The organism is Anaerosporobacter mobilis DSM 15930, from assembly GCF_900142955.1.
GTDB lineage: Bacteria > Bacillota > Clostridia > Lachnospirales > Lachnospiraceae > Anaerosporobacter > Anaerosporobacter mobilis.
Genome location: NZ_FRCP01000009.1, coordinates 57,672 through 173,014, shown reverse-complemented (window position 1 = coordinate 173,014; position 115,343 = coordinate 57,672). Strand labels below are relative to the sequence as shown.

The following is a 115,343-nucleotide window of genomic DNA, read 5'->3' as shown; positions in this document are numbered from 1 at the left end:
TGCAAATGAATGTGTTCACAAAGATCTTCGTGACACCTATATGAATATATTAAATGAAGAGCATGATCTTCAATATCAAGTATTTAATATCATGCACGAACGTGGCCTTTATCCTACTCCTGCTGCTGAGCAAGAGAAGATAAATCAAGCTATACAAAAATACTCACCACAAGCTACTATGAAATAAGTAAAAATCACCCTCTTAATTTCAAATGAAAATTAAGAGGGTGATTTTGCTTTTACATAGACATCTTTGATTTTGAAACCCTATTTCTTTCTCTTAACTAACATACAGGTAATTAGCGATACACATGGTACTGTTAATATAACGCCCATACTCGATGCAATTCCTTGTATGATTTCTACCGCTATGGAGTGAAGGTTAATAATCTGATTATATTGATAATTATATGCATATATAAACACTAGCGTATTAATAGATCCACCCGTAAACGCTAAGATCAGGGTATTCGACATGGTTCCCATCATATCTTTACCAACATTCATTCCTGACTGAAAAAGTTCTTTCCTTGTTAAAGTCTGATTCTTCTCATTGATTTCTAAAATGGTTGATGCAATTGACATCGCTACATCCATTACTGCCCCTAGTGCTGCGATTAATATCCCTGAGAACATAAGCTCTCCAATCTGTATTGATGTCTTTTCCCCTACATATATCAGATTCTCTATCTCGCTTACATTATAACCCGTTATTTGAGCCATCTTACTGAATAGCCAAGCAAATACTCCTGCGATTATTACCCCAATAACCGTCCCCGATGAGGAAGCGAGTGTTTTGATTGACCAACCACCGATCAGATACATCGTAACACAAGTCGTAATTAAAGTAACTATCACAGCTGCAAATACTGGTGATACCCCACGATAGATAAGTGGTAAGAATAAGAAGAGGATACAGATAATTGTAAATCCCAAACTTATAACAGATGCTAATCCCTTTTTTCCACCAATTACTATGATAGTTAGCACGAAGATACCTATAATTAGATAAATCATAGCCGCACGGTCCACACTATAAACGGAAGCCACAAAAGTTCCATTGGATTCACTTACAATGGCAATAACCTTTTTCCCAACCTCACAATGGGTGCCATACAGATAGCTGCTTGAACTTGTTGCTTCAAGTAGTTTACCCTTAAATTCACCAGATAATATAGAAATCATTACTGTCTGATTCCCTACGTAAATACCACTTTCTGTTTCATTATCCTCTATAATCTCAACTACCTTAGCCTTCACAAAGTTTCTTCCTTCATTATCAAAGAAGGATTCTTTATCTATTTGATTAATGTTATAGAGGAACAGAAGAAATAGGATGCTAGCTACTGCTAGACATCCCTTTCTAACGAAATTTTTCTTAATGATTTCTATTTTCATTATTCTACACTTGCCTTAACTACCTTTGAATATTTTCCATATACATTCTTTCCTGACACAGTAGTATATGGTCTAACTTTTATATACAAGGTTCCTTTCGAAAGCGATTTTATTGTATAACTTGTTTTCGTTGTTACTACATTCTTAGAAGATTTAAAATTCTTGTTTGTAGAATACGTAATTTGATATCCACTTACTTTATCAGTACTCTTAGTAAACGATACGGTAGCTGTAGCTTTCTTACTTGATTTTACTGATTTAATCGTAACTGCTTTAGGAGCCGTAATTGATGTTTTATCATCTTTTACAATTGTAAAATTTTCATCGATTGCCTTATTATTATCTGAACGATACGTATTAATTGTAAATGATGTTGGTGTGATATCTATAACAGAGTATGTTGGAACATCTTCTTGCCAACGATTCGCTATATATGTTTGTTGTCTAGGAACTAAGTCATAATACTTACTACCTGATGAAGAACTTGCTGTCATGTATAATATACCATCTGGATTCAATACGGTATTCTTATTCATCTTGTTAACCTTTTGAACTGCAGCTGCATCCATTATTTGATTTAAGTATTCAAGATATCGAAGTCCATCTTCTGTGGCTTTATCGGTTGTTATGTTACCTGGAGCCATTGTTAGAGTGACTGGTTTTTCTCCTGCATCCATATCTATTTCTAATTGTTCTTCAAAAGCATCATCATCATAAGAAGCATCGAAAGTCTTGACTCCGCCTTTTAAGATTTGCGTTCTAGAATAGGCATGATCATGACCTGTTAATACAACATCCACATCATTATCTTCTAGAATAGGTACAATCTGATAACGTAAGTTCGTGATTTCTGGTTCGTTTGAATGTTCTGCTGAACCATAGATATCTTGATGTAGAGTAACAATTCTCCAAGTACAATCTTTGTTTGCCTTCACGGTTTCTTCAATAAAGTTTTTATGCTCTGCAACGTTTGTGTTTTGTGTATTCAACATCATGAACAATACAGAACCATACGTAAAGTAATAATCTCCGCCTACTTTCGTTGTATCTTCGGTTGCTTTATTAACACCATAATCGCTCTTGTTTGGTACATTAAAGTGATAGGTATAATTTGCATTATCTGCATCATGGTTACCAACGGTTGGTGCAACTGGTAGTGATTTCAATACTTTTGGGCTCAAATAACCAGCATATTCAATTTCACTCTCAAAGTTTTTACCTTGTGGGGATTTTCCCTTCGTTAATTGAACTTGGTCGCCCGCAGATACTATAAAGCTTGCTTGATTATTCGTTTTTTCTACAGCCTTGTTCAAAGTATCACTCCAGTTGAATGCATCATTACGAACAGCATCATCTTGTGCTTGTAAGAATTCTGCTAATTTATTTGCTGTGTTAACATCCTTGCTTGACGACTTCTTCTCATTAGAAGAGCCAATCTGTGGATCACCAACATAGATAAAACTAAATTTATCCGTTGATTTTGTTGTATATGCAGCTGGTTCCGTATAAACACCATCCACTTCATATCTATAATAATATGTAGTATTCTCTTTCAAATTAAGTGCCGTCACCTTATTGGAATAATATTGCTTCCCATCTTTTGAAACAGATGCTTTCTCTCTCTTTGCAACATATTCTTTTGCATTCTTCATATCAGCAGAAGTACTAATCTGTAGATTTGCAGAACGATCTGACATCGTATACCATGCAAAGTTTAACTGGCTTTCATCTTTACCTGGGGTAAGAGAGATCTGTGTCCAATCATTTTTAATTATGTTCCACTCCTCTTCCCATTTATCCCATGCACCATCTTTCTTACCAGCTTCGGTATCTGAAGCAACTGTCTTCCCATCTGGTGCTGCTTTCGCAAAACTTATCATAGAATTGGTTGGTATCATTGCAAGTGCTAATGATCCTGCTAATATACGTTTCTTCCACGAGTTTTTCATTATCATTCTCCTCTTACTTTCTTCTTTACTACTTTGTTACTTGTCTTCATGAAAGAATATAACAAATACAGGAGTTTTTTTCTATCAAGCACGTGTAAAGTTTTGTTAATTTTACGTTAATTACAAAGTCTGTAATTCAGCCTTTGATAACTTACCAGTCTCTACCACTAAAATCTTAATATTTCATTAAAATCCTACTATCAAACACGAAAGTATATAGACATAGATTACTCTATTCGATATACTTTGAGAAGTCTAGTTTGTTACTGATTACTCGCAAATACAACCATGCATAAGAAAAGTTGGAGGATTTTAATGAAAAAGAAACTACTGGCATTGGCAATGGGCATAACTCTGTGCATTGGAACAATTGTACCAACGATTGCATCTGCTGATAGTGTAACAGTCGTATCAGTTGGTGCCGATTTAACCGATGAACAAAAAGGTAAAATGTTTGAATATTTTGGTGCACAAGAAAACGAAGTCGCTGTGATTGAAGTAAACAACGATGAAGAAAGAGCGTACTTAGAAGGTGTAGCAACAGAGCAACAAATTGGAAGACGTACTTATAGTTGTGCATTCATCGAAGAGACAGAAGAAGGAAAAGGTATTAATGTTAAGACCGCTAATCTAACTTGGGTTACCTCGAACATGATTAAGTCTACGTTAACAACAGCAGGAATCTATGATTGTAACGTAGTTGCGGCCTCTCCGTTTGCTGTATCTGGAACGGGTGCATTAACTGGTATCATGAAGGCATTCGAGATTGTAACTGGTTCCCCCCTTGAAGAAACTAAGAAAGAAATTGCAACAGAAGAAATCGTTATCTCTGGTACCCTTGCAGAGGACATTGGTTCTGATGAAGCAGTTGGTATTATTACGGAGGTAAAAGACACCATCATTGGCGAAAACATCGTAGCTGCTGATAAGATTGAACAAGTAATCATCAACTCAGGTGACAAATTCGAGGTAACACTTACTGATGACCAAGTGCAGATGATTCTTAACACGATGGTCAAAGTCGCGTCACAAGATTATGATTATGAACGTCTTGCTTCTACTTACAGTAGTGTAATAGATAGCGCAGCTGACAATATAGGAATTGAACTAGAACAAGCGAAGAAAGGGTTCTTAGAAAAACTCGGAGATTTCTTCCGTTCTATCATTGATTGGTTTAAAAACATATTCACTAGTGCCAAAGAAGAAATCGAAGACAATGGTATTCTTGATCAGACAGATGAATCAATTCTTGGTGATAATGTTATTGTAGATTCTACCGTAGGAGATACAAACAAAGATGAACCAGCCCGTGATGAAACAACATCTGAAAATAATACTACAGGAAACAGTAATACTGGAATAGAGGCTACTTCTGATACAAATCAATTAGGACCTGAATCTCTATGCGATGAATACAATATTCCTGACGGCGATATAGAAGAAAACAATAGTAATTAGTATGCGTTATGAAAGCGTTTTATTGTATCATTATATGTTAGGTCATTTCTCTAAGAATTAAAAAGCTCCCTCTTGGCAGACAAGTGTTAATCTTGTTTGCCAAGAGGGAGCAACTGTTATAGGATCTCTAGACTAATTAGCTAAGGTGGTACCTATAGCCGAACTATATGTCCAATTACCACCATTAAAGCTCGAATTGGATGTCCATACATTCTTTTCACTCAATAACGATATAGTAAGTGTATTATAGATATTACCATTTGGTATCATTCTTCCAATCGTTACACTTGTAGCACCTTCTGGCACCACTGCTTTATAATATACGGAGTTATTGTAAGTTAACTTCTCACATTTTGTGTATCCACTCTCATTGTTAAACTTAACTACCGCTACGGCACTATCATTACCAAACCAACTGCAAGCACTTACATTCAAATACACACTGTTTTGAGCCTCTTTAAGCTTTGTGTAAGTATAGGTAAATGTATAAGTCTTGCCTCCCTTTGTAACAACAATCGTGTAAGTCGTAGTATCGGTAGCTGTAACACGGAGGGAATTTTCGAATGACGTTGTCGTTGTTCCATTAGAAATTGTAGCAGTTAAAGCATTGGTAACTGTAAACGTAACATCCAACGAATCCGTAAAAGTAGTTCCACTGGAAACAGATGCTGTAACTACTGGTTCTTTATATTCCATCGTATATTGGTAGGTACTTGACTTCGTTTTTGTTCCATTTTGAGCATTGATTACAACCGTATCCATTGCTCCTTCAGCAAGATTATCTCCTACCCTTACTGTCACAGAATCCTGAAAGCTTACCGGATTTCCACCATTTATTGAATATGTCGAAGACTGTGCATCCGTTACAGAGAATGTTACATCCATTGCAGCTGTAATAACAGATGACTCTTTGGTGGCTGCAATAGTAGGTGTTTTATCTCCTACTTCCTTATAAGGTTCCCATGTTCCAGTACTCATGTTATACATATATCCAATACTACCCATTGTCTGATCTTTCGTCTGCGATGCCCCATTATTACTAAATATTATTTTCGTATATCCTGCGTCTGGATTTATTTTAAGCGCATATATATTATTCAGTGAATCACATTTAAACATCTCTTCACCAGGCCATGCAGCATTATTCTTTACTGGAGATACCTTATCATTCCATACATATGCCGTAACCGTAGACCAACCAGACGTATTCTTAAAGAAGATACAATTCTCCAAATCATATTCCATCTTCGTATAGGTATATACTTGTGTTACTGTTCCTCTAGCATTTGTTCCTGTTACCGTTAATGTAACAGTATCTCCACTTGACAAACCTTTCCCTATATCAATTGTTTTAGAACCCGTGAATGAACCATATTCACCAGTACTTGCTGAATATGTTGCACTATCTGCATATAACGCCTCGATGGTAACGCTTAATGAGTCTCCATAGAAACTGGTACCGTTTCCGATGCTGGCATGAATTTGTACAGGATAGGAGCTACTAGGATTTGGCATTACATTCTTATAAACTACTGCTATACCATACTCACTGTTAATTCTTCCTGAAAGCACTCCATTTGCAACCGTAAACGTATTGCCTGATACTTCATCGGTATACGTACCATTTGCCATACCATGTGCTGACATTGAAATCTGTCCTGAGCCACTGAAATTAGCTAGTGCTACACCATCTCCGCGGAAGCAATATGCAATGTTACCTTCAGTCCCCATATTCTCTTGTTTATCTACCATTCTGTTATTAAAATGATTTATTGCCGCTACTTCTTTAGATGCCCATGTATACGTTTCACAAGCCCCCATGGTAGCCGGTGTCAGAGAAGTCTTTAAATTCCCTTTCATTGCGCCGTCTACATCACCTTCAAGAATATTCACTGAATAATATGGTCTTACAAAGAATAGTTTTGCCGCATTATCCTTGTTTGCTACCATCGCCCATGTTCTTACAATGGATTTATCAGAAGCATATCTGGAAGATTCATTCATATAAGTATCATGTGATTCTGCCCATAATACAGATACATTTGGAGCATAGTTCATATTCAACGTGTTAACATTATTGTTGCGAAATGCCTCTAATAGATGATTTCCTGCAGAATTGTCTGTTACTGACATATACTTAGTATAGGAATTAATACTAAAATTATCACCTACTGTGTTAAGAATTTCGCCATACACATAAAGCTCTCCACCCGTTTTAGCCTTATAATGTGATCTTGCTTCACCTAGTACAGTTGGCCAGAAATCACTTGCAAACGATGGGTCATCATCCGGCGTTTCGATATGTTTTGCTGCATCAAATCGGAAGCCATCAGCGCCGCAGTCAATTAGTTCTTTAAGATAATTGGATATATAAGCTTGTACCCTCTTATCAGCTGTATTTAAATCAGGCATTCCTAAACTTCCCATTGTAAAATGTAGTCTACTATCACTCATCCATACTTGATAGGAATTAATATGCCAGTATGATGCATCTGTTAGCATTTCACTATTCCAGTACTCACCAATTTGGGGTGAAACATCAGAAAGTGAGTTTTTCCAACCTGTAATGTTACCCATGTGGTTAGCAACAATATCTACGATTACTTTAATACCATACTTTTCTGCTGTTTGACACATTGATTCAAGTTCTTCCTTTGTTCCTAGCCATGTCTGCCCGTTATCGCAAACACTTTGTGTAACAGGTTGATATAATTTCCACCAGTTACCTGTTCCTCCATAACCCGGTATTCCTACCTCGGTTCCTACAACACCTTTGTATGTATAGTCTTTAGGTTGTGTTGCTGGAGATGTCTGTATTGCAGAATAACCACTTTCAGCGATCAACTGCATATTTTCTTCAATGGTCTTATATGACCAATTCCAGCAATGCAATATAGATGCATCCTGGATCTTATCCACTAGCTCATAGCCATTGGAGCGTTCTGTTACCGTACTTGCGAAAACATACTTATTCACAGTACCTACATCTAGAAGCACCATAACTACGCTTAGGATAATTGCGCATATGCTATAATACATACGCTTGTTTCTTTGATTTTTCATTGTTGAAAAACCTCCTCATACATTATTTTGTAATGTAAAATACTAATTTAAAATACCTTCTCCTTGTATTAATCCAGTATTTTCATTACATTTCCAAGTATAGCATATTTCGAATAATTTCGAAATATGCTTTTTAAAACTTGTTAGGTTTTTCAATATTATTACTTTTTGATCTTCTAGTGCTATTCTCTTTCTTGTATTGTAACCTTCACCATATCACCCGGTTGTTTATGAATTGACTCACGTATATCCTTTCTAAGTCCAATAATGTGACACGGTGTTTTCATACGTACTAAACTACCCTCATATTCTACGCCATCAAATGTGGCTTTCACCTTCACTCTTCCCTTACCGTATTCCTGCTTTACATCATAAGGAAATTCAATATATGCCCCATCTATATCAGGAACCTTTTTTATCAAAGCTTCAAATTCATAAATTTTATCATTCATATATTTCTCTCCATTCATTCAATACATCTTATGGTACATACTCTTACGTTATTCTTTGATACAATCTTCGGGGTTAATTTGTATTAATGTCCAGCTATCATTAGCCTCCCTTCTAAATTGTGCTATTAGTATATCATTATCATTCGTCAATTGGAAGAAAACCATACAATAGTGGTATCCGTCTGTTCCTTCAAAACTAATATATTTGACATAATCCTTCTGCACGGTTGGTAATAACTCTTTGACTAAAGAACACCAACCACCGTATTCAATCTGAACAACAGCTTCCGCGTCATATGACCAGCCATGATAGGGTGCACATAGATAATTTTCGCCATAGAATTGCAAATCAGATATCTTGTATGATCCATTCTCTTCTATTAAATCAACGAATCCATAATAATATGCAAATACTCCTATATTTTTATCACTACCTTCAATTGCTTCTATCTCAACAAAATATCGAACTATTTGATCCTTATTAGCATAGACTGGTACTTCCTTATATTTAATTAGATTAATATGCAATATATTCTGAAACATATCAAGATACTGTTCATAACTCAGTCTCTTCTTATACTCCGACGATATAAAACTATAAGCAAAGGGATATGGTATCGTTGCATATCCAATCGTTCCACAACCAATATATTTTCCTTCTTGTGGATTTGCAGCCTGACGTAATATTCCAAAATAATTGAGGATGGTATTCTCCGGATCTACAACATATTCATTGGGTATGGCTTTCGTTTCCTTAGATTGAAAATAATTAGAGAATAAGGTCCTATAATCACCAGTATTCAGTACAGATCTATTAGATGGACGATAGTACTTCTCTTTGTCTATTTCAGTACCATTCGAATCCCCATCATTTGTAAGGTTCTTTTTGTTTATTGAATTATTAATTATAATACCCCCAAGTTTCGTGTTTATTAATTTATAGTATGTGGGTAATATTGATCACGTACTTCACATTCATTATATTCTCTAATAATTTAGTGATTAATGTATTCTAAGTCTATCCTATTTTCCTAACCCTAACTGTCATATATTCTTTACCTGGTAGAGTTAAACGGAATTTACCTTCATAAACCCCCATATCATGAATCTCCATATTCCAAGTATCTATTATCTCAACATGATACCTACATTCCTCTTCCAGATATTCAAATATTCTATAACTCGGACGGCAGAATCCATAATAGAAGATTTTATAATTATCATCCTCTTCTGCACAAGCAACTACTTCATCCCAACTGTATTTTACATTCTTCAAGCCATTTCCCGGTACCTGTTCTAATATACCCATTCTAAATCAATGTGCTAATTTAGCTTTCCAAACGCATTAATACAATATAGGGTATGTACATAAACACAAAAGAAATTCTTTGCCATAATCCTTCATATGACATTAGCTTTAATACGCCAGTTGAATCCTGTGGTATGTTTTCTCCTGCAATAAAAATAATAAATACAATAAATGATAGAATAAAGTTTACAAGTAGCAATCTTCCAACCGCTACATTTCTTCTCCAAACAAGTATTACCGCTAGCAGACCGGCAAAAACAAATAATGTGCACCCTATTGCAGAGCCATACCCGTGAATTTTCTCTGCAATCGTTACCATTTCTTTGGAATCTCCAACAGAAAACAAACTCGATATAATACAATCAAACACGGCATAGCTAATTGTAATAATTAATAAAATGGTACTTGCAATAGGATTCATCCCTTTATATGTAACAAACAAATGTATACCAATGAATATAAATGATACACCAAGACATGCCATCCATATATTAAATACTGTTCTTACTTGTGACCGTTCACTACCTAACGAACTTAATACCATATTCATATGGCTATATCCTGGGTAAAAACACGCTAAAATAAACGGTAAAATACAATCCGTTAGACAAACAATCAATGTGAATACAAACCACTTATTCATTATAATTCTCCTCTCTTTAATTAATACCACCGTACTATAACAGTAAATAAAAGTCAACTGATATGTCTTTTCATTGCGATAAAATCGTATTCCTAGTATAATAGTACATATTCAGTTAAACATTATATTTGGATAAAGAACATGAAAGGAACCTACTATGGAACATTTATTTGAAACGTATCTACCTATTTTGATTCATATCTTCGAACTTATGGGTATTACCATACTAAGTATTGGTGGCTTTAAAGCATTTTGGGGATATCTAAAAGAATTACGTACCAAAGAGCCTTATAAAATAAAATATCAATTCGCAGCGTCACTTGCTACTGCATTAGAATTCAAATTAGCTGCCGAAATCTTAAAAACGGTATTGATTAAATCTTTTGATGAATTAATTATCTTAGCTTCAATCTTTGTATTACGTGTCCTAATGACCTTTGTACTTGAATGGGAAATAAAACAAGAGAAACAGCATGAGGATAAGTAAGAATTATAAATTACTAACTTTCAGGAGGAATTTCTATGGTGAAAAGATATGCCCTAAATTGTAATATTTCTCTAACTCCCAGTGAAAAAGAGACTATATTACGTCTTTTATCAAAAGAGCGAAAAAACAGAGTTGCCAGTTACCGCTTTGAAAAGGATGCTATCCAAAGTATGTTATCAGGATTGTTACTTAAGTACATTCTAAAACAGGAGGGTTTTGGAGCTGAATGTAACGTAAGCTACAATGAATATAAAAAACCATATGTAGATTGTACTGGACTAGACCACGCTGATTTCTTTTTTAATATTTCACACTCAAAGGATTGGATTGTATGCGGTACTAGCACAAAAGAAATTGGCATTGATATTGAGAAAATAAGCACATGCCACTACGACATAGCACAACGATTCTTTCACCAAGATGAGTATCATGAGCTCTTGTCAAGACCACAAGAAATGCAAGCAGAAGTGTTTTATACTTACTGGACACTGAAAGAAAGTTTTGTGAAATATATAGGGAAAGGAATCTACATACCATTAAATGAATTTCTCATACAGTTTCCTTCTTTACAAATAGATGCATCTGCTTATACCTCCAAACCCTTACATCTTTTTACACAAACATGGGAAAAACAGTATCAGCTGTCTTTATGTACAGAAGAAACCGAAGTTCTCCCTGTTGAAGTACTTGACTTAGATCAAATGCTATCTTTTTTTAATTTCTAATTTTATCTGAAACTAAATTAACATGAAGTAAAGGCAATCCTACTCCAATTTACATTATCATAGAGACATCATATAGCATAATTTTCATTCCCATGGTTATACTAATCTTGAAAAATAAAATTGAGGAGGTTTCCCATGCCAAATTTATCATGTTCGGTATATAATTGTACACATAATGATTCCAAATTATGTAACCGACATACTATCGACGTATCTGGTGGAGCAACTAAAGAAAACACTTGTTGTAGCAGTTTTATAGAATCTTCAGGAACTTCAAATTGTAGTGGCTCTGGTAGTCCAGAAACTAATATAGCATGCAAAGCTCACGACTGTACCTATAATGAAGATTGCTCCTGTCACGCAGACCATGTTGATGTCTGTTCCTGTGGTTCAGCTTGTAACTGCTATGAAACAGAATGTCATACTTATAGTAAACGGTAGGACGCTAGGTTTAATTGAAACAGACATGATTAGAAGATTCCTATATTAAATATCTTAGTCATGTCTGTTTGTTTATACTTTTCCTATTATACATTTCTTATTATTCCGATCTTATTATTCATTTCTTTTCTTCTTCTCTTTTTGTTGTTATTCTTTGCTTTTTCGTTTCACCTCTAGATAAATATAATCCCCCATACAGGCTTGTAGATTTTTGTAATCATGGTATAATTCGACTAAATTATTTAATATTATACATATAAATACTCTCAGGGGAGGAATTATGAAAAAACATAAGAAATATCTATCTCGTATAACACTACTTGTTCTGCTATTACTCCTTGTAACTGGTTGTTCTAAGAGTAGCAATTCACCTACGAAAGGAAATGAGATAGACAATAATAGCGTTGTCATTGCAATTTCCACAGAACCTACTACACTCGATCCTTGTATCAGTTGGGGACACGGTACAACACCATTAATCCAAAGTACTCTTGTGGAATATAATCAAGATATGATATTTTCTAACGATCTAGCAACTGACTATTCCATCAGTGATGATGGTTTAACTTGGACTTTTACCATTCGAAACGATGTGACATTTACTGACGGTGAACCTTTAACAGCGTCTGATGTTGCTTTTACCTTCAATACTGCAAAGAAGGGTCAGTCCTCTCTTGATTTAACATTCATGGACAAAGCAGAGGCAACTTCTGATGATACGATTGTTTTTACGTTAAACAGACCAACCTCTACCTTCTTAAATACCATAGCAACTACTGGTATTGTTCCTGAACATACATATAATGAAAATTATGGTACTGCTCCCATTGGCTCCGGACCTTATACCTTTGTTCAATGGAATAAAGGCGAACAACTTATGTTAAAGGCCAACAAAGATTACTATGGAACAGTTCCCTCAATTGAGAATGTTACCATTGTGTTTATGACGGAAGATGCTGCTTTTGCTGCTACCAAAGCAGGGCAAGTAGATGTTGCCCTTACCTCAGCAACACTAGCCACGGCGGATATTGCTGGTTATTATTTAAAAACCGTAACCTCTCTTGATAATCGTGGTTTTACATTACCAGTTACTCCAGATGAAGGTAAAATTACAGAAAGTGGATTTCCTTACGGTAATAACGTAACTTGTAATCTAGAAATCCGTCAAGCTTTGGCGTATGGAATTGATCGAGAACAGATTGCCAAAGTAGCACTAAATGGTTTTGCAGATCCCGCTTATTCAGAAAATGATGGTATGCCTTGGAATAATCCCGAAGTTATTATTGCAACAGATAAAATCTATGCGAAAAAACTTCTAACTGATAATGGTTGGATTGATACGGATAATGATGGCATTGTTGATAAAGACGGATTAAAGGCCGAATTTACTTGTATCTATCCTGCAGGGGATTCCTTTAGACAAGCTGTTGCTCTTGCGGCTTCCGCGGAGGCAAAAGAACTGGGAATTAACATTATCGTGGAAGGTACAAGTTGGGATGATATCTCTAAGAGAATGTTTTCTGACGCAGTACTTATGGGTTGGGGTTCTTCTAATCCTTACACCAGCTATAGTTTATATCACACCGATACGATGTTAAAAGACGATTACTATAATCCAGAAGGATATTCAAACCAGACTGTCGATTCTTACCTAGATGTGGCAATGAAATCACTTACTCCAGAAGAAGCTTATGAAAACTGGAAGAAAGCACAATGGGATGGAACGACTGGAACATCTATGAAAGGGGATTGTCCATGGGTATGGCTCGTTAATATGCACCATCTATATTATGTTCGTGAAGGCCTTGATATTGGTAATCAACAACTTCATGCTCACGGTGCATCTATGCCTCTATTACAAAACTTAAAGGACTGGTCATGGGAAAACTAGGAGGAGTTACATTTTGAGGGTTACAAAATCTATCCAAACAACACTTAAATATATAATAAGAATGCTTACTCTTTTATTTGCAGTCAGTGTGATTGCATTTACCTTAGTAAAACTATCTCCTGTTGATCCTATTCAACAATATATCCTTAGTACCGGAGCTGTTTCACCTGAACAGCGAGAAGAATTAGAAGAATACTGGGGGATAGATGAACCTCCAGTAAAACAGTTTATCAATTGGTTTAGTGCCTTACTTCACGGTGATATGGGTACTTCATTACTATATCGACGACCAGTGCTTGATCTAATCAGGGAGAAATTTCTTAACACCTTGGCTTTGATGATTTGTGCATGGGTTTTCTCTGGTATTATAGGGTTTTCATTAGGTTGTGCAATGGGAGTTTCAAAAGATAAATTATGTGATCGGATTTTAAAGAGAATATGCCTATTCTTATGTTCAGTACCTACCTTCTGGCTTGGTTTAGTGCTACTACTTATCTTTTCCGTTTGGTTAGGCCTGTTTCCAATTGGATTTAGCTCTCCTATAGGGATGATGAATAGCGACGTTAGTATCTGGCAACAGATTCACCATCTTATACTGCCAGCCTTATCACTTAGTCTTATGTCCTTTGCCAATGTTGCCTTACATACAAGGCAAAAACTCATTGATGTTCTTGAAAGCGATTATGTTCTCTTTGCCAAAGCAAGAGGAGAAGGAAGGTTTACAATAGTAAAACGTCATGGAATACGGAATATTTTATTACCAGCCCTTACCCTCCAGTTTGCTTCTTTCGCCGAATTATTCGGTGGCTCCGTATTAGCTGAGAATGTGTTCTCTTATCCGGGATTGGGTTCTGCCGTCTCTGCTGCTGGATTAAATTCTGACGTACCGTTACTACTAGGAATAACATTATTCAGTGCAGTTTTTGTCTTTACAGGTAATCTCATTGCCAACATACTATATGGCGTAATCGATCCTAAAATCAAAGAGGATTACGAAATACAAAATACCTCGCATAATAGCGACGGTCACACGGTATCGGAGAATGATAATAATGAATAGACGACAAAAACTACTTATATTAACGATTCTAATAACACTTATTATTGTATGTACATACTTAGCAGGTATCTGCATTAGCGAAGAAGCTATAGCTGTTGATTTTACTAATGCCAAATTAAAACCATCTCTTCATCATCTCTTTGGAACAGACTGGTTAGGACGAGATCTTTTCGCCCGTACTATGAAAGGACTTAGTATTAGTATCACTGTGGGGGTGGTCGCTTCTGCAATTAGTGCTATCATCGCTGTATTAATAGGTATTGCTTCTGCTGCTAGCTCTAAGGTTATTGATTCGATCATCAATTGGGTTATTGACCTTGTTATGGGCGTTCCTCATCTGATACTAATTATCTTAATATCTTTTGCCTGCGGAAGAGGGTTAAAGGGATTATTAATAGGAATTGCAGTTACCCACTGGACAAGCCTTGCAAGATTGATACGTGCTGAGGTATTAGGGTTACGTACGGAACATTATATCGCGGTTTCAAGGAAACTAGGAAAAAGCAACGGTTTCATATTAATCCATCACATACTACCTCATATGATACCACAATTTATCGTTGGCCTTGTACTAATGTTTCCTCATGCTATTTTACATGAAGCTTCTGTATCCTTCCTAGGATATGGTCTCTCACCAGAACAGCCTGCAATCGGCATTATCCTATCAGAGAGTATGAAATATCTATCCTCTGGTATGTGGTGGTTAGCATTCTTTCCAGGACTAACTTTAGTAAGTATCGTGTTCTTATTCGACCGCTTGGGCGATAATCTAAAATCACTTATTGACCCTTATAGTGCGCAGGAATGAGGTGAATGAACTTGAATCATATTAAATCATCAACTTTATTAGAGATTGACAATCTGTCACTCTCCTTTCAAATGTATAAAGGATTCGTAGAGCAACAGCAACTTGAAGTAATCTCGAATCTTTCTGTGACTGTTCATTCCGGTGAAATCTTAGCCATCGTTGGATCAAGTGGCTCTGGAAAAAGCCTTCTAGCACATGCTATATTGGGTATTCTTCCAGAAAACGCAACAATTAAAGGTACTCTAAGATATAAAGATCGAATCTTAACTTCTTCTTACCAAGAAGAGCTTCGCGGTGAAAAACTTGCTCTTGTCCCTCAATCAGTTTCCTACTTAGACCCCCTTATGAAGATTTCAGGCCAAGTAATCGGTCATAAGGATAAAAGCAAGCGAAAGTTAGCATTAAAAAATATCTTCAAACGGTTAGAACTCGAAGAAAAGACAGAAAACATGTTCCCTTTTCAACTATCTGGCGGTATGGCTAGGCGTGTACTTGTAGCCACTGCAGTTATTGGAGACGCTGAATTAATTATTGCTGACGAACCCACTCCAGGTATGCAGACAGACCAAGCCTTAGAAGCACTTGCGATATTCCGTAAGCTTGCAGATGAAGGAAAAGGGATTATCTTAATCACACATGATATAGATCTTGCTCTTAATTTTGCGGATAACGTAGCTATCTTCTACGCAGGTACTACTCTTGAGATTACTCCTCCAAAAGATTTCTTAGATGGAGAGCACGCACTAAGACACCCTTATAGCAAGGCACTCTATAGAGCTATGCCACAGAATGGTTTTACTCCTCTTGCCGGACTTCAACCTTATGCTGGTACAATCACAAAAGGTTGCCCTTTCGCTCCTCGGTGCGCTGAATGTATGGAACAATGTAAAAAAGAAATCCCCCCAATGAGAAAACTTAGAGATGGATATGTGAGGTGCTACTATGCAACTTGAAGCAAATAAAATATGCTTTGGCTATAATAGAAAAGAGAGCTACCTACTAAACAACATTAGTCTCACCTTCAAAGAGGGAGAGAAAGTTGCAATCGTTGGCCCAAGTGGTTATGGAAAAAGCACCCTTGCTAAGCTACTCTCTGGATACCTAGCACCAGTTAAAGGTAGGGTGTTACTGGATGGAAAACCACTTAATCCAAAAGGGGTCTGTCCGGTTCAACTAATCTATCAACATCCTGAAAAAGCAATCAATCCTCGTTTTCGAATGCGCCAAGTATTGGAAGAAGCCAAAGGACTTGACCTGACAATACTTAAAAAGATAGGTATTGAAGAAGAATGGTTAACACGCTTTCCAAGAGAATTATCGGGTGGTGAGTTACAACGTTTTTGTGTAGCACGTGCGTTATTACCTGAGGCCCGCTTTCTTATTGCCGATGAGATGAGCACTATGCTAGATGTTATCACCCAAGCTGGACTTTGGAATGTGGTCCTAGAAGAAGTGAAACGAAGAAATATGGGGTTAATCGTAATTACCCACAATATGCATCTAGCTACGCAAGTTTGCGATAGGATTATTGATATTAGTGCGATTAATGGATTTTAATGCTACATTATACGCAATAATAAGTAAGCCACAAGCAGAGGTAAATTCTCTAGCCTGTGGCTTTATTAACATAACTCTATCCTTTATCATAGAATCACTATTCGTTCATTTCATTACAAAAATCACAGTGTTCCATCAACTTTTGTAACTTATTACTCAATTCTCTTTCTTCATTTGCTGCTCTATCGATTATCATAATTAGAGATGTCATTGCTGCATTAATTTCCCTTGTATTATTAGAAGAATTTATTATGTTTATAAATTTTTCACTTTCTTCATTAATACAATGTGCGATCATAGCTTCTTTTTTAGCAATCTCTTCTAATTTATCACAACAACATCTTTTATGTTCATATATACAAAGATCTTCCACTATACATTCCATAACACATTGCTCACCACCTTGTTTTGTTAATAGAATAAAAAGGTGACTTTCGCCGTAATTCTTATCATTTGGAACTGAAACCATCGATTCAATTCTAAAACAAGAAGGAATACATATACTTTTACTTTGTCCACCACATAAAGAAGATATTCGAATTTCTTGTCTTGGTCTTGTTACTCCAAAGCAAATAAAGCATGTAAAAAGATCTGTTACACCTCGTATTCTCTTTTTGCAACTTCTAAATAAAATTCTACAGTCACTTAAAGAATATTTTTCCATACTCACTATCGCATTTGAATAAGAGATAAATAACCTATCAGATTTAGCATGATGAGAAATACCATTTATTTCTTTCTCTCGAAGCTCAGGTATTAAAATGACACGTTTACCTATTTCTACAAAACTATTATTTAACTTATATATACATGAGGAATCCTCATAATCGGTCGCCCAAAAACAATCTTCATTTGAATCATAGCAAATATACGCATAGTTTCTACATGTCTCAAAACATTTTATCGGATTAAAACAGACATCGCATTTTATTATCTTATTCTCATCTTTAACCGTAAAATAAAAACATCCTCCGTCATTTGCAATTCCTCTAAAACCATGGATAGCGTTTATCTCCAATGCTTTTTTTGTTTCTATTTTCAACATATTATCTACCCCCATTTAAATTACTTATTAACATATTGTTACTCTTCCAAAGGTTCCAATCGATTTAGCTATATACAGACGGAAGTTTACTTTTATCTTCCCGTATTCTACGAATACGGGAAGATACTACACTAACAAGAGTTCTTCACATCATAATACTTTGATGTCCAGCCATAGTGTTCTTATTCTATATTTTTTTATTATTAATCGTGTCTTCTATGCTCAGAGCAGCCACCATTTGGACAAGTACAGTTGATAAAGAGTGAAAGTTTAAATGCTAAAACAAAATCTAAACGTGTAACTGCATTAATTAATTCAAGCTTTTTATCATCTTTACTTTTATCTGAGCTACTACTATCATAATCTGTATAACATTCGGAATCATTTCCATAACTTGGTCTGTGATTTGCTTTATCTAATATATCAGCTAATGCTTCTTGCTCTTTAGCAACGGAATCAATAAGATTTGTAATAGCTTGACAACGTGTAACTGGATAATTTCTTTGTTGTGTCATGTTAATCTAACCTTTCTAATTATATAATTATTATTGATCTCTTATTTCATCAATATAATGTATTATATGCGTTGTTTCGACATGTTGATACATATTTCACTATTTTTTTATTCTTTATTACAAATACTAACAATCCAGTAAAACAAGCAAGTTTACAATAGAATTAGATTGTTAATTTCACAGTTTTTGTAATCTAGCATAAAATGATATTGTACTGCAATATTCTACAATTTTTGCAAAAGGAGTCCTCATATGAATAAAAAAATTATACTCACCATATTTTTTAATACCTTTAAATGGTCACCAGACCGTTTAACAGAGCCTTGGATACAAAATCGCTTAAATTTATTCTTTAAATATACGCTCCCCTCATTAAAAGCACAAACTTTCCAAGATTTTATTACCTACGTATATTGTGATGTTGAATCCATGGATATCATTGAAAAACAATTGGCAATGCGTGAACCCCTGCCTGATAACATACATTTCCTTGATACCAACACAATTAAAGAAAGAATCAAATCCGATATTCAAGGTTATGACCTCTTATATCTAGTTCGTATCGATTCTGATAATATGTATCAGAAGGATTATCTTGAAACTATTTATGAATATACTCCAAAACCTGAAACAGAAGCACTTATTACACAATATGGGTACATGTTTGATGATATAACGAAAAAGCTCGTTCCTTACTATATGGAATCGCCTTCTTTCTACACTTTCATATATAATGTGGATGATTTTTCAAAAAACATAAGATATAAAGTTCCTGGTGGGCATGCATATGTGATTTCTACATTAAAATGTGAGTTGATTCCTGGTCAAAACTATCTAATAAGTGTACATGATGATAATGTGAAATTTAAGAGTTGGAGACTTAATAACTTGAAAGAAGTTACTAATCCCACAGAAGTTTTCCATGAATTTGGTGTTGAAGAACTATAAAGAGCAATCGAGGCTGTCAATCCCCATGCTACGATCACATCAATTGTAGCGCTGAATATTCAGCATGGGGTTTTGACACCCTAACCAGTTAATTAAAATAATATATTGGATATAAACTTCTGTGATAATAAATCCAATCTTTCATTTCTTGTATCATCTGCTCGTAACTTGGAACAGCGAAAGTAAAATCACTCCGCGTATTTATTAAGGTTTTATCTAACTTTTTTTCTGGAAACGGTTTAATCAGTAACCTGTTATCTCGAAAATAATAGTTAAATAATTGACACAGCTCATACTTACTAATTGCCATGTTGTTAACTAGATGATATAGTCCTGTAATCTTCTCTTTCATTGCCTGTTCCATTGCCCTTGCTAACGTTAGCGTTGTTACACCAGTCCATATGGCATTGGTATATCCAGATAATTCTGTTTGTTGTTTCATAAACCAGTGAAATAATCCGATACCATTTTCTTTCACATCTGGTCCAATAATTGACATCCGAAATGTTATGTTTTTGTTATCTTCAATCTCCCCTAATGCCTTTGTCTTATCGTAAACAGTAGTCCCATCACATAAAGATTTTTCTGTGTAGGGTCCTGTATTGCCAGCAAACACACAATCTGTACTCATATGAATAAGTCTTGTTTTTTTATCTTTAATAATATCAGTAATTATGTGTGGCAAATACGAATTAAGATAAATTGCATTTGATATTCTCTCTTGGGCAAATTGATTTAATACACCAATACAATTAATTACATAGTCATAATCATTCTCTAGTAAGATTTCTGTCAATTGGTCTATATTGCTCGCATCCCCAATAATCGTATTCCACAGTAAGCTATCTTGCCTTGAAAATCCTGTAACCTCATATCCTTTTTCTAAAAAGTAAAGTGTAATCATATGACCTGCCATACCGGTAGCACCTAACACGAGTAATTTCATATTAATAAACACAATCCTTTCAAAGACTTAAGTTTGATTCGGGTGTTAAAAGCCAATTTTAATTTTAGTCTCGTCAATTTGCACAATTTATATATGAGAATGTTATGTCAATTTTTATGTGTGCAAATTGACGAAGGCAAGTTTTACGAGATGCTTTTAACAACTGAATCAATTTTTAAATTTTCCCGAATCATGGGATTCAAATAAATCTCTTGTATCTTGACTCTAGATTGACTTTTTATTGCAAAGCACAAAGTAAATTGTTTTGAACCTTGTGGTATCGTAATCTTTTGATAGGAGTTGGGTAATACAACGATTCGTTTTATTACTTCTTCTCTTTCATCTATAAATACTACTAATAGTTTTACTACTCCACTAAATAGACAACGAAAGCATATTGAGATTTTATTCGCTCTTTCATACTCACTTACATCATAGATAGCATTACTATATAAGTACACCTGCCCCTTAACGATATCATGTGGTATTACATTTAATCCGCCCGTATCATCAACTGCTAGACTAACATATTTAGCATTGTTTTTAACCTCGTCAAATATCATATTGCCCGTTAGTTTTTTTTGATAACTTGCCATACTTGGTTGTAAGCTTTCTGATACCCTGTATAATTCTTCCATCTTATAGCCAGTATTCATAGATAAATCATCCACGGTATCACAGGTTTCCTTCGTATAATTCTCACAGAAATTATATTGATCAATATAAAGACAATTCAAGGTTACCTTATTGCTACCAATTACATCTGGATCAATTGCTATATCCTTTGCTACGTCATACTGCATAATACAACGATCCAGTATCATTTCATTTCCCCAAGTATAGATCTGATAATCTCCACAACTTAAAAACTGATTATCACAATTCGTATAATAACTACCTTTTCCAATTATTTTGGCATCACTATATTCTTGCGCTAAGATACAATCCATTAGATAATTGATGCCATAATAATTCGAAGGAGTAAAACATGCATAATAATCACTAACGCCAAGATCAGCGACTTTCATATCAGGATAGAAGGAAATCTTCTCGGTATCTGTATTAATATTACTGTTTTCTTCCACAATAAAGATTAATTTTTTGCTCTGATAAGATTGCCTTTGAAAAGCCTTCAAAACAAGATTTACTTCTTCCTGACTACACACAATTGAATATACTACTACCTGTTTATCTATTTTACTTATCCTTTTCTTTAATACTTTTTGTGCAATATATAGCAATCGTTTTTCATATGTATGTTCTAAGAGAACCGTTCGTAACGCTAATAGACGAAGTTTATTATAATATTCTTCATCATTTAACAGTTTTGCAATTTCAAGTGATGATTCTTCCCCCAGGTAAACTACACAGAGATCACCTAACATATTCGTAATGGCTCTACACTCATTACTTATAGTTATTGTATTGGAGGACATTAATTCAAACACCCTTCTTGCTTCCATGGTAGAAGAATCTTGGACTGTATTCATGGTTAAGCCAAACCTGTATTTTTTATATGCTATATCTATTTGATCCACCGGTAAGGAACCCAAAATCGAATCTTTATATTTATCTGGATAGGTATAATTAATATCTTCTGGGTGGGCGTTTCTATCATAAATATAAAAGTTCATATATTTTTTACAAATATCATAGATTGCCTCAAATGTCTCTGACCGATTGATTCGATTTCTATAATAACTTCCTGCAAAACAGATAGCATCTTCCCTATCATAAACCTCTATCGGATGAAAGACTTTGGGAGATGTGGCAAATGGAAACAGACCTACATTATTATGATGTAATAATAACTTGTATAAGGGAATACTATCCATATCCGTAGTAAATACTAGGTCAAACTGTAGGGCAGTTGTAAAAAACGTATCAAAATGCACAGGATCTTCTTTATTCCAGAATACCGTAGGTATAGTATTCTGTTTACAATAATATATCACCTTAGCTAGCTCCATACTAAAGACAGATATCTTTTTATTCCATTGATTTTGATATCCTCTCCAAGCTGATTCAACAAATAAAAAATCAGGCTTTAATTCTTCTAGTTGTTGTTCCCAAGTATGAATATCCAGATTAATTAGCTGACATTCCTTTGCCAAACAATATTCTGTAAAATCATCGACAATACAAGCAATTTTCAAGGTATTAACACGATTCAAGGTCATTAGCTCCTTTCAGAATTAGGGCATTAAACTACACTGCTCTTCTTTATTATATTAGTTTTTTCGACATATAGTTCCACTAAAACATTCTATTTTTACTTTTGCACATAGTTTCGACAAAATGCATACTATAAAATGTAGAATAAAATAGGTTAAGTATAGTTTAGTCATGAAAGGATATGTGCTATGTTTAAAGATAATGTTATACTAATAACAGGTGGCACTGGTTCCTGGGGATACGAATTAACAAAACAATTGCTCCAAACGGAAGTAAAAGAAATCCGGATATTTTCACGAGGTGAATTAGCTCAAGTTACTATGGAACGCTATTTTCATAATAATCGTATTCATTTTATTATTGGTGACATCCGCGATTACACTTCTCTTGATAAAGCATTATATGGGGTCGATTATGTCTTCCATCTTGCAGCATTAAAGCATGTACCAATCTGTGAAAATCAACCTCAGGAATCCATAAAAACTAACATTCTAGGCACTGAAAATCTGATAAGAGCATCTATCAGCAATCATGTGAAAAAAGTAATTGATGTATCTTCTGATAAAGCAGTAGCTCCACTTAATGTCTATGGAATGTGCAAAGCACTTGGAGAAAAAATGATTATCAATGCCAATGAAACCTCGAATGATACAAGGTTTGTCTGTATTCGAGCCGGTAATGTTTTAGGATCTAATGGTAGTGTTGTTCCATTATTTATTGATCAAATTAAGAAAAGAAATGAGATTACTATTACACATACCGAGATGACTCGTTTCTTCCTAACCATACCACAAGCGATTTCTTTGTTATTTACCGCAACAGCAACAAGTATTGGTGGAGAAACACTTGTTATGAAGATGCCATCTTGCAAAATCACAGACCTGGCAAACGTGCTTGTCCAATTTTACGGAGACAAAAACACCAAGATAATCGTTACCGGATTGAGACCAGGAGAAAAATTACATGAAGAACTTATATCAGAATATGAAATTGGTTATGTTTATGAATATGATCTTAACTATTATTTAATTAAGCCATATATACCCACTCTTGAATTCCAAAAATACTATTCATACATTGATCAAAACATTAAATTACAAAATAAAGTTACTTCTTTACAAGAACATCTCATGAATGAACATGAAATTATAGAGTTGTTGCAAAAAGGAAACTTTTTACCATAACTCTTAATTCTATACTAAAAACAAGATTTTTTACAAAATTAAATATTGAATATTGGATATCCATATTCAATATTCATCAAAGACCCCCTAACAATATAAAGTTGTTAAGGGAGTCTTTTTTTTGTTTTTTCTATACCTACTTAATGCTACCTTTTATATTCCAGTGAGGGTGCCCCCAAACCATGAATAAACACCCATAATCATACGTTAAATAATCGTTTGTAATTTAAATGACACGAGAACATAGTATTCGCATATACTATTATTGTAATATTTTATCGAATTATGTAGTTTTTGTTTGAAATTTAAAGAAAGGGCTATGCATAGCATAGGGAAGCTAATGTTTAAAAATAAAACAATATTAATTACTGGAGGCACTGGTTCTTGGGGAAAAGAACTAACTCGTCAATTAATACATTCCGATGTCAAAGAAATCCGTATTTTTTCACGCGGTGAACTTGCACAGGTAACTATGCAAAGAGAATTTAATAATAAAAACATTTCCTATATTATAGGCGATATTAGAGACAAGACTGCGCTTAATGACGCTTTAGTGGGTGTTGATTATGTCTTCCATTTGGCAGCACTGAAACACGTTCCGATATGTGAATTTCAACCACAAGAAGCAATTAAAACAAACGTACTTGGAACGATGAATATAATTGATGCCAGTATTACTAGGCATGTGAAAAAAGTTATCTATGTATCTACAGACAAGGCAGTTTCTGCTGTCAATCTGTATGGTATGAGTAAAGGTATGGGCGAACGACTTATAATCGAAGCTAACTTACATTCGGATACTAGTTTTACATGCATAAGAACTGGTAATGTTCTTGGTTCTAACGGCAGCGTTATCCCTCTATTTAAGGAACAATTACAACTCACAAATCAAGTAACCTTAACTCATAAGGATATGACCAGATACTTTGTAACAATACCAAATGCTGTTTCTTTCCTTATAAAAGCCGCAACAGAAAGTAACGGTGGAGATATTTATGTAATGAGTATGCCTGCATGCAAAATTATTGATTTAGCAAAAGCAGTTATTAAACTATATGGTAATAATAATTCCAAGATCGTTGAGATTGGTATACGCCCCGGCGAAAAGATGCATGAAGAACTTATTTCCGCCTCCGAAAACGGTATTGTTTATCAATACGATAATGACTACTATATTGTCCATCCAACCTATTTACCTAAGGAGCAGAAGAAACAGTTAGAAACTATTCCTGGCAACAAATTAGTTAATTATTCTGTCTCTTCTAATATCGAATCCTGTATGACAATACCTGAACTTATTAATCTCATTAAAACGAGTAATTTATGAAAGTTGTAGGCGATAATATGAACATTCCTTTTTCACCTCCTGATATTCAGCAAGAAGATATCAATGAGGTTATATCTGTACTAAAAAGTGGTTGGATTACAACCGGACCTAAAACAAAGGAATTCGAAATTAATCTGGCAAATTATATTGGTACTTCGAAAGTGGTTTGCTTAAATTCTGCTACCGCAGGTCTGGAATTAGCTTTACGAATCTTAGGAATTGGTCCAGGAGATGAGGTAATAACCTCAGCCTATACTTATACAGCTTCTGCTAGTATCATATGTCACGTTGGTGCAATTCCTATCCTCGTTGATATACCGCCAAACTCCTGCCACATTGATGCCAAACAAATAGAGAAAGCCATAACGACGAAAACAAAGGCAATTATTACTGTAGATCTTGCGGGTATTATGTGTGATTATGATTCAATTATTCAAATGTTAGAAAGTAAGAAACACATGTATCAACCAAATAAGGAAATACAACAGATCTTTCATCGTATACCAATTATAGCAGATGCATCTCATGCACTTGGTGCTACCTATAAGGGTTTCCATTCAGGTAATGTTGCTGACTTTACAGTATTCTCTTTTCACGCAGTAAAGAATCTCACAACAGCAGAAGGTGGCGCGGTCACATGGAAGAAACATGATTTAATAGATGATGATGAGCTCCATAAGTTATTTATGCTTCATGCAATTCATGGTCAAACCAAAGATGCATTAAGTAAAAGTAAATTAGGTGGTTGGGAATATGATATCCTATTTCCAGCTTATAAGTACAATATGACAGATATATCTGCTGCCTTAGGTGTTTCTCAACTCCGCAGATACGATGCCATGCTTAATCGTAGAGAAGAAATTGTTAGACAATACAACACCTTACTTGAAGATACTTCTGTAACCCCTTTGCCTCATAATTCTACTCAAGAGTGTAAATCCAGCTGTCACCTATATATGTTGCAGCTAGAAGGCTTTAGCGAACTTAATCGTAATCATCTTATCGAGCACTTAAGTACTAAAAATATTGGTACAAATGTTCATTATAAACCTTTGCCTTTACTTACTGCATACAAAAATCTAGGATTTCAAATGCAGGATTATCCTAATTCCTATGCTTTTTATGTAAAGGAAATAACCTTACCACTTTACTCGCAATTAACGGATGAACAATGTCACTATATTTGCAGTGCTCTTAAAACTTACAGGAAGCTCATGTAGTATCTATTAACTTAGTCAATTAGATTTTAGAAAGGGGGGATACTGTGGAGTTATATGTAAAATCTACACCTTGGGATAACCATATATTCCAATTAAATACTGGTCGATTACTCATCGAACAACAACTGAATCTGCATGATATTAAAACAATTCAGGATCAAAGTAAAATGTACGACTTTATAGTTATTAAAAATGATAATTCATTTATGACAAATCATTATTATCTCTCACTACTAGGCCATGCATATATTACTGATCTTCAGATGCAATTTACTTTCACACAAAAAGCAATACCATCATTAGATAACACACCAAACATTATTATCCAAAACGGCTTATCCTTTCAGCAGGATATCATGGAGCTATCCAGAGAAGTATATCGTTATTCCCGTTTTTATAATGACCCTTATATACCAAAAGAACAGGCGGATATCGTTTATCAAACCTGGTGTAAGGACTCTTTTCATGATTCACAAAAATACTATATCTATTATCAAAAAGGAACGCATATCCTGGCTTATCTTCTATTTTATATTCGTGAAGATACCATCATCACTGATTTACAAGCCACTCATAAAGAACTCCAAGGGCAAGGTATAGGGCAGATTTTATTAACCAAACTCCTAGCCTTTGGCTATCAAAATAACATTACCAAGTTCCAAATGGGGACGCAAGCATCTAACAAACCTATGATATCGCTATATGAAAAGTTCGGCTATCAATTAAAAGAAACTAGTACGATTTATCATTACTGGCCGGAAAAAATATAACTTATTACCCCATAAACCTTCTACTTATTCATAATGATGCTGATAATCAATACGATCGTTTATCACATTAGTATTATAAGGAGTATAACTATGACTAAATTAATTATCAGAATAAAGTTTCATTCCATGCTTTCCAATCTAGCGGACCAGCTTTATATGCTCCATGAATATACTCTCAAAAGTATCATAACGCAATCCTTACACGATTATATCTGCTTTATTGAATATAGCGAAAAATTATCTAAGGAAATTCTTGCATGGAAAGACCAATACTATTCGGGAGAAACCAATTTTATCTTTACTACAAATATGGCGAATGCAACACAGGAGTATATAAAAACACTTGATATAAATCAGTATCATGATATTCGCTTTATCCATCTAAATCAAAATGAAATATACCCTAAAAATCTATTAACGCAAATAATGAATCACCAAAATATTCAACCGGTATTACTTATTTTTCAAAAATACTTATACAATATAGGCAACAAAGGTCTGTTTTATGCAAAAAGTCCTTCTGCACATTCCTTTGTCTACGTCTGCCCAGTCTTAGAATATCAAAGATATTTTTTCTTCTATGACAACTGCTGTTCCAATTATCTATTCGATAATTTTAATAAAATGCCAAACGAAACGCTTGATACCGATGTTATTACGGTACACAAATCTATCTCTAATGCACTTGTTACATCTAGACTGACCAGTACCGAGAAGACTTCCTTGATGGAATCTTTTACTTTACAACTACTTTAGGGGGAATACAGTATGGAGCGAAGAAAAGTTATATATAGCCGATTTAATGATAATGACGCGGCATTAAACAGCCGATTTCAAATTGACTCCCTTTCTAAAGAATGGATTGAAAAAAGAATTGATATTTTTTATCATTATACTAGAAAATCCTTTGAACTACAGACAAACCAAGAATTTTTAGCAGTACTTCGCACTCATCCTTCTTCTATTGACTTAGTTAAGTCCGCATTAAAGAACTATCCCAAGATAAACGATAACATACTCTTTACTTCTACCCCAAAAGAGGATATCAAGAAATACATCTTAGGAGCTGATGAATTCTATCTAGCACAAATCGATAGTGATGATATGTATCACCCGGGCTATATGCAGTTATTAACCGAGTTCGATCCGAAACTGGAGACTTCCGTAATTATTTGTCAGAATGGTTTTATCTATGACATCCATACCAAGCAGTTATGCCAATTTAATAATATATCATCTGCCGTATACGCACAGAGATTTCTTGTCATAGATTACCTGAATACGTATCAATATTTTCCGGAGCTATCTCATGTAACTATGTATCGTTTTCCTTATGAAGCCTTTCCAAAAGATAATTTTATGATCATTACACACAATACCAATACTCATACGAATGTGATTCCCTATACCCGGTTTGAAGTAACAGATTCTGACGTCAAGGAAGCCATATTAAAAGAATTTCATATAATAGAACCATAATTTAAAACGAGAAATAAGCTGTCATCATAAATAACTTAGTATTTATGACGACAGCCTATTTATTCTACCCGATACCTAGGATTATCTCTGCAGCTTGCTGCGCACCATTAACCAAATGATAATCTTCTAGTTTATTCTTCATCTCTAACTCTTTTTCCATAAGATGCGAAATAGCACGTTCGATCTGGCTATAATCCGTTAATGTTATAGCGCCACCAATATCTTCTATTCTTAAACCTCTAGCCCTTTGATCATCTTTTACGACAAACAGGTCTGGCACTAGTATAGCAGGAATATTGTAGTATGCAAGTTCATGTGTTATATTATAGCCTGCTGTAGTTATGGCAAAATCGACTTCAGAAAACATATGGGAATTCGGATAATTCTTATGATTCCATATCCTCGGATGTTCCATTTCTATACATGGCCCATCAATAGATTCCCCTAACACGATATAAGAATCTTCTATATTCAAAATAGTATGAATTATTCGATTTAGTAAACCACTTTTTATGTCTCTGTTGGCTCTTCCTAGTTGTACATACCACACCTTTTCCTTTGATGTAATGGAGAATCTATGACGAATCCCATCTCTTACATCCTTATTATCAATCAAAAGTATTGGTGGTACAAGTTTTTCCTTTGTAAGATACTCTCTGTATTCTTTTTGACCAAGTTCTTCAGGTATAATTATGCAATCAAAATATTTCTTATATGCAATAATTGCAGCATCATCAAAACCTTGCCGATCCCCTTCTCTTTTTATCCATATGTTATACATAGTCCTATGACGCATACTTCCAACAATACAAGGGTATGGAAAAGCACCATCAAAAACGAAATAATCGGTCTGATGCTTCTCCATAATTCCTATTAAAATATTCTTCATATATGCATTGTATTCTGGAGCTTTCATAGTTTGGGATAGTAAACTCCTATTCGGTAAATAGTAATATTGATAATGAAATTTCTCTATAATGTTGGCATTCGCATTGGTTGTAAAGAATATAATATTGCAATTCTTATTAAGCTTCGTAATCTGTGTAGCAATTGCTAATCCACGTGTTAAATGCCCTAATCCCGCGCCAATAATTACAAATAGTACTGTTGTTCTCATCTTAGGAAATAACAGGATTTACTGTTATAAATACTGAAAAAGGTAAAATACATACCATATCTGATGAACCATCAAATTCTGAATAGAAAGCTTCTCGATTTAGAGGGTTATAGATGATACTTTCATCTTGCTTTATTAAAGTTGCTCTATAATCCACCACATCAAATACAATATTATCTATCAAATCGGAACGTATATCTCTGATATTTGATACATATCCAATTACCATATTAACAGCAATTCCTCCATTAGCTGCAAAGATTGCTCTCCCATCAGAGTATGCTGCTGCATTAGCAACAAAATTCCCTAGTACGACATTATAATACAGCATTCCCATTAAACGTACTTGATACATATTTACCATGGTATTAACAGCTTCAGAACCTTCCTCTACTATTATGGAGGCAGGGACTGATACTGCATAAGGAATTGCTTTTAACGTATGGCGATCAATTGATATTTCCCAAGTAATAGGCTTACTTCCATCTCGCGAAAATCCACTTGGTATACTAATCGCTACATTTGTTTCATATACAATAGGCATAGGTACCTGATATGCGCCAGTTCTGCCTGCTTTTGCTTTTTCTAACTCTATTAAATTAGCTATTTCAAATAAGCCCTCTGAATTATTCATTATATCATCCATATAATTATTCCTTTCCTATAAAATTCTTTAACCATTTATTACAACAAATAAACTATATGGTATGTGAACAACTTTTTCGATCTTTGGATCTTCAAGCAACGTAATAAAATCCCTTTTATTTTTCATACGAAAGATATTCTGACCATCAATACCTGCGATAAATTCCTCTCCCTGAACAGGAATTAGCGAATATTCTGGCATTGGCAAAATTGTTTCTCTTCCTCTTCTACAAAGCAAAATCTTATCCATGAATAAATCACCATTATCATGAAAGGATGTTTCTTTCTTTAAATTATCACTCTCTAAAAGACAAGTAGCTTTAAAGAACTCCATAGTAACGTTATAAGTTAACTTCCCATTCAGTAGTACACAATTACTTGCTGTTGTACAATCATCAGATGGACCACATCTGCAATTTTTTGTCATTCTTACTTCTGATAAATTCTGCTTATCTATAGTCAAATAGGTTTCGTAATATTCATCACTCAGAATGAATCCTTTTGGTATAGTCACTGTTGCTAAAAATTCAATAACAGGCTCCGTATTAGATTGATTCCTTCGATAACAATTATCTGTATATTCTCTACATACTTCCATATAATTGCTCCATTCCTACTATTTAATTTCACTATTATTCTTTATTTGATTAAAATCATTCTCACACTTTGTTTGATTGCAGCCAGTCAATTAATGTATCTGCAATTTTTATCGATGCATGGCCATCTCCATATGGATTTTTTGCACAACTCATTTTGTCGTATATTTCTTTACTATATAGTAGCTCTCGCAAACTGTTATAAATAGTTTCTTCTTCTACACCGCCAATGATAATTGTTCCAGCTTCAACGGCTTCTGGGCGTTCCGTTTCTTTCCTTACTACAATAACGGGAATATCTAAAGAAGGGGCTTCTTCCTGAATCCCACCAGAATCCGTTAGAATCAGATATGACCTTGCCATTAAGTTATGCATATCCTCTACATCTAGTGGATCTAGAAGATGGATTCTATCATGGTCTTTTAAAATGGAGTAAACCGTTTTTCTTACCTCTGGATTTAGGTGAACTGGATAAATTACTTCTATTTCTTGATTTTCATCAACGGTTCTTTTTATAGCATGGCAAATATGTTCCATATAAATTCCAAGATTTTCTCTCCTGTGAGCTGTTACTAGAAGTATTTTGGAGATACCATAAGGAAACGATTTAAGATCCTTATTATGAAAAACATAATCCTCTTTAATCGTAGTCTTTAAAGCATCTATTACGGTATTCCCTGTTAGATATACTTTATCTTTAATTCCTTCTTGATATAGATTTTGTATATTATGAATAGTTGGAGCAAAATGAAGCTCTGCAATTCTAGATACTAATACTCGATTCATCTCTTCTGGAAATGGTGAATATCTATTATTAGTGCGTAAACCTGCTTCTACATGCCCCACTGGTATCTTCTGATAAAAGGCTGCTAAAGATGCTGCTAAAGCAGTTGTGGTATCTCCATGAACCAAAACAATATGTGGCTTTAGTTCACATAATAAGTTTTCAAGTTTGGCTACTACTTCCGTTGTTATATTGGTTAATGTTTGATTGTCTTTCATGATATTTAAATCAAAATCTGGTTTAACCCGAAAGATTTCTAAGACTTGGTCTAACATTTGCCTGTGTTGGGCAGTCACACAAACAATGCATTCTATTTCTTCTCTATGTTTTAACTCTTTTACGAGTGGACACATTTTAATTGCTTCTGGACGTGTTCCAAAAATAGTTAAAACCCTTAATCTCTTCTCCATATTAACAACCATACTCCTTTCCAAAACCTAGAGCCTTTATTGAGTATTTTTATGTTGATACAAATTGCCATAATTGATAATTTCCAACCCATACTCTTCTTGTGTGCTTATCATGTTTTTTGTGTCAAATAGTATTGGCTGCTTCATAACCTTGGCAATCTGCTTATAATCTAGATTCTTAAATTCGTTATGATCAGCTAATAGTAGTATCATGTCTGCATCTGTAACAGCTTCAAGCAATGATACATAATTCGGATTCTTAACATGCGGGTCATAGACGGCTACTTTATACGATTCTTCTAACATCGTAACAATTTCTATTGCAGGGCTCTCTCTTATATCATCAATATTCCCCTTATATGTCACACCAAAAACTGCAATCTTTGCCTCATCTTGATCTTTAAGAATCATCTTTACTTTATCTACTACAAAATCGGGCATTGATTTATTAATCGATCTAGCAAGAGAAATCAGTTTTGCTGTTTGTGGTGCTTTAGCACAGATAAAATAAGGATCAATTGCTAGGCAATGACCGCCTACTCCTGGTCCCGGCTGATGTATATTTACCCTAGGGTGCTTATTTGCCAAAGCAATCACATCCAAACAATTGATATCTAACTCATAACAAATCTTTGCTAGTTCATTTGCTAGGGATATATTCACATCACGAAATGTATTTTCCATACACTTTGACAATTCTGCTACTTTAGCCTCAGTCAATAGTAGTTCTCCCTTTACAAATACTTTATATACTTCCTCAGCATGTTTGGAACATTCATTCGTTATTCCACCAATAATTCTATTATTGTTTTCTAACTCATACAAAATCTTCCCTGGTAACACTCTTTCGGGGCAATGTGCCAAATAGAGATCCTTTCCAATGGTAAATCCTGCTTCTTCAAAAACAGGCTTCACTTCATCATTCGTTGTTCTCGGCGCAATTGTTGATTCTATGATTATGGTATTTCCTTTTCTCACATAAGGAAGAATAGACCTGACTGCTTGTAATACATACTTCAAATCACAACTTTTGTATTCATCGTCTTTGTTTGGCGTAGGTACAGCAATTATAAATGCATCAGCAACTTCCGGTAATAAAGACGCTTTTAGCGTTCCATCTTCTACGCATCTCTTAGCTAACTCTTCAAGCCCTGGTTCTTCAATTACTATCTTTCCTATATTAAGACTTTGTACAACATGTTCAGAGACATCAACCCCAATCACATTACAACCATGACTAGCAAACATTACAGCTGTTGGCATGCCTATATATCCTAAGCCAATAACACATATCTTCATGATTAACCCCATTTCCATATAATATGGTATCCTAGTCTTACATATTATATCATTTCAACATTTTTCAACATTTTTCTACATATAATATTGATATGCACGATTTGATATCTTGTGATATATTGACGACATTTTATTAAAATAATTAATCAAATTCGGGCACACACGAAAAAAGCTCCTTATTAATTTTATCATTTGATGTTTCAGGCAATTTATGATATTATTTCATAGTTAGTATATACTAACTACATATCTATTTATAAGATAGTAATAAATACGAGGAGGAATACTTGTGGATAATTCATTCACCCTATTAAAAGAGTTGGCCAGAGAATATGCGTGTAACTCCATATATATAACAAATGTAAGCAAGTTTTGTAGAATACCAAACGATAATCATATGCAATATTTGACTACAAAAGGAGCTTTCATCTTCCCTCTCAGTGGGAAAGGAGTTATACACTTTGGTGATCGTTCCTTTGTTGCCAATCGCGGGAAAATGATCCATGGCTGTCCCGGAGAACAGTTAGAATTTGAGGTTCTAGGAGATGAACCGTTTCACCATATAAACTTATATTATGATAGTAATAACAAATTCCTGTTTGATACCAAACTAGATGATACGGAGAAGATCCTAGATATTCTAGAAGCTGTATTAGAGCTAAAGAAAATGAAGACACTGAAAGCAACTTATGAAGCCGAACAGTTGCTTGATCAAGCTTTTGAAGCTATCTTTGCTGAACATTTAAATAGTAGTGTAAAAACCAACCAACAACTAATAAAAGAAGTGGTTGCGTACATACACAACTCTTACCATAAGAATATTACACTGAAAACACTAGCTGAATATTCTGGTAAAAAACCAGATCAACTTAGTTACTTATTCTATCAACACATGGGAATCAGGCCAATCAATTACCTTATACAATACCGATTAGAACAAGCGATTGAACTCCTAAAAGATGGAGATTATACTGTACAAGAAGTTTCTTCATTAGTGGGTTATTCTGACCCTTTATATTTCAGTCGAATTTTCAAAAAGCATGTTGGTTACTCACCAAGTCAGGTAAAAAACTATAACTGATAACTCTGAATTAATATCAGACGCGAAAAAAGGACCCAGATGATTGCATTATAATATCTAGGTCCTGTAATCTTGACTATTGTGCATACTATTAAATCCGGTATAAAAAAGCAACACAGGTTATCGACTCAAACTTTTAATAATTGACGAAATACTATCCCAAATACTAATTACAACAAAAACAGCAACAAATACCCATTTACCAGTGTTCATCCATGTTGATATCGTTTGAGCTGATCCATCCGTATACTGCATGATTTTAGATAAGAATTCTGTATTTAATAAAGCTTGGTCGCTTAACATTACAATTATAAGAATACTGATCGCCACATTATAGATTGTATTCACTATAGCTAATGGCAAGTTCCAACTTCCAGTTATATACTTCCAGATAAATATCCCGAACTGAATAACTAAAAACACAAATAGGATTACCATATAGGATTGCAACCTTTCGACATCAAAAAATGGTGTTGCATTCAATCCTCCAGTATCATCTTTCGTATATATGGCAATTAGCTGTGGCTTAACGCATATAAGTGCGGTAAAGAGAACCGTACAAAACATTGAAAATACAGTCTCTACTCGTGATATCTTCTTTTTATTATCTATTGGGAATTCTGGCAAATCATCAGGCGTCCATTTTTTATTACTAAATGGCACCTGATCCACTTCTCCCGTGGTCCTCTCTAAAATTGCAAATACCAGAGTCACCCATAAAGCACCCTGTATCGCTCCTCCAAAAACTGCTGATATTAATTCTATAAATAGATTAAGAAGATTCCCATACGTATATCCATCAACCGGTGGTTCAAAAGCCCAATCAAGAATAGCAATACCAACAAATACGATAGTACAGATACCGATTACCAATTTGAGCACAGATAAATAATTATCATAATAACCAGGTCCTATTAAATACCTGCTCCTTGGATTGTATTCGTTAGCAAGTTTACGCGGACTACCGAGTTTTTCCAATACCTGATATACGTCTTTATCTGAATAATTTTCTGGAAGCATATCTTCTATATTGGCACGAAGTTCCTTACCAACATCCTCCTTGCTTTCCTTCTGAAAATGTTCCGTAACAGCATATACATATCGATCAATCAGTTTCATTATTCTCCTCCTCCTTCAATAACTCCTCCATTAAGGTTGACATTGCTCTCCACTCTGTTTTAAGTTGTTCGTAAACTACTTTTCCTTCCTCACTTAACGTATAGAATTTACGTGGTCTACTTTCACTCGTATCCCATTTACTAATCAATAACTTTTGTTTTTCTAATCTTCGGAGTAATGGATAAAGCGTTCCTGCTTCGATTGGAGCGTTCTTCTTTTCTAACTTTTGCACAAGTGAGTACCCATATTCATATGTACTAAGCTGACTTAATACCAAAAGAACCAAGGTACCTCTTTTTAATTCTATTGTAAGTGAACTGACTAGTTCGTTCTTTGAATCCATATATTATCACCTCAAAACCATCATACTGTATGTCATACATTATTGTCAATATTTTATTATTCTGTATTTATTAATATTATGTTCTGTTACCTCATATTGTTCTTTATATTCCTTATGTTCTTTATGTTTTTTATGTTTTTTATGTTTTTTATGTTCTTTACTACAATTTAAACAAAGCAAAGAAAGCCTATGAAAATGTCTTAACGATTCATTTTCATAGGCCTTATGTTATCCTAGTTGTTTAACTATCAATAAAATCAGTAATTGCTTAATTGTTTTTAAGATTACAATTAAACCAGAGCAATGCATCTTTGTATCGCATATGCGTATTGGCATGATGTCCACCTTCATCCCAGTTAATTGTTACTCTAGAGGAAGTTACATCGGAAACTAAGAATTCATAGACTTTCTTTGTATACGTAACTGCATCCTTTTTCCTATCCTTATGCCCTACTCCTTCGCTATCACCACTTGACAGATAAAATCTAGCTTCACGATTACGAACCAATTGCTTAGTCGTGTATGAATCAAATTCTGGATACCAGAATGAGCCAGACATACTTGCAAAGCAGCCAAAACTTGCGGTGTGAAAGGCTGCATAGATGGAGATAAGACCACCAAGGGAATATCCAACGATTCCTGTACTTTCAGGAGTAGTTAACGTTCGATACATCTGATCTACAGTCGGTTTTAACTTCGTTTCAATAAATTGTATATACTCATCCCCTCTCCCTCCAAAGTCCGGAAACTTTGGATGAAGAGAAGTACTTGGCCAAGGTGTTAATTCATCTAAGCGTTTTTCTGACATAATTCCTATAATAATATAGGATAGATCAGAAAGGAAATCAGCTTCTTTTAATAATGCATACGTAGATTTATCTCCATGTAGATATACTACAGGATATGATGTTTCTTCATTCTCATAGTTGTTCGGCAGAAATACGAAGCATTCTCTTCCTGCAATCGTCGTAAACTCCATATTAATACAGCCTCCTTACACTTAGTAAATAAAATCATATAATGTTTCTAATGTATCAAAAATTCTTGCGCCATAATCCATTATTTCATCATAGCCAATCTCGATTATTTTCTCATTAGCAATGGCTGGTACAGACTGAATCGTTTCGTCAGCTAAAAGGCTTTCAACAGCTGTTTTATCAGTTTCAGCATTACGGTCAGATTTAATATAAACAATTACATCTGGGTTAAGTGACACAAGGTTCTCACTTGTTAAAGAACTTGTACCAGTTTCTAATACATTTTCTGCATTAATAGTTTTTAACATTTCACTTTGAAGGGCTGAATTCGCACCAAACGTATTAAATGTACCATCTACATAGGTTACCATAAATAATACTTTAACAGGTTCTGATTGAGATATATCAGATACTTTACCTTTGATCGTATCTAAACGTGTCTGCAAAGAATCTGCATAGGTATCTGCCTTTTCAGATACATTAAATATCTTGCCTATATTACGAACGTCTAAAATAACATTATCTAGAGATTGATCAATTACAAAGTTACTTGCTAGTTCCGTATATACATTAATATTCATATCATTTAAGTCTTCAATTTTTCCCATAGATTCATCGTTAAATGGCATCGTACGGCCAAATATAAAGTCTGGTTCTGCACCAATGATAACTTCTTTAGACATCGTCATTTTATCACCTAGGACAGTAAGATTTTCATATGCAGATGCCCATTTTTCATCAGGTGCATTATCAGGCTTAAGGATACCAATAATTTTATCTCCAAGACCAAGTTCCAATAACAGGTCTGTTGAAGAAGGATTATTCGTTATTACTTTTGATGGGGCCTCTGTGAATGTTTGAGTATACTTCTCTCCGTCTGGTCCATACGTATCAATTGATAACGGATATACTGTTTCACTAGAATCCTTTGTTTCTTCTGTATCACTAACCTCTCCATTGTCCACAGTATCATCTGTTGTCTGCTCTGTAACTGTAGTGTTAGATGTATCCCCTTTTGATGAGTCTGTATTCGATGTTTTCGCGCATCCTGTTGTTAATACTGCAAGTAGTAAAGCTGAGGCAGTAAGCTTATAAATATTTTTTCTCATAATAATCTCCTTTATTTGTTTACTTAGTCAATTGCGAACTATCTTCATAACACTATTCAGTGAATCGTAACGGTTAAAACACATTGATATGTTTGTCGCCATAACAAAGAGTTTCGCAAACGTATAGTTTGTTTAATTATCTACATTGAAACCTTAGGTGGGTAATAACTAATTAATACTCCGTCGGTATTTGGTGCTTTCATAATTTCACAGTCAATCTCATAAATCCTTTTTATCGTTTCTTTCGTTAGTACGTCATCTGGTTTTCCTTGCGAATCAATCTCACCATCTTTTAATAGATATAAGTAATCACAAAATTGAGAAGCAAGCGTTAAATCATGCAACGCTGCTAGTACATTAATCCCTAATTCCTTAACAATCGATAGGATTTGCAATTGATATCTGACATCGAGATGATTGGTAGGTTCATCTAAAATCAACAACTTAGGTTCTTGTGCAATGGCTCTTGCCAACATAATACGCTGTTTTTCACCACCAGAAAGTGAAGCATAACTTCGATTTCCATACTGTCTCATGCCTACCTTCTCCAGTGCTGAATCTACAATTTTATAGTCTTTAGAGCTTTCAGCCTGTAACATATTCAGGTGAGGGGTTCTCCCCATCATTACAATCTCTCGTACGGTAAAATCAAAATTCAAGTTATTAAACTGTGCAACAACCGCCATTTCTTTTGCCAATTTCTTGTTCGTTATCTGCGTGGAATCTTTCCCATCAATTAATATAATTCCTCCACTTGGTTTTAAAACTCTATATATTGAGCGCAGTAATGTGGATTTTCCACTTCCATTTGGACCAAGTAGAGCAACAAAAGAATTGCCACTTGTGTTTAAAGAAACCTTTTTTACTATTTCCTTTTCACCAAGATTGACACTTAGATCTTTTACTGTTAAGTCCATACTAATAACCATGCCTTTCCATAGCCTGCAAACTTTGGGTCGCAGGCACAAAGTTGCGTGTGAAAAATCTTGATTTTTCACATCGATTTCCTCTAATTGTTTGATCCAAAGCCATAACCTCTTCTTACTAGAATAAATACAAAGAATGGTGCTCCCACCAAAGCAGTTATAATTCCAATTGGTAACTCTGCATTCGGTATAAGAATTCTCGCAATGGCATCTGCCCACATTAAGAAGATAGAGCCTGCCAGTAGGGAAGTTAGTAGTAATCTTCTATGATCTGCACCAACCAGCGAACGAACAATATGAGGTATAATTAATCCAACGAACCCAATAATCCCACACGTTGCAACCAATATACCCGTGAGTAAGGAAACAACAATCATATAAACTCTTCTGTAGAAACTCAAATTAATTCCTAATGTAATGGCTGCTTCATCACCAGCTAACATGGTATTAAGAACACGATATTGAGTCATAAAAAAGATACTACATAAAACCACAGCAATGATTGGAAGCCAGATATTATCCCATTTTGCACGAGTTAGTGAACCCATCGTCCAGAATTTAATAGACATAGTTCCTTCCGAATCTCCAGCCAAAGAAATTATGAAGTTGGAAATCGCACTAAACAACGCATTAATAACCATTCCTGATAGTACTAACTTCACAGAAGTCATACGATTTCCATAAGAAGCCAATGTTAATACTGCCACCGTTGCTGCTATTGATCCTACAAACGCTCCAAAGGCCGTACCAACTCCAAAACCAATAAATATAGCGAAGGTTGCTCCAAGAGATGCACCAGAGGATATCCCAAGTATATAAGGTTCCGCCATAGGATTTTGCACTGTAGCTTGCATAACTCCGCCACAAAGTGCAAGACCAGCACCAACGAATAAAGAAAGCAATACTCTCGGAAAACGGATTTTCCAAATGATGTTCATCTCTGCATCTGTTGGGAGATGCGCTCCACTTGGTGAAATACCAAATAATTTATCTATGATTATTTGGAAGGTACTACTTGGAGATATCCTCATCGCACCTAAACATAAGGTAAACAAAAACGATACAACCAAGATTATAAGTAAGCTTATAATAACCAGCCGAAAACGCCCTGCAGAAACTTTTGATTTATCTGTCATATTAACAACTATGCTCCTTTCAATTTGAAAATTTTATCCCCTTCTCTTAAGGTGAATTCTTAGTTAGTCATTACTAACTGTTCTATATCATACCTTTATTTTTATTTTATTGGAATGGACAAATCTTAAAAATATGGACAATTATTAAAACCGATCGATTAATGAGAAAAAATGCCTGCCATCTTTTTTGCTGATTGGCAGACACCTTTTTTATTTGTTCATTTATCCAATTGTAATTTTACTAATACCTAACTCCACTCCAGTAGATGTTCTCTGCTACTTCTGCGATAACTGGAAGATTTACATCTTTTAGAGCCCACTTTTTAAATTCTTCAAAGCCAGTACGATCTACAATGTAACCGATATGTTCTTTCCCTCCTGGAGCATTTGGATCAATATATTGTTTTACATAATCATAGGTATTCTGAACGATTCTAATAATGCTATCTTCATCAGCCCACTTAATAAAATCTTCTCCGAGTCTAGGATTTTTCTTACCCGTCCTACCTAGAAGCGTTAATTTGTAATATTTCTTATCGCTCCTAGTCCATGCCAGGTTAGGACATGCATTCACACACTCCCCACAACCGATGCATTTATTATGGTCTCTTTGTGGACGATAATTAACTCCTGTTAAGGCTGACACAGATTTCTTCTTACAAGCTTTCACACAAGCTCCACAACTAACACAACGATCTGCCTCAAACCTTGGTACTGTCATTCCTATAATGCCAAAATCATGCATACGTACCTTGGCACAGTCATTCGAACAGCCTGTAAAAGCAATCTTAAAGTGAAGGTCATTAGGAAATACGGCTTTCTCCATTCTTCTAGCAAAATCAGTTGTATTATAACAAGCATATGGACATACACTATTACCAACACAGGCTGTGATATTTCTAGTTCCAGAAGCTGTATAACCTCCTTCTGGTACTTCTTGATTGATATCTAAACCTTCTATGATAGGTTGTAATAACTTATTAACTTCAGGCATCTTCTCAAATGGAATCCCTGGAATCTCAAAACCTTGACGAACCGTTAGGTGAACGGTACCATCACCATAGGTATCTGCAATATGTTGAATAGCTGATAAGTATTTGGCATCCATTCTTCCACCTGGAACACGTACTCTGGAGGCTGTAATTCCACGTTCCTTCGTTACACGGAACGCATTCTTTTTCAGTTTTTTCGTATTGATATCCATTACTTTTCCTCCTTAATCAATCAATGTTTTGCCTACTGTGTAGTTGAATACTGGTCCATCTAGACAGACATATTGATTGCCGATTTTACAGTGTCCACATTTGCCTAATCCGCAGCACATCTTTCTCTCTTGTGAAATCCAGATGTTTTCTTCTTTGAACCCTCTTTCTAGTAACCCTTTTACAGAGAAACGCATCATTGCAGGAGGACCAACAACGATAGCTACAGCAGTGTTTACATCCTCTAGAATAAGATCGGGAATGTATTTTGTTACAAGACCTATTTTGTGATCCTTTGTCTCTTCTCCATTATCTAATGTAAGAATGACATCCATATTTTGTCTCCAGAACTGAAAATCATCACGAAAGAGGATATCATCTTCTGATTTAAATCCAGCAACTAGAGTCATATTCTTACGCTCATCACTACGCTTAGCAAAATATTCAATGACACCACGTACAGGAGATACCCCTGTCCCACCTGCTATAACTACAAGTTCTTTACCTTTATATTCTTCTATATCAAAACCGTTTCCATATGGTCCACGTAAAAACAGCTTATCACCTTTATATAATTCAAAAACTTCATTGGTTACTTTACCTACTCTACGGATTGTAAGATCAGCAAATCCCTCACCAATTCCACTAACTGAAATAGGTGCTTCACCATACTTTGGTACCGATACTTCAAAAAACTGTCCCGGTTTTACTTCTCCATCATATGCCATGCGGAAGGTATATTCAATTTCTGTATGCTTGATAACATCTAATATTTCTGATAAAAACGGTACATACTCATTACGACTCATTGCTACTTACCTCCTCCATAGCACTTTCTAATTTATTAATACAGGTAGAGAAAGAGATATACTCTGGACATATATCATCACATCTTCCACAACCAACACACATGTGGTAACCGTTTCTTTCTTTATAATCAAGAACCTTGTGTAATACCTTAAAGCGCATTCTGTCACCGTATTTTTGTCTATAGCATCCACCACCAGCAACCTCTGTATAACCATCAACCATACAAGAAGCCCATACACGTCTACGTTCTCCTACTTTACCATTATCTGTGTAGAATAAATCCTGCATTGTAAAGCAAGTACAAGTTGGACAGACAAAATTACATCTTCCACAACCGATACATCTAGAATCGTATTCTCTCCAAATACTACTTGTTGCCACCTCAGCGCTTAGATTTTCAGGAATATGCACATGTGTACTTGTTTCCTTCACATATGCAGGTGATACTTCTTCTTCTCTAATCGCATTTGCTTTTAATAATGATTTGAATTCTACCGATTTGCAATCAACACGGTAGTTATTGTCACTACAATCAATGCTCATATCATAATTTTCTGAGATATTCGTGCCCATATCCACACAGAAACAATTGTCATATGCACTGCTACAACCCATTAATACGAATTTTACTTTTTCACGAATTCTCTCATAATAAGAATCCACAGGTCCATTTGATAAATACATATCATCGAGTCTCTTTACTGCATGAAGATCACAACTTCTTAGGAAGATAACTGCACCCTTCTTGGGACCGTCTGCTTCTTTTACCGTATCTTCTGTATAATAAAACAGTGTTTGTGTAATTGGTGTTAAAACTTCCTTAAAAGAAAACTCTGACTTCCTATCAAATACGATTTCATCAATACGATTAACTTCTCCATAGCGTACACAGTCTGTGTCAGATAATCTTCCGCCACCAACATAGAGTTTTGGAGCGTAAATCAAATAATTTTCTGAAAGATTTGAAAGAACTTGATTCATGCCTTCCTTTTCTAATACATATCCCATACTTATACCTCTTTTTCTTTTGATGCTAGGAAATAAGGAATTGCAACCATAAGAATACCGCCGAACATATTTCCTAATGAAACTACAACTAGGTTATAGATATAACCACCAATCGTAACAGCTTGACCTACTGGATTTAAAATACCAACCGCTAATAGAGTCATATTTGCAACACTATGTTCAAATCCAGTTGTAATAAATGCAAACAAGCACCAGAAAATCATAATTAACTTACCACTTTCTGATTTACATTTTGTTGCACACCAGATAGCTAGACAAACTAACATATTGCATAAAATACCTCTTGTGAAAAGTTGCATTGCCGGAATACTCATTTTCGTAGCCGAAGTACTAGCGATAAACTCTGCAACGTTTCCTGCATTAAGTCCAGTAAGATGATAGATCACTCCAATTAAAATTGAGCCAACTAAGTTACCAATATAGCAGATAAACCATAATTTAAGCGTATCAGCAAGCGTAACCTTCTTTTTTAACACACCAGCAGTCATGACAAAATTATTTCCTGTAAATAGTTCTGCTCCTGCCATGACTACAAGACTAAGTGCGATACCAAATGCGGCTCCCATTACAATCTTCGCATATGGATTTCCTGTCATCATTCCACCAATTGTAAAAATCAATAGAATACCAAAACCAACATAGATTCCAGCAAGCATTGATAATACAAAATATCCCAATGGATTGTTTTTAAGTAATGCAACTTTGGCTGCTGCCGCATTACAAACTGCATTATATTCCTCTCTAAACATAAATACCTCCTACGTTATTTTTTTAACAATATAACATATAAAAAAGACCTACGTCGTGATTTATATCACGGTATAGGTCTTTTTCAAAAACATCTCCATCTCTTCCTGATTAGAAATGTAGTTTTACATCAATTTTAAGGACTAAATATTCTTTTACTTAGACGTATTGTTTAGATAATTTATCAACCATTCCCAATCACTATAATAGGTAACGGTTAACGATTTCCTATCTTCCGATTTTGTAATTCGAAATACTATGTGATTCACTGGTTCATCAACCCTTGGGAATAAAATGGTCTCACTCGTGTTCGGCGATTTGTATTTTAAATATGTACATACAGTATCAAATGTTTCCTGAGGAATATCCTTCATCTTTGTCTCACTTTTCCATATATAACTTTTAATACCGGGTGCCATAGAATTCTCGCTGTAATCATCTCCCAATTCGATTTTCAATTGAGCCAACAGTTCTTCTTCTGTTACATCAGAATATCCGAGGATAATACAATTTAATAGCCCCTCTCCAGCTAGACCCTCATACCCTGCTCTTGAAAACTCTAATATCGCCCTAGCATTGTAACCAAATTTTTTGATTGGACTATTAAACTCTATAAAGCTTAAGAAAGTCTTACCCTCATTCTTGTTCCCTTGATTATCGTCATTAGCATCATAATCATATTGCTTGTAAGCCATGTCATTCCTGTTATCGAGTAATTTAATGACTTGGTTTTCGCCCATTCCCCATTTGAGTTCTTTGATTAGGGGTTGATATATACTATCTGTCGTTTCTTTTTTACAAGCAGTAAGCGATACAAAAAATAAAATTGTAAGACATATTACTATTATCTTTTTATTCATACATTCCTTACCTCCTACCATTTAATTACAGTAGATAAATCAACTTCTATATACATTGATGTTCCATTAGCTATATTAACACTCATGTAAGTTTATAGATGCATTAATACATTATTGCGATACGGTAATGTATTTGTTGTATTTAAGTAATTTTGCAAAACATACACTATCATAATAGTAAATTTTTGTATTTGATATGTCAATTATTCCTTTTTAGGTGATTTACTGTTTGATGTTCCTTTTATTATCCTGTTCACGGATTTTAAGATATTTATATCCTCGGATTGATATATTATCGTCGTTTATAGATATACAGGTCGCTCTATTGATTACAGTACAGAAGAAACAAAAAAGACCTATACCGTAAGTTGTTACGGTTATAGGTCCTTGTTATAGATCTTTGTTATTCCTTACTGTAATTTTTAATTCCATTCATATCTACGATAACAAATATATTTCTTCTTGTTCTTAGAAGTCCTTCTTTGCAGAAGCGATTCACTATCCTAGACACTGTTTCCCGTTTGGAGCCAATCATATCTGCCAAAAAAGAAATGGTCAATTCAAAATTTATCTTGACTCCTTCTTCTGTAACCTCTCCATAATCTCGTGCCAGTTTCCATAGCTTTGATGCAACCTGAGAATCAGCATGAACCATATTCGAGGTATTCGCTAGTTGTCTATATAACCGTCTTGTCTTTTTGACACTAGACTTCATAATCGCCAATGCTAAATCAAAATCTTGTTCCATCATCTCTAAGAGCTGCTTTCTTGAATAGGATAAGGTAACCACCTCGCTCAATGCTTCACAGTTAATAGATGCCTTTGGTCGATCAATTAATACCTCATTTAGCATCTCACCCGCACCATATATAAATATTACTTTCTGGCTTTGTTTCATATTCACTTTATACAAATTGACATAGCCAGAAATCACAAAATAAAAGCGATCTACCTCTTGTTGATCTCGAAAGATAATTTCACCTTTCTTGTAAGAACGAATAAGCCCATTCGTGATTAGCTTTACCCTTGTTGCTTGGCCTACATCTTGGAAAACCTTTGGGACTTGACAAGCCTCTGCAATAGTCATATTCATCTTAATCTTGTTTGCACTCCTCTAACAATTCCAAAATCCTAGGTGTACATCGCCTTCCTCCACAACTTCCACTTCCTGCTGAAGTTGCCTTCTGAACTTTTTCCAAAGTATCTGCACCATCTTTAATTATCTTTTTCATGGTACTTTTATTAATTGCTTTACATATACAAACCTTCGTATATTTATCTATTATCTCTTGATTTTCTTCTGCCATAGTTATTAATTCTCCTTATCTATTATTATCAGCAGCCTGTAATGATTCAATGAATGACTTCGGCATTATTTTTATAGTATTTAATAATCATACTCTACTTATTACTATAATTCTTTCATTATTCTATGTCAACAGTGTGTCTTCTTTTCCTTAAAACTGCAAATCAAATGCCATATAGCTACTTGCTCTTTTACTTCAAATCCCAGTTTCTTAACTCTTGATATGGATTTGTTTTAGCTAAACCAATTTTAGTTACTGTTCCCTCAAACATTCTAAAATTATTCTGTAACGTTTTAAATGCCATAAGCATTTCCTCTACTGATAGTTTTTTCCCAATCGTAGTATGCGGCATCCACTGCAGAGGTAAATAGAATCGGCTAATTGATACGTTATCAACACAGGATACGGTTTCATTCACGAATACGGAAAGCTTATGCAAGTATTCATTTAATACTGGTGATAAGAATATTACATGGGGATTAAAAACTCCTATAGAAACCCATTGCAACTTACCAGCCTTGATATCATGAACCTTGCAATCAAACAAATCAATTACTTTGTTCACTTGATCGGTTTCAAATGCAGATATTGTTATGTGTGGTGGGACACCTGCTTCTATCATATAACGATTCTCACTTTTTTCGGCTACCTTGTGTATAAGCCGTCTGATTTTATTATCTGCATTTTCATCAAAATATATAGAAATTAAATACATATCGTTCTCTCTTTCACTAATAAACCGTACTCACTCAGTCTCAAACTGTCCACTACGGTACTTTTTACCACCTTGATTCTAACAGGCGAATGTTTTACTAATCCTCATTGTATCATATTTTAACTGTATTATTCTATCGCTACTTATCTTTGTAACACGATCCAAGCTATTTACACTTGTTAGATTCGTACGCCTTGAAAATTATATCAATAAATGCTTGCAATAAGAGCAGTAAAATATACCCTCACATTGTAACACATTTCAATGATCTGTTAATTCGTTGACAATATCCTATTATATAGTATAATTAAATCAATGTTTCAACACTTTACTTCGTAATAGTCGTTGAACATAAAATCCAAAATAAAGTGAGGTAAAAAATGGAGAATAAAACTTATAATCCTTATGTTTCAGCCCAAACACAATTTGATAATGTGGCTAATCTGATTGATTTAGATCAAGCAACTCGAGAATTATTAAGACAACCAAACAAAGAATTTCATGTCACTATTCCTGTAAAAATGGATGATGGAACAACAAAGGTTTTCAACGGTTATAGAATTCAGCATAACGATGCAAGAGGCCCTGCTAAGGGTGGAATTCGTTTTCATCCTCAGGAGACTGTAGATACGATCCGAGCTTTATCTTTATGGATGACATGGAAATGTGCTGTAGTTGATATTCCTTTAGGTGGGGCAAAGGGTGGAATCATATGTGATCCTCATAATATGTCAATGGCAGAACAAGAAAGACTATGCCGTGGATATGTCAGACAACTTTCAAAGGTAATGGGACCAGTGGTAGATGTACCTGCTCCTGATGTTATGACCAATGGTCAACATATGTTATGGATGATGGATGAATATGAGACAATCAATGGTGGTCATTACCCTGGTACAATCACAGGAAAGCCAGTTGGAATGGGAGGCTCTTTGGGTCGTACGGAAGCAACTGGGTATGGCGTTATTTATACATTAAGAGAAGCTTTGAAAGCGTTACATATTGATATTGCAACTACAACAGCAAGTATACAAGGATTTGGAAATGTTGCTGAATATGCTGCCCGTCTTTACAAGGAATTAGGTGGAAAAATCGTTGCCATTTCATGCTGGGATAATGAAGATAAAAGATCATATACCTATCGTAATCTTAATGGTATCGATGTAGATCAATTAGTATCTATTAAAAATTCTTTTGGTTCTATTAATAAGCAAAAAGCCATTGAATTAGGTTTTGAATTATTAGATGGTGATGAATGGATCGCACAAGATGTAGATATTCTTCTTCCATGTGCGTTAGAAAACCAAATAACTCCTCCCGCACTAGAAAAGATTAGTGCACAAGTAAAAGTAATCTGTGAAGGTGCTAATGGACCTACAACACCAGATAGTGATGAAATTATAAAAGCTAAAAACATTTATCTTGTTCCTGATTTTCTTTGCAACGCCGGTGGCGTTACTTGTAGTTACTTTGAACAAGTTCAATGCAATATGAATTATTTCTGGCCGAAAGAAGAAGTACTTGAAAAACTTGACCAAAAAATGACAAGTGCGTTCCAAGCTGTACATAAACTTTCACAGGAGAAAAATCTTTATATGCGCGATGCAGCATATGTCATTGCAATAAATCGTGTAGCAGAAGCAGTTAAACTTCGTGGTTGGGTATAGTTGGTAATTTTTTGTACTGATTCAGTCGTAATAACATTGCGCACTGATAGAGATAGAACATGCGCTTAAAACCATGTTCTATCTCTAATTTATGATTTAATACTCTTTATTCATAAAATTACTTATTTTACTGTTTTTATCATTCCCTTATATCAAGAAAGGATGGGCAAGCAGGATGAACCACTACGGAACAATATCAAAAGATGATTTGGTTGAACGGGCAAAAGAATTAGAATGCCTATATCTAATTGAAGAATCCTTAACCAAAGATTCATTGACTGAGAGTCTGGAAAAAATCCCATCTATAATACCAATGGGATTTCGTAACCCAGATAGCTGCAAGGCAGTAATCGAGTTTGATAAACAGATTTTCTCTCCTGACGAAAAAATTGAAGATGGGGAAGAACTAGAATCGGCAATAATCGTTAATAATCAAAACCGTGGATATATTAAAGTTATGTACCCAAAGAACACCTTTAAGACTGGTGACATTGCTTTCTTAGAACATGAAGTTCGTCTTCTAAACACCATAGCAAGAAGGTTTTCAGAGACTATTGATAAGAAAGACTCCGTTCAAAAATATAATTACAGAAACCGCTGGGAAGCGATTCTTGATTTATTACAAAAAACCGATCATGAAATCTTACTTTATGTTTGTGAGAAAATGCTTGCACTTTTAGCTTCCATTAATCCCAAGATGGTTAAAAATATTTTTAATGAAATGGGCTGGGTAAAGTACAATTTGAATAGCGAAGTTAATTTTCCACTTGAAACACTTCCTGCAGTTGATGTTATCCGTTTCAGTAAGATTCTATTTGGTAATTCATTAATAAACCTAGATGATATTCAAATTTATGATTATATAAATCTATGGATTTATCAGGGAAAAACATATGAATTAATAAAAATAGTTGACAAAAAAGATTCTGATGTTAAAAAAATCTCTCACGCTCTCTCTGCCTATTTGAAAGCAGTAAAAAACAACGAGATGACAAGTGAAGCAACGAAAAGATGGTTAAAAGTTGAATTAACAAGGCGCTTTATTACAGGCAATCCAAAATTGATCTCCAGAATTCATAACCATGTCCATATAGAGGCCTTTCATAAACTGCTTGATTCTTTTATAAGTTCTCCAAGAAGCATTGGACGGATTGGTGGAAAAGGTTCTGGCTTTTTCCTTGCAAATCAAATTCTTGAATCACATAAAGACGAATTTCTAGAGTTTGAGAATATCATAACACCAAAGACTTGGTATATCTCTTCTGACGAATTTGGATACTTGCTAGAAGATAATGGATTTGATGAGTTAAATGAGCATAAATACCTTGATATGATTGATATCCGTACTAGTTATCCACGAGTAATTCAGATGTTAAAGAACGCCAGACTATCACCATACATATTAAATGAACTTAATAAAATTGTGGATTGCAGTGAGGATTGTCCATTAATTATTCGTTCTTCTAGTGTCTTAGAGGACCAGATTGATACCTCTTTTTCCGGAAAATATAAAAGTCTCTTTATAACGAATACAGGTACAAGAGCAGAACGAATCAAACAACTAGTTGATGGTATCTTAGAGGTTTACGCCTCAATCTTTAATCCTGATTCGATTCAATACCGAATTAAAAACGATTTGCTTGACTGCAATGAACAGATGGGTATTATGATTCAAGAAGTGGTTGGTACTAAAGTGGGTCCCTACTACTTCCCACTCTTTGCTGGAGTTGCGTTTAGTAATAATGAGTTGCGTTGGTCTCCTCGTATAAAAAGGGAAGATGGATTACTTAGAATGGTTATGGGTCTAGGAACAAGAGCTGTTGATCGTGTAGGCGAAGACTATCCTCTCCTACTCTCCCCAGGACAAGCCAATCTTCGGGTTAATCAGTCCCCTAGGGAGATATCAAAATACTCTCCTCAATATATGGATTTAATAGATTTAGATAACAATCAATTCCTTACCTTACCTATTCATCAAGTAATAAAAGAATACGGTGATCATATTCCACATATCAACTTGGTTGCATCGGTACTAAACAATGATATCATTATGGACTCAAATCCTTTCACTACAGATTTTAAGAATGATAATATTATAATTACCTTAGATGGATTGGTAAAGAAAACCTCATTCGTTAAACAAGTTAAATCCATTCTCTCTTTGTTGCAGAAAAAACTTGGTTATCCTGTAGATATTGAATTTGCTAGTGATGGTAAACATTTTTATCTACTCCAATGTAGGCCACAAAGTCAAAACTATGATAATGCTCCCGTTGCTATTCCAACTAATATACCTTTCCAAAGTATCATATTTACTGCTAACAAATATATTTCCAACGGAAAAGTAACAGGTATAAAAACTGTAGTCTATGTGGACCCCATCGAATATTCTAAATTAGAATCACATAAAGATCTATTAAATATTCGAAATATTATCCATGAATTAAATCAGATATTACCACGAAAAAGCTTCATACTACTTGGTCCTGGACGTTGGGGAAGTCGTGGAGATATCAAACTGGGTGTACCCGTGGCTTATTCCGATATAAATAATACCGCAATGTTAATAGAAGTGGCTAACAAACAATCAAGATTCGAACCCGAGTTATCCTTTGGGACTCACTTCTTTCAAGATTTGGTAGAGGAAAACATTAAATATCTTCCATTATATCCAGAAGATAACGATTCTATATTTAATCGTTCTTTTTTTAATAGTTCAAAGAATGCTTTATCTAAGATCTTACCTATGTACTCCTATCTTGATGAAGCGGTAAGGGTTATTACAATAGAAGAAACATTTTTTAATAAAGAACTTATTGTATTAATGAACGGAGACTTACAAAAGGCGATTGCTTATCTCGAAGAGCCTTCTCAAAGTAATTCTGGTTCTATTTCTCATGATATTACTATTCCTAAAGATAGTGCACATAATGACGAGGGTTGGAAGTGGCGACATTATATGGCTGAACAAATAGCAAATCAGATTGATATGGAAGCTTTTAGCGTGAAAGGCATCTATCTTTTTGGCAGTACCAATAACTGTACTGCTAGGCTTAACAGTGACATTGATTTATTAATTCATTTTGATGGAACCGTAGAAACCAAAGAAAAGCTGAATGACTGGCTTCTTGGCTGGAGCTTAGCCTTATCTGAGATGAATTATATAAAAACTGGATATAAATCAGATGGTTTATTGGATATCCACTACATAACTGATCAGGATATTATAGATAAAACTTCCTATGCTATAAAGATTAATTCTATCTTTGATCCTGCATATCCTCTAAGACTTCGAACGCAATGATAAAATATAGCCAGCTCGTTTTAGCAAGACTCTGGATACATAAAATCCTCTATCTCCCCTATTAAAAGGAGATAGAGGATACTTTTTTGACAACAATAACATCTATTTGCCGTCCTGCTTGCAAGACCTCTCCTACAGATTTAAAATCTCATTGACCTACATCCCTATTTAAAATCTATAATCTAAGTCCCTTAATATCCTTAATACGAGATAAAATCACATTACTACTTAATTCAGTTACTCCCGGTAACGTTCGAATAGTTTCTGACAAAAATATTTCCATCTCCTCCTGATTTGAAGCAATTGCATGAACATGTAATTTATTTTTTCCAGAAACCTGATAGATCTGGGTGACTAACTCGTTTTCTTTTAGAATTCCAACTACGGTTTCGTAACTTGCAGGCTTCATTTCAATCTCAAAATAACACGAGATTGCTCCATTTATCTTTTGCGGATTAATAATCGTAGTATATTCTTCGATTATCTTACGTTCCTCCAAAGAACGAATCCTAGTTTTTACTGCCACCCTAGATAATCCTACCGCCTCACCAATATCAGAGTAAGACATGCGAGCGTTTTGAATCAATAATTCTACAATCTTTCTATCCGTTACATCTAATCCACTCAAAAACATGTATCAAATCTCCTTCCCACTAATAAAAATATCTTACTCTATTTTAAAAAGAAAAACAATGTTAGCATTTAAACCCTCTTATTCGTTGACAATTTTTGCATCTTCTTATATGATACTTACATAACGTATGCGAAAACTTACACTTCGTAACTAAGGAGGAATCAAACAATGAATCGAGATCTGACCAAAGGAAATGTCACCAAATCTATACTGCTGTTTGCTGGTCCAATGATTGTGGGTAATCTATTACAGCAGCTTTATAATGTAGCGGATACCTTTATTGTGGGAAAATACATAGGGCCTGAAGCATTGGCAGCCGTTGGTTCTTCCTTTACACTAATGACCTTCCTAACCTCAATTGTTCTAGGACTTTGTATGGGGAGTGGTGTGGTATTTTCTATGTTGTTTGGTGCAGGGAAGATAGAAAAACTAAAGTCTAGTTTTTTGATGTCATTTTTATTCATAGGGATGATTACTGTCATTTTAACCATATCTGTCATAATTTTTACCACCCCACTATTAAAACTACTTCAGATTCCTAATGAAATTCTCGCAGAAACAATAAGCTATATAACGGTGATTTTTTATGGAATTATATTCACCTTTTTCTATAACTATTTTGCCTCCTTATTACGATCTATTGGAAATTCATTTATTCCCTTGGTATTCTTAGCCATTTCTGCCCTGTTAAATATAATACTTGATCTTGTATTTATTATTACCTTTGATATGGGTGTAGCCGGTGCCGCCTGGGCAACTATTATAGCGCAAGGTGTATCAGCAATATGTGTTACTCTTTATTGCTATATGAAACTTGAGGTTATCCGTTTGAAACGATCTGATCTACATCTTGATTTTTTAGTATTACGAGAAATTTCTCAATACTCTATTTTGACCTGTGTACAGCAGTCCATTATGAATTTTGGTATATTAATGATACAAGGACTAGTTAATAGTTTTGGCGTAGCGGTGATGGCAGCGTTTTCCGCTGCGGTAAAAATCGATGCTTTCGCATATATGCCTGTACAAGACTTTGGTAACGCATTTTCCACATTCATCGCACAAAATCATGGAGCAGAAAAAAAAGAACGCATTCAAAAAGGTGTTCGCTCAGCAATTAAAGTTACTTTGTTATTTTGTATTTTAGTTTCAATCGGTGTATCCCTATTTGCACGGCCGCTTATGTCAATCTTCGTAAAACCAGAAGAAGTAGCAATCATCAACATTGGCGTAACCTATTTGCGTATTGAGAGTGCATTCTACTGTGGTATTGGATTCCTGTTTCTCCTTTACGGCTTTTATCGTGGCATTGGAAAACCAGGAGTATCTGTTATACTTACGGTGGTCTCACTAGGAACACGTGTTATACTTGCGTATCTCTTAGCATCGATTCCTTCAATTGGCCTTATAGGAATATGGTGGGCAATTCCAATCGGTTGGATACTAGCAGATCTCATCGGCTTTTTATACTATCGTCGTTATCGTCGTTTATAAAGATACAGGGCAATCTCACCTAATAAGGTAGTTTTGCCCTGTTTTAATTACATCCTATTCTATCTTCCATGTAAATTGGATTTTTACATAACTAGTAAAATCTATATAAACTCTCCAGAAACGATTTCTTCTTCAAATAGAACAACTCTTTCAGGACTTGTTTTTTTAATCAATAAATCCATTCTCCACTAAGAAATCTCTTGCAACTACATCTGGTTCCATTTGCAGTTCATCTACTTTATAATTTAATTCCATCATTATTTCATCTGTTAACTTAGAACCCAGTTCCTCGATAATTGGAACAATCTCTGGGTATTCCTCAACAACCTCATCCCTTACTAATGGGATTGCATAATATGGTGGGAAGAAATTCTTATCATCTTCTAATGTTACTAAATCAAACTTTTTAAGTAGTCCATCCGTTGAAAAAGCATCGATTACATCAGTTTCGTTATTCGTTAGGGCTAGATATCTTGATGCCCCATCTAAACCTACCGTATCCTTGAACTGAAATCCATAATGCTTCATAAGGCCTAATAACCCATCTTCTCTGTTTAAGAATTCAAACGTGGTTCCTGCTGTCAACTTAGACGCAACACCTTTTAAATCGCTAATGGATTTTAAATTATACTTTTTAGCTGTTTCTTCTTTCACCGCAACTACATACGTATTATTAAATCCCATCTGTTTTAATACATCTATATTATATTGCTCCTTAAAATCTTTCTTTACTGTATTATAAACTGCCTCCATATCTGTACTTGGTGGATAATTCAGTGTATCTCCATAGGCGGTTCCACTATAATCAAAATACATATCAATACTTCTTGAGTTAAGAGCCGAAAAACATACTTGTGTACCACCTAAATTTATTTTTCTCTCTACTGTAATATCTGTTTTTTCTTCAATTAGATCGGAGAACATGTTTGCTAAGATAAGCTGTTCGGTGAAATCTTTACTTCCAATCTTAATTACTTTATCAGATCTATTCATACTAGATAATCCTGAAACAACAAAAGTAATAACAAGTAGAATTGCTGTTGCAGATAGTATACCCTTTTGTATCTTTCTTTGTTTCATTTGTTTCTCTTTGGTATTCGCCGTTTTTTGTAGACTGATTGGAGTCACTAGCTTTTCTACTAATCCCACTAGATAATCCACAAACAGAGCCAATATACATGCAGGTATCGCACCAGCTAGAATCTGATAGTTATTAACGGTTCTGATTCCAGAGAATACTAAGAAACCAAGCCCACCAGCACCGATAAAAGCTGCCATTGTCATAAGTCCTACCGCAGTAACTGCCGAAATCCTTATCCCTGCCATGATGACTGGAAGCGCTAATGGGATCTGTACCTTAATAAGGATTTGTAATTTCGTAAGTCCTATCCCCTTTGAAGCTTCTATAATATCGGGATTAATACTTTGAATTCCTGTATAAGTATTCTTTATTATAGGTAATAAAGAATACAAAATAACCATAACGATTGCAGGTAAGGTTCCAATTCCGAGGAATGGTATTGCAAAACCTAAAAGAGCCATACTTGGTATTGCTTGTATCACATTGGCTACTCCCAATATCGGTTTGTTTAATTTCTTCACATAACTAATTAATATACCAAGTGGTACACCTATTAAAATAGCAAAACCAACAGCAATTGCCGTAAGCTTAATGTGTTCTATGCTTAAGGAGATAATTTGATCTTTGTTTTGGGTTATATATTCTATGAAATTCATATTATACTAATACCTCCTCTTCCTCTAAATAAGGTTGGCTTAGTGTTGTTACTAAGCTACTCTTCGTGATTAGACCTAGGAGAATATTCTCATCAGACAATACTGGAATGTTAGATACGTTATTATCATCTACTACTTTTAGAATGTGAACTATATCATCGTCCAAACGGACCCCTAAGATATCCGTGTTCATAATCTGACCTACTTCCTGTGTGCGGTCAGACTGTCTTTGTAATTGTTTTGCATTTACTATACCTAGTAATTTATTGGTTTTGTTTTCAACCACCATTAGACTATCCACTTTATAGGAACGCATCTTTTCTACACAACGAAGCAATGTCATATTGACACTACAAGTAACTGGAGAATCAATCATAATATCCTCCGCTTTAATATATTCAGGAGAAGCCCATATTCGGTTTTTTCCAACGAATTCTGACACGAATTCATTCTTTGGGTTTTTCAGAATGTTTTCTGGTGTATCATACTGAAGAATCTCACCATCTTTCATGATACAAATCATGTCTGCAATCTTTACAGCTTCGTCCATATCATGGGTAACAAATACAATCGTTTTCTTCAATTGCGACTGTAGATTCACTAACTCATCTTGGAGTCCAGTACGTGTAATTGGATCAAGCGCTGAGAAAGGTTCATCCATTAGTATGATATCTGGGTCTGTCGCAAAGGCTCTAGCAACTCCAACTCTTTGTTGCTGCCCACCACTTAATTCAACTGGATAACGATTTAGGTATTCATCTGGATCAAGACCTACCATATCCATTAATTTAGCGGTTGTCTCAATTATAGAATTGGCATCATATTTTTCAGTTCTAGGAATTAATTCAATATTCTCCTTTACAGTCATATGTGGAAGCAATCCTGTTTGTTGAATTACATACCCCATATTACGTCGCAGTTTAATGACATCCTTCTTTTCAATATCTTCACCATTAATGTAGATCCGTCCAGTTGATGGTTTAATCAATCGATTAATCATCTTAAGTGTAGTCGTTTTACCACAACCACTTGCACCAATGAATGCCACTAATTTTCCTTTTTCAATTTCAAGTGATATATTTTTTAATATTGTTTTATCTTTATATGTCTTAGTAACATTTTCGAATTTTATCATACTTTTACCTCCCTTTATTTCGATATCAGTATTTCAAATTTTCAATAGTAACAACCTAATGTTATACTAAAGTTGTTACTTTGTCAAATAGTAAATTTTTAGGAATTAATAAAAATCCATTTTTAATATAAAGTATATTCTCACTTTTTTTACACAATACTATACAATTTCAGTACAATACTTTATATAAAATTCGCAAAAAAAATCTGATAAAATATTCAAATATATCCTTAGTTTTCAGGTACTATACTTGATTATTAAATCAGATTTTTTATATTATTCTTCTACACTATTAGGATAAATAAAATTATAAACCCTTTCTGTACTCTTCTCATCCCCTACATAATATACAATATCCTCCGGTAAAAAGGCTGTATATGGGCCAGGTGATCGTAATAGTTCATTATTTCTCTTAATGGCAACAATTGTTGCAGATGTATTATGCCAAAAATTCATTTCTGAAATCGTTTTGTTTAACAAAGGCGTATCTGCTGTGATTTCAATTTCGTAAGGCACAAAAGGATTGCTTGAACGATATCGATCCATCTTATCAATTAATTTTGTTACACTTTCATTAAAGTAATCAATCTCTTTTAATTGTCTATTAACACTCCCCATGATATCTTTTTTCAAATCATGAATGGTTTGTATATCATTATATTGATGAACAAATTGGACCGCCTTTTCATAGGATTTTATGACCACTCCACTGCCTTTTGTACTCTCGACAATATCAAGGTCTACTAAGATACTAATCGCTCTTCTCGCCGTTTCGGCAGAAACCCCATATTGACTTGCTATAGAGGAACGCGTGTATATCTTATCTCCTACCTTATACTTCTTATCCACTATCTTCGCTGCAATATCCGTAGCTATTTGTTGATATCTTGGGCTTGTTAATTTGGAATTCTTTATCATTGTGCTGTTTCTCCTTAATACATACCTTAACTTGTGCAATATGGATTCTCATAGTTTAATTTTTGTATTCTATTATCCACGTACTATATTAGTATTATTCTATGAAATTATCAATAGCGTTTTTGTAACTGTTTATCCTTATTGATTTCCATAGTGTTCATTTAAGGAGATACCGTTGTTTCCTAATGGAATCTGATGATCCAGTCCAATAAATTTCCCTTGTCCATTTTGCCATAATGTAGACTTAACTAAGTTATATTTTGCTACATCCCATGTCTTAAAATCATATTGGAGAAGTCCTCCTGTATCACCTGAGTTAGGATTAAGACACCAAAACGTATGACTGATTCTGTTTTTAACCATGTAGTTAGCTAGTAAATTCAACCACTTTTCATTATCTTTCCCATCTAAAGTTCCACCCCACTCCCCAATAAGCAGTGGCGCGATATTTTCTTTCCCCAGATATGCCCATGAATCATACCAGTAATCATCAAGTAATGACTGCTCTGTAAAATCTTTGTGAAACCAGGTTTGATCCGATACCAATGGACCATAATCATGAGGTGAATATACCAATTGGGATTGATTTTGTCCCAAATCAATCGGATACTCTTTCGCTCTTCGTAAATTACCGCCCCACCATGCTCCATTATATACATCACTACTTTGCCACTTATCAGCATCTGCATATGTATAACCCGCTTTTGGTGTTTGTTCGATCCCTTCAACAACGATAAGAATATTAGGGTTCACTTCCAGTATAGCATTGCCACACCGTTGTGCTGCATATCTCCAGTTGTTTTCATCCATTGTATCATCCCACTTGGCAATATTGTGCGGTTCTTCCTTTGCATATCCTCTTTTTCCATGGGGTTCATTTTTAAGATCTGCCGCAATCAAAGTATCATCGTTTTTAAACTTGTTGGCAAGCCATACCCATGTATCAATCCAGATATCTGTTGTAACCATGGTACCATTCGTCATCGCTTTCCCATACCACAATTCATAATTATGTCCTGAATTGTTGGAATCTGGGCTATGGACATCTACCATAACTTTAATACCATATTCTTTACATAATTCCATTGTCCGATCAAATATTTCCATGGAATTCATTTTCGAACCGTCCGGCTTTATTAATCCCGGATTCGCATACCAGTTAACATTTACATCTGCTTTTGGCTTTCCTATCATCCAAGAATACAGTAATTCCGTAGACACAGGAATTCTAAGTAGATTAAATCCGTGATCTGCAATATCCTTAATCGCAGAACGCAATTCTACACTCCATAAACCATGGAATACACTTTCCGTACAATTAAAGCCAAACCAATTTACTCCGGTAAGCCATACTTCATTTCCATTCTTATCATATAGCTTACTACCTTTTGCATGTAACCAGTCATCACTATTCTGCGCGTCGTATACAGCACTATTATTAGACTCCGACACAGACGCAAATACCATAGGAGTCTGACTGCTTCCCAATAATACTGCCGCAGATAACACTACCGTCATTGCTTTTGATAAAAGATTTTTCACTTTCATTGATACAACTCACTCCATTCTTAATTTGATAGTATTATCATATCTTAAGAGAATGGACTTTTATTCTGTTTTTCTCATGATGTATCCTATTTCGTATTATCATGTTATCTTTCCACGAAGTAGAAAACGGTGGTGTTGAATCGCATAAAAATAATAATTACTCAAAGAAATAACTAGTCATTGATAGCGATCCTAATGCGTATGCTTTGTTAAATACGGTAATCTTATCCTGTTCATTTGTTGCTCCAAGGACATACAATAATGGTGCAAAATGATCCATGGTAGTAAAAGCTAGCGAAGAGGAATTCCCTGCTTTTTGATAATCTATAACATTATTGTTCCTTCTCTCCAAGATATTCTCATATATATAATTGTCAAATTCTTCGGCCCAAGAGTATCCTTCATTCTCTTTGTTCCAATCAATTCTAGACAGATTATGAACTACATTTCCACTACCAAGTATTAGTACCCCTTGTTCTCTAAGTTTATATAATTCTTGCCCCATTCTATAATGTTGAGCAGCAGAGGCATATCTATCCACACTCAGCTGGAAAACAGGAATATCAGCTTCTGGATATACTCTATGAAGAATAGACCACGTTCCATGATCATAGCCCCAAGAATTATCTATCATTATTTCACGACTAATCAAAGATTTCACTTCTTGTGCATAATACGGGGAACCTTTTGCATTATAGACTACTCTATAAAGTTCTTCAGGAAAACCATACATATCGTAAATTGTCTTCGCAGTATCAGTGGTCATAACTCTAGTTCCATCCGTAAACCAATGCGCCGAAATCGAAAGTATTGCTTCCGGTTTCGGTATTTTTTCTCTAAGCGCCCTCCATTCTTCAACATATTGGTTTTCTTCTATTGCATTCATTGGAGAACCATGTCCAATAAATACTACAGGCATTTTGTTCATACTATTACCTCTTTTCTTGATTATTCTATTTACAAGCAAACTTAATTAAGCAAATTAAGTGACAGTTAACACTTCTATCACATTACTATCTTACATCTTTTATAAGAAACTATCAATGTCTATGTTCGTTTCTCCAAACCTTAGTAAATCTGGAAATGCAATGTAGATTGTAATCCTTGCCAAAGATAGCGTATTGATATCTCTCATTATGGTTCTAGTTGTTACCTCAAAGCGCATAGATAGTGTTTGCGCTGTTACCCTTTTATGGTTAAGCAAATAAATAGTAATCCCAAGGAATCGTTCTATCTTCATATTTATGTTCCAGCCTTTCAATAAGCTAATCTTTTTCTAGATTGCATCTTCTGATAAATTATACCTTTTGATAGACAATTTATCTACTAGATAAGTTACAGGAAGAACCCTCCAGCCATCCTTATCGTAGATGACTGGAGGGTTCTTCCTTACTTCCATGTCAATAGCTATAATTTTTCAATTCTTATACATTCTCTTGGTGTTTTATCATTTCGAAATCCCTTAAACACGGGTTGTCTAAAAGAATCTTTATCATTCGGCATTGATTCAACTACACATACAAGATTGGGTTCTAACCATATTGCTTCTTCATTCCCTTTAGGGATATCTCCAAAAGGACAATAGCCACTAACCGTATACTTTTGTTGGTTTAAGATTCTAAGACTGACCCCTAGGGTAACATGTCCTCTATAAACCAAAGCTCCTTCATTCGTATATTGCCCAAGTACTAAGCTTGTCATGTTATTATCTTTTTCAATATAACCACATACGACACAATCATCGGTACTCATTAATTTACACTTAATCCAGTCCTTCGTTCTCTTATCAAACCAATATAAACTCTCTTTTTTCTTACCAACGATACCTTCAAGTTGTTGTTTCTTTGCTAAATCAAAGAGTAGAACTCCATCCTTTTCCACATAACGTGATACGGATAGTCGCTCAGATTCATCTACTACTTCAGATAAGATACTCTTTCGTTCTAACAATGGAAGTTTCGTTACTTCTTTATCCTTATAGTACAATATATCATAAGCAACAAAGCTTGCAGGATATTTACTATTTACTAATTGGATCTTAAACGGGTCTGACATTAATGTCCTTTTTTGAAGCTCATAAAAATCAGGAACACCATCTTTTATAACAATCAGTTCTCCATCTAGTATACACTTAGTTTTGCAATTATTGTGAATACCTTTAAGCTCAGGAAACCTTGGTAGTAACTTCATGTCTCGTTTGTTCCTCAGATCTGTACTGTTATTGCAATATGCAATACAGCGTATTCCATCTAGTTTTAATTCGAAGATACTATCGGGATCATCGTAGGGATCTAATTGTTCCGTTATAAGCATTGGCTTAATCCCTTTTGCATCGAATATATCCATTACGCAGTACCTTTCCTCGCTTGCTCAACAGTTTTTTGTAATGCCTCCATAAGATTAATGACATTATTCGGTCTACTAGGATCGCTACTAACAATTTCTTGCCCTTGTATCTTTTGTGTGATCGCATTCCTTAATTTTTCTTGATATTCATCATGGTACAAAGATATATCAAAGTCTTTAGTCATTGTATCAATCATGGTATTTGCCATACCCATCTCTTCATTGGAGATTTCAACTTTACTGATTGATCTTGGTATTTCTTGTATCTCTTCTTGATAAAATAACATCTTCGCTATGATGCAATCCTTTGTCGGATATAGAATAAGTAGTTCTTCCTTCGTTGTAAAAACTGTTTGAGCGATTGCAACTTCATTTTTATTAAGAAGCGCTTGTCTTAATAATTCATACGCCTTTTCTGCCCCTGCTTCTGGAATTACATAATAATTTTTTTCAAAGTAAATAGAATCAATATCGCTCATTTTGGCAAAATGTTCAATGTGAATCGTCTTATCTCTCTTTGACTTAATATTCTCTAATTCATCTTCTGTAAATGTTATATACTTACCTTCTTCAAACTCATAACCCTTTATTATATCCTCACTTTTTACCTCTTTATTGCAGGACGGACATATCTTCTTATACTTAATTCGTTCATGTGTATCTTTGCAAAGTTGATTAAATGATATACCTATGTCACGTGATGTCTTATATAAGCCAACAGGTATATATAATAAACCTACGCTGATTGCGCTCTTATGTGCAACTGCCATACTATCACCTCTTGTTTGAAATTTTTATTAGTATGTGCAATAAAAAATAAATTATTGAAGAAGCTAGTAATGTATGTATTTAAAAATAAAAAATTATTTAGATACAAATCAGATACATTTGAATTATATACTGTGAACATGAGTTAGATAAATAAAAAACTAATAAAAAAGTTATATGGAGGACAAAAATATGTATAAAAAAATATTAATAGCTGGATGTGTTTTAATGTCAATGGGAATGCTCTATGGTGTCAACCCAACTACTGGAAAGTCATATGCTTCTGAACAAACTACATTTACTAAACCAACTACTACTAAAACAAAAACTGTACCAATGGTTTCTTTATCAAAGTACATCAAAGGAGTTAAATCTGAAACGAAAGCAAATGCTGCATTGGAAAAGTTAATTATTGATCACTATGATATTCCTGATGAATACTTGGATTTAACTACATACTACTATAACTATGTAGATTTAAATGCTGACGGAAAGAAAGAAATATTTGTTATCGTTAGTGGTCCCTATACAAGTGGTACAGGCGGAGACTGCGCTTTGTGGATATCTCAAAGCGGCAAAAAGTTAGCTATAAAGCAAGAATTTACCTTAATGAATGCACCAATTATTATCAGTAATCATAAAACAAATGGTGTTCATGATTTAGTAGTTCCTTACTATGGCAAAGAAAATCAAAAACAATATAAGGTTTTAACCAGTGGCAAAAAAGGTTATACAAGAGTAAGTGATTCAAAAACTATAAAATCTCTAACTGGTACTAAAGGAAAGGCTATTATAGCTAATGACATACTTAAAGAAGTTAAGAATGGTAAATCAGGTATTAGTTTACATTCATCAAAAGAAACACCAAACACGAAAGAAGTTGATATGGTAGCATTACCAGCTGGTATCAAAGGTATGAAAGCCTCAACAACAGCTAATGCATCCTTAGAAAAACTAATTGCAAAAGAATACGATATTCCTGATGATTCTTTAAACCAAACAACTTATTACTACAACTATGTGGATTTAAACGATGATGGAAAAGACGAAATATTTGTTATGATTAATGGTCCGTATACAAGTGGTACAGGTGGTAATTCAGCCCTTTTAGTTTCAGAAAGCAATGGAGAACTTCATATTATCCAAAGATTCACATTAATTAACGGACCAGTTATCATCAGTGATCATAAAACTAATGATGTTCACGATTTAATAGTACCAAATTATGGTGGTGGTGCAAAAAGTCAGTACAAAGTTTTAACTAGTACTGGCGCAAGTTATACAACTGTAAATGATGCTAAAAGTATCGATACACTAGATGGTGTCAAAGGTAAAGCTATCATAGCCAATGATATAGTAAAAGAAATAGAAAATGGACAATCAGGATTAACACTACAAAAGAGATAAGAAATTAGGCTATCCTAAAGATTGAGTAAACCTCTAAATTGAAGTAAGGTAATTACAAACAGTTTGGAGGTTATTTTTATGGGAAAAAGAACACTATGACAGGCCTGATATCAAAGGCTTTATTGACATGTAAAAAAATAGATGTATAATGCAGATAAGAGCAAAACCAACTTGTGCCTTGCCCTTACTATAACTATTAACAATTCTTATATCAATTTTTCTATTTACACAAAACTTGAAACATTCTCGGATATTAGGCAATAAAACTAAATTATACATTGTTTATACAGATAAATGAAGTATTTCATAAATTGGTTTCGCTAATAGATTCTCAGGCATAGTTTCATAAAAATAGTATTCTACATACTTCCACTTATCTGGATTATAGATTAACACTTTTCCAGAACACATATCCGTATCAACGGAAAAATTCATAGGCTCCATATGTTGTATCAGTAAACCATATCGATTCTTGCCCTTATAGAACTACGTTATTAGACTGGCTATGTTCACAGCATTCAACAATACCCAATGTAATTGAACTAGATACAGTAGAAGGAATTATTAATATGGTTTCTGTAGGTGGCGGTATATCTCTACTTCCTCAAAATACTGTATTGAATGAGAATCAAATAAGCAAATTTTATATTAAAGAATTACAGACCACATCTATCAGTATGTGGATTTCAAAAGATACATTTTCCTCTGATTATCTTGTATTAAAGAATATTGTTGAACGAGTAATTAATAACGGTTACTAAAGAACGTTTTCTAAATCTGTTGCTATGGCTGATAATTTATCATCAATGATGGAGATATTCCTAGCGTAATCAACACTTTGAATCGCATCTTGATGAATATTCTGTGTCATAACCTTAAGTCTTTGCGCATCACTACTAGAGGTTTTCATTGTCTTGTTAATCTCTAATGCCGATGTTTTCACTTCTTGCATAGACTCGTTTATTCGCGTAACACTAGTTACTAATTCACGCATCATTTTTATATTTCCATCAATCGTTTCTGACACAAGATCTATTTTTCTACTCATCTGATTTGTAGAGTCTATTGTTCTGTTCATGCTTTCTTTGCCTTCATTTGCCGCCATATATATCTTATCCACAAAGTTTCTCATTCCCTCTAGATTCTTCTTCGTATCATCCGCTAAGTTTCTTACTTCATCCGCTACAACAGAAAAACCTCTTCCCTGTTCCCCTGCACGGGCTGCTTCTATAGATGCATTCAATGCCAAGAGATTCGTTTGATTTGCTATTGCCTGTACACTATCAACAATTTTCCCAACCTCTGTTGTTAATTCTACGAGTTGTTCGATTTTTAAATTCATATGTAAGTTATCATTAATTACATTTTCCTTTATTTCACTAACTTCTTGTAATAATATAACACTATCATTGTTTTTGTCGGCAAAAATTTCAGATTCATTTTTTAGCATATCTAATGTATTAGCGACCACGTCTATTGTTTCTGTCACTTCCTTCATTGTTGCATTGGTTTCTTCAACAATTGAAAGATTTGACTCACTTACTTCTTCCATATTACTTGCAAATTTTATTAGTTGATCTGACATATGCGTCAATTTCACAGCAAAAGAGCTAATAGAGTTCGCTACCTCTAAGACCTCTCTAGCAGCAACAGACACTTGCTTTTCATGTTTCAATAGATTATTAAATTGATCAATTACCCTGTTATGAATTCCATACTTACTTTTTGGGCATGTTATCTCTTTACCTTCCATTGTCCCCTCAACATACTCCATAATACCGTTCATTTCTGCATAATAGTTATTTTTTTGAAATAGCATACAATCACTCCGTTTTTTCTTTTTTATGGAGAAGTCTTTCGAATTGCTCCATTTATTTTCTATATATTAGCAAATATTTTATTATGGTTCAGTGACCATATCACGGAATTCTTTTTCTACTATCCCATACATGACAAAAGGCAAATAGAAAATCAATTCTATTTGCCTCTCGTCTTACTTTATCTCATTATATTCTAGAACTTTTCTACCCAAGCTGTAAAAGCATCAGCATACGATTTCAAGAAGTTCTTAGTATCTTCGTTTACAAGATTTCCTTTATCATCAAGCAATCCCATTACATTTCCTATATATGCTTCTGGCTGTTGCAATGGATATACATCTAAGAAAGCAAGCGTTTGTCTTAAGTGATGGTTTGCTCCAAAAGCGGCAATTCCACCCATTGATACACTTACAATTCCTGCTGGCTTATGTGACCATACATTTTGTCCATATGGTCTAGAAGCTACATCTAATACATTCTTTAAAACTGCTGGTACGGAACGATTATATTCCGGTGTAAAGAATAGATATGCATCTGCAGCTTTTACATCTTCTCTTAAACGTGTCCAAGATACAGGGGGATTATCCTCTAAATCTTGATTGAACATATCAACATCACTAATATCTATGAATTTCGCTTCATACTCTGCCGGTAACAATGAAGCTACATAATTAGCAATTGATTTGTTAAAAGACTCTTTTCTTAAACTTCCTACTATTATACCTATTGTTTTTTTACTCATAATTTTTTCCTCCTAAATAATTTTGAATAACTATGTATGTATTACTCTGAGTCTACATACTCCTATTATCATGTGCAATACTTACATTAATTATTTTATATTGTTCTTAATTTCACTTTATATAAAGTCATTATTATATCTATAAACTTTGGAAAAGGCCTTCATTTGTGCCTACGCTCTTGTCTGCTTACTATCAAGCTATCTTGTGAAAGCTTCTACAAGATAACGTAGGCTAAAATTACTCATGATTGCCTAATCCAGCTAAAATATTGGATAAATGCAAGGATTCTAACTCTTCTTCAAAACTTGACTGGATTTTTTCGTTGACATGTTCTAAGACACATCCGATTTTAGCTCCTACAGGACAAGCTGTATTGGTGTCTGAATGTATAGCAAATAAATCTTGCCTATCTTCCACCGCTTTAAAAATTTCTAAAAGGGATATTTCTTCTGGGTCTTTCATAAGTCCAGTTACACCAATTTTGGTTTGGGTTTGGATAAGTCCAGCCTTTTTCAAACCACTCATCAACCGTCTAACAAGAGCTGGATTCGTATTTACACTCTCTGCAATATAGTCTGAGGTAATACTATTTCCCTTTTTTAAGGCAATAAGGCTTAAAATGTGAATACTTACAGCATATTTTGTTGAATACATAATTATTATCTCCTCTATTTGTTACCATTATAGTTACAAATAGAGTATTTGTCAATACATACATTATAAATTTTTCTTTCCGCTGTTTTATATTATCTATAAGAGTAAGGTTGAGGTTGACTCCTATCCACCAACCACAGTTGGTATAATAGGTCACTTCGAATCATATTCATATAAAATAAAGTAATTAGAAGGATGAAGTTAGATGCTTAAAGTTAAAGTTCATTTACAACCCCTGATTCGTAATATCAATTTACCTACTGTTTTAAAAACAACTATACTTCCTGGAGATTCTATTGAAAGGCTATTTATTGCTACACAGATCGGTGAGATCTTTTATATTGGAAATGGAGTTATAGAAACTTTCTTAGATATTCGCTCACGAATCATTGATCTAGGTACTTCTACCGGTGGATATGATGAACGAGGATTGTTAGGTCTAGCGTTCCATCCTGACTTTAATAAAAACGGGCTTTTTTATCTTCATTATTCATTAGCAGGATCACAAGGTCCAAGTGCTCTTCCTAATTCATTTCAACCTAATCCATGCGATTCTAAAACTTTAAACCTCAAATGGACAAATAGAGAAACTCAATATAATCATATTGATACTGTTGAAGAATGGATTTTTAAACCCGATGGTCAATCTAGTAGAAAAAGGACTTTACTTAATATAAGAAGACCATTCTTAAATCACAATGGCGTGAATACCTTAAACTTCTCACCTGAGACAGGAAAACTTGTTTTAACAACCGGAGATGGTGGGTCAGGGTATGATCCCTTTAATCTAAGCCAAGACGATATGGAAATCGCAGGGAAAATAATTGAAATTGATGTTGATAAGAATACAGCAGTTGATAATCCTCCTGTTGTTACACGTTTTGATGAACTTTCGATATCAATTCAAGAAATACTTACGGTAATTGCCAAAGGGGTACGCAATATACCGGGAATCTCCTATCAACGGTTTTATGATCAGTATATCAAATATGTGGGAAATGTCGGACAGGATCTAGTAGAGTCGATATTTTCTTTCCATCAATATAGACCACTACCGGTTACTGAACTTGTTAGGGCATCTCTAATGAACTCTGTCCCTGACATGGAAGGCTTTATCAACCTTGGCTGGAGAGGGTGGGAAGGGGATTTACCTACTTCTATAATAAGGGGTTGTACTGAAAATGCAGAGTTAGATATGGAAACCATTGCTTATTATAACGAAACAGTAACAACTTCTGTATTACGACTGTTTCCTCTTACCTGTTATTATCACAAAGATTCCCGGCCTGATAAATTCGGAGCAACTGCACTAACAGGTGTTCAACCCTATATGGGAACTGCAATCTCTACTTTAACTGGAAGCATCTTGTTTACCGATCTAGCCAGGGACGAAGAATCTCCACCTCCAAACAGAGGAGTTTTGGCTTACACTACTGTCCGATCGGATTGTAAGCTAAATGATTTCAGTGTTATTGAAACGGATTATGATTTCGGGACTCAATCGTCTTATTATGTTAGTTTGGGAACGAATATGGATCAAACTAGGATATACCTAGGAGTTTATAGCTCTATGAATGTATCTAATTTTAATCAAGGAACTATTTTTGAGATTATTCCTTAATAGGTCCCCTTTTTAAAACATATAAAGTTATGCACTATAATGATAGGGGGTATCTTATTGAAAAAATTAAATGTCATTCATTTTGTTTGTGTCGGCGGTATGTTAACAGCCTTAACTGTACTATTCCAAGCAGCACCTGTGTTCTTGCCTGCCATTGGATTAGTCTTAAGTCCATTCAGTACGCTCCCTATTGCTATAGCTGCTGCCTCAAATCTTCTACTTGGTACTTCAGTATTATTTTCTTCCGCAATAATTCTTACATTAGTCAGTGTGCAGGAAGCACTCATCCTCCTTTTTACCACTGGGTTGTTAGGCATCGTTATGGGTGCATTGATTGCTAGGAAGGGATTACTATTTTCCATCTTTTTTTCAGGTCTGTCACTATTTCTTGGAATGATATTTTTAACCTATATAGTAGGGGTACCGGCATTTGTGGAATTAGCTAGTTCATTATCTACTCTTATAACACTATTTGCATTTTTCGTATTTTCACTTGTCTACGCTAGTATATGGAGTATTGGCCTCAAGAAATTTATTAATTATCTTAAAAAAATAATTTATTGAAAATTCTAGTAATGTATGTATAATAATAGTAGACATTTTTCCATTATTTATAGTAATCGGTAAAAATATATGTAGGATAGGAAATATTATTTAGAAGGAGTGGCTATCATTAAGAAAAAAATTATCATCTATATGTTTCTACTAGTCTTAATTACATTAACTATAACCCCTAGAGCAGTACAAGCAAGTGATTATACGTTAGCAGTAGGGAACAAAAAGCAGTTGCATGTATCAACAAATAAAAAAATAACTTGGTATAGCAGCGATACAAATGTCGCGACTGTTTCAAAAACTGGATTAGTCAAATGTACAGGAGCAGGATATGTTTTAATCGTTGCTGAGTATGGAAATAGCACTAGATCATGGCTAATCAAAGTAATTTACGCAGAAGAGGAAATCGTGTACGAATATGATATCTCCTCACCCAAAGGTTTACCCAAAAAACAAACGGTTTATGTTGGAGATAAAACAACCTTAAAACTGAATGGTATTGAAGGAAAAGCAATTTGGAAAACGAGTAATACTGCTGTTGCAACTATTAACAAGAGTGGTATCATTACTGCTAAGAAAAAAGGAACATGTACAATAACAGCAAAAGTAAATAAAAAAAGTTATACTTGTAAACTTACAGTAAAAAATCGTACACTTTCAGTTAATAAGAAATCCTTAAAAATGAAAGTTGGCGAAACTAAAAAAATAATCATCACATTAACAAGTAACGATACAGTGATGTATACAACAGGTGACGCCTCTGATACGCTTGGAAGATATGAATCAATATATGAACCTCTAATAGATATAGAGTTTGGTGAATGGAAGGGCAATGATCTTCCGCTTATAATTACTGCTAATGAAAGTGGTGAAGATTATATTTACATATCTACAGAAAACTCCAAAGAAGAACTTATTGTAGCTGTAATAATAGAATAAGTCCATTACAGGTAATACTATAATTTATCTAAAACAGGTGCCGATGACAACCATCGGCACTTTCCAGTATTGGTTTCTCCAAGATGTAGATAGACTATTCTTTTCATCCGTCTTGCTTCGATATAATCATCCTTTGGGTTATCCGGGATATATAGGTCAAAATCATCTGCTACTATTTAGGAATATGAGATGTCACAAGTACAGTCATAATTCCTGACTTAACATAATCATCTAAGTTATCTCGAATACTCTCATCAAACACAAAATCCGTTTTCTTTTTCCTATTATAATCGTCAAGAAAACGGATTGATATATCTCTATAGCTTACGATACTCCTCATAAACTTGTCCATACCCTTTTATATTCTCTCCTTGCATCTTTGTCATGGCTTTTAATTTTTTCCGAATTGCTGCCTCATGACTCCATAAGTTAGCCGTCTTTGTATTCGTCACAATTTGCTTCATATTATTAAATTGCTCTTTAAAGATTAGGAGTTCTCTAGCTTCTTTGCGATTCTTCTTCAAAAATTACACATTATATACCAGAACCATTACAATTCATTTTAAAGATATCGATGGTGAAAACTTACTTCTCTTCTTTAAAATTGGATTTTGGTATAAAACGGTTTTAATACCCACGACAAATTTAAATCTGAATAAAATTATATTGCCTGCAAATAATAATTTTATTAATATTATAATTAGAGATATTAAGAAGTAGTCCTGTTGCCACCAAACTCGGCAACAATAAAAATAAACTTTTTATGAAAAGGAGTAATTTATATGGATCGTGAAAAACTCATAGACCAAGTAAAAGACGAGTATGCACGAATAGCCTCTTCTGCATCCCAAGAAAATCATATCCAATCCACAACTAAACTAACACCTGAAGCCTACTACGAAAAATTGTTAAGTAAAGCTATTGACGAAATTAACCAAGGAACCTTTGACGATTTCAAATCTGGGGAACAAATAGTATCTGCTATTGCAAATGACAAAACATTGATTTCAAATTAGAAACGAGTACAGGTACGAAATTAGGGTCTGTTGCCAAACATAATAGTTTTGCAACAGACCCTACAATTTTAGGTAGATAGTATAATTAATTTATCTAAAATTATATTCGGTCACAATACTATCTCTTCCTTTTAATTTATCATTATAATATTCATAGAAGGAAATTCCTAGAAAGCTTCCGGTAATATTAATAACGTTATGAAAGCCCATATTCTGAAGTGCCAAAGTTGCATTATAGCTGCGTTGACCGGTTCGGCAGTGTAAATATACTGGTTTGTCTTTTGGAATTTCTTCTATTCTTCCCCTGAGCTCGCTTAACGGAATATTGATTGCTCCTTTGATATGTCCCCTCTCGTATTCATAGATTTCCCTAACATCAATAATGATATTATTATTTTCAACAAGATCTCTTACCTTATCAACATTCACTTGCTTAAAGTCACCATTTAATAGATTTGATCCAACATATCCGGCGTAATTTACAATATCCTTTGCCGTTGTAAATGGAGGCGCATAACTTAATTCCAAATCCTTTAAATCCTCTACTGTTCCACCGAACTTAATGGCCGTAGCTACAATATCAATACGTTTTGTAACATCACCCTTGCCGATTGCCTGAGCACCCAAAATCTTTCCTGTCGGTACTTCAAACAGTAATTTAAAATGCATTGGTGCGGCATCCTGCATAAGTCCAACTTTATCTGACAGAATAACACGAATACTATCATAATTGATTTTCATATCAAGAGCCTTAATTAAGGATTCATTCAATCCTGTAGATGCACCATTATATTCAAATACTTTAATTGCAGAAGAACCAATATATCCTTTGTTCAAAGTACTCTTATGATTAATATGATCCGCAACAGATCTTGCCTGCTTTAATGCGGGACCTGCTAATGATAATTTTGTCATGGTATGGGTTAATGCATGATAAACTTCAATTGCATCACCGACTGCATAGATATCCGGGTCATTCGTCAGATAATTCTTATCTACTTTAATTGCACCTGTTTCACCTATTTCCAAACCAGCTTCTTTTGCAAGATATGTTTCAGGTGATACACCGATTGCCATTACTACAGCACTGGCATTCACCGTTTTCCCAGAAGCTAAGACAACTTTATCTTCTTCAAATCTCTCTACTTTATCTCCAACAATTAAATTCACCTTATGATCAACTAACACTTTATGGAATATTTGAACCATATCATAATCAAATGGTCTGAGTATCTGATTGGTTGCTTCTATCAGTGATACATTATATCCAGCTTCACTTAAGTTCTCAGCAACTTCAACTCCGACATATCCACCACCGATAACCGTTATATCCTTGTTATCCATTTGTTTTACAAACTGATTCAGTTCATCAATGTCAACCACATTTCGCACTGTGAATACATTTACACTTTCAATACCTGGGAGCTTTGGTACAATTGGAGACGCTCCTGGTGATAAAATCAATCTATCATAGTTTTCCGTATATTCTTCATCTGAATCTATTCTCTTAACTTTTATAGTTTTGTTTTGCCTATCAATTGCAGTTACTTCACTGTTTATACGTGCATCTATATTATATTGTTTTAAAAACAGTTCTGGATTCATTAAAACCAAATCATCTGCAGCCTTAATAACTCCACTTAAATGGTAAGGAAGTGAACAATTAGAAAATGAAACATGAGGTCCTCTTTCAAACATTATAATTTGATCTTCTTCACTATTTCTTCGAAGTCTCGCTGCTGCTGATGCTCCGCCTGCAACTCCGCCAATAATCAGTATTTTTCGTCCCATAAAATAATCCTCCTAAGTTAAATATTTATTTTTTCTTTGTTCCTACATAGGAACCCATGCCACCAGCAACATTGATCACATGGAAGCCTTGTTTTGTAAGTGATTTTGTAGTTCTTCCGCTTCTTCCACCTGACTGACACATGATATAGTATGTCTTATCTTTAATCAAATATTTCTCAGGACTTGTTAACAAATTACCCATCGGTATGTTTTTAGCGGTCTTTAAGGTTCCACTTTTATATTCATATGGTTCTCTTATATCAATTAATTCCACCTTGCCAATAAGGTTGTCCATATCATTTATATGAATTACTTTACTATCATCTTTCTTTAAAAAATCAAACATTTTATCTTCCTCCTAAGTTTTTTGAATTTATATTTTTTGTAAATTTTATAACTTACCTTTGATCCTTATTATAATGGATTTCCTAATAATATCTGTGACCATATCACATAGCAATCATACATACTCAATGCTATTTGCGCGCATCTCATTGCTTAAAACATGCACAGCAGCTTCAGTAGATGTCAAAAGTTCATCGCAGAAAATCTTCATCTGATACTAGCTGAACATTGACGTCTTCAATAAAACAATCATTTTTATCGGTCATCGTGCTCCTCCTCTCTGACCCGATTGTCCTTCGACAAGTCTAATTGCATAATGAACTCTTTGTCCTTGTTTCCTTCGTTATTAACATAGTCTTGAATTTGTGAGAATGTCATTTGATTGTTTGAACACATAAAAGAAACCTCCCTTCCATCTTTATAATAGATGGAGGGAGGTTGAGATATAATTGTCTAGAGGCTACTAAATATTATACAAATACTACACGTCTCGTACTTAATTTTAGATAGATAGCTTAACATCATGACAGGATGTCTTGGTCATGACATTAGAGTGTACAAAGATAAAGGTTAATTACTCCAGTTTACCGTTACTGCTCCGCTACCTGTGGAAGGTACGGTATACGTATGATTTGTACCACTTTCCCAAACTACCTTCCCGTTTGAATCCTTCTTGATTCCTTTAAACTGGATTGTTTCCCCTGCAGGCAGATTAACTGTTACCGTCCATGTCGGATACTCGGAGATTGCTGTTTTAATTGCATTTGCGGTATTCCAGCTTCCAAGTTCAGCTATGTTTCCTGCAATATATACATCCTGGCCCAAATTGGTCGTTGCATTTTTTATCACAAAAGCTACGGGAATCAAGTTAGTTCCCGGTTTTTCTGTTGTAATAACGCCGTCTTTAATCCATGAATCTGCCGTTACTAGATATCCAGTCTTTCCTGACACAGGAATCTGACTGCCATTGCTGTTAAAGATTACATAGGCCTTCTCCCAGTCGGTAATGGTATAGGAATACCAGCCGTCTCCTTCACTGGTCATGCCTGTTCCAGGCCATGCCGCTCCTTCCTTCTTTGGGGATACCGTTTCATCATAATAATAAATATTTGGTGTTCCCCAGTTGGTTGGCTTATAGTAGTGTACGGTAATGGTATTTTCCTTTGGTTCTTCTGCCTTGGTAAAGGTATAGGTCTTAGTAGTAATGCCGTTGGTATTCACTGCCTTAATTGCCAAGACATAGGTCGTACCGATTGCCGCACCTTGACCGATTACAATCTTATCTCCAGAAATCAGATTGATTGATGAAGAACCATTCACTGTATAGGAAGCTGTAACTGAATTGGTCAGCGTCGGAGTAATTGTCAGGGTATCCGTGTAGAAATCTCCTTCTTTCACATCAATGGATACAGTAGGCGCCGGATTGTCCGGATTCTTTGTATAAACCACGCCATCTTTAATCCACGAATTTGCCGTTACTTGATATCCAGTCTTTCCTGACGCAGGAATCTGACTGCCATTGCTGTTAAAGATTACATAGGCCTTCTCCCAGTCGGTAATGGTATAGGAATACCAGCCGTCTCCTTCACTGGTCATGCCTGTTCCAGGCCATACTTTTCCTTCCTTCTTTGGGGATACCGTTTCATCATAATAATAAATATTTGGAGTTCCCCAGTTAGATGGCTTATAGTAGTGTACGGTAATGGTATTTACCTTTGGTTCTTCTGCCTTGGTAAAGGTATAGGTCTTGGTAGTAGTTCCATTGGCATTCATTGCCTTAATTCCCAAGACAAAGGTCGTGCCGATTGCTGCACCCTGACCAATTACAATCTTATCTCCAGAAACCAGTGTAGTTGCCGAAGAGCCGTTTACCGTATAGGAAGCTGTCACTGCATTGGTCAACGTCGGAGTGATTGTCAGGACGTCCGTGTAGAAATCTCCCTCCTTCGCATCAATGGAGACAATAGGCACCGGATTATCTGGATTCTGTGTATAAATTACACCATCTTTAATCCAAGATTCCGTTGTTACACGGTATCCGGCTTGCTGCGCTCCCGGAATCTGATTTCCGGAATAGTTAAAGATTACAGAAGCCTCCTTCCAGAGTGGAATGTTATAAACATACCAGCCGTCTCCCTCACTAATCATGCCTACACCAGGCCATGCTGTTCCTTCCTTCTTTGGAGATACCGTTTCATCATAATAATAAATATTTGGTGTTCCCCAACTGGACGGTTTATAGTAGTGTACGGTTAATACCTGGTCCGGATCTTCCTTCGTAAAGGTATAGGTTTTGGTAATCGTAATACCGTCAGCATTCTTCGCAATAAGTTTTAGGGTAAAGACCGTTCCAAAAGCGGCAGCTTCACCAAACGTAATGGTATCACCTGAAGCATATTCCACTGCTTCAGAATCATTAAGTGAATACGTAGCCGTATCTGCATTCTTAAAATTCATACTTACAGTCATGGCGTCGGTATAGAATCCGCCTTGACTCTGGTCAATCCAAACAGAAGGTTGGTTATTCGCACCCTCAATCAATATAACACCATTGGTTCCAGCCGTAAATGTAACTTTTCCGTTAGAAACCTTTGCCTGAGCTCCGGTATAATAATCCGTCAGAATCGATCCGTCTCCAAACACTGAGCTGACATTCACCGTAGTGGCTCCACTGGCACCAATAACTACAATAATTCCATCCGTAATTCCTTTCTCATCATAGGTTCGGCTAAAGGTATACGGCGCACTGTTGATGAGCTTATGTTGACCGGCTCCGATTGCAATATGATTGTCGCGGAACTGGCCCATCTTCTGCCAGTGAGCCAGCACATTCTGATTTACAGAATTCCAGTTCATATCGGAACGATATTTCTGATCCGCATAAGTACAATTGAGAAAATCCAGTGGTCTCGCAGTTTCATCACCATAAAAAATCTGTACGGCGCCCGGTGCCAACAACAGTGCCGTACCTCCGTTGATAAGATCGCTCCGGTTATAGGTGCTGGTATCATGGGACGAAATATAGCTGAGATAATTCACATTACTGCTACTACTGTTAATTACATTGGCATAATTGCTGTAAGTTGTTTCCAAAGAAGACATATTTGTAGGCACTCCCTGGAATCCAAAGTTAATCATGGAATCAAACCCATTGGAGAAATAGGACGAAGAAGAAGATACTCCATGTCCCCATGCCTCACCGGTCATCCAGAAATCAAGGTCATCGAGAGCCTTGTCCGGATTATTGGCTTTCCACTCTTTTAATGCAATAACAGACTGTTCTTTTAGCGTCTTCCATACATCCTGCTGCACATGCTTGGCGGTATCCACACGGAAACCATCTACACCATATTCACGTACCCAGTCAGTCAGCCATTTCACCTGATAATTTGATACCTGACGGTTAAGGCCGCTGGTACTAAAGAAGTTATTCAATTCAGCCACTTCCTGATTGTAACGCCCTTCGCTCTTCCACTTATTTTCAAGAAGTTTTGGAATACCAGGATCATTCGTCGTCTCGGTCTTAAAGTCCGGCAACCCTGCAAGACACATGGTCAGATCGTCACCGCTTTCACTTCCGGTATATCCATTGAAGCCTTGTGAAGCACGAACCCAGGCATTTCCCCACCAACTCGCCCAGTTGGTAGAGTCCTTATTCATGTAAAGATAGTCCTTACTCCAATGTGCATTGGTAGAGGCGGAATAATAGTAATCCTTCCAATTGCTGGTCAGAGAACCGAAATTGAAATCATTCATATCCTTGAGTGTAGCATACCCCGCATGGTTCATAACAACATCAAAAATAACACGAATTCCATTTTCATGAGCGGTATCAATAAAGGTCTTGAGATCATTTGCCGTACCCATATTGGCATCTACATTGGTATAATCCAGAGTATAATACCCATGATATGCATAGTGTCTAAAACTGTCCGCTCCAAGCCACCCATGAATCTGCTCATAAGGTGCCGTAATCCAGATAGCATTTACACCCAGATTGGTAAAATAGCCTTCATTCACTTTCTTAGTAAGACCTTTTAGATCTCCACCATGAAAAGTAGCCGGTTCCGACAAATAATTAGAATAAACCTTGCCGTTCTGATCAAGCTCGCGTCCGTAAGAATGATCGTTACTGGTATCACCGTTAGAAAAACGGTCAGTCAACGCAAAATATACGGTCGCGTTGTCCCATGAAAAGGTGGAAGCATCCGCTTCCGAGGTCGTCTGTACCGCTGAAGTAACCTGGGTACTGGTCTGTTGTGTCTGTACTGCCGTATTATCCATGGCAAATGCATTAAAGGTCGACTGAAACAAAATGACCAATACAATGAACAGACTGCTTAACATTTTTCTAGTTTTTTGCATAAAAATCCCCCATAAAATATATTTTTCACATACCGTAAAGCATATGTAAAATTCATAAAAATTTTTCTTCCCAACTCATTTTTCTGATTTGCATAGCCCTCTAACAAACATTATTTTATTTTTCGAAATATTTCGAATTTATAAGATTAATTTATCATACTTATTTGTATATTGTCAATAATAACCATTGAAAATATTGTTTTTTTATGTTTATTTGTACCATCTCATTTGTATATCTCGTTGTATTTCAATATTAGAATCCACTATCTTAATCCTCTGATTTCATAATTTATAATGCAATATTCCTATACACACACGTTACACGCTTTATATTCAATAGTAATTTACGTCTTACCTATCTGTGTTTTGTATCCAAAGAAGTTGCATAAGCGAAATCCTCCTAAAAATTTATGGTGATGTTTTATTCCACAATTGTGTTATTGTTAATACTAAAATTGTGTTATGCCTGGTACACAAAACAAAGGAGAGGTCCGTGATTTAACACAGACCTCTCCTTTGTTTTGTTCCTATAAAATATGTAATTATTGCTCTACTTGACCATCATTTACGGTTTTCTCACCGCCTGTCAGGTAGCAGGGTATCATATGTGTGAATGAATATCTATCTGCATAGGACCCCCACGAGCAATAGATTGTCACATTATAACAGTCACTAAATGCGAAATCATCTATATACGTTATGCTGTCAGGGATATATATGCTCTCTAAGCTACTACAATTATAAAAGGAAAAACTATTAATACTTTGTGCACCTTCTTCGATAATTACTTTTGTTAAACTTGTACAGTCAGCAAATGCATACTCTCCAATACTAATAACGTTCTTTGGTATCGTTACAGTTTTTAAGTTAACGCAATATCTAAAAACTGCATTACTTATCTTTGTAACACTGTTTGGAATTATCACACTTGTCAATTTCTTGCATTCATAAAAGGCTCCACTGCTGATGCTTTTAACGTTGTTTGGGATGGTGACAGCACCGCCCTTACCTTTATAATGCATTAATATATTATCACCAACTACAACAAAATCGCCCGAATATTTCTCTAACCATGCAGTATTGTCAAAGGCACCGCCACCTATATAGGTAACGCTTTTTGGAATAGTTACACTCTTTAAATTCAAACAGTTAGCAAACGCGTAATCTCCAATGGTAGTTACGCTGCTTGGGATTTTTACACTTTTTATATCCCAATTATAGCCAAAAGCCTCCTCATAAATGGTTTTTACTCCTTTGGGTATGGATACGGTACTTTTCTTACCACTATATTGCATCAAGATATTATCACCTGCAATAACAAATTCATCTTTATTGTTGTATAACCATGGTACACCATAAAACGATTTATAACCGATATAGGTAACGCTCTTTGGAATTGTTATTTTTTCTAATTTATAACAATACATAAAGGCCATAGCTCCAATACTTGTAACACTATTTGGTATAGTTACACTTGTTAAATTATCGCAATCACTAAAAGCCATATCTTCAACGGTGGTTATCCCCTTTGGTATTACTACCTTCTTCAAACCGCTACCATCAAATGCCTGACTTCCAATTCTTTTAAGTCCATTTGGAAGATTAATACTTGTCAAACTACTGCACCCCGCAAACGCAAGATCACCAATACATATAACGCCATTTGGAATGTTTACACTTTTTAGATTGCTACACGCAAGAAAAGCATCCTCTTCAATGATTTTAACACTATCTGGTATGGTTACTGTTTTCAAACTAGTGCAACCTTTGAACATATTGCTGCCTATATTAACGGCATTCTTTGAAATCTTAACGTCTTTTAACTTTTCGCAATCGATAAAGGCACATTCGCCAATATTCGTAACACTATCTGGCATTATTACACTTTTCAAACTATTTAAATCTGAGAATGCATAAGCAGCGATATGTTTCATCCCATCTGGAATCGTTACTGTTCCACCTTTTCCGTTATATTTCACTAAAATATTACCATTCGCCACGGTGAAATCACTCGAGATTTCTTTAATCAATGGGGTATTTTCAAAAGCATAAAGTCCAATGCTTAAAACACTGTCCGGGATATTTACACTTGTTAGATTGGTACAGCCTGAAAATGCACCTTGACGGATTAGTGTAACGCTATCTGGTATTATTATAGTAGTCAATTCTGTGTGTTTGCTAAATGCATAGATATCAATACTTGTTACTCCATCTGGTATAACTGCAGTACTGCTTGTACCATAATAATATTTTAGAATTCCATCTTCAATAAAATAATCATCATTTTCTTCCGCTTTAACGGAAAGTGTAGGTAAGATAACCAACATAGCCAAGAAAAAGATATTGACTAGAACTTTTTTTACATTTAATGATTTCATTGTTTTCCCCCTCATTATACCATTCGCATATCAATATAATTGTCTAACTAACTACATTTTAAATACCCGAATATAAAATCATTCCTCCTTTATTCGTATATCCCGTATCCCATAGATTATCGAAATCAAGCCACTGATACGATCCATAGGTAACAGCTTTTACCATCATAACATCTTCGTATTCCTCATACCCTGTCAACAAAAACCAATGCCATACATAGTCTTTTAATGCAGAATCCTTATGCTTAAGCATCAAAAATGGAATTACCATTCCTGCGTCAATTTGTTCCCGCACCTTTTGTTTTGCCACTGTTGTTTTATTCGAACCCGAGAAACCTTCCATACTAATTGAATGATTCCCACAGTCTCGCAGATACTGTCCAAAACCCTCCACATAAATCTCAAGTCGGTCAATTCCTTTCAAGCGTGGCTTCAAATAAGGTTTCATCTTCTGTGAAAATCGAATGTAATCCTGTTTATTCAAATCTAATATATCCATAGGGCAAATTCCTTTTGCATTCTTGTGTAATGCAAAATAGATACTGCTATCACAAGCTGCTAATGCTGCACAGCCTCCAAAATGCATCATTGGATCACGAAGCCAATTCTGATTGCCTCCATACTTAGCTCCAATCTCAAAATAAGTTAATTCTTTTCTCATAGTCTTTTATCCCCTTGTATTCTTATAAATAAGTTCAGCTATGTTTAGATAACTTTTTTTGTTTTCCTTTTGTCAGCGCATAACTTTCTTCAATCATTTTTTCTATTTCATTATCAGGTACTGTACCATCTAATATGATGGAATTCCAATGTTCTTTATTCATATGAAACGCTGGTACTACTGAAGTAAATGCACTTCTTAGAAAGTCTCTCCATTCAGGATCACATTTTACATTAATCCATATATGACCGTCTTTTTCAAATATCCAAGCAAATGCTTTCTTATTTTCTTGATGTCTCATCACAGTCCAATTAGAATCATGAAATGGATAATCCTCATACACGTTTTCTAACTTAATGCAAAAATCGATTGTGTCTTTCCTCTCCCTCATCTAATCACCTCTTTAGCTAAAAATGTTTTCAGAACGTTCACATAATTTTCACTAACATTCCATAGTTACTACACATTTGAATGATATTATTAATTCATCGAAGGAAGCCTATTACCTTTTAATATAGATAAATTTTTCATAAACCTCCCCCCTCTTACTTAGGAGCCATATTGGCTCCTAATTTTATGTTATTCTTATAATTATTTTAATCCAATTGTTATATACATATTTTTTCTAAATATACCTGTTTCCCACATGTTTTCAAAATCCCTGTTGCTAATCATTCGATTATAATGCTCGTTCTCTGCGTTTGTCATGTATTGTAACGATTCTGCCGCATAAAGATTATTCTCGTCATAGCCCACAATCGGAAGATAGTGATAATAATTTTCTCCCGGTGAAACACGTACAAATACGATTACAGGTGTACCTTTACTGATTTCGTTCTTCAGCTGCAACATAGTACCATTGCAAAGATTTACGGAGTATCCCTTTGTCTTAAGAAACTCAATTAAATTCTCGGGTGCAACCGTTCCATCATTGTTCTTATTGGTAATATCATTGTATAACTCTAGACCATCAGCATTTTCACCCAGACTTCTAAGAACATAAGCGGAGGAATAACCTGAACATTCATAATGTGGTTGATAATCAAAGTAATTCTCTGATTCTATCATATATTGCTTAGGTGTGCTTACCAATATGTACAAGTTAAATGAAAGAAAGATAACTAAAACCGCAACAACTATAATAAGCAAAAGCAATACAATTTTTTTCTTTACACCTATTTTCTTTTTCATACCATTTCTCCTTATTTATAATATGTAAGTAACTATCTTTCGTATTGCATTTTAAGTTATCGTGTATGTGTATGTGAACTTTATCGTACCTTTGGTATCCACTCTTTTTGGATATATTATACTACCTTTTACTGGTAATTTCTACTTGTTATTTGCCTTTATGATTTTCTTCAAAGTATTACACACTGTTGAAATCACTATAGCAAAAGAAGTGTGACACCTGTATGTCACACCTCTTCTTATTGTAGCAATATTTTTACGTTACTATTATTCAACACTTTTAAAGATTTCTATAGCTTCCTCCGAATTTGTTTCTAATAGGAATTTTCCGTTTTGCAACCATTCAGATAGCAAATCGTTTTCTTTTTTAGCATTATCTAAATCTTTTTCTGACTTATACTGATATATCTTAACCGCTGAATTACCAATATAAAACATTACGCCGTCTTCTGCATTAATTAATGAATATATAGGTTTGTCAATTTCAAACTCGTATCCCTGATCTTCAAATGCTTTTACAAAACCATCTAGTGTACGGCTATCTGTCTTTTCAGTTTTACCGCAACCTACTAATGTCGTTATCAATACTAACATTAATAAAAGTATATGTTTTTTCATATAATAGTACCTCCCGCTCTTTTTTGGTATAGTATACCACATGTTATTGAGCGAAAGCAAATTTTAACTTAAGGTTATTGTGATATCTTTTTAGTTCTTTCTGAATCAGTTCCTATATTCTTATGTCTCTTTTCAACTTTACCAACCCCAATCTTTTTTTCGGGTTGCAAGATACTCCCTTTGGACTTCTTCTCTTCTATTAATTTTTTCATTTTTTCAATATCTTTCATTGACATTTTGTATTCCTCCATTCAATTACCAAATCATTTATTTACATCTACCTCAACGACAAACATACCGCCTCCACCTACATACAGTGAGCCATTATACATCTGAGTATCCGCTGTGTCTAATCAGAACAATCCTTTCATATAGTATTCCTTTACTATCAAAACGATTCTAAAAAACACAAAAAATTATATCATAATTATACGAAACACACAAGGATATGTATTTTTTGAGCATTTACTCAAATTTTTTTGATATATTACGTCTATACTATAGTAGGATGAGGTAAAAATCAATGCCTTTTTCTACATTTTTCTATAATTTTTAACCTTTTACTACCTTTTTTCACAAATATGCTATTGCTTTATAAACATAAATAATATATATAAGAGGCAGCCTGTGTATCAAAAATCTGTTCTATATTTCAGAAAAATAATTTTTAAGAATACTGACCTTTTCAATAATCAAATTTTTGAGTGTTATTGGTTTTATGGATAGTATGTTTTCACCGTAATACATAAAGTAATTTGTAATAAAGGTTTCTTCTCCCATGTTATAAAAACCGCGAATAAAATATTGACCGTTTTCACAGAGCAGTTGCATTGACGGATAGTGTTCTTTATGAAATAAGTCAATACCATTTTTTGATATTTCAACTTCAAAATCAATAGCTCCATGCTTTTTGTACAATACATCGGAAGGCTTCATAAATTCGGAAAATGGTTTAGAATAATATTGATTGTTTTCTCCAATTCCTAAAACTTTATCACAACGGAATACTTGAGTACTGTCTGTTTCAAAGTTATATCCCGTAGCATACCATTGTCCATATGCTGATGAAATGTTGAAAAATTGAATATGATACTTTGTATCAACCTCATTTTTTCGATAGGTTACATCACAGACTTTTTCCTCAATGGAATACTGCAAGATATCACTTAAAAATTGGCATGGATTAGCATGCTGAACAGAAGCTAGACTGAATACTTTTTCTACTCTGTGGAGCATTTCTACTTTTTCTTGGGATAAGCAACTTTCAAATTTTCCCTTTAGTTTTTCTATATTTAAATGAAAGGGAGTGGTTTCATAGGCACGTAATGTAATCATTGAAAAATATAAAGCAAAAACTTCATCAATATTAAAAACAATAGGGGATAAAAGTCTATTACGAAGTATTCCGTAATAGCCATTCCTTCCATGTTGAGAATATATGGGCATACCTATTTTTTCTAGAGCATCTACGTCTCTTAGTGCCGTACTTTTTGATATTTCATACTTATCCATTATATCTCTCAAATTGAATGAATTTTTTCCATTTAGAAATAACATCATATCATTTAATCTTTCTGATTTATTCATAGGTTATCCTTTTCTTTACGTTAATCGCCACAAAAGGTATCGCTAAATGATAACTTTTATATTATACTGTAACTAAAGAAATTAGAAAAGGAGAAGAAGCAAGATATGAAAAAATTATTTTTAGCCTCATCATTCATAGATGTAGCCAATTTATTAGAAGGTTTTGAAGAAAACTTGAATGGTAAGACTGTAACTTTTATACCTACTGCAAGCGTAGTGGAAGAGTTTGTTTTTTATGTAGAGGCAGGGAAAAAAGCTCTTGAGAAATTAGGGCTATGTGTTGATATTTTGGAAATAACTACCGCCACGTCTGACGAAATAAGTGCCAAATTAAAAGGTAATGATTTTATCTATGTGGCAGGTGGCAATACCTTTTTCCTGTTGCAAGAGCTAAGAAGGACGGGAGCAGATAAAATTATTATTGAGGAAGTAAATGCCGGTAAAGTATATATCGGGGAGTCCGCAGGGTCTATAGTTACATCGAAAAATATTGAATATATAAAAGATATGGATAGCATTAAAAAAGCTCCGGACTTGGTGAACTATGATGCTTTAGGTTTAATAGAGTTTTATACAGTACCACACTATACCAATACGCCTTTCAAGAAAATTGCACAGAAGATAGTAGATAGCTATTCCTCTACTTTGAATTTATTGCCCTTCAGTAATAACGAAGCAATCCTGGTTGAGAATGACGATGTATGCGTCGAAAGGAACTAACAGGAACAATTGTTTCACTATGAAATAGTAGCAATGAATAAAGACAGTATCAGTAGTAATTAAAACCGTTGTCAAACGGCAAAATATATCTGCACATACAGATAGCTTAAAGGCGGTTTTGAAATCAATCAAAACCGCCTCTTTTATTTCATGTAACCACCTTTCATCGGGGATACCGCATGCTCTGCAAATATTTTCAAAACACCGGAGGCATATCTTGCTTCCTTTGGTTTCCAGTGTGCTTTACGTTGCTTTAATACTTCTTCCATTTCCTTTTCTGTCTTATGCTCCCCATTAACACCAACAATTTCCAGTCTTCTATTCTCCACGTCAATCTCTATCAGATCATTTTCTTCCACCAAAGCAATAGGCCCACCTTCCGCCGCCTCGGGAGAACAATGTCCGATTACCGGTCCTTTGGAGGCTCCTGAAAATCTACCATCTGTAATCAATGCAATGCTTTTTCCCAATTGTTCATCCGAAGAAATTGCCTCAGAGGTATAAAACATTTCCGGCATTCCGCTTCCTTTTGGACCTTCATATCGGATAAATACAGCATCCCCTGGCTTTATCACATGCCTTAGTATTGCTTCTATCGCAGCCTCCTCGCAGTCAAAGGGCTTTGCTTTCAAAGTGGCTTTTTGCATCTCTTTCGGGCAGGCACTGTGCTTAATCACTGCTCCATCCGGCGCCAGATTCCCTTTTAAAATTGCTACTGTGCCATTCTCTCCAATGGGATTCTGAAAGGTTCTGATAACATCCGTTCTTTTTAAACCGGTTTTAATCATATATTCATCGCATTTCTCATAGAACCCGCAATTTTTTAAGTCCTCCAGATTTTCTCCCAGAGTCTTGCCGGTTACTGTCATGGCTTCCAGATGAAGCATACTCTTTATCTCTTCCATGACACGGGGAACCCCGCCAGCGTAATAGAAATATTGTGCCGGCCACTTTCCAGACGGTCTGATATCTAACAAATAATGGGCTCCTTTATGTATCCTGTCAAACATATCACCATCCACATCAAGATTAAATTCGTGGGCTATGGCAGGAATATGCATCAGCGTATTCGTAGAGCCAGAAATTGCGGCATGTACCAGAATTGCATTTTCAAAGGATTGCATCGTTATAATATCTCTGGCCGTTATCTGTTCCTTTGCCAGCCTTACGGATAACTCACCTGCTTTTATAGTCACCTCTTGTAAATCAGGACACATCGCTGGCATCAAAGCACTGCCGGGAATCATCAGTCCCAGCGCTTCGGCCATGATTTGCATCGTAGCGGCTGTTCCCATAAAAGAGCAGGCCCCGCAGGAGGGGCAGGCATGCTGCTTATAAAATGTCAGTTGCTCGTCAGTGATTTCCCCCCTCTGGCACATTGCACTGTACTTTCCTATCTGTTCCAGTGTTAGCAGTTCTTTCCCATAGGCGTCCATGACACCGCCTGTCACCATAACCGCCGGAAGATTTGTTCTTCCGATTGCCATCAAATGCGCAGGTACCGCCTTATCACAGCTTGCTATAAAAACACCGGCATCAAAGGTGGTTGCATTGCTGTGAATCTCAATTAAATTGCAGATGGTATCTCTGGATACCAGTGAATAGTTAATTCCATCATGCCCCTGTGCCATACCGTCACAGATATCGGTGGCATAATAACGTGCTCCTTTTCCTCCTGCTTCTGTAATTCCCTCTACAACACCTTCCACAAGTTTGTTCAAATGAGCGCTTCCCGGGTGACTGTCTCCATAGGTACTCTCTACCAAAATCTGAGGTTTTTCCAAATCTTCAAGCGTCCAGCCCATCCCTAACCGCAATGGGTCCATTTCCGGTGCCAATTTTCTGACTTTCTGACTTCTATATTCCATAGTAGATGCCTCCTTTTCTATCCTATCGAAACCTTCTCTGGTTCTCCTCAATTATATCCCATTATATACTTCTTACTATTACTAATCAAACATTTATACAAATTTCTATAGCAAAACGCACCCATCTCTGAGTGCGTTCCAACTATTACATATTCAATTTTACTTCACTATATAAACAGAAATGTATCTGTTATTTAAAGGCTACAGGATCAAAGGTGATAACCGTATAATATGTGCCTTCTCCTAAATCATTAAGCGCCTTCTCCAAGGCAGACTTGATGGTATTCTCTTGTCCTCGCAGTTCTGCCGGAAATGTAATGTCAAAAATTAAATTCGTGTGTTCCGTACCAGGAACCATCCGAAAATCATGAATAGACATTCGTTCATCCTTAACTTTCAAAATTGCTGTCACCAAATGGTACAGACGTTCTAATTCCGGATTATTGGTGACCACAGGATCATAGTGGATTACCAAATGAACACCATGGTTTTTGAGACATTCCCTCTCCATATCATCGATTAAATCATGACAAACTAGAGGATTTTCATCCTTGTCCATCTCCACATGGATGCTAGCAAATCGTTTACCAGGACCATAGTCATGAACCATTAAATCATGACAGCCAAGAACCTTAGGGCAAGAACTAATATAATCTGTAATCAGCTCCTGCAACTCCGGGTTTGCACCCTCACCTAATAACGGTGAGATGGTTTCTTTAGCAAGGTCAATACCACTATAAAGTATGAACAAAGCAACAGCCAAACCCATAAAGCCATCAATCTGCCAAGTGGTAAAGTACTCCACTACTGCTGCCGTCAGAACAGCACTCGTAGTAATTACATCATTTCGACTGTCTGCGGCCGTAGCTATCAAAGTGGTAGAATGAATCATCTTACCCATTTTACTATTAAAGAGGAAAAGCCAAATCTTTACCAGAATGGAACCAAACAGCACACAAGCGGTTAAAAACGAAAACTCAACAGCAGTAGGATTCAGTATTTTACCCACAGAACTCTTCGCCAACTCAAAACCAATAACAATGATCATTACTGCTACTGCAAGGCCTGACAAATACTCATACCTAGCATGACCATAAGGGTGATCTGCATCGGCAGGTCTCTCCGCCAGCTTGAATCCAATTAGAGTGACAATTGAACTTGCCGCATCAGATAAGTTATTCAGCGCATCAGCAGTAATTGACACGGATCCTGACAGGAATCCCACAACAAATTTACCTCCGGCAAGTAACAGATTACAGACAATTCCCACCAAACCAGACAGTTTGCCGACAGCTGATCGCATTTGGGATTTTTGAATATCACGGCTGTTTTTTAACATAAGACGCAGAATATAATTCGTAATACCATCTTTCTCCAATGAACTATTGTCTATTTGTTGGTCTAAATTTTGATTGTTTTGCTTCATTGATAGTTGCCTCCGTTTTACAAAAGAAACTCTATACCTCATACATATATGATTAATTTATATAATAAGAAAAACACCCATAGAACAATTAGTAAACTACTGTCCCACAGATGTTGTATTTATCTGTTGCCATATGATGGCCCGGCTCTCTGGAATTCCCATCGCCTGTTCAGTTTGTACTGTATTTTATATGCAGTGCAAAGAGTATTGTAATTATATTATTATATCATCATGTATATGTCAACAGTAACTTCAAATTTGTGCTAGCATTACTATACAATATTAACTAAGGAGTGTACGTAATCAAATTCTTAGCGTCATGGAAAAAAAATAATTAAGGATTTGACAAGGATTTGTTTAATTATCGGAAAAGACTATCGATATCTTCCTGTGTTATATTGGTAACAGAAAAAAAAGAAAGGATTAACAAATGAATAAATCAATTTTACAAGCAAAGCAATTATGTAAAACATTTTCGTCAGATGGACAACAACAGCACATCCTTACTAACTTAGATATTGATATTTATGAAGGTGATTTTACCATCATAATGGGAAGCTCTGGTTCAGGTAAAACCACTCTTTTATATGCCTTGTCCGGAATGGACAAACCTACTTTAGGTAAAATTATCTTTCGAGGTACCCAGATTCAGGATCTTAACAGTGATGAACTTGCTGGCTTCAGAAAAAAACATTGTGGCTTTGTATTTCAAAGCATCTATCTTCTGGAAAATATGAGTATCATGGATAATGTTCTAACTGCCGGATATCTTGTAAGCAATAACAAACCTGAAATAATCAAGCGTGCAAAAGAGCTATTTCTACAGGTCGGATTAAGAGAAGAAATATGGCGCAAATTTCCCAGCCAATTATCCGGAGGTGAAAAACAACGTGCTGCTCTTATTCGTTCCTTAATTAATAAGCCTGCCATCCTATTTGCAGATGAACCTACCGGAGCACTTAATTCCTCTTCCGGTAAAGATGTCCTGGATATTCTCACCAAAATAAACCAGAACGGTCAGAGTATTGTTATGGTGACTCATGATATAAAAGCAGCTATCAGAGCCAATCGTATCATTTACATAATGGATGGAAAGATATGCGGAGAACTTCATCTAGATAAATATATGGAGACAAATCTAGATGATCGTATAAAAAAGATCAGGGACTTTCTTCGCGAAAATAATTGGTAAAGGAGACATTTTAATGATTTCATTTCGTTTGGCGCTTACAAATATAAAGCGAAAGCATAGTGGCGCCTTTTCATTCGCCATTATTGTGATGATTGCAGTTTGTTTTTTTAATATGATTATATCTACTGGAGAAGTTAATAAATCTTTTGAATCTCAAAGCAAAAAATTAAACGGAACGGATTACTATATCCTTTTTGCACCTAACATGTATTATGATGATTTTGCTACCTTTTTGGAATCAAAGGAACATGTTACCGGTGTTAATGCAGAAGATGTCATTACATTTTCCGGTGAATACTACACACCCGATACGAATCCAAGCACCACCTCCATGTTCATTCAGAACATAAATACAGAACGTTCAATTTCTAAAATTGACATAATAAATCCTCAAGAGAATAAAAGCGGTATTTATTTACCCATTGCTTTTCAGGCATTAGGGTATAAGATTGGATCCTCTTTTATATTAAAGGATTCCACTGAACAGGAATACACATATGAAATACTAGGTTTTTGTAATGTATCGGAGTTTGGAGCGGTCAGTAATCTCTCGCAGGTAAGAATTGTTGCAACTACTGATGTTTTTCATGAATTATCCTCCAATTATGGTACCAAAACTTTGCTAAACTTCACCGTGGATGATTACAAAGCAATCCATTATATCGAATCTCAGTTCACTGACTATTCTTCCGCTTATACCAGTAATACCCAGTGCATCGAACAGGCATCTGGTCGTGCCGATTTTACCACAGCATTTACCTTATTTGCATCTATTATATCAAGCATTATTATTGCATTTTCAGTAGTAATTTTTATAGTTGCTCTAATTATGGCAATTTATAGAATCAAATCCGGTATAGATGAAAACCTTACAGCAATTGGCACGCTAAAAGTATTGGGCTATACAAGCAAACAAATTGCCTCAAGTTATGTCTTCGAATACATAATAATCAGTTTTATTAGCAGTATATTAGGCACCATATTATCCTATGCTAGTGCACCGTTATATCATAAGATACTCATCTTAATTACTGGTGTATTAATAAAAGGCACTGTCCACATAGGTATAGACATTATCATAACCTTAATTATTACATTATTAATTGCTATAACTGCTTATCTTTCCACCTTAAAAGTAAAAAAAATGCATGTTGCCGTGATACTCCGAGGAGGACTTTTATCCCACAACATTAAAAAAAATACAGTGGAGTTGGAGCACGCGAAAGGTTCCATTAACCAGATTCTCTGTTTAAAACATTTGCTTATGTATAAAAGGCAGAATATATCTACCTGTATAATCCTTACTATTATAAGCTTCACCCTGTGCTTTGGATTAATACTATTTGAAGGGTTCGGAATCAAAGACACTTTTATCAAGAACGTACTCGACAGTGAACTAACAGAAGGTAATGTTACCTTAGATACTCATGCAGACATAGAACAAATCTCTAATATCATCAGTAGTAATAAAAATGTACATAAAATCATTAGGATTGGATTTGAAGGCGTAACAGTTAATAATACCTCTTGCAATGCACGAATACTTGATAATTTTGAAAATCTCGAAACGATTAGTCTTGCAGAAGGAAGTTTTCCTATCAATGATAATGAAATAGCTGTTTCTATTCATGTAGCAAGCTTGTTACACAAGGATATCGGCGATGTTATAACCGTAAATTCAATTGGTGTCAAAGCAGACTATATCATCACGGGTATTACCTCTTCAACTATGTCTTACAATACCTATTTTAGCGAAGATGGCTATAAACGCATCTATGCCGCATATGCTCCCAGCACCATATGTGCCTATCTTGATAAAGGTTACACCTATGAGCAGTTTGCCGATTTTATATTTAGCAAGTTTGGATATACCCAGAGTGAATTATTATCCGGTAAGATATCCTACGACACCGATGATAAATATTCGGCAATGAAACATTTAATTGATTCAAAAATGATTAAACTAAAACAAAATTTTAATATTGACAGTATGGAGTATGCGCTGAATATTGATGGCAATACAGTCTTAAGCAGTGGTACTTCTACCTATCCCATCAAAGAAGTGTATTCAACCGCTTCTCTGCTGGCAGGTTATCTTAATATTTTTAAACTAGCCTTTGGACTACTGGCAATTTTCATTCTAATAATTACACTAATTATTATTACCGTTGTACTTTCTATTATGGTGAAACAAACAGTGAACACGAAAAAGCTAGAGTTTGGAATTCTAAAATCATTAGGATTTACTACCAAGGATTTAAGAAAGCAACTTACCTTCAGCCTTCTACCATCTGTTATTGCTGGTGCTTTCTTAGGTTCCGTTATTGCTTACCAAACAACCTTACCTTTTATCAGTAAGATGATATCTCTAATCGGGTGGTCCGGCATACGATATGAGTTACCTTCTGTCATTACATTAATATCTGCTGCCATGACCGTAACCGTATTTACTTATATTGTTTCCTATTTACTTACTTCAAAAATCAAGCGAATCTCTACCTATGAACTAATAGAAAATTAAAAGGAGGACGATCCATGAAAAAACTATATTTAAAAGCATTCATCAGCCTATCCCTCCTTATGGGATTAATGCTGCTACCTGCTCCGACCTCTGCAGGTAACAGCAAGAAAAGTAAATCTACAACAGAAGAACAAAATTCCAAATCGCTTCTAACCGCAGATGAAAAGATATATGGCATAGGTTCTATCAGTAAAACAGTTACTGCAACAGCCATCCTACAACTGGTAGACCAAGGGTTAATTGAATTAGATTCCCCGGTGTCAGAATATCTTCCAGCATTCACCATGGCAGATGAACGTTATAAAGAAATTACCGTCCGTATGCTGCTGAATCATTCCTCAGGTCTTCTTGGATCCCTATATTCAAATTCTGACCTATATGGCTGCATTGATACTTCTAATCATGATCGATTTTTACAACATCTTAGTACACAACGTTTAAAAGCTGATCCTGGTGCTTATTCGGCATACAGTAATGATTCTTTTGAACTGGCAGAACTTATTATTGAATCGGTAAGCGGACTTTCATATACAGATTACATAACTAAGAATATAATGATCCCGTTGGGTGCTAAGGATACCATTACCATGCATTCTGGTTTTGACAGCTTAAAGATAGCTGATACCTATAAGAATAATCGACTTATGCCACCTGGCATGACAACGACCCTCGGCGATGGAGGTATTCTATCAACAGTGGCAGACTTAAGTTCTTTCTCAACTATATTTATGAAGGATCACTATTCCATACTCAGCAGTACCAGTGTTGCCGAATCAATAAAGGAACAGGCAGCAGGTACTCATATCTATGATGACAATTATGGATTAGGATGGGATGATGTAAATGCATATCCTTTCAACACTTATAACATTCAAGCGGTTGAAAAAGGGGGAGATACGGATAATTACCATGCAGCACTTACTGTTCTTCCAGATTATAATATGTCCGCTGCTGTTGTATCTTCAAAAGGAAGTAGTTCTTATGCATCGCTCTTAGCAAATGAATTACTCTTAAGCGCACTAAACTTAACCTCCAATCTCCCAGAAGTAACGGAAGAAATCTCATTTTCTGGTGAACCGGCTGCTATTCCTAAGGAATATCTTGAATATGCAGGTTTTTATGGTGGTGCCGCTTCCTTTTCCTTAGATTTTAAGAATAATAAAATGTATTTAACCTTATTATCCACACCAACCTCATCAACCAATAAAATGAATAAGCGCTTTGAACTTACCTACCTAGATTCCGGTTATTTTGTCTGCAATGACGATAACATATTAAATACGATTGTACCTGTTACACAATGTTACATAACGGAAGGGCTTCGTTTATTGAAAAATGGTGATGAGTATGCTGTACAAGTAGAATACTACTCAAAATACTTCGGTATATCTACAGACTTCTCCAGTCTGACCCTCGCAACCAAGCTCGATGACTTCCAAGCTTTAGCAAGCTCTAAAACAGCGTGGAATAACCGAAATGACAAAAAGTATTTTCTTCTGGACGAACATTATGCCAGTGCAGGTTATCTATCACAACCATATATTTGGGGTGAAATTTCAAATCATAACGATAATTATTTTATAATAAACGGATCTCTCTATGCCATGACCAGTGATAATTCTCTTTCAAGCGTTGGAAAGAAACGTGATATAGTAGATATCAACATAATCAAGAAAGGAAATATAGAGTATCTATCAGCCACCAATGGCTTTCAATATGTAGGAGAAGAATATTTATCTGATCTAGATATAAACCAATCCTATACCATTGGTTCAGATGGTTTTACCAGATGGTATCGTATTACGGATTCAGATGCCGGAGCTTATACTTCCATTGATATTTTAGGAGAAGGCAATTATTATATATATAATCAATACGGTGCCTTGATAGATTCCTCTCTATTTGCAAACGATACCAAGACTTCTTACTTGATAAAAGACGGTTATATTGCATTTGCCGGAAAAAAGGGAACCATATTCACAATCAACTAGCAAACTTCGATTTTATCCATACTTCAACCGAATATTAATGTGGAAAAATTAGTTAACTATCCAAATTCTTATCGTATAGCCTCTGTGCTTTGTAAACTCACAAAAGACAGAGGCTATACGAAAGAAGTTATGCAATATTTAAATTAAGCTAATTCTAATTCTAGTTTAACAATAAATCCATCCTCAACGTTGCGAAAGGTTACGCTGCCTTCCATTTTATTCATAAGGTCATGAACTATGTAAAGACCAAGTCCACTGCCGTGCTTGTTTTCCGTACCCTTAGCACGATAATATTTCTCTTTTATCTTATGTATCTCTTCTTCTGGTACTCCATTTCCCATATCTTTTATGCGAATCAACAAACGGTCGCCTACAATTTTACTTTCAACCCATATTGAGGTATCTGCATACTTATATGAATTATCAATAATGTTATTAATAACCTGCTGCATACGCACTTTATCAGCCTTAACAATACAATGTTCCAGCTTACAATTCAATATTTTGTTCTGGGTGTCTGCAACGATAAACATAGTACTGATATCACTGCTAAGGACCGAAGCCATTGTTACTTTTAACTCTCCTAATTCCTCAAGCTGACTGTTTAACAAATCCGCTGTCATAAGATTAATCTGCTCTGCCTTGGAGGAAATGGATACAATCTTAGCGAGTTGATCTTCATCCTTTATAATTACACTTAAGAATTCACATACTACCAATATAGACGTAATCGGTGTCTTAATATCATGGCTGATAGATGCAATTAGCTCCATTTTACTTTTCTCTGTTTTTTCTGCTTTCTCTCTGGCATTCTTCAACTCCGTACGCATGATATCGAAACTTTCCGTAAAAATCCCAAAGATATTTTTCTTATCCATCTTGAGATCCATCTCTAGATTTCCTATCGCTATCTCTTTCGCAAACTCCTTCATTTCTTCAAATGGTCTTATGATTAATCGATTGATATAATAAGCGAATGTGATAGCCATTCCCCACATTACTATCAAAACACAACATAAAATGATACTTATCTTTGTTCGGTAATTATATATCGTCTTCTCATAAGTTGGAGCAAGAACTACAGTACCAAGAAGTGTATGATCCACGATAATATTCTGCATAGCACTCGCATATTTTATTGCTTCTACCATCGTTTTGGCATTATAACCATGACTGTATATCATATCCCCGTCTATATCATAGATTGCAAAAGCTCCTATATCTGGCTGTACATTCATATCTTCCAAATGCTCTAAGTTCTTACTCGCCTCAATTGTTATACGGTTAAGGGCTACCACATCATTACTACAGTCCAGTTGCTGTCCATCTAAAATAATAATTCCTACTATAGCTATTACGGTCACAGCTATCATACTCATAAAAATATATTTTATCTTTTTCATATTAAGTAGGTACCTTTACTTCGAACACATATCCCACACCCCAGATTGTCTTTATGTACTTAGGATTCTTCGGATCTTTTTCAATTTTCTCACGAATGCGACGAATATGGACATTTAACGTAACATCACTTACATATACATCCTCCCATACCTTCTCAAACAATTCCTCTTTCGAAATGACACGGTTACAATGTTTAATCAAATATGCCAGTAGCCGAAATTCCTGATTCTTAAATTTCACTATCTCTCCATTTACACTGACCTGCCGGTAATTATGATCAAGGGTGATGTGCGCAGGAACCGATGAAACTATCGGTTCTTCCTTATTCATACTAATATAGGTTTGGTAACGTTTTAGCATGGTCTTAGCCTTAGCCAGTAAAATATTTAAGGTAAATGGTTTAATAATATAATCATCTCCCCCAATATTAAGTCCTGTTAATATGTCTCCTTCGCTATCCCTTGCACTAATAAACAATATTGGAATATCCGATTCCTCACGTATGCTTTTACAGAAATTAAACCCGGAGCGTTCTCTCAGATTAATATCCAATATAAGTAATGAAACTTCATTCTCCTTAAATAATTTCATTCCCTCCTCATATTCTGTAGCATATGTAGTCTTAATACCGAACATTTCAAAATATTCCGCCGTAGTCTTGGCAATATCTAATTCATCATCTATAACTATGCAATCATACTTCATATACTCGTATCCTCTAAATGACTTTTCTCAATATTTTATACCTATATCCAATTATATCTAATTACAGTTAAAGAGTAAATACGTTAAAAAAAGTCTATTTATTACTATACACCAAAACCAAAATATTAACGAACGCGAAAAAGGCAAACCAAAAATTTTTCAGCTTGCCTTCCATACACTTATAACCTCAAAAACTTTAGCATCTACAAGTGATGCTAAAGCCTTAGCCTCTTACTCCAAATTTATTTATGCCCAGGACAAAGATTAAGATACCAATCTTATTGATACTGCCTTATTTATGATTTTTAGGCAAAAACTTAGCATAAGAAGTATTAATATTATATTTTTCTTTTAATATATTAAATCTTTCGTGTAAATTACTTTTATATTCAGGGTCTGCGGCACCTTTAGGGTATAATTTATTAAAAGCATCATAATGTTCCGGAAACTCTTCCTTAATGAAGTTCATAAATCTTTTTCTGATTCCACCTGACATATAAAGTATACCAGTAAGCATATAAGTTACTTCTGCCTCTTTTGCCCATTTGCACATTGTTTCTAATGTTTCATTATCGTCAGCTAATATTGGTATAATTGGCATAACATGAAAGCCAGTATAAGCTTTCGTTTTTGAAAGCTCTTTCAATACTTCAAATCTTTTTTCCGGCGATACAGCACCTGGTTCAACTTTCTTTGATATATTGGGGTCAACCGTTGTTATACAAACCGGAATATTAACATATGTAACGCTTGCCAGCTCATCAATTAGATCTATGTCTCGTAATATTAGATCTGATTTAGTACTAATTATAACTGGTGTTTTATATTTTATCATTAAGCGAAGAATATCAGGCATATATTTATAATTAGCCTCACATTGTTGGTAGCTATCACAAACCCCACCAATGTTAACCACTTTTCTTTCCCACGTAGGAGCAGCAAGTTCGCGTTCAAGAACTTCTACTATATTCGTTTTAACTATAATATCATTCGCTTCACCAAGATCCCTTAAAGATTTTTGGCTATAGTATGCATAACAATATTTGCATTCATGCGTACAACCCCTATAAATATTTAAATCATATTTATAGGGGAGTGATTTCATATTAATTTCATGCATAGCTTCTTCTGTTTTATATTCAATATATTTCAAAATAATATTCTCCTTATATCAAACGTTAGATATCGTTTGGAACAACAGACGTACAATTCCTGTTCCAAACGATATAAAGGAATAGTAGCGTTGCTACTTATTTATCCCTATAATGATAATCCAGTTACTATACATACAGTTTTACAGCTTCAACAGGAAACATAGTACGTGCAGCAACTTCATCAATCGTCATGCCCTGACTTATAAAACGCTTGATAACTGTTCCCATATCCTCTGCAATTTCCACAATATGCTTGTCCGGATCATATACGCGAAGATCGCGTTGCCCCCATGGATATTCTTTTATTTCATGTACCCAGAGTACATCAGACCGCTGCTTTAGTTCGGAATATACCTCATCTAAATTTTCTACTTCAAAGTAAGTTTGGAAATTGTGTGCTTTTTCCTTAACACTATCAGCTGGAACACCTATCAATTCAGCATACCCTTGTTGCAAAGATATCCCCTCAAATATAACGTGTGCGCCGATATCCATTTGAACTTTCTGATGAAGTACATTTTCATAAAAATCCTTTGATACTGCCATATCTTTAACTGCTAATAAACATCCTTGATATTTCATTGTTTAATCCTCCTTTTGGGATATTGTATTAAATAACTCAGTTCCATCATAGTAAAAATCCGACATTTTTTCAAGATATGTTTTCGGACTAACACCACTAATCGCTCTAAAATCTTTATCAAAATGGGATTGATCGAAATACCCTGCCTGTTGTGCAAGAGTCGAGAAGAAACATGGCGATTGGTGCATGTGTTTCAACACATAGTTAAAGCGGGTAAGTCGAGTATACCCCTTAACATTCATGCCAATTTGCATTAAGAATAAGCGATTTAATTGCCGGTCACTATACCCCACTTTTCTGGCAAGCTCTGTAACAAATATTTGTCCATGACTATCCATAATTGTATTTGTAGCAACGAACAGAGCATTCGAAACTACGTTGTTTTCCATGCGACGATATAAAATCCGATCACACATGCAAAATAACTCCGTGATGTTGTTGGCAGTTTCAAAAGCCTGACAGAGCAAGGTTGAAAGTTCTTTATCAACATCTTTTAATGATATGCGCTTGTCCGTAAATTCGGCTTGATGAAAATTAGTTAATTGATATAATCCATACGGTGAAAGCTGAATTAATAGAATAACAAGGTATTGATTGGGTTCGCCACCAAGCAAATTAGGCGTTGCAGAAGCGCCCCATAGTTCGGTTAAAACATCATTTCCATTGTAGGCAATAGACAATGTGCCACAGGCGTTAGGCATAAGTGTATAGTGTTCTGCAAACATATTTTGCTTGGGAAATACTACATTATAGTAAAGAACATATTTCTTTAACAAGGCATGTGGTGGACTTGCGTTAAAGTCGCTGTCACAATGAAAGTACATAGTGAATCCCTCTCTTTCGTTTTATTATGCAGTTTATAGTATTGTTACTTAAATCATAATAATTAGAATATGCCCCGTTTTTCGGTGGCTTCTTTCGTTGTAAAGTATTACATGGTAACACCTCTTCCAATATTATACTTCGTTTATCCGTATATCACAAGGTAAATTGCATATGATAGACTACACTATATATCTCGTGTAGTCGCTTAGGTTTTCTATGAGAATTGTAAAATGACAAAAGGTGATGTAATTCTTAGGAGAAGTATTATATTCAGTGCAGATAATAGAGCAGTGCATTCTTCAAATGACACTGCTCCGAGACCATTGTACCTCAAAATAAGAGGGTGCGTTCACACATTGCAACGAAATTAAATCAGTGCTTCTATCGGTTAGATTTACATATTATCTCTAACGATTTTTTAAGTCTAATGATTTGTAGTACTCAATACTACTCATAATTTTTTCATATACTTCGGCATCCCCTGCGATTACATTATGATGTTCAGCATGAGGCCGCATCCACAAGACGGAATACTTAACTTTTTCACTTAACAGCTTTGAAACACCCGGATGTGCTATTCTATCGTCTTCACTTGATATAATTAAAAAGTGGCAATTTAGCTCATCTAAATAGTCACTTAAATCAAATGTCATAAGTACAGAATTAATGCTTGCATACCTCATATACAATTCAAAACTTAAATATTGATAAATAATATAAGGTGCCAGTGTATCCGAAACACCGAATAAAAGTGCTGGATCTAATAGCAATTCATAAATTTCTCTGGCTATCGTTTCATTTTGTAAAGAAGATTGTAGGAAACTCAAAAACTGTTTTTTATATGAAGTCATAGGAGAATCTATACCCATATATATATCCCCATGGCAACTGCTAAGTGTAACTACTTGCTCTTTAAGTTCCGCAGCAGCTACAATTGCAATCGGCACACCACCGCAAACTCCAATAAGATGTATATTTGAACGTTTAAAATATCGCATCATTTCTTTAATACATTGAATATCATCTGTCATTGACCATTCTCTACCTGGGATTTTCGAATGAAATAGAAACGGATTCTCCCATGTCATTACAAAATATTTCTCGTGTAACTTTTCAAGTGCAAGAGAGAATGCTTCTACCGGCATCCCACATGGTGCGACAAAGACAATGGTATCATTTACTGGTTCTCCTTTATAATATGCCGTAAATCTAACACCGCTCTGTGTTGTTAGATCAACTTGATCCCATCCCATGGGAGATAATGCAGAGACGACCTTTTCCAAATCAAGTTTCAATTCAACCTCATTATACTGTGACAAATATGACCATTCAGCATAATCAAATTTTAATACCCGATTAATCGCAACATCAATACAATTGGTACCCTTTGGTTTCAAAATGGTGAAAGTAGGCGCATGAATATACATTTTTGCTGAGATTATTTGTAGAACTTGATTGCATTTGGTTTCATCACATTGTTTCTTAATTTCATCCAGTTTACTTAAACAAGTATATAATTTTATATGTTGAGACTCCACACGAAATAATTTAAGATAGGATGTCAGGATAGATATTAGTTTCTTAAGTGACTCAATCTTCTGGGGTTCCATTTCTTTTTTTTTATCAATAATTTTATTCATATTATTTCCTTATCTATTATAATAAAACATTTTTTTGCTATTGCTTCTTTCTATCACTGTTTCTTTCTATCACTGCTTCTAGACTATTAATGGTTATTTCATCAATATCATCAAGACCAATATCTATATTAAATATTTCCATAATTTTTTTCATCATTCTTATCATCATGAATGAAGTTCCACCTAGATAGAAGAAACTATCTTTTTCATCAATTTCATTTTCTCCCAAGATATCACTCCATATATTGTAAATAATTTCTTTTGTTTTCAGTCCAGATATATCATTGTCTTTTTTCGGTTCCTGTATCATCTGTAGTTCACTTATACTAAATTTCCCATTTATATTCATTGGAAATTTATCCACAACCGTATAAGTTGATGGACACATATATTTAGGAAGCTTTTCTGCCGCATATTTTCTCAATTCCTTGAGAATGGATTCTTTATTTTCCTTATTATCCAATATGATAAATGCTCTAAGACGAACACCATTTTCCCCCTGGTCATTTTCAACAATAACACAATCCGTTACGCCTTTAAATTGTTTCAAATAATACTCAATTTCCTCCAGTTCAACGCGATATCCGCTAATCTTCACTTGTCGATCGTTTCTTCCGATATACTCAAACTCATTTTCAGAAATTTCGACTGCTATATCACCTGTATCAAACCACCTTATTGGTTCTCCATCCTGCCCTGTCCTGGTAAAGAACCTCTCCGTTGTTAATTCTTCTCTATTTAAGTAACCTCTTGCCACTCCATCACCACTGATAAACATACGGCCAGCATTTCCTTTAGATACTTTTTGTCCCTCTGAATCAACAATTTCAATTCGTAAATCCGATATTGGCTTACCGATTAAACTTTTTGTATTATTACAAACATCCGCATGAGAAATAATTTTCCAAGTAGAATGTACGGTTACCTCTGTAATCCCATACATATTTACCAAAACAGGCATAGAATCTCCATACTCTTTAATCCAAGGATTTAAGATTTCAAAATCTAATTTTTCTCCCCCAAACACAATGTATTCTAATTGTTCCAGTTTACGTTGTTCTTTTCGTAAAGCTGCCAAACAAAAGTTTCTAAATGCAGTTGGTGTGAGACTCAATACTGAGATTTTTTCTTTTTTCATCAGACTATAAAAAGATTCCGGATTTAATGCAACCTTTCTTGGAACAATTACCAGCTTCCCACCAAACAGCAATGCTCCCCATATTTCCCACACTGAATAATCAAATGCAATGGAGTGAAATAAACTCCAAACAGTGTGTTCATTAAAGTGAAAGATTTCATCTGTCTTGGTAAACAGCCTTATAACTGATTTATGTTCCACCATTACCCCTTTTGGCTTCCCTGTCGAACCAGAAGTAAAAATAACATATGCCAAGCTCTTCTCGTTATTAAGATTTACAGGCTTATCACCATTGACTTCACTCTCTGGTATACAATCCAATAAGATATTTATACAACTTATATAACGCAAGTCCATCTTAGAATCACTAACACAGAATGTAGCACCTGAAATATCAAATATATCTTTGATACGTTGAGAAGGATATTTCGGATCGATTGGTATATAGGTAGCCCCCGCCTTTAAGATTCCTAATATACCAATAATCATATTTACATTCCGAGTTGTATAGATGCATAGCAACTCGCCACTTTTTACTCCCTTGTGAATTAAATATTTCGCGAGAGTTGAAGATTTATGGGATAGTTCCTTATATGTAAGCTCGATGTTACTATCAGTTACAGCAATTCTATCTGGAAATCTTTCAGCTACCTTCTCAAATATTGAATTAAGAGAATTAAGGTCTTCCTTCTGTGGATTTTCTTGATTTCTCATAATACACCCTCTTTCTTACTTTTGTTCACAAATGACATACAAGAATAGTGCCTCCGTCATTTCAGCTCCCTATCATAATGTCAAACCTACATATACCAGCATTCTTTTAATAAAACTCTTGAAAAAATCATCTTATCTTTTCTGAATCTTACTTTCTATATACTGTAGTAGATAATTAAAATTATATAAGTTTTCAGGTGTTAAATGTTGATCCTCAAACTCGAAATTAAAGGATTCCTCAATCTTAACAACCAAATTAATAGAATTTGCAGAATCAAAACCAATCTTACGCAAATCATTTTTCCAGTCATTGATATCATTTAAGTTATCGCATTTCAATATATCTTTTAAAATACATAATAATTTATCTTGAATTATGTTATCGGAATGACTTGTTTCAAGCTCAAGTTTGTTTCTCTTACAAATAGATTCCTGAACTATAATGGATAATTTTTGTTTATCTATTTTTCCATTTATGTTTACTGGAATTTCCTCAACCCTAATTATATAAGAAGGAATCATATAAGTCGGAAGTATATCACGTAAATAGCTATTTAACGCATTTAAATCAATATCTACTTTAGACACTACACAGGCATTTAATGAGCTAATCTCTGCATTAAATAGAACCACTGCAAGATCAATACCGGTATAATTCATCAAAGTATTTTCTATTTCTATTAAGTCTACTCTATTACCTCGAATTTTAATTTGGGTATCTTTTCGCCCAAAGTAGTAATAATTTCCATCGGAATTCAGGGATACGATGTCACCTGTTCTATATGCTTTTTCACCAGCTTCGGAATCATAAAAAAAGGATTTTTGAGTTTCAGCTTCGTTGTTTATATAACCTCGTCCGACACAAACACCACTTACCAAAAGTTCCCCTTTCTCTCCCACCTGACATCTCTCACCTCGCTCATTTACTACCGTAAAATTTGCTTCTTTAATTGGTATTCCTATGGGAATTTGATTATAGCCTTGACCCTTATACAATATAAAATGAGTTATATCATCGGAAGTTTCTGTCGGTCCATAAGCATTAACGAGCGGTATATTTTCGAAAACATCAAACCATTTTCGGCAAAGGGAACTCGTTAATTCCTCTCCTGTTGATAGAACATACTTTAAGCCTATAAACTCCCGTTGATATTTTTTTAACTCATCAATTAAAAGATTAAGATAGGTCGGAACAGCCTCGAAAATAGAGATTTTTTTATCATATAAAAGATTATTAAATTTTCTTACATTCATAATGGTATCTTCAGAAAAAACTACTATTGTTCCACCGACATATAAGGGTGCAATAATCTGCCAAACAGATATATCAAAGCTAATTGAAGCATTATGTGCAACTATACTAGTACAATCCATCTCCAAGATACGGATTTTTTCCTTTATATGATTTAACATCCCCCCATGCTCAATCATGACCCCTTTCGGTTGCCCCGTTGATCCGGAAGTAAATATTACATAGGCCAAATTATTTGGGGCGATACTTCTATGAAATAAGAGGCTTTCTTTTTTGTAATTCAAAATTTCTAATACATTTATCTGGTTTATCCCAAAATCAATATCTCTGTCTGACAATACAATTTTAGCTTTTGATAAATTGATTATTTGCCGAATTCTTTCGAGTGGAGTTTTGGTATCAATCGGTAAGAAAGCAGCACCAGACTTCAAAATTCCTAACGTTGAACATACTGATAGATAGGATCTCTCCATATATATTACTACAATATCTTCAGTATCAATACCATTATCATTTAAATAATTCATAATAGAGTCTGACATATTATTTAATTCATTATAAGTAAATGATTTATTATTATCAAAAATTGCAACCTTACTTCCATATTCATTCATTCTAAAATTAATTGTTTCAAGTACATTCTTCATTATTTTCATTAAATAACCGCCTCTCTGATACTTTTGCTATATTGATATCAATTCCAGAACGAATGATATGATGTTAAATTGTTTAGTTGGCTTTTTTTCCTGATATGATAACTTCCATACTATTTGTAAATATATAGGTTGTATTATCTAATTCATAATGATATCTTTCCTCTAAAAGTTTAAGGGCCAAATTCAGCTCATTTTCTTCAATTCCGCATATGGCTAAATATTCTTGGTTACTGAGTATCACTTTTATATCATTGCTATGTACTGCTAATTGCTCTTTTAGCCACTGTCGCCTTATATCTTTATTTCTATAGTCATCTGGTGAAAACAACGGAAAAAACCCATTTATTTGGATGTCTTGAATATTGAGATTTTTGTACCTTTTCATCATTAAATAAATGTTTAATTCATTACCTTCAAGAAACGATCTAGGAAAAATATGATCTTTATAAAATTTATAAACCTTTTGTTGAATTTTTAGCAACTGATCAAATTCGGGATTATTAATAGCTCTGGATGGCGGATAATAATTAAATAAGAAAGTTGATGTAGAAATGCTTCCTCCTTTTTTTAATACTCTGAGCTCCTCCTTAATAAATCGATCCGGATTATCTAGATTAATGAGTAGGGTATGGTCAGTTATGGAATCAATGGTTTCATCTTCAAAAGGAAGATTATAAACATCTGATTCAATGAAATCTATGCAATCAACTAAATCCTCTTCTACCACTTTTTTTTGAGCATATTCGATATATTGCCTATCTGAGTCTACTCCAATAACCTCACATTCTTTTCCTAAACCTTTTGCCAGATATCTTGTGAAGGTACCTGTCCCACAACCTAGGTCGACAAGTTTATCTCCTTTTTTTACTCCTATATATTTTATTAAAGAAGGTAATAAATCATCATTAAATATATATTTCCTTGATGATTCAATTGTCTCTGGAGGTTGTATTTTAGACCATTCAAATTGTGATGTCATATTTCATCATTCCTTCCTTACAATATATTATTTTTGCTCATGGATAACTAACCCATATTTTTTAAACTTGGAAAATAAAAAGCAACCCAACTTAAGAAAATCACGATTATTATTGCTGCACTTTTTATTTTACTAAGTTTCGATACTTTATAAAAACCGATTCCCATCATAATATTTTGGTATATAGAGAATACACAAAAACCTCGTAGAATCCCATATATGGCTGTTCCTTTTGATCCCTTTATAAAGATGGAGGGTGAAAAATTCATTGTTAAGTTACCAGTATTAAAATAGCCTACAGTCATTATTATTAACATTGGAATAACTGCTAAGTACGCATACCCACTTGTAGAAAGAAACTGCTTAAAGGTTCCACTACCCTTCATTAATTTTGAATAAAGATACATTACTGTTGTGTTAACAATCCAGACAGCAAATAGCATACCAACATCAAAAAACATTCCCATCACAGCTTGTTGGTTCAATAGTTCATCGTTTGTTACATTAAACATTTCTTTAACAAAGTCTAAATATCCAGGATAGCAAATTAAATAATAAATTGGTCTAGCTAGTAGTAATAATAATACTGGAAAAAGGATGGTGGGATATTTTTGCAGATTCTCCATAAGTTTTCCTGGTTGTTTATATAATGATGATATTCTTTCTCCTAAACTCATTTGTTCACTATAAATTTTTTCGTTATCCATAATAAATCCTCCACTATAATTTTTTTAGAAAGTAAATAAGGTAAAATAGTAACTCTTCATTAATTAAATCTTTAAGTGCCTCACTATATAAAAAATATTGAAGCTTTTTATTTCTATTCTATCAACTAATGCATTTTTTCACTATCACCATGAGTTCTTGCTCCATATCCAGTATAGGTTTATAAACATATTCAAGTTCATTAATATTCTTTAAGTTACCTCTCAACGCATGTAAATAAAATAGATCCTTAAATTGAGCCCAACCACTTATAATCTTTGATATATGATTGTTTATCATACTCATTTTTTCTTCATCGACAAATTCAGAAATCAAATCTTTTACCATGGCCAAGCATGCTCTTTTGCTACCAAAAAAGATATCTAACATAGCTTCTCTAAATTGTTCATCCACGGCTTTACTACTTACATCTAATTTAGATATATTAGATCCAAAGACACTAATTTCTCGAAAATAAGAGGGGAGTTGTTCATATGTTGAAAAATTTGCAAAATATTCTAGTTTTTCTTTATTGGAACTATAATAAGGTTCGCTAACAGGTTTTTCTATTGTAATAGCTTTATCAAGGTAATAAGAACCTAAATAATAAAATTCATCAAACTCATGTAAGGCCTCCCAACAATCGACTAAAACATTCATTGGTAATAGGAAGCTCGTAAAACTTTCAGATGTTTTATTAAAATCAGGAATTGATTCGAAATTATGCATACAATCTTGAATTGAATATAGCCCTAGCTCTTCATTGTAGCCTTTAATTAAGAATATATGTAATCCATCAGTCGTTTTATATGACCAGGAATAATACAAATTTCTGAGATTACCTGGTACTAAAACAGGTTGTCCAGCATCTATTTTATCTTTAATAAATTTCTTAAGCTCTGAAGAGTTCTTACATGTTTGTTTATCATATTTAAAACCTAATAAATTAGATACAAATGGATGGACATCAAATGCCCAATTCTGACCTTCTTCAAAGTTATGGCAAAACCCATAACTTTTTGATAGAGCTAAATAATAGAGGTAAGAATCATATAAACCCTTATTGGGTAGTAACGATTCAATAGCAAGTGCATGCGGTTTTGTAAAACAATCAATCTCCCTAATTGACCATTGATCTTTATTAGTCTGAACATTCTCAAGAATTTTCCACATCATTATTTCTCCTTTACATTTTCAATTTTCATACGAGTTATCACATAATTAGAAATAGAATCAACGCTTTTAAAATTATTTAAATCTAAGTCATCGTCTGGCACTGTAATATTAAACTTTTTTTCTACCTCAACGATTAATTTAATTGCTTTGATTGAATCCATTTGAATTATTGTACTTTTAGAAATTTCTTCATTTTCATCAATACTTTTAATATCAATTTTGTCTTCTCTGTCTTTGTTAACCAAATCAGTAATTATTTTCTTTATCTCCAAATTAATATTCATTTATTTCCTCCTTGTTCGTGGTGGTAGGGTTATTGATTATAGACTACTTTGTTTCAAACTTTTCATAATATCAGCTAATTCACTTTTCAGCTTAAAGCTATCTTGTAAAAAAACCTGATCAATTTTACAAATAATTTTTTCCAATCTATCACTACTAAAATCAACCAAAAGTTTACCAATCATATTTGCAATGACTTCACTTTTTTTACGGTTCTCAAGAAATTTCTCATAGTAATTATTAAAGGAATATGCCGTTAATTCTTCAAGGGCTTTTAATTTAAAATATAAATTACCATTAAAACCTAATCTTAATTTATAAAAATAAATTCTTAAATTGTTTAAATAATCATTTGATTCTTTACAAAAATTGAGCTGTTCTAATTTATTAATTACTGACTGGTAGCAATTTATTTCATCTTCCCAATTAAGAAGTAAATTACTCATATCCTGACTTATATCAGTATAAATATCATTTTTTACTATACTCTTCTTATTTTCTTTACTTAAGTAGAATACATTAAAATCCCTTGTTTCAGCTTTCAATTTGGAAAAATACTCATACATAATGTCAAGATCTTTAAATCCAATATTATATCGCCCATCAACTAATACAATATAAACATTTCTTTTATCGTCATAACCAGTAAGCAATGTAGAATGATATACTTTCTTTTTTTTAACCGTTCCAATATCATTTATCGAATCATGGTAATGGCTATATAATACATACACGAATTTATTACTATACAAAGCATTTGTTATAAATTCATGCATACTTTTTGTACCTGAATCATTAAAAGTGATAAATTCAATTCCATAATAATTTTTTAAATTTTTCCTTAATATTTTTACGTTTTCTTCAGCAAGTTTAATATTAAAGGAGGAATTAATTTCATAATCATATTTTAGAAATGCTCTTGTATTAATTGCTGCTTTATAGTCATTTACTCCACTTTGTCGCATAACTTGCCAGAGATTATATTCATAACAATTAAGAAACTCAACACCGAGAAAATCTGAATTGGCAGTATCTCCAAGTAGGGTTTCAATGTCAAAGTTTATTCTATATGACATTAGTGTTACCTCCTCAACATCGCTTATTGCTCTCAGAAATAAGTACCTATTTCATATATTTCTTGACTAATCTCTCAATCTCATTAATACTTTTGAAATTATTAAGTATCATGTCATCATCTGAAAATTCAAAACCAAATTTTTGCTCCAAGCTTTTTATAAATAAGACAATGTTTATTGATCGAAGTCCATAATTCAATAAGTAATCATCATTCTCAAGATCAGTAATTGGTATGGATAATATATCCATATGATCTAATATATCTCTTATTTTCGCTTTAATCGTCTTCACCTCATTTAAATCTGGGAATAATTCCGTAATTGGCCAAAGAATCTAATGCCTCAATTGTTACATCGACTCTCTGAAATTCTCCATATCCAGTACCAAAACCACCATCGTCTAATTGACCTTCCATTAATATTTTTAAGGCTTTTTGTACAATTGGTTCATACTTGGATAAGCCAATAAAATAACAAGACTCCAATGTCCATATTACATCTGCCAAATCATATCTGCTAATATTTTTATTTAGGTTATTAAGACAATTTTCCCATATCAATTTCTCACTAGGATCTTCGCTATTGAAAAAACTAACAATACCCATCCAGTCATTATGATCATAACCTGGGAACCTATCTCCCAGCCAAAATGACTTTAAATAGTTCTTTGCTCTCTTTATCATATCCTCGTCTGGACATCTAGAAATTACATAACGCAGCATGCCATTGGTAAACCAAATTTGATTCTCTTTAATTCTTGGATAGTACCAATAGGGTGGATCAAAATCTAAAATTTCAACAGGTTCGTCCCACAAGCCATCGCATTTTTGATTTTTTTGTAAATATAGCTTTGATTTATCAATTAAAGGTGACTTCATAATATTTAATCGTTCCAGCTTGCCAAAAGCCGTCATTGTGCAAGTTATACTACTAACAGTTCCCTTGTAATCCGGATCAATCTGGAACCAGCCCCCATCAGCATTTTGAAATTTTTCCAAATACATTATGGTTTGATCGATATTGTAATTTCCAAATAGAGACCTATAATATTTTTTTTGAAACTCATTTCCAAAAGTATTAATGAATTTAACAGCTTCATTAATTCTCAAAAACATCAACAATTCCCTCCTTTCTTATAAATTCTATGAATTTATATAAAATTTCACTGCTTTCAACTACGAAAAACTTATAAATATTCTGGGAAATTCTGCGGATTAGATCATTAAAATATGCTTCGTCATCATCTAGGATTACAGCTGCTTTTCTGTAGAGATTTGAAATAATAATACTTTGCTTTCTGTTATTAAAAAATTCCTCTTCAAAATCATATGTACTAACGTTATAATTTTCAGAGATTAATCTCAGTTTAAATATAAAATTACCATGCATTCCTTCCATAATGGAATTAAATAGTAATCTTTCTTTTAAAGCAAAATCTTTTTTGTTCTCTTGAGTAAAAGATATAACTTTATTTAATTCAATAATATATTGATTGAAATATTCAATTTCTTCTTTCCAATCGTTTAGGGTATTTATAATATCAGTTTGAATAATATTTAATACTTTTGTATCATTTGGATAATTAAACTTTGAAGTTTCCAAATAAAAACAATAATTTTCAGCTTCACTTGATACCTCTATATATTCACGAAGCATTCTTTCTAAATCGACAAACCTTACTTCATATTTACCCGGTAGTAGACTTAAAAAAATGTCTCGCTCATCATCGATTCCAGTGACCGGATGTCCGTGTAAATCATGTACTTTGGGATCACTTACTAATGTATCATAATAGAAGTCGTATAATGTGAATATAAATTGTTTTTTACTAATTCCATCTTTAATAAAGTCAATAAAATTACTTTTGGTTTTATCAAAATGTACAATTTTGATATTATAATACTTATCTAAATTATTTTTTATCTCTTTTAGATTCAAATCCCTATAAATTCCAAAACCAATTTCGTCTATATTTGATTTATTATTATAAAATGCCTTTGTATTTAAAACAGGTAAAAAACTTTTGATGCCAGCCTGCCTAATTAAATACCAAATTGTATATTCATTACAATCCAACAAATCAATGTATAGACCATTAAACGATATAATATCTCCTAATAGTTCCTCAAAATCAAAATTAATTTTCAACATATACCGCTCCTCATCTAGTCAAATGTATCTTCCCTGAAAATTTCTAATTGACATTTCTAGCTCAATTCAATAACCCCAATAAATTCTTTATCTCATTCTGGTCGGTTGATGTCTTTAGTGAAATTTCTTCCAACGTCATACCACTATTAAAAAATCTTTTATATACGCCAGCAATTTCTTCTGCAATTTCAACAATATAACCATCTGGATCAAGAATTCTAAAACTTTTTTGTCCCCATCCCTGTTCAATTATTTCATGTATAAAATGTAGTTTTAGTTCTTTTATTTTATTAAACATTATAAAAATATCATCGGTTTCAAAATATAACTCAATCGGTTTTCGATTCGATTCATTATCAATATATTTTGTATGATTATTAAAAATTGTTCGATTTGCATGTTGTATCTGCCATATAGAAAAACCGTGCTTAAAGCCAATACATAGCCCATGTTCAGACTCTATACTTTGTCCAAGAATATCGTTATAAAATCTCTTAGATTCTTTAACATTATTAACAAATAATGTAGTCGTACCAAATTTAATACTCAATCAAATACCTCCTTTTCTATCATTAATCTTCAAGCATAACAATACTTTCATAAAGTCTTTTTTGCTTCAAAATCAAATTATTTATTTTATCAATTATTTTGATTATGTAGTCTTTTTTAATATCCATGGAAGATCTATAGCACATATTTCCAATAATTAACCATAATCTTTGTAGTTCAATAAATTCATCTGCTAAATTTCTGTAAACAATAGTATCTTCCCGCAAAAAAATTCGATTTAAGTACTCCCCCAGTAAACCACATGTAACATAAGGTCCACCATAGTTTGTTATCAGCAGATGGACTGCTTCAAGGATCGTTTTTAGTATACTATCCTCATAAATCTCCAACCACTTCTCAAAATCAACAGAAAACTTATTTAGAGCTTTTATACCAGTGTATATATTTCCATCGATAATATTGTCATCTAAATTTTTATTTGCCATATTGATTAAGGAGCGATTCAATGTTTTTATCGGAATTGAGTTAAAAGTAACTCGACTATTAGGATATATTGCAAATAATCGATATGGAGTTGTCATATTAAAAACAGCATTACTCAAATTCAATGATTTTATAAAATTATCCATCAACATTTTACCCTTGTAATTCGAGATTGGTTTTGTTGCTAAATAAGTATCCGTAACATATAACCTATCATTGTCATCATCAATACCATATATCGTAATTGTGTGAGAAAAATTATCTACTTTATATCCTGGACAATATTCCAAGTAATAACGTAAAACCAGCGATAATATCGGAATATCTTTACTAATATATTCATTAATAATATTGTTAATATTATCACTCTCTTTAAAAGCATCAATATTAAGGCCTATGGATTTTTTTAAAACATCAAGAATTTGCATTACATCATACTTCATACCTCCCATTCTAAATTCTCGAATAAGATTAGTATGATTAATTTCTGCGGTTGATAAATGTTCAATGCCTCCATAATAAAATAAATTTCCTTCACAAAGTCCAAATAGATCACCTTCATTTAGATCTACATCATAATAATGAAGTATATCGACTAATGCAGACATAAAGCATATTTTTCCAATACCAACAGGAAAATCAGATATGATTTTTTTCATTCTCAGTTCAACCTCCGTATGGATCTGCTACCAAGAAACTAGGTAAATATCTCCATGGGCATCTGCTACAAACTCCAAAATTTTTATGATCTAGAATGTAGCTTCTTAATTTCTTGATTTTGTTACCATTCCAGATTTCTTCTAGAGTATCTGTAAAAATATTACCTACTGGGTAGTCAGTCCAATCGCTACAAATGATAACCTCACCATCAGATAATATATCAAATCCATACCATGGCTTCCAACAGTAGTCTTCAGACCATGTAAAAATTTTTTCTGGCTCAGTATAATAAAGTTCAATGTCATCTACTTGTTTCAATGGCGGAAATAATACAACTCTTTTATTAAATTCTTTATATTTTACTTTTTTATATATTTTTTTAACTTCATTATAGTTGATATCTCCTAAGCAATTAACAAAACCTCTCCATGAATCTGCTTTGGTATCAAAATATTCAAGTAGCTGTTCTGAATATCTCTCACCTAAAGATTGAGTAGTAAAGGTTCCCAATACCACGAATATGCCATCAATTCCTTCAATGGAATCCAGATAATTTAGGTAATCATATAATTCATAATTATTATTCTCGCTAATGACAACATTAATAATAATTTCAGGACTTACTTTTCCCGTTAGTTTTTTGTATTGACTAAGCTTTTTAATTCCATCTATTGCGGAATTGAAACAGCCTACCTCACCACGAATTTTGTCATGAGTTTCAGGAAAAGAATCTAGAGAAATATTGATTCTTGCTATCTCTAAGTCAATTAATTCCCTATAAAAATAATTGAGATATACACCATTTGTAGTAATAAAAATATTAATATCTTTTTGTTTAATATATTTTATAATTTCAATAATGCCTTCATATAATAATGGCTCTCCACCAAGTAGCGAAATTGTTTTTACACCAAAATCAGAAAGTTTATCTATAGCATCTTTCCAAACTTCTACTGGCAAGTCTTCTATTCTTGAATTCTGAATTGCCTTATTTCTTGCAAAACCACACATTGAGCAGTCTAAGTTGCACTTGCTTGTTATTTTTAAAGAAACACTGTCAATTAGATCGATTGATAATTCTTTATTTTCAATACATTTCATAATATTATAAACGGAAGAAACATGACTCATATAATCCCCTTCTTTTTTATAAATTTAAATACATTATTATCTTAGCAATTTATAACATCTTCCAACGTCTCTTCCTGGATAACCGCCTGGAATCTTTTTTTATATTTTTCCAGTAATGATTCTATCTGAATCTGACGTATTGGCTGCCTATACAGACATTCTAAAATCTCCCACATGCATTCAATATCAATTCGTAGACACATTTTGTATCTTCTTATATAGTCTTCTTGAATGGTGCCATGTACTCTGTAATAATCAAACAGATACTTTTTGTTAAACCCAAAGTACATATCTGCAATCATTTTATTCCACGTCTTCAATGATTTGTGAAAAAATGTAATTTCATCACTCTGATAATTATAGCCCACATCTGTACCGGATAAAATATTCTGCTTGCTTAAATAACGGTGTATTGGGGTATCTTCCAATACAATCAGAGGTCCAAGACTACTGATTAGTTCATGACCTGGCTCAGAGCTATCAACAAATGGTGAATCTCTTAAAAATTGAAGGTTTACTTTCAACTCATCAAGTGTCGTAAAGGGGTCTAATAGAATAAATCCCATATCAAGCCATAACCCAGTTTCTCTAATAATCTGTAATGCTCTTCTATTCACTTGCGGATTTAAGTTCTTCCCATACAGCTTTAACTGCCGCTCAAGCATACTTTCCACACCCACTACAACTCCTGTAAGGCCAACAGATTTTAATTTCATTAAAATATCTTTGTCTACTTCATCTGCCCTTGCAAAAATCTTAAATTTACACCGTACATCCCGTAGTTGCATCTGGGCTACAAACTCATCTATCCACTCCGGTTGAAATTGTAATACGGAAAAGAAATTATCATCCATCATCCATATAATTCGGTTTTTATATTGATCGGTAATCTCTTTTAATTCTTCTACTACTCCTACAGGACACCTCTTACGAATTCTTTTTCCAGGCACTTTTTGGTAGTAATCTATAATGCTACAAAAAGTACAGTGCCCATGGCATCCTCTTCCAGATACAAGCGGGAACCAGTAAGGGGGTGCACTTGCCAGATAAGGTCGTGGTAACTCATCCAACTTCTCAATCAGTAAATCCACCTTATTTTGAACTAAATTATTTTGCTCATCCATATAAGACAATCCATTTATGCCACGCCAATCCCGCTTCTCCATCAAGGTTTCTATTAATTCCTTAAACACATATTCACCTTCTCCAATGCAAATACAATCGATACCAGGAATATCAAATGTTTTTTTGGGGTGCAGAGTCGGGTAATAACCTCCCAGTACGATAAATGGTTTTCTCTTTTGCTTATTCAAAAAACGAACTAATTTGAATACTTCTGTAAAATTATAGAAATATGTGGTAATGCCAATTACATCGTATTCTTCAGCCACTGTTTTCTTTTTCATATCTTCTGCATTAATATCCTGAAAAGGGCAGTCAATAAGATCTGTCACAGCATTGGGAAAAGAATGTTTCAGCATACCAGCTATGTAAGCAATTCCCATATGTGGCAAGGGAGCTCTTCCATACTGACTGGGGGGATTTATAAAGCATATTTTCATTTAATCACTTCCTTTCAAATTTATCTGGTATATTCTGGTGTAATCATTCCCTTTTATGGGTATTCATCTGAGGTTTGGTTATACTCCTAACGCTCGGTAGATTGTATTTCCATAATTCTAGACTATTCTTGCAATTATTTGTTTAACCACCAATGCTATTTCATCCGTTTTTTCATAGATGAAAAAGTGTCCACCTTCATAGCCACGCAACTGGCATGTCCCACCTGAAATGCAGCCCCATCTTCTCACTTCCTCTGTAATCAGTGGATCTTGAAGACCATATAATACGGTAATATCACAGTCCAGACATGGTCTGTTTAAGTCCGCTGCATAACATGCTGTAATCTCAAGGTCGGATCTAAGATACGGCAGGAACATATTCCTGAATCTTGGATTTGAAAATATTTCTGAATTTGTATAGCCTAATTCCAAAATGCTCTCAATGATTTTCTCATCTGTAAGGTTGTGTATCCCCCGTTCCTCAAAATGCGTAGGAGGGGTATTGTTGCCAGAAAAAATAACATGTTCTGGTCCT

110 protein-coding genes and 1 riboswitch (2 of these 111 cut by a window edge) are annotated in these 115,343 nt (G+C 34.4%); of the genes, 30 read left to right on the top strand and 80 right to left on the bottom strand.

Translation table 11 applies throughout. The features are described 5' to 3' along the window. Window positions 1-187, top strand: partial view of a spore coat protein gene (locus tag BUB90_RS09060; RefSeq protein ID WP_073286374.1) — the 3' portion only. 89 nt of this gene lie to the left of the window's left edge; 187 of the gene's 276 nt are visible here — the last part of the coding sequence; the start codon falls outside the window, past its left edge; its stop codon occupies window positions 185-187. Window positions 188-267: 80 nt separating this feature from the next. Here BUB90_RS09060 and BUB90_RS09055 read toward each other — a convergent pair whose 3' ends face one another. Next, window positions 268-1,398, bottom strand: coding sequence for a YibE/F family protein (locus BUB90_RS09055; RefSeq protein WP_073286369.1), 1,131 nt, complete (start codon window positions 1,396-1,398; stop codon window positions 268-270). Continuing rightward, window positions 1,398-3,347 (bottom strand): metallophosphoesterase, encoded by a 1,950-nt coding sequence (locus BUB90_RS09050; protein ID WP_073286366.1) that lies wholly within the window; start codon window positions 3,345-3,347, stop codon window positions 1,398-1,400. The genes BUB90_RS09055 and BUB90_RS09050 overlap by 1 nt, the downstream gene beginning before the upstream one ends. Window positions 3,348-3,662: 315 nt before the next feature. On the opposite strand from BUB90_RS09050, the gene BUB90_RS09045 reads away from it, so the two are divergent. Further along, window positions 3,663-4,805 carry a DUF1002 domain-containing protein gene (locus BUB90_RS09045; protein ID WP_073286363.1) on the top strand — a complete coding sequence of 381 codons (1,143 nt, stop codon included), beginning with the start codon at window positions 3,663-3,665 and terminating at the stop codon, window positions 4,803-4,805. 132 nt (window positions 4,806-4,937) lie between these two features. On the opposite strand, the gene BUB90_RS09040 is transcribed toward BUB90_RS09045, so the two are convergent. From BUB90_RS09040 to BUB90_RS09020, 5 genes are all read right to left on the bottom strand, one after another. Next, window positions 4,938-7,868 (bottom strand): alpha-amylase family glycosyl hydrolase, encoded by a 2,931-nt coding sequence (locus BUB90_RS09040; RefSeq protein WP_073286360.1) that lies wholly within the window; start codon window positions 7,866-7,868, stop codon window positions 4,938-4,940. A 182-nt stretch (window positions 7,869-8,050) separates the two neighbouring features. Continuing rightward, a complete protein-coding gene (locus tag BUB90_RS09035) occupies window positions 8,051-8,320 on the bottom strand; it encodes a DUF1905 domain-containing protein (protein WP_073286357.1) in 270 nt (89 codons plus the stop codon). Window positions 8,321-8,368: 48 nt separating this feature from the next. After that, on the bottom strand, window positions 8,369-8,863 hold the full coding sequence (locus BUB90_RS23080) for a hypothetical protein (protein WP_084139167.1): 495 nt from the start codon (window positions 8,861-8,863) through the stop codon (window positions 8,369-8,371). Window positions 8,864-9,338: 475 nt separating this feature from the next. Further along, window positions 9,339-9,629, bottom strand: coding sequence for a DUF5605 domain-containing protein (locus BUB90_RS09025; RefSeq protein ID WP_073286351.1), 291 nt, complete (start codon window positions 9,627-9,629; stop codon window positions 9,339-9,341). Between the two features lie 19 nt (window positions 9,630-9,648). Next, window positions 9,649-10,272 (bottom strand): DUF998 domain-containing protein, encoded by a 624-nt coding sequence (locus BUB90_RS09020; RefSeq protein ID WP_073286349.1) that lies wholly within the window; start codon window positions 10,270-10,272, stop codon window positions 9,649-9,651. A gap of 157 nt (window positions 10,273-10,429) precedes the next feature. Between BUB90_RS09020 and BUB90_RS09015 the strand changes: the two genes are divergently transcribed. From BUB90_RS09015 to BUB90_RS08980, 8 genes are all read left to right on the top strand, one after another. Then, window positions 10,430-10,759, top strand: coding sequence for a DUF1622 domain-containing protein (locus BUB90_RS09015; protein ID WP_073286345.1), 330 nt, complete (start codon window positions 10,430-10,432; stop codon window positions 10,757-10,759). 35 nt (window positions 10,760-10,794) lie between these two features. Further along, the gene (locus BUB90_RS09010; RefSeq protein ID WP_073286342.1) at window positions 10,795-11,484 is read left to right on the top strand and encodes a 4'-phosphopantetheinyl transferase family protein; all 690 of its coding nucleotides are present in this window, start codon (window positions 10,795-10,797) and stop codon (window positions 11,482-11,484) included. Window positions 11,485-11,619: 135 nt separating this feature from the next. Next, window positions 11,620-11,925 (top strand): DUF1540 domain-containing protein, encoded by a 306-nt coding sequence (locus BUB90_RS09005; RefSeq protein WP_073286340.1) that lies wholly within the window; start codon window positions 11,620-11,622, stop codon window positions 11,923-11,925. A gap of 280 nt (window positions 11,926-12,205) precedes the next feature. Then, complete coding sequence (locus BUB90_RS09000; protein WP_073286337.1) at window positions 12,206-13,816, top strand: ABC transporter substrate-binding protein; 1,611 nt, start codon at window positions 12,206-12,208, stop codon at window positions 13,814-13,816. 13 nt (window positions 13,817-13,829) lie between these two features. Further along, entirely contained in the window at window positions 13,830-14,876 is a 1,047-nt protein-coding gene (locus BUB90_RS08995) for an ABC transporter permease (protein WP_278277269.1), read from the top strand. Beyond that, window positions 14,869-15,684, top strand: a complete 816-nt coding sequence (locus BUB90_RS08990) for an ABC transporter permease (protein WP_242952515.1) — start codon at window positions 14,869-14,871, stop codon at window positions 15,682-15,684. Before BUB90_RS08995 ends, BUB90_RS08990 begins: the two co-directional genes overlap by 8 nt. Before the next feature lie 5 nt (window positions 15,685-15,689). After that, window positions 15,690-16,637 carry an oligopeptide/dipeptide ABC transporter ATP-binding protein gene (locus tag BUB90_RS08985; protein WP_073286331.1) on the top strand — a complete coding sequence of 316 codons (948 nt, stop codon included), beginning with the start codon at window positions 15,690-15,692 and terminating at the stop codon, window positions 16,635-16,637. After that, a complete protein-coding gene (locus BUB90_RS08980; RefSeq protein ID WP_073286328.1) occupies window positions 16,627-17,241 on the top strand; it encodes an ABC transporter ATP-binding protein in 615 nt (204 codons plus the stop codon). Before BUB90_RS08985 ends, BUB90_RS08980 begins: the two co-directional genes overlap by 11 nt. Before the next feature lie 97 nt (window positions 17,242-17,338). Here the strand turns inward: BUB90_RS08980 and BUB90_RS08975 are convergent, their stop codons facing one another. After that, window positions 17,339-18,286 carry a hypothetical protein gene (locus tag BUB90_RS08975; protein ID WP_073286325.1) on the bottom strand — a complete coding sequence of 316 codons (948 nt, stop codon included), beginning with the start codon at window positions 18,284-18,286 and terminating at the stop codon, window positions 17,339-17,341. Between the two features lie 203 nt (window positions 18,287-18,489). Beyond that, the gene (locus tag BUB90_RS08970; protein ID WP_073286323.1) at window positions 18,490-18,801 is read right to left on the bottom strand and encodes a hypothetical protein; all 312 of its coding nucleotides are present in this window, start codon (window positions 18,799-18,801) and stop codon (window positions 18,490-18,492) included. A gap of 252 nt (window positions 18,802-19,053) precedes the next feature. Between BUB90_RS08970 and BUB90_RS08965 the strand changes: the two genes are divergently transcribed. Beyond that, complete coding sequence (locus tag BUB90_RS08965) at window positions 19,054-19,749, top strand: glycosyltransferase (protein WP_073286318.1); 696 nt, start codon at window positions 19,054-19,056, stop codon at window positions 19,747-19,749. Between the two features lie 88 nt (window positions 19,750-19,837). Here BUB90_RS08965 and BUB90_RS08960 read toward each other — a convergent pair whose 3' ends face one another. Together BUB90_RS08960 and BUB90_RS08955 are read right to left on the bottom strand one after the other, a co-directional pair. Next, window positions 19,838-20,695 (bottom strand): SDR family oxidoreductase, encoded by an 858-nt coding sequence (locus BUB90_RS08960; protein WP_073286315.1) that lies wholly within the window; start codon window positions 20,693-20,695, stop codon window positions 19,838-19,840. A gap of 143 nt (window positions 20,696-20,838) precedes the next feature. Continuing rightward, complete coding sequence (locus BUB90_RS08955; RefSeq protein ID WP_073286311.1) at window positions 20,839-22,869, bottom strand: CgeB family protein; 2,031 nt, start codon at window positions 22,867-22,869, stop codon at window positions 20,839-20,841. A gap of 189 nt (window positions 22,870-23,058) precedes the next feature. Between BUB90_RS08955 and BUB90_RS08950 the strand changes: the two genes are divergently transcribed. From BUB90_RS08950 to BUB90_RS08925, 6 genes are all read left to right on the top strand, one after another. Further along, window positions 23,059-24,054 (top strand): polysaccharide biosynthesis protein, encoded by a 996-nt coding sequence (locus BUB90_RS08950; protein ID WP_073286307.1) that lies wholly within the window; start codon window positions 23,059-23,061, stop codon window positions 24,052-24,054. A 319-nt stretch (window positions 24,055-24,373) separates the two neighbouring features. Continuing rightward, the gene (locus tag BUB90_RS08945) at window positions 24,374-25,381 is read left to right on the top strand and encodes a polysaccharide biosynthesis protein (protein ID WP_207650239.1); all 1,008 of its coding nucleotides are present in this window, start codon (window positions 24,374-24,376) and stop codon (window positions 25,379-25,381) included. A 17-nt stretch (window positions 25,382-25,398) separates the two neighbouring features. Continuing rightward, a complete protein-coding gene (locus BUB90_RS08940; RefSeq protein WP_073286722.1) occupies window positions 25,399-26,601 on the top strand; it encodes a DegT/DnrJ/EryC1/StrS family aminotransferase in 1,203 nt (400 codons plus the stop codon). Window positions 26,602-26,645: 44 nt separating this feature from the next. Beyond that, window positions 26,646-27,371, top strand: coding sequence for a GNAT family N-acetyltransferase (locus BUB90_RS08935; protein ID WP_073286304.1), 726 nt, complete (start codon window positions 26,646-26,648; stop codon window positions 27,369-27,371). Between the two features lie 90 nt (window positions 27,372-27,461). Then, window positions 27,462-28,127, top strand: coding sequence for a hypothetical protein (locus BUB90_RS08930; protein ID WP_073286301.1), 666 nt, complete (start codon window positions 27,462-27,464; stop codon window positions 28,125-28,127). A 12-nt stretch (window positions 28,128-28,139) separates the two neighbouring features. Continuing rightward, the gene (locus tag BUB90_RS08925) at window positions 28,140-28,850 is read left to right on the top strand and encodes a hypothetical protein (RefSeq protein ID WP_073286298.1); all 711 of its coding nucleotides are present in this window, start codon (window positions 28,140-28,142) and stop codon (window positions 28,848-28,850) included. Window positions 28,851-28,914: 64 nt separating this feature from the next. Here BUB90_RS08925 and BUB90_RS08920 read toward each other — a convergent pair whose 3' ends face one another. From BUB90_RS08920 to BUB90_RS08900, 5 genes are all read right to left on the bottom strand, one after another. After that, a complete protein-coding gene (locus tag BUB90_RS08920; RefSeq protein WP_073286294.1) occupies window positions 28,915-29,967 on the bottom strand; it encodes a glycosyltransferase family 28 protein in 1,053 nt (350 codons plus the stop codon). Between the two features lies 1 nt (window position 29,968). Further along, window positions 29,969-30,613, bottom strand: a complete 645-nt coding sequence (locus BUB90_RS08915) for a hypothetical protein (protein ID WP_073286290.1) — start codon at window positions 30,611-30,613, stop codon at window positions 29,969-29,971. A gap of 27 nt (window positions 30,614-30,640) precedes the next feature. Beyond that, the gene (locus tag BUB90_RS08910; protein ID WP_073286287.1) at window positions 30,641-31,210 is read right to left on the bottom strand and encodes a hypothetical protein; all 570 of its coding nucleotides are present in this window, start codon (window positions 31,208-31,210) and stop codon (window positions 30,641-30,643) included. 61 nt (window positions 31,211-31,271) lie between these two features. Next, window positions 31,272-32,402 carry a non-hydrolyzing UDP-N-acetylglucosamine 2-epimerase gene (gene wecB, locus BUB90_RS08905; protein ID WP_073286284.1) on the bottom strand — a complete coding sequence of 377 codons (1,131 nt, stop codon included), beginning with the start codon at window positions 32,400-32,402 and terminating at the stop codon, window positions 31,272-31,274. Between the two features lie 36 nt (window positions 32,403-32,438). Beyond that, window positions 32,439-33,719, bottom strand: coding sequence for a nucleotide sugar dehydrogenase (locus tag BUB90_RS08900; protein ID WP_278277268.1), 1,281 nt, complete (start codon window positions 33,717-33,719; stop codon window positions 32,439-32,441). Between the two features lie 271 nt (window positions 33,720-33,990). On the opposite strand from BUB90_RS08900, the gene BUB90_RS08895 reads away from it, so the two are divergent. Then, window positions 33,991-34,782 (top strand): helix-turn-helix transcriptional regulator, encoded by a 792-nt coding sequence (locus BUB90_RS08895; protein WP_073286281.1) that lies wholly within the window; start codon window positions 33,991-33,993, stop codon window positions 34,780-34,782. Window positions 34,783-34,902: 120 nt separating this feature from the next. Here the strand turns inward: BUB90_RS08895 and BUB90_RS08890 are convergent, their stop codons facing one another. From BUB90_RS08890 to BUB90_RS08825, 14 genes are all read right to left on the bottom strand, one after another. After that, window positions 34,903-35,901, bottom strand: coding sequence for a hypothetical protein (locus BUB90_RS08890; protein ID WP_073286278.1), 999 nt, complete (start codon window positions 35,899-35,901; stop codon window positions 34,903-34,905). Continuing rightward, window positions 35,888-36,244, bottom strand: a complete 357-nt coding sequence (locus tag BUB90_RS08885) for a PadR family transcriptional regulator (protein ID WP_073286275.1) — start codon at window positions 36,242-36,244, stop codon at window positions 35,888-35,890. Before BUB90_RS08885 ends, BUB90_RS08890 begins: the two co-directional genes overlap by 14 nt. Before the next feature lie 268 nt (window positions 36,245-36,512). Beyond that, the gene (locus BUB90_RS08880; RefSeq protein WP_073286272.1) at window positions 36,513-37,223 is read right to left on the bottom strand and encodes an alpha/beta hydrolase; all 711 of its coding nucleotides are present in this window, start codon (window positions 37,221-37,223) and stop codon (window positions 36,513-36,515) included. 21 nt (window positions 37,224-37,244) lie between these two features. Continuing rightward, window positions 37,245-38,330 carry an ABC transporter substrate-binding protein gene (locus BUB90_RS08875; RefSeq protein ID WP_073286268.1) on the bottom strand — a complete coding sequence of 362 codons (1,086 nt, stop codon included), beginning with the start codon at window positions 38,328-38,330 and terminating at the stop codon, window positions 37,245-37,247. A 140-nt stretch (window positions 38,331-38,470) separates the two neighbouring features. Further along, window positions 38,471-39,259 carry an ABC transporter ATP-binding protein gene (locus tag BUB90_RS08870; protein WP_330393768.1) on the bottom strand — a complete coding sequence of 263 codons (789 nt, stop codon included), beginning with the start codon at window positions 39,257-39,259 and terminating at the stop codon, window positions 38,471-38,473. An 80-nt stretch (window positions 39,260-39,339) separates the two neighbouring features. Then, window positions 39,340-40,392 carry a FecCD family ABC transporter permease gene (locus tag BUB90_RS08865; protein WP_073286264.1) on the bottom strand — a complete coding sequence of 351 codons (1,053 nt, stop codon included), beginning with the start codon at window positions 40,390-40,392 and terminating at the stop codon, window positions 39,340-39,342. A gap of 241 nt (window positions 40,393-40,633) precedes the next feature. Continuing rightward, entirely contained in the window at window positions 40,634-41,596 is a 963-nt protein-coding gene (gene asrC, locus BUB90_RS08860; protein ID WP_073286260.1) for a sulfite reductase subunit C, read from the bottom strand. Window positions 41,597-41,608: 12 nt separating this feature from the next. Further along, the gene (gene asrB, locus BUB90_RS08855) at window positions 41,609-42,403 is read right to left on the bottom strand and encodes an anaerobic sulfite reductase subunit AsrB (protein WP_073286257.1); all 795 of its coding nucleotides are present in this window, start codon (window positions 42,401-42,403) and stop codon (window positions 41,609-41,611) included. Further along, window positions 42,393-43,412, bottom strand: coding sequence for an anaerobic sulfite reductase subunit AsrA (gene asrA / locus BUB90_RS08850; RefSeq protein ID WP_073286254.1), 1,020 nt, complete (start codon window positions 43,410-43,412; stop codon window positions 42,393-42,395). Before asrA ends, asrB begins: the two co-directional genes overlap by 11 nt. 2 nt (window positions 43,413-43,414) lie before the next feature. Continuing rightward, window positions 43,415-44,182, bottom strand: a complete 768-nt coding sequence (locus BUB90_RS08845; protein ID WP_073286251.1) for a formate/nitrite transporter family protein — start codon at window positions 44,180-44,182, stop codon at window positions 43,415-43,417. 153 nt (window positions 44,183-44,335) lie between these two features. After that, window positions 44,336-45,040, bottom strand: coding sequence for a hypothetical protein (locus BUB90_RS08840; protein WP_073286248.1), 705 nt, complete (start codon window positions 45,038-45,040; stop codon window positions 44,336-44,338). 403 nt (window positions 45,041-45,443) lie between these two features. Then, complete coding sequence (locus BUB90_RS08835; protein ID WP_084139165.1) at window positions 45,444-46,133, bottom strand: Crp/Fnr family transcriptional regulator; 690 nt, start codon at window positions 46,131-46,133, stop codon at window positions 45,444-45,446. 1 nt (window position 46,134) lies between these two features. After that, entirely contained in the window at window positions 46,135-46,347 is a 213-nt protein-coding gene (locus BUB90_RS08830) for a (2Fe-2S)-binding protein (protein WP_073286245.1), read from the bottom strand. A 190-nt stretch (window positions 46,348-46,537) separates the two neighbouring features. Then, window positions 46,538-47,062 carry a 2'-5' RNA ligase family protein gene (locus BUB90_RS08825; RefSeq protein ID WP_073286241.1) on the bottom strand — a complete coding sequence of 175 codons (525 nt, stop codon included), beginning with the start codon at window positions 47,060-47,062 and terminating at the stop codon, window positions 46,538-46,540. 380 nt (window positions 47,063-47,442) lie between these two features. Between BUB90_RS08825 and BUB90_RS08820 the strand changes: the two genes are divergently transcribed. After that, a complete protein-coding gene (locus tag BUB90_RS08820) occupies window positions 47,443-48,729 on the top strand; it encodes a Glu/Leu/Phe/Val family dehydrogenase (protein ID WP_073286238.1) in 1,287 nt (428 codons plus the stop codon). Window positions 48,730-48,904: 175 nt separating this feature from the next. Continuing rightward, complete coding sequence (locus tag BUB90_RS08815) at window positions 48,905-52,033, top strand: PEP/pyruvate-binding domain-containing protein (RefSeq protein WP_073286235.1); 3,129 nt, start codon at window positions 48,905-48,907, stop codon at window positions 52,031-52,033. Between the two features lie 175 nt (window positions 52,034-52,208). On the opposite strand, the gene BUB90_RS08810 is transcribed toward BUB90_RS08815, so the two are convergent. Then, a complete protein-coding gene (locus BUB90_RS08810; RefSeq protein WP_073286232.1) occupies window positions 52,209-52,667 on the bottom strand; it encodes an Lrp/AsnC family transcriptional regulator in 459 nt (152 codons plus the stop codon). A 168-nt stretch (window positions 52,668-52,835) separates the two neighbouring features. On the opposite strand from BUB90_RS08810, the gene BUB90_RS08805 reads away from it, so the two are divergent. Further along, entirely contained in the window at window positions 52,836-54,161 is a 1,326-nt protein-coding gene (locus tag BUB90_RS08805; protein WP_073286228.1) for an MATE family efflux transporter, read from the top strand. Window positions 54,162-54,326: 165 nt separating this feature from the next. Here the strand turns inward: BUB90_RS08805 and BUB90_RS08800 are convergent, their stop codons facing one another. The 8 genes from BUB90_RS08800 to ku form a co-directional block, all read right to left on the bottom strand. Next, window positions 54,327-55,898 (bottom strand): ABC transporter permease/substrate-binding protein, encoded by a 1,572-nt coding sequence (locus tag BUB90_RS08800; protein ID WP_073286225.1) that lies wholly within the window; start codon window positions 55,896-55,898, stop codon window positions 54,327-54,329. 1 nt (window position 55,899) lies between these two features. Then, entirely contained in the window at window positions 55,900-57,033 is a 1,134-nt protein-coding gene (locus BUB90_RS08795) for an ABC transporter ATP-binding protein (protein WP_073286221.1), read from the bottom strand. A gap of 276 nt (window positions 57,034-57,309) precedes the next feature. Beyond that, window positions 57,310-57,951, bottom strand: coding sequence for a TrkA C-terminal domain-containing protein (locus BUB90_RS08790; protein ID WP_073286218.1), 642 nt, complete (start codon window positions 57,949-57,951; stop codon window positions 57,310-57,312). A gap of 138 nt (window positions 57,952-58,089) precedes the next feature. After that, a complete protein-coding gene (locus BUB90_RS08785; protein ID WP_073286215.1) occupies window positions 58,090-59,499 on the bottom strand; it encodes a glycoside hydrolase family 5 protein in 1,410 nt (469 codons plus the stop codon). A gap of 157 nt (window positions 59,500-59,656) precedes the next feature. Next, window positions 59,657-60,427, bottom strand: a complete 771-nt coding sequence (ygiD, locus tag BUB90_RS08780; protein ID WP_073286210.1) for a 4,5-DOPA-extradiol-dioxygenase — start codon at window positions 60,425-60,427, stop codon at window positions 59,657-59,659. Window positions 60,428-60,526: 99 nt separating this feature from the next. Further along, window positions 60,527-60,739, bottom strand: coding sequence for an HTH domain-containing protein (locus BUB90_RS08775; RefSeq protein ID WP_073286207.1), 213 nt, complete (start codon window positions 60,737-60,739; stop codon window positions 60,527-60,529). A gap of 167 nt (window positions 60,740-60,906) precedes the next feature. Next, entirely contained in the window at window positions 60,907-61,845 is a 939-nt protein-coding gene (locus BUB90_RS08770) for an ATP-dependent DNA ligase (RefSeq protein WP_073286204.1), read from the bottom strand. Then, a complete protein-coding gene (gene ku, locus BUB90_RS08765; protein ID WP_073286201.1) occupies window positions 61,845-62,615 on the bottom strand; it encodes a non-homologous end joining protein Ku in 771 nt (256 codons plus the stop codon). Before ku ends, BUB90_RS08770 begins: the two co-directional genes overlap by 1 nt. Before the next feature lie 190 nt (window positions 62,616-62,805). On the opposite strand from ku, the gene BUB90_RS08760 reads away from it, so the two are divergent. Next, window positions 62,806-64,020: a hypothetical protein gene (locus BUB90_RS08760; protein WP_073286198.1), complete on the top strand. Its 1,215-nt coding sequence runs from the start codon at window positions 62,806-62,808 to the stop codon at window positions 64,018-64,020. 282 nt (window positions 64,021-64,302) lie between these two features. Here the strand turns inward: BUB90_RS08760 and BUB90_RS23260 are convergent, their stop codons facing one another. Next, window positions 64,303-64,455 carry a DUF4865 family protein gene (locus BUB90_RS23260; protein WP_242952513.1) on the bottom strand — a complete coding sequence of 51 codons (153 nt, stop codon included), beginning with the start codon at window positions 64,453-64,455 and terminating at the stop codon, window positions 64,303-64,305. Window positions 64,456-64,589: 134 nt separating this feature from the next. Here BUB90_RS23260 and BUB90_RS08755 point away from each other — a divergent pair, with 134 nt between their 5' ends. After that, a complete protein-coding gene (locus tag BUB90_RS08755; protein WP_073286195.1) occupies window positions 64,590-64,781 on the top strand; it encodes a hypothetical protein in 192 nt (63 codons plus the stop codon). Here the strand turns inward: BUB90_RS08755 and BUB90_RS08750 are convergent. The 3 genes from BUB90_RS08750 to BUB90_RS08740 form a co-directional block, all read right to left on the bottom strand. Continuing rightward, window positions 64,778-65,839, bottom strand: coding sequence for a methyl-accepting chemotaxis protein (locus BUB90_RS08750; protein WP_073286192.1), 1,062 nt, complete (start codon window positions 65,837-65,839; stop codon window positions 64,778-64,780). The genes BUB90_RS08755 and BUB90_RS08750 overlap by 4 nt on opposite strands. Before the next feature lie 194 nt (window positions 65,840-66,033). Next, window positions 66,034-66,582 (bottom strand): NADPH-dependent FMN reductase, encoded by a 549-nt coding sequence (locus BUB90_RS08745; RefSeq protein WP_073286188.1) that lies wholly within the window; start codon window positions 66,580-66,582, stop codon window positions 66,034-66,036. A 238-nt stretch (window positions 66,583-66,820) separates the two neighbouring features. Further along, the gene (locus BUB90_RS08740) at window positions 66,821-67,237 is read right to left on the bottom strand and encodes an Rrf2 family transcriptional regulator (RefSeq protein ID WP_073286185.1); all 417 of its coding nucleotides are present in this window, start codon (window positions 67,235-67,237) and stop codon (window positions 66,821-66,823) included. A gap of 205 nt (window positions 67,238-67,442) precedes the next feature. Here BUB90_RS08740 and BUB90_RS08735 point away from each other — a divergent pair, with 205 nt between their 5' ends. After that, the gene (locus tag BUB90_RS08735; RefSeq protein ID WP_073286181.1) at window positions 67,443-68,858 is read left to right on the top strand and encodes a PQQ-dependent sugar dehydrogenase; all 1,416 of its coding nucleotides are present in this window, start codon (window positions 67,443-67,445) and stop codon (window positions 68,856-68,858) included. Window positions 68,859-68,935: 77 nt separating this feature from the next. On the opposite strand, the gene BUB90_RS23495 is transcribed toward BUB90_RS08735, so the two are convergent. Beyond that, a complete protein-coding gene (locus BUB90_RS23495; protein ID WP_170865469.1) occupies window positions 68,936-69,145 on the bottom strand; it encodes a hypothetical protein in 210 nt (69 codons plus the stop codon). 376 nt (window positions 69,146-69,521) lie between these two features. Between BUB90_RS23495 and BUB90_RS08725 the strand changes: the two genes are divergently transcribed. After that, on the top strand, window positions 69,522-70,352 hold the full coding sequence (locus tag BUB90_RS08725; protein WP_073286175.1) for an Ig-like domain-containing protein: 831 nt from the start codon (window positions 69,522-69,524) through the stop codon (window positions 70,350-70,352). Between the two features lie 172 nt (window positions 70,353-70,524). On the opposite strand, the gene BUB90_RS23255 is transcribed toward BUB90_RS08725, so the two are convergent. Both BUB90_RS23255 and BUB90_RS23490 read right to left on the bottom strand, forming a co-directional pair. Further along, entirely contained in the window at window positions 70,525-70,704 is a 180-nt protein-coding gene (locus BUB90_RS23255) for a hypothetical protein (protein WP_139241729.1), read from the bottom strand. Next, window positions 70,670-70,816 (bottom strand): hypothetical protein, encoded by a 147-nt coding sequence (locus tag BUB90_RS23490; protein WP_170865468.1) that lies wholly within the window; start codon window positions 70,814-70,816, stop codon window positions 70,670-70,672. Before BUB90_RS23490 ends, BUB90_RS23255 begins: the two co-directional genes overlap by 35 nt. 318 nt (window positions 70,817-71,134) lie before the next feature. Between BUB90_RS23490 and BUB90_RS08720 the strand changes: the two genes are divergently transcribed. Next, entirely contained in the window at window positions 71,135-71,368 is a 234-nt protein-coding gene (locus tag BUB90_RS08720) for a hypothetical protein (protein ID WP_073286172.1), read from the top strand. A gap of 90 nt (window positions 71,369-71,458) precedes the next feature. On the opposite strand, the gene BUB90_RS08715 is transcribed toward BUB90_RS08720, so the two are convergent. The 11 genes from BUB90_RS08715 to BUB90_RS08675 form a co-directional block, all read right to left on the bottom strand. Next, window positions 71,459-73,159 carry an FAD-dependent oxidoreductase gene (locus BUB90_RS08715; protein ID WP_073286169.1) on the bottom strand — a complete coding sequence of 567 codons (1,701 nt, stop codon included), beginning with the start codon at window positions 73,157-73,159 and terminating at the stop codon, window positions 71,459-71,461. A gap of 25 nt (window positions 73,160-73,184) precedes the next feature. Further along, window positions 73,185-73,505, bottom strand: a complete 321-nt coding sequence (locus tag BUB90_RS08710; protein WP_073286166.1) for a rhodanese-like domain-containing protein — start codon at window positions 73,503-73,505, stop codon at window positions 73,185-73,187. 254 nt (window positions 73,506-73,759) lie between these two features. Continuing rightward, window positions 73,760-73,900: a hypothetical protein gene (locus BUB90_RS23485; RefSeq protein WP_170865467.1), complete on the bottom strand. Its 141-nt coding sequence runs from the start codon at window positions 73,898-73,900 to the stop codon at window positions 73,760-73,762. Window positions 73,901-74,074: 174 nt separating this feature from the next. Then, entirely contained in the window at window positions 74,075-77,869 is a 3,795-nt protein-coding gene (locus BUB90_RS08705; protein ID WP_073286163.1) for a starch-binding protein, read from the bottom strand. Window positions 77,870-78,411: 542 nt separating this feature from the next. Continuing rightward, window positions 78,412-80,247, bottom strand: a complete 1,836-nt coding sequence (locus BUB90_RS08700; RefSeq protein ID WP_073286160.1) for a leucine-rich repeat domain-containing protein — start codon at window positions 80,245-80,247, stop codon at window positions 78,412-78,414. A 58-nt stretch (window positions 80,248-80,305) separates the two neighbouring features. Continuing rightward, on the bottom strand, window positions 80,306-80,908 hold the full coding sequence (locus BUB90_RS08695) for a hypothetical protein (protein ID WP_073286157.1): 603 nt from the start codon (window positions 80,906-80,908) through the stop codon (window positions 80,306-80,308). 34 nt (window positions 80,909-80,942) lie between these two features. Continuing rightward, window positions 80,943-81,299 (bottom strand): MmcQ/YjbR family DNA-binding protein, encoded by a 357-nt coding sequence (locus BUB90_RS08690; RefSeq protein ID WP_073286154.1) that lies wholly within the window; start codon window positions 81,297-81,299, stop codon window positions 80,943-80,945. Between the two features lie 200 nt (window positions 81,300-81,499). Next, complete coding sequence (locus tag BUB90_RS08685) at window positions 81,500-82,099, bottom strand: C39 family peptidase (RefSeq protein ID WP_073286151.1); 600 nt, start codon at window positions 82,097-82,099, stop codon at window positions 81,500-81,502. Window positions 82,100-82,366: 267 nt separating this feature from the next. Next, window positions 82,367-82,717 (bottom strand): hypothetical protein, encoded by a 351-nt coding sequence (locus tag BUB90_RS08680; protein ID WP_073286147.1) that lies wholly within the window; start codon window positions 82,715-82,717, stop codon window positions 82,367-82,369. 74 nt (window positions 82,718-82,791) lie between these two features. After that, entirely contained in the window at window positions 82,792-82,953 is a 162-nt protein-coding gene (locus BUB90_RS23480) for a hypothetical protein (protein ID WP_170865463.1), read from the bottom strand. A gap of 409 nt (window positions 82,954-83,362) precedes the next feature. Beyond that, on the bottom strand, window positions 83,363-84,304 hold the full coding sequence (locus tag BUB90_RS08675) for a helix-turn-helix transcriptional regulator (protein ID WP_073286144.1): 942 nt from the start codon (window positions 84,302-84,304) through the stop codon (window positions 83,363-83,365). Between the two features lie 105 nt (window positions 84,305-84,409). Between BUB90_RS08675 and BUB90_RS08670 the strand changes: the two genes are divergently transcribed. Further along, entirely contained in the window at window positions 84,410-85,024 is a 615-nt protein-coding gene (locus tag BUB90_RS08670; RefSeq protein ID WP_073286141.1) for a peptidase E, read from the top strand. 143 nt (window positions 85,025-85,167) lie between these two features. Here BUB90_RS08670 and ilvD read toward each other — a convergent pair whose 3' ends face one another. Further along, complete coding sequence (gene ilvD, locus BUB90_RS08665; RefSeq protein WP_073286138.1) at window positions 85,168-86,892, bottom strand: dihydroxy-acid dehydratase; 1,725 nt, start codon at window positions 86,890-86,892, stop codon at window positions 85,168-85,170. A 190-nt stretch (window positions 86,893-87,082) separates the two neighbouring features. Further along, complete coding sequence (locus BUB90_RS08660) at window positions 87,083-88,318, bottom strand: cation diffusion facilitator family transporter (RefSeq protein WP_242952512.1); 1,236 nt, start codon at window positions 88,316-88,318, stop codon at window positions 87,083-87,085. A 97-nt stretch (window positions 88,319-88,415) separates the two neighbouring features. Continuing rightward, window positions 88,416-88,501, bottom strand: a riboswitch (NiCo riboswitch). A 247-nt stretch (window positions 88,502-88,748) separates the two neighbouring features. On the opposite strand from BUB90_RS08660, the gene BUB90_RS08655 reads away from it, so the two are divergent. The 3 genes from BUB90_RS08655 to BUB90_RS08645 are packed head-to-tail and all read left to right on the top strand — an operon-like array spanning window position 88,749 to window position 94,022. After that, a complete protein-coding gene (locus BUB90_RS08655) occupies window positions 88,749-89,510 on the top strand; it encodes an ABC transporter ATP-binding protein (RefSeq protein ID WP_073286134.1) in 762 nt (253 codons plus the stop codon). A gap of 13 nt (window positions 89,511-89,523) precedes the next feature. After that, window positions 89,524-92,031: an ABC transporter permease gene (locus BUB90_RS08650; RefSeq protein WP_073286131.1), complete on the top strand. Its 2,508-nt coding sequence runs from the start codon at window positions 89,524-89,526 to the stop codon at window positions 92,029-92,031. Between the two features lie 14 nt (window positions 92,032-92,045). Next, a complete protein-coding gene (locus BUB90_RS08645; RefSeq protein ID WP_073286128.1) occupies window positions 92,046-94,022 on the top strand; it encodes a serine hydrolase domain-containing protein in 1,977 nt (658 codons plus the stop codon). Between the two features lie 143 nt (window positions 94,023-94,165). Here BUB90_RS08645 and BUB90_RS08640 read toward each other — a convergent pair whose 3' ends face one another. From BUB90_RS08640 to BUB90_RS08540, 21 genes are all read right to left on the bottom strand, one after another. After that, the gene (locus BUB90_RS08640) at window positions 94,166-95,425 is read right to left on the bottom strand and encodes a HAMP domain-containing sensor histidine kinase (RefSeq protein WP_073286124.1); all 1,260 of its coding nucleotides are present in this window, start codon (window positions 95,423-95,425) and stop codon (window positions 94,166-94,168) included. A gap of 1 nt (window position 95,426) precedes the next feature. Continuing rightward, window positions 95,427-96,131: a response regulator transcription factor gene (locus BUB90_RS08635; RefSeq protein ID WP_073286120.1), complete on the bottom strand. Its 705-nt coding sequence runs from the start codon at window positions 96,129-96,131 to the stop codon at window positions 95,427-95,429. A gap of 292 nt (window positions 96,132-96,423) precedes the next feature. After that, window positions 96,424-97,284, bottom strand: coding sequence for an SPL family radical SAM protein (locus BUB90_RS08630; protein WP_242952511.1), 861 nt, complete (start codon window positions 97,282-97,284; stop codon window positions 96,424-96,426). Window positions 97,285-97,411: 127 nt separating this feature from the next. Beyond that, window positions 97,412-97,867, bottom strand: coding sequence for a VOC family protein (locus BUB90_RS08625; RefSeq protein ID WP_073286116.1), 456 nt, complete (start codon window positions 97,865-97,867; stop codon window positions 97,412-97,414). Window positions 97,868-97,870: 3 nt separating this feature from the next. Next, window positions 97,871-98,692, bottom strand: a complete 822-nt coding sequence (locus BUB90_RS08620; RefSeq protein ID WP_073286111.1) for a helix-turn-helix domain-containing protein — start codon at window positions 98,690-98,692, stop codon at window positions 97,871-97,873. Between the two features lie 408 nt (window positions 98,693-99,100). Further along, on the bottom strand, window positions 99,101-100,333 hold the full coding sequence (locus BUB90_RS08615) for an alpha/beta hydrolase (RefSeq protein WP_073286107.1): 1,233 nt from the start codon (window positions 100,331-100,333) through the stop codon (window positions 99,101-99,103). 37 nt (window positions 100,334-100,370) lie between these two features. Beyond that, the gene (locus BUB90_RS08610; protein ID WP_073286104.1) at window positions 100,371-102,185 is read right to left on the bottom strand and encodes an amino acid adenylation domain-containing protein; all 1,815 of its coding nucleotides are present in this window, start codon (window positions 102,183-102,185) and stop codon (window positions 100,371-100,373) included. Between the two features lie 132 nt (window positions 102,186-102,317). Further along, window positions 102,318-104,093 carry a non-ribosomal peptide synthetase gene (locus BUB90_RS08605; RefSeq protein ID WP_073286100.1) on the bottom strand — a complete coding sequence of 592 codons (1,776 nt, stop codon included), beginning with the start codon at window positions 104,091-104,093 and terminating at the stop codon, window positions 102,318-102,320. A gap of 73 nt (window positions 104,094-104,166) precedes the next feature. Beyond that, a complete protein-coding gene (locus BUB90_RS08600) occupies window positions 104,167-105,072 on the bottom strand; it encodes a class I SAM-dependent methyltransferase (protein WP_073286097.1) in 906 nt (301 codons plus the stop codon). A 47-nt stretch (window positions 105,073-105,119) separates the two neighbouring features. Continuing rightward, a complete protein-coding gene (locus BUB90_RS08595) occupies window positions 105,120-105,779 on the bottom strand; it encodes a YIP1 family protein (protein ID WP_073286093.1) in 660 nt (219 codons plus the stop codon). Window positions 105,780-105,900: 121 nt separating this feature from the next. Next, the gene (locus BUB90_RS08590; RefSeq protein ID WP_084139163.1) at window positions 105,901-106,953 is read right to left on the bottom strand and encodes a BtrH N-terminal domain-containing protein; all 1,053 of its coding nucleotides are present in this window, start codon (window positions 106,951-106,953) and stop codon (window positions 105,901-105,903) included. Further along, on the bottom strand, window positions 106,953-107,237 hold the full coding sequence (locus BUB90_RS08585; protein ID WP_073286086.1) for an acyl carrier protein: 285 nt from the start codon (window positions 107,235-107,237) through the stop codon (window positions 106,953-106,955). Before BUB90_RS08585 ends, BUB90_RS08590 begins: the two co-directional genes overlap by 1 nt. 36 nt (window positions 107,238-107,273) lie before the next feature. Beyond that, complete coding sequence (locus BUB90_RS08580; RefSeq protein WP_073286083.1) at window positions 107,274-108,311, bottom strand: hypothetical protein; 1,038 nt, start codon at window positions 108,309-108,311, stop codon at window positions 107,274-107,276. Window positions 108,312-108,357: 46 nt separating this feature from the next. After that, window positions 108,358-108,603 carry a phosphopantetheine-binding protein gene (locus BUB90_RS08575; RefSeq protein ID WP_139241728.1) on the bottom strand — a complete coding sequence of 82 codons (246 nt, stop codon included), beginning with the start codon at window positions 108,601-108,603 and terminating at the stop codon, window positions 108,358-108,360. 1 nt (window position 108,604) lies between these two features. Then, window positions 108,605-109,426 (bottom strand): prenyltransferase/squalene oxidase repeat-containing protein, encoded by an 822-nt coding sequence (locus BUB90_RS08570; protein ID WP_073286077.1) that lies wholly within the window; start codon window positions 109,424-109,426, stop codon window positions 108,605-108,607. Continuing rightward, window positions 109,410-110,462 (bottom strand): hypothetical protein, encoded by a 1,053-nt coding sequence (locus BUB90_RS08565; protein ID WP_073286072.1) that lies wholly within the window; start codon window positions 110,460-110,462, stop codon window positions 109,410-109,412. Before BUB90_RS08565 ends, BUB90_RS08570 begins: the two co-directional genes overlap by 17 nt. 61 nt (window positions 110,463-110,523) lie before the next feature. Beyond that, window positions 110,524-111,012 (bottom strand): VOC family protein, encoded by a 489-nt coding sequence (locus BUB90_RS08560; RefSeq protein ID WP_073286069.1) that lies wholly within the window; start codon window positions 111,010-111,012, stop codon window positions 110,524-110,526. 22 nt (window positions 111,013-111,034) lie between these two features. Then, a complete protein-coding gene (locus tag BUB90_RS08555) occupies window positions 111,035-112,114 on the bottom strand; it encodes a BtrH N-terminal domain-containing protein (protein ID WP_073286066.1) in 1,080 nt (359 codons plus the stop codon). Window positions 112,115-112,121: 7 nt separating this feature from the next. Next, window positions 112,122-113,246 carry a radical SAM protein gene (locus BUB90_RS08550; RefSeq protein WP_073286063.1) on the bottom strand — a complete coding sequence of 375 codons (1,125 nt, stop codon included), beginning with the start codon at window positions 113,244-113,246 and terminating at the stop codon, window positions 112,122-112,124. A gap of 41 nt (window positions 113,247-113,287) precedes the next feature. Beyond that, the gene (locus tag BUB90_RS08545; protein ID WP_073286059.1) at window positions 113,288-114,808 is read right to left on the bottom strand and encodes a B12-binding domain-containing radical SAM protein; all 1,521 of its coding nucleotides are present in this window, start codon (window positions 114,806-114,808) and stop codon (window positions 113,288-113,290) included. Between the two features lie 117 nt (window positions 114,809-114,925). Continuing rightward, window positions 114,926-115,343, bottom strand: partial view of a thioesterase II family protein gene (locus BUB90_RS08540; RefSeq protein WP_073286056.1) — the 3' portion only. It continues 290 nt past the right edge of the window; 418 of the gene's 708 nt are visible here — the last part of the coding sequence; the start codon falls outside the window, past its right edge — the gene reads right to left on this strand; the stop codon is at window positions 114,926-114,928.

Coding starts and splice junctions, on each gene's coding strand:
- BUB90_RS09055 (WP_073286369.1), bottom strand. CDS start 1,398: ATGAAAATAGAAATCATTAAGAAAAATTTCGTTAGAAAGGGATGTCTA.
- BUB90_RS09050 (WP_073286366.1), bottom strand. CDS start 3,347: ATGAAAAACTCGTGGAAGAAACGTATATTAGCAGGATCATTAGCACTT.
- BUB90_RS09045 (WP_073286363.1), top strand. CDS start 3,663: ATGAAAAAGAAACTACTGGCATTGGCAATGGGCATAACTCTGTGCATT.
- BUB90_RS09040 (WP_073286360.1), bottom strand. CDS start 7,868: ATGAAAAATCAAAGAAACAAGCGTATGTATTATAGCATATGCGCAATT.
- BUB90_RS09035 (WP_073286357.1), bottom strand. CDS start 8,320: ATGAATGATAAAATTTATGAATTTGAAGCTTTGATAAAAAAGGTTCCT.
- BUB90_RS23080 (WP_084139167.1), bottom strand. CDS start 8,863: ATGTTTCAGAATATATTGCATATTAATCTAATTAAATATAAGGAAGTA.
- BUB90_RS09025 (WP_073286351.1), bottom strand. CDS start 9,629: ATGGGTATATTAGAACAGGTACCGGGAAATGGCTTGAAGAATGTAAAA.
- BUB90_RS09020 (WP_073286349.1), bottom strand. CDS start 10,272: ATGAATAAGTGGTTTGTATTCACATTGATTGTTTGTCTAACGGATTGT.
- BUB90_RS09015 (WP_073286345.1), top strand. CDS start 10,430: ATGGAACATTTATTTGAAACGTATCTACCTATTTTGATTCATATCTTC.
- BUB90_RS09010 (WP_073286342.1), top strand. CDS start 10,795: ATGGTGAAAAGATATGCCCTAAATTGTAATATTTCTCTAACTCCCAGT.
- BUB90_RS09005 (WP_073286340.1), top strand. CDS start 11,620: ATGCCAAATTTATCATGTTCGGTATATAATTGTACACATAATGATTCC.
- BUB90_RS09000 (WP_073286337.1), top strand. CDS start 12,206: ATGAAAAAACATAAGAAATATCTATCTCGTATAACACTACTTGTTCTG.
- BUB90_RS08990 (WP_242952515.1), top strand. CDS start 14,869: ATGAATAGACGACAAAAACTACTTATATTAACGATTCTAATAACACTT.
- BUB90_RS08985 (WP_073286331.1), top strand. CDS start 15,690: ATGAACTTGAATCATATTAAATCATCAACTTTATTAGAGATTGACAAT.
- BUB90_RS08980 (WP_073286328.1), top strand. CDS start 16,627: ATGCAACTTGAAGCAAATAAAATATGCTTTGGCTATAATAGAAAAGAG.
- BUB90_RS08975 (WP_073286325.1), bottom strand. CDS start 18,286: ATGTTGAAAATAGAAACAAAAAAAGCATTGGAGATAAACGCTATCCAT.
- BUB90_RS08970 (WP_073286323.1), bottom strand. CDS start 18,801: ATGACACAACAAAGAAATTATCCAGTTACACGTTGTCAAGCTATTACA.
- BUB90_RS08965 (WP_073286318.1), top strand. CDS start 19,054: ATGAATAAAAAAATTATACTCACCATATTTTTTAATACCTTTAAATGG.
- BUB90_RS08960 (WP_073286315.1), bottom strand. CDS start 20,695: ATGAAATTACTCGTGTTAGGTGCTACCGGTATGGCAGGTCATATGATT.
- BUB90_RS08950 (WP_073286307.1), top strand. CDS start 23,059: ATGTTTAAAGATAATGTTATACTAATAACAGGTGGCACTGGTTCCTGG.
- BUB90_RS08945 (WP_207650239.1), top strand. CDS start 24,374: ATGCATAGCATAGGGAAGCTAATGTTTAAAAATAAAACAATATTAATT.
- BUB90_RS08940 (WP_073286722.1), top strand. CDS start 25,399: ATGAACATTCCTTTTTCACCTCCTGATATTCAGCAAGAAGATATCAAT.
- BUB90_RS08930 (WP_073286301.1), top strand. CDS start 27,462: ATGACTAAATTAATTATCAGAATAAAGTTTCATTCCATGCTTTCCAAT.
- BUB90_RS08925 (WP_073286298.1), top strand. CDS start 28,140: ATGGAGCGAAGAAAAGTTATATATAGCCGATTTAATGATAATGACGCG.
- BUB90_RS08920 (WP_073286294.1), bottom strand. CDS start 29,967: ATGAGAACAACAGTACTATTTGTAATTATTGGCGCGGGATTAGGGCAT.
- BUB90_RS08915 (WP_073286290.1), bottom strand. CDS start 30,613: ATGGATGATATAATGAATAATTCAGAGGGCTTATTTGAAATAGCTAAT.
- BUB90_RS08910 (WP_073286287.1), bottom strand. CDS start 31,210: ATGGAAGTATGTAGAGAATATACAGATAATTGTTATCGAAGGAATCAA.
- wecB (WP_073286284.1), bottom strand. CDS start 32,402: ATGGAGAAGAGATTAAGGGTTTTAACTATTTTTGGAACACGTCCAGAA.
- BUB90_RS08900 (WP_278277268.1), bottom strand. CDS start 33,719: ATGGAAATGGGGTTAATCATGAAGATATGTGTTATTGGCTTAGGATAT.
- BUB90_RS08890 (WP_073286278.1), bottom strand. CDS start 35,901: ATGAAACTGATTGATCGATATGTATATGCTGTTACGGAACATTTTCAG.
- BUB90_RS08885 (WP_073286275.1), bottom strand. CDS start 36,244: ATGGATTCAAAGAACGAACTAGTCAGTTCACTTACAATAGAATTAAAA.
- BUB90_RS08880 (WP_073286272.1), bottom strand. CDS start 37,223: ATGGAGTTTACGACGATTGCAGGAAGAGAATGCTTCGTATTTCTGCCG.
- BUB90_RS08875 (WP_073286268.1), bottom strand. CDS start 38,330: ATGAGAAAAAATATTTATAAGCTTACTGCCTCAGCTTTACTACTTGCA.
- BUB90_RS08870 (WP_330393768.1), bottom strand. CDS start 39,259: ATGGTTATTAGTATGGACTTAACAGTAAAAGATCTAAGTGTCAATCTT.
- BUB90_RS08865 (WP_073286264.1), bottom strand. CDS start 40,392: ATGACAGATAAATCAAAAGTTTCTGCAGGGCGTTTTCGGCTGGTTATT.
- asrC (WP_073286260.1), bottom strand. CDS start 41,596: ATGGATATCAATACGAAAAAACTGAAAAAGAATGCGTTCCGTGTAACG.
- asrB (WP_073286257.1), bottom strand. CDS start 42,403: ATGAGTCGTAATGAGTATGTACCGTTTTTATCAGAAATATTAGATGTT.
- asrA (WP_073286254.1), bottom strand. CDS start 43,412: ATGGGATATGTATTAGAAAAGGAAGGCATGAATCAAGTTCTTTCAAAT.
- BUB90_RS08845 (WP_073286251.1), bottom strand. CDS start 44,182: ATGTTTAGAGAGGAATATAATGCAGTTTGTAATGCGGCAGCAGCCAAA.
- BUB90_RS08840 (WP_073286248.1), bottom strand. CDS start 45,040: ATGAATAAAAAGATAATAGTAATATGTCTTACAATTTTATTTTTTGTA.
- BUB90_RS08835 (WP_084139165.1), bottom strand. CDS start 46,133: ATGAATATGACTATTGCAGAGGCTTGTCAAGTCCCAAAGGTTTTCCAA.
- BUB90_RS08830 (WP_073286245.1), bottom strand. CDS start 46,347: ATGGCAGAAGAAAATCAAGAGATAATAGATAAATATACGAAGGTTTGT.
- BUB90_RS08825 (WP_073286241.1), bottom strand. CDS start 47,062: ATGTATTTAATTTCTATATATTTTGATGAAAATGCAGATAATAAAATC.
- BUB90_RS08820 (WP_073286238.1), top strand. CDS start 47,443: ATGGAGAATAAAACTTATAATCCTTATGTTTCAGCCCAAACACAATTT.
- BUB90_RS08815 (WP_073286235.1), top strand. CDS start 48,905: ATGAACCACTACGGAACAATATCAAAAGATGATTTGGTTGAACGGGCA.
- BUB90_RS08810 (WP_073286232.1), bottom strand. CDS start 52,667: ATGTTTTTGAGTGGATTAGATGTAACGGATAGAAAGATTGTAGAATTA.
- BUB90_RS08805 (WP_073286228.1), top strand. CDS start 52,836: ATGAATCGAGATCTGACCAAAGGAAATGTCACCAAATCTATACTGCTG.
- BUB90_RS08800 (WP_073286225.1), bottom strand. CDS start 55,898: ATGAATTTCATAGAATATATAACCCAAAACAAAGATCAAATTATCTCC.
- BUB90_RS08795 (WP_073286221.1), bottom strand. CDS start 57,033: ATGATAAAATTCGAAAATGTTACTAAGACATATAAAGATAAAACAATA.
- BUB90_RS08790 (WP_073286218.1), bottom strand. CDS start 57,951: ATGATAAAGAATTCCAAATTAACAAGCCCAAGATATCAACAAATAGCT.
- BUB90_RS08785 (WP_073286215.1), bottom strand. CDS start 59,499: ATGAAAGTGAAAAATCTTTTATCAAAAGCAATGACGGTAGTGTTATCT.
- ygiD (WP_073286210.1), bottom strand. CDS start 60,427: ATGAACAAAATGCCTGTAGTATTTATTGGACATGGTTCTCCAATGAAT.
- BUB90_RS08775 (WP_073286207.1), bottom strand. CDS start 60,739: ATGAAGATAGAACGATTCCTTGGGATTACTATTTATTTGCTTAACCAT.
- BUB90_RS08770 (WP_073286204.1), bottom strand. CDS start 61,845: ATGGATATATTCGATGCAAAAGGGATTAAGCCAATGCTTATAACGGAA.
- ku (WP_073286201.1), bottom strand. CDS start 62,615: ATGGCAGTTGCACATAAGAGCGCAATCAGCGTAGGTTTATTATATATA.
- BUB90_RS08760 (WP_073286198.1), top strand. CDS start 62,806: ATGTATAAAAAAATATTAATAGCTGGATGTGTTTTAATGTCAATGGGA.
- BUB90_RS23260 (WP_242952513.1), bottom strand. CDS start 64,455: ATGAATTTTTCCGTTGATACGGATATGTGTTCTGGAAAAGTGTTAATC.
- BUB90_RS08755 (WP_073286195.1), top strand. CDS start 64,590: ATGGTTTCTGTAGGTGGCGGTATATCTCTACTTCCTCAAAATACTGTA.
- BUB90_RS08750 (WP_073286192.1), bottom strand. CDS start 65,839: ATGCTATTTCAAAAAAATAACTATTATGCAGAAATGAACGGTATTATG.
- BUB90_RS08745 (WP_073286188.1), bottom strand. CDS start 66,582: ATGAGTAAAAAAACAATAGGTATAATAGTAGGAAGTTTAAGAAAAGAG.
- BUB90_RS08740 (WP_073286185.1), bottom strand. CDS start 67,237: ATGTATTCAACAAAATATGCTGTAAGTATTCACATTTTAAGCCTTATT.
- BUB90_RS08735 (WP_073286181.1), top strand. CDS start 67,443: ATGCTTAAAGTTAAAGTTCATTTACAACCCCTGATTCGTAATATCAAT.
- BUB90_RS23495 (WP_170865469.1), bottom strand. CDS start 69,145: ATGAGTGCTTCCTGCACACTGACTAATGTAAGAATTATTGCGGAAGAA.
- BUB90_RS23255 (WP_139241729.1), bottom strand. CDS start 70,704: ATGGACAAGTTTATGAGGAGTATCGTAAGCTATAGAGATATATCAATC.
- BUB90_RS23490 (WP_170865468.1), bottom strand. CDS start 70,816: ATGAAGCAAATTGTGACGAATACAAAGACGGCTAACTTATGGAGTCAT.
- BUB90_RS08720 (WP_073286172.1), top strand. CDS start 71,135: ATGGATCGTGAAAAACTCATAGACCAAGTAAAAGACGAGTATGCACGA.
- BUB90_RS08715 (WP_073286169.1), bottom strand. CDS start 73,159: ATGGGACGAAAAATACTGATTATTGGCGGAGTTGCAGGCGGAGCATCA.
- BUB90_RS08710 (WP_073286166.1), bottom strand. CDS start 73,505: ATGTTTGATTTTTTAAAGAAAGATGATAGTAAAGTAATTCATATAAAT.
- BUB90_RS23485 (WP_170865467.1), bottom strand. CDS start 73,900: ATGTGTTCAAACAATCAAATGACATTCTCACAAATTCAAGACTATGTT.
- BUB90_RS08705 (WP_073286163.1), bottom strand. CDS start 77,869: ATGCAAAAAACTAGAAAAATGTTAAGCAGTCTGTTCATTGTATTGGTC.
- BUB90_RS08700 (WP_073286160.1), bottom strand. CDS start 80,247: ATGAAATCATTAAATGTAAAAAAAGTTCTAGTCAATATCTTTTTCTTG.
- BUB90_RS08695 (WP_073286157.1), bottom strand. CDS start 80,908: ATGAGAAAAGAATTAACTTATTTTGAGATTGGAGCTAAGTATGGAGGC.
- BUB90_RS08690 (WP_073286154.1), bottom strand. CDS start 81,299: ATGAGGGAGAGGAAAGACACAATCGATTTTTGCATTAAGTTAGAAAAC.
- BUB90_RS08685 (WP_073286151.1), bottom strand. CDS start 82,099: ATGAAAAAGAAAATAGGTGTAAAGAAAAAAATTGTATTGCTTTTGCTT.
- BUB90_RS08680 (WP_073286147.1), bottom strand. CDS start 82,717: ATGAAAAAACATATACTTTTATTAATGTTAGTATTGATAACGACATTA.
- BUB90_RS23480 (WP_170865463.1), bottom strand. CDS start 82,953: ATGTCAATGAAAGATATTGAAAAAATGAAAAAATTAATAGAAGAGAAG.
- BUB90_RS08675 (WP_073286144.1), bottom strand. CDS start 84,304: ATGAATAAATCAGAAAGATTAAATGATATGATGTTATTTCTAAATGGA.
- BUB90_RS08670 (WP_073286141.1), top strand. CDS start 84,410: ATGAAAAAATTATTTTTAGCCTCATCATTCATAGATGTAGCCAATTTA.
- ilvD (WP_073286138.1), bottom strand. CDS start 86,892: ATGGAATATAGAAGTCAGAAAGTCAGAAAATTGGCACCGGAAATGGAC.
- BUB90_RS08660 (WP_242952512.1), bottom strand. CDS start 88,318: ATGAAGCAAAACAATCAAAATTTAGACCAACAAATAGACAATAGTTCA.
- BUB90_RS08655 (WP_073286134.1), top strand. CDS start 88,749: ATGAATAAATCAATTTTACAAGCAAAGCAATTATGTAAAACATTTTCG.
- BUB90_RS08650 (WP_073286131.1), top strand. CDS start 89,524: ATGATTTCATTTCGTTTGGCGCTTACAAATATAAAGCGAAAGCATAGT.
- BUB90_RS08645 (WP_073286128.1), top strand. CDS start 92,046: ATGAAAAAACTATATTTAAAAGCATTCATCAGCCTATCCCTCCTTATG.
- BUB90_RS08640 (WP_073286124.1), bottom strand. CDS start 95,425: ATGAAAAAGATAAAATATATTTTTATGAGTATGATAGCTGTGACCGTA.
- BUB90_RS08635 (WP_073286120.1), bottom strand. CDS start 96,131: ATGAAGTATGATTGCATAGTTATAGATGATGAATTAGATATTGCCAAG.
- BUB90_RS08625 (WP_073286116.1), bottom strand. CDS start 97,867: ATGAAATATCAAGGATGTTTATTAGCAGTTAAAGATATGGCAGTATCA.
- BUB90_RS08620 (WP_073286111.1), bottom strand. CDS start 98,692: ATGTACTTTCATTGTGACAGCGACTTTAACGCAAGTCCACCACATGCC.
- BUB90_RS08615 (WP_073286107.1), bottom strand. CDS start 100,333: ATGAATAAAATTATTGATAAAAAAAAAGAAATGGAACCCCAGAAGATT.
- BUB90_RS08610 (WP_073286104.1), bottom strand. CDS start 102,185: ATGAGAAATCAAGAAAATCCACAGAAGGAAGACCTTAATTCTCTTAAT.
- BUB90_RS08605 (WP_073286100.1), bottom strand. CDS start 104,093: ATGAAAATAATGAAGAATGTACTTGAAACAATTAATTTTAGAATGAAT.
- BUB90_RS08600 (WP_073286097.1), bottom strand. CDS start 105,072: ATGACATCACAATTTGAATGGTCTAAAATACAACCTCCAGAGACAATT.
- BUB90_RS08595 (WP_073286093.1), bottom strand. CDS start 105,779: ATGGATAACGAAAAAATTTATAGTGAACAAATGAGTTTAGGAGAAAGA.
- BUB90_RS08590 (WP_084139163.1), bottom strand. CDS start 106,953: ATGATGTGGAAAATTCTTGAGAATGTTCAGACTAATAAAGATCAATGG.
- BUB90_RS08585 (WP_073286086.1), bottom strand. CDS start 107,237: ATGAATATTAATTTGGAGATAAAGAAAATAATTACTGATTTGGTTAAC.
- BUB90_RS08580 (WP_073286083.1), bottom strand. CDS start 108,311: ATGTCATATAGAATAAACTTTGACATTGAAACCCTACTTGGAGATACT.
- BUB90_RS08570 (WP_073286077.1), bottom strand. CDS start 109,426: ATGTTTTTGAGAATTAATGAAGCTGTTAAATTCATTAATACTTTTGGA.
- BUB90_RS08565 (WP_073286072.1), bottom strand. CDS start 110,462: ATGTTGAAAATTAATTTTGATTTTGAGGAACTATTAGGAGATATTATA.
- BUB90_RS08555 (WP_073286066.1), bottom strand. CDS start 112,114: ATGAAAAAAATCATATCTGATTTTCCTGTTGGTATTGGAAAAATATGC.
- BUB90_RS08550 (WP_073286063.1), bottom strand. CDS start 113,246: ATGAGTCATGTTTCTTCCGTTTATAATATTATGAAATGTATTGAAAAT.
- BUB90_RS08545 (WP_073286059.1), bottom strand. CDS start 114,808: ATGAAAATATGCTTTATAAATCCCCCCAGTCAGTATGGAAGAGCTCCC.